The sequence below is a fragment of the Anaerobacillus alkalilacustris genome (genome assembly GCF_001866005.1).
Classification (GTDB): Bacteria; Bacillota; Bacilli; order Bacillales; family Anaerobacillaceae; genus Anaerobacillus; species Anaerobacillus alkalilacustris.
In genome coordinates this window covers 519,045-634,387 of record NZ_MLQR01000001.1, presented here as the reverse complement: position 1 = coordinate 634,387, position 115,343 = coordinate 519,045, and the positions used below count along the sequence as shown (strand labels likewise).

The window sequence follows — 115,343 nt, the reverse complement described above, 5'->3', positions numbered from 1 at the left end:
GGATAAGAACAAAGAACCTTCGATAATTGCTGCCCAAATTGTTCAGCATTCAGTTCAGATTTTGCAAAGAAATCCAGCGATGCTTCGGTAAACGGATAATTCATAACCGCATCAAATTGATCACCCAGTAACCACGGCATAGAATCGTGCCAGATTTCTCCTAATATATAGGCTTCCGGTTTTATCGTTTTTACCACTTGACGAAATTCTCTCCAAAATTGATGATCAACTTCATTTGCTACATCTAATCGCCATCCATCAATATCAAATTCTTCAATCCAATAACGACCAACTTGAAGTAAATATTCTTTTACTTGTGGATGTTCTGTATTTAACTTTGGCATTGCATGAGTAAACGCAAATGTATCATAATTCGGTTCTGGTAAAGGCTTCACTGGAAATTCCTTTAAATAAAACCAATCTTTATATTCGGATTGTTCCTGATTTTTTAGCACATCTTGAAACGCTTCAAAGTAAAATCCGCTATGATTAAATACAGCATCAAGCATGACACGGATACCATTCTGATGGCAAACATCTATTAATCTCTTAAACGTTTCTTTATCCCCAAATTGAGGATCAATCTCAAAATAGTCAATAGTGTCATATTTATGATTTGATTTCGCCTTAAAAATTGGTGTGAAATAGATCCCATTTATCCCTAAATCGGTTAAATAATCGATATTATTTATAATTCCTTCAAAATCACCGCCAAAGAAGCTATCTGCCTTTGGATTTACACTTCCCCATGGCAACGTTCCTTTAGGATCTAATTTCGGATTTCCATTTGCAAACCGCTCAGGAAAAATCTGATACCATACTGTCTCCTTCACCCAATCTGGAGCTTTAAATATATCTACTTCATTTAGAAATGGAAAACAAAAATAAAAACTAGTATCACCTGGATCTTTTTCTTTAAACCCTCTCTCGCCGTAAACAAGTCTTTCATCTTTAGAGTAAAGCTCAAAGCCATAACGTAAGCGTCGGAACTCTGGTTTCACTTTAACGAACCAATAATCAAATAAATCATCTGTTCCTTCTAAAGTCATAGGTTTTGTCAGATTCGACCAACCTTCTTTCGTCCACTGATATGGATCACCATAAATCAAGTATGCTTTTGTTAAATCACCTTTTTTTGCTTTTAGACGGATGTGTAGTGTCTCTCGATCATAAGCATAAGCAAAATTGTCTTTCGGTCTGTGATAAATTGCTTCTTTTAACAACTTCGTCCTCTCCATCCATTCGTTATTTTAGATTGTTTCTTCCATGCTAGATATAAGTTCATTCGATTTTATTATCCACTAGAAATCGCTTTCAAGTAACCGTATTCATTATAAGGAAAGTGTCTTTTATTATGATTCAGTATCAAAGAATTACTTCTCCATTTCCTGAGGTGTCTTTATTCAATCTCAAAAAAAGAAATAAGACACCTTTATTTGATTACTCTTAAACGCAGGCTTCATTAAGCGTACTCGAAGCAAACAAAGCAGCCAAAGCTGCTTTGTTTAACTCTTTATAATAAAAGTTTTAGTCGAAACTATTACTCAAAAGAATTTCATCTATTTCTTTTGCTGCTTCAGATAAACCTTCCTCTACACTAATGTTTTCTAAAAAGATGAGTTCTAAGTAATGACTATAAATTTCATTAATATTCTCAAATTGCGGAACAGAAGGTGGTAAAAATGCAGAACTAACACTATCTAAATACGGTTGATAATACGGTGTTTCATCAAAAGCTCCTGATAGATTAACATATTTATTGGTTGGCATTAAACCCGTTTGAGCCATATGCGTTTGTGCATCTATATCTGTCAGCCATTTAATAAATGTCCAAGCGGCATCCTTATGCTTCGCCGCTTTTGAAATAACAATATTTTCTCCACCTAGAATAGCTCTTTTTCCATTACTAATTGGAAATGGAGCCGCCACCGTGACCTTGTTAATAGAAGTAATCTGTTCTAAAGAGTAACTACTATAAAACCAAGGCCCCTCATCAATGACAAAATTTTGACCATCTAATACGTTAAACCATCGGTTACCATGAGTGACCAAATTACCTTTTTGAAATAAATCTAAAAGTTTTAAAACAGCATTAACGCTGTTCTCACTATCAAGATAACCTGTTGCTTTTGTATAATTATGGTCCAGCAATTGCCCACCAAGACCATAAAAATAATGTAGCGATCCCCATATCGAGAAATGATCCATACTAATAACAAACTGATTTCTTTCAACGATATCAATTAGCTCATCCATAGTTTTTGGTGGGTCCTCTTTAGAAGCTTCAAGTAACTCCTTGTTATAAATGCTAGCTTTTGTAAAAATATTTAAAGGGACTCCATAATATTTGCCGTTATAATAATTTGACTGTAATGGTGCCTCATAATACTGACCTTTCAATTTCTCAAAATCTTCAAATTCACTTACAGGATACAAAAGATCAAGTTGTGCAATTGCTGGAGTCCAATTGATATCCAACCTAATAACATCTGGGGGCTTGCCTGTAGATGCTCTAGAAATAATCGCAGACCTTAGCTGCATATTATAATGGTGTCGAACTGGCTTCACTTCAATCATTGGATATTCCGCCTCAAATAAAGGCAAGATAATAGTTTCAAAGATATGAGTCTCCGCCTCATTATAGGTATGCCAAAAAATAATCTGCTCTTTCGTTAGTTTACTTTCTACTGCTGGGCTGCTGTTTCCAATAATCGTTTGATTACCACAGCCTACAAGCAGTAATATCCCAATGACCAAACTATAGAAAATTTTATGTTGCAACCCCCACACAATTCCACCTCCTACTTTTGATGCTCTGTCCGGTAATCAACAGGTGAATACCCCGTCATTCTTTTAAATAATTTACTAAAATATTTGACATCTCTAAAACCAGATTTGGCTCCAACTTCATAAACCTTTAATGAAGTATGAATTAACAATTCAGTTGCCTTTTTTATTCGAAGTTCAATCACATAATCGATAAACTTTTGATCACTAAACTGTTTAAACAATATACTAAAATAATTTCTACTTATATGAATATGATCAGCAACTTTTTGAAGCGTCAGCTCTTCAGTATAGTGTTGGTGAATATAACTAAGGGCTCTTTCCATTAATTCATTATCACTATTGTGTTTATGACTTTGCTCTAATATCAGCTGATTACATTCTGCAATATTTTTATTAAGTATAATAATTAATTCATCAAGTGATTCTGCTTGTTGGAGCTCCTGACATTTATCAATTAGTATTGAGAGATTTAACTTACCTACAAATAAGCTAGATAATATATCACTTGCTTCTTGCTTAATGACTGTAGCTTGCAACTCCTCTTGCTTCCATTCGTTGTACATTTTTTCCATAAACATCGCTACTTTATTTTGGTCAACTGGCATGATAAATTGCTTCATTTCATTTGTCATCAAACGTTTTCCACTAATTTCTTTTGGCTCCACATAGGAAAATACTGATTCTTCAGGGTTAAAAAAACGTCTCTCACAAGCTAGGGAACTTCGCCTTATACCTTCACTAGCTTCTTCTATTTTTGAAATTACATCATATCCAAATGAGAAACTTACCTCTGCCTCTTTAATCAATACATCTTGTAATTGATGTATCATTTTTTTTGAATCAAGTTCAGTATTGATGAAAAAAAGTAAATCTGCATCGCCAATTGAAAAGCAAACCCCACGCTCAAATTCGCAGTAAAAACGCTCTTGAATCTCTTCAAGAATAAAATTTTTGTATAATACCCCATATCTTTCTTCAATCATTGCTAAATCATTCATTTTCATATAAATGACAAGAATTGAACCAGGCATCATCGTACAAATTTCATGATCACGAGAAAAAGCTTTACCTTTTAATAATAAACGTTTAATTTCTTGCTCTTGCTTTTTCCGTTCATTCAAGTTGGTAGATTGATCAGCAAACATTAGTTTTGTCTCAACTTCCTTTTCTTCATTCAAGAGCTTAACACACTTCTGAATTAATTCGACAAACTCTTCCTGTTCTAATGTTGGCTTTAATACATAGTCAATTGCCCCATATTTAATACCCTCTTTGACGTATTCAAACTCGTTATAACTACTAATTAATATAACTTTTAATTTTGGGTAGAGCTTCAAAGCTTTCTTCATTAACGTCAATCCATCCATGATGGGCATGTTAATATCCGTAATTAATATGTCAACATGGTTTTCCATCATGACTGTCAAGGCCTCTTCTCCATTTGGAAAGTCTCCTAAAAAAGTTAATCCCTCTTTCTCCCATTCCACCGAAGCCTTTAAACCAAATCGAATAACAGGCTCATCATCAACAATCATAACGTTATACACGCTTATCACCTCTATTTTCTGGTTTCAAGATCAATTTTACGCTTGTTCCATCCTTACTACTATTAATTTCAACTTTTGAATCTGATGTGAAATATAGGTTGACTGAGTCAAATACATGAAGTAAACCGATGCCAATAGACGCATTAGATACGACAGTAGACTGTTGAAGCGCATTTAATTTTTCCATCTCCATCCCTCTACCGTTATCACGGATGACTAATACAACACCATTTTCTACTTTTTGTCCAGAAATATGAATGTTACCTTCCTTACCAGTCGGCACAATCCCATGAAAAATTGCATTTTCAACTATTGGTTGTAGAAGCATCTGCGGTATAAGAAATTCATACACATCAACATCAATATCTATATGAAGATGAAACGTTTGATCGTAACGAATTTGCATAATGGCTATAAATTTTTCTATGATGTCTAATTCTTCTTGAACGGTAACAAACGTCCCTTTTTTACCCATATTTGCTTCAAGTAGCCTTGTTAATGCAGTCAAAGCCTTATTAGCACGATCAATTTGTTTAAAATTAACTAACCACCTAACTGTACTTAGTGTATTAAATAAAAAATGTGGATTAATTCGGTGTTTAACCGCCCGTAATTCTGCTTCTTTTTTTTGAATTTGTTCCTTTTCCACCTGCTCCATTAAGCGTTCAACTTTGTCGAGCATCCGGTTAAACTCCATGCTCATCAACCCAATTTCATCGGATGTTTGTACACTTGTTCTAACATTGAGCTCCCCTTCTCCAACAAGCTTCATTTGACTCGTAAGGACTTTAATTGGATTTGTAACTCGATTAGCAAAGAAGTAACCAATTAAAATAGCTAATATAAAGAAAATAACAGATGAAAAAATAACGACCTTTTGAGTTGATAATAATTGATCAGTGATTTCTTTGATCGGAACAATCCCTACTATCTTCCAACCGTTAGCAAGTGGTTGTTTTACTCCATAGTATTTAATGCCCTCTTCTATATACTCAAATTCTATCTCTTCTCTGTCCACTATACGATGATATAACTGTTCATTTGCAATCGTTTGATTGATCTTCTCCATATCTGAATCAATCATGATTTTTCCTTGTTGATCAACAACGAAAAAACGCCCTGTTTTTCCTAATTTAAGCTGATTTATATTATCAAGAACAGCATTTCCATCAAGAAAAACTTGGATGTAAGCAATATTATTTAAAGTATCGAAATCTTTCATTACCCGACTAATCGGTAAGACCAATTCAGTGCTTTCTTCTAAACCACTAAATCGTTCATATTGAAGCCCCTCCCAAAACAACTGTCCATTTAATTCAATTGAACCAATTACCCAATCTAACCTATTTAGATTAGTCTGATAGAATTTTTCCCATGAAAAATAACGACTTACCCAAATGGTTCCTTCTTCTTTTAATACATAAATCATCTTGACAAGTGAGTTTGAATGAATATGGACGCTTAAGAATGAATTCATCAGTTCATTGTTTTGCTGACGAACACGGTCAGGAAGTTCCTGATCCAAATCCATTTTAACTATCTCCTGAAGCTTTTCACTACTATAGATAAGATCCGACATATCACTTCCGGTTGTCAAAATGTTTGAGAGCGAATCTGCTGCTTGACGGGTAATTTGGATGGAAGATTCTCTTACATTTTCTTTTATTATGTTAGAAGATGACACATAAAAGAAAATACTAATAAACAAGGTGGGAATTAAGCTTACAATTAAAATACCCAAAATAACCTTTGTCGCAAATTGAGTTTTTTTCATATTATTATTGATCATCTTATCACTCTTTTTATACATAATTTCTGTTTTACCATTCATAAATTTGTTGTTATGTTAAAGGAATATGACTTGTCCTACATACTAGCTTCATTGGATATAATATTGTTCCCCTCACTATAGAGTAACACACACTTATTATCTATCGTTAATCAACTGTTAGAAACCGTTTCCACAAATATCATAGTGTCTTATATTACGATTAATCTCTCGTCGTTATTTATACAATAAAAAACGGTGTCTTATTTCTATATAACGTAGTAAAAAAAGACACCTTTATATAAAAACGTTACATCCGGTACTCTCCTTCAATAATTTCAACCTTCTAAAAGTGTGAAAAAACACCACTTAATCATTAATTAAGATGGTGTTTTTTATTTTAAATGTCAGCTCTTTATTTTTGTAATATTACTGTAGTATAGGCTGGTATCTTTAAGACATTATTGTTTAATTCAATTTCCTCAATATTCCCAATGTGAAAAAAGTATTTTTGATATTTACTCAAATCACCTTCAAGGTCTATTACTTTTATTTCACTTGTTAAATTGTGTACAACGAGTTTCCCTTCATTGTCAGTTGCTCGTTCAAAGGACAAGATGCCTCGCTCACTTATACGTGTACTTTTTATTTCTCCTGCAATTAACGCTTCACTAGATCTTCGTGCATAAATCAATTCTTTATAATGATTTAATAAGGAATTTTCATCTTGCATTTGAGTTTCTACATCAATTCCATTTTCACTACTATGATACCGATCTATCCTCCACGTTGTTTGACCTGCTCCCTTAGGATCTTCATACCACCTCATCGGCAAACGAATATCTTCATCTGGTTTCTTACCTACCATGCCAATTTCTTCCCCGTAATAAATATACGGATTTCCTGGTAATGTTAATAATAATGCTGCGGCCATTTTTGCATGGTTCATATTATTATTTAGTTCACTCATCACACGGTTCATATCATGATTGGTAATAAAAGTTGAATCGATAAAGTCTTCAGACATTTTATTGAAATAGTTTCTTGTTCTTTCAAGTTCTGTCACTAACCCAGCGTCAGCTTCAGACCTTACAGAAGCTAAAATTTTATCAGATAAATCAAAATTAAAGGCTGATTGTAGACCACCATCTAAATATGGAGCAACGACTGTTGCTGTATCCCAAATTTCTCCTACTAGGATTACTTCAGGATTTACTTCTTCCATTTCACTTCTAAATTCTCTCCAAAACTGATGATTTTTCTCTTGATAATCACTTCCATGGTATATACTATATATATGTTTGGCAGCGTCCAACCTGAAACCATCAACGCCAACTTCTTCAAGCCAAAAACGTCCTATTTCATAAATTTCTTCTCTGACCTTTGGATGATCGATATTCAAATCAGGCATGCCATCCCAAAACACACCTTCGTAAATATTATTCCCTGTACCGTGCCAAACTTGCTGCCCCCATTCTCCACGTTGACTAGTGTTTGTATCTTCATCTGCCCAAACATAAAAATCACGGTATCTCTCATCATTTTTAAGTGCTGCTTGAAACCATGGATGTTCTTGACTTGAATGATTTATCACAAGGTCTTTAATTACTTTGATCCCTCTTTTGTGTGCTTCTTCAATAAACTCTTTAAAGTCATCGAGCGTTCCATGTTCCGGGTTTACATCCATATAATCAATGACATCATATCCATGATAACTAGGCGATGGATTAATTGGCATTAACCAAATTCCTTCTACACCCAACTCTTGTAAATAATCAAGTTTGGATGTGGCTCCTTTGAAGTCCCCAATTCCATCTCCTGTTGAATCATAAAAAGCTCTAATAAATATTTCATAATAGACACCATGCGGCTCAATTGTTTTCAGATTTCCCCTTTCAAATGTTATTTGGTTATTTGTTTTGTCTGAACAACCAACCAACAAAAATATGACTGCAAGTACGACTGTTAAAACTAATCTTTTTTTCTTTTTTAACATAAATTCAGCTCCTGTTATTATTCTTTTAAAAACAAACGAAAAATATAGAGAATAAGAGTCTCCTTCTAAGAGACTCTCATCAAAACTACTGTTTCATACAATTATTTTCCACCGCGAAATTTTAGACGAATTTAAAGAATTTAGCCTTTATTCGCTCCTGCTCTTAACCCTTCTGTTAATGGTTTTTGAAGTACCATAAATAAAATCGTTATTGGAACAGCTACAAGTACTGCCCCTGCAGCAAACGTAGTAAATTCCGTGTTACCAAGTCCTTGTACCATCTCAAAAAGGCCAACAGCTAACGTTTTATTAGTATCCGTCCTAAGTACAAGTCTTGCTAAAATAAAGTCCATCCATGGTCCAATAAAGTTCATTACCGCAATAAATACCATGATTGGCATTGAAAGAGGCATCATAATTCTAAAAAAGATCGTTAAATGTCCAGCTCCATCCATTTTTGCAGCTTCTTCTAAACTTCTTGGCATTCCATCGAAATAGCCTTTTACAAGCCATGCTCCAAATGGGATTGATCCACCTGCGTAAACTAAAATTAAGCCCCAATGATTATCTAAAAGATTCATTTGTAGAAGTAAAATATAGATGGCGATCATCGCCATAAAACTCGGAAACATTTGTAGTACCAAGATGGTCATCAAACCAGCTCGTCTGCCCGGAAAACGGAAACGTGAAAAAGCATAAGCTGCAGTTAGAACTAAAAAGGTCGATATAATCATATTCCAAAAAGCAATTTTAAGAGTATTCATATACCAACGTGCATAGTCGGTTTCGGTAAACAAATAGATATAGTGGCGAAGTGATAAGTTTTCAGGAAATAAACTCGTTGCAAAAAGCGTATTTCCAGGGTTTAGTGAACCTATAATAACAAAGTAAACAGGATATAAAATCATAATACTCGTGACTATTAGCACTCCATATATGGCAAACATCCGGATAAATTTCTTTATTTTTTTATTCATCATTTCATCATATCCTCTTCTTTAAATGCTCTTGTTTTACTAAAGTTCCAAACAGAGAAAATTGCCACTACAATAAAAATTAATAGTCCAACTGCAGATGCCATAGCAAATTGGTTATGATCAAAGGTCATTTTATAAATCCAACTAATCAAGATATCTGTCGAGCCTGCATAACTATAATCTGGATTTGTCGGACGTCCCTCTGTAAAAAGGTAGATCATATTAAAGTTATTAAAATTACCCGCAAAGCTCATAATTAATAATGGTGACGTCGAAAACATAACAATTGGAAACGTAATACTTTTAAACTTTTGCCAAGCGCTAGCACCATCAATTTCAGCAGCTTCATACTGTTCTTTATCAATCCCCGTCATGACTCCTGCCATCAAAATCATCCAAAACGGGAAGCCAAACCACATGTTCACACCGACTAACGTTATTTTTGCCCACGTCGGATCAGAGAAAAACGGAATTGCACTAAGTCCCCATTCTGCTAAAATCGGAAATTGATCTATTAAGTTATTGATATATTTATTGATTGGTCCAAACTGACCATTAAAGATATTACGCATGATTAAAATCATAACAAATGCAGGAATTGCCCAAGGTAAAATAAATATTCCACGCCAAAACCGTTTGAATTTCACACCTTCAGAATTGATCAATACAGCGTAGAAAAATCCTAGAAAGAACGTCGTAAAAGTTGTGAGTACCGCCCAAATAATTGTCCATGTAAACACACCGTAAAACGTTCTGCTCCATGAATTCCTATTGAATAGATCAATAAAGGTCTGAAAGCCAACCCAATCGACTAAATTTCGTGGCGGTAGGTAGTTAGGTCCTGAATAGTTTGTGAACGCAATCATGACAGAAAAGACTAAAGGTAAAATTGTTAAGAAAAGCGTAAAAATGACTGTTGGAGTTAAAAGAATATAGGCAAATCCGTTCTCCCAACTATTTTTTAATGATTGTCTAAAGTTTCGTGGTACTAACCCTTTATCTCTTGCTCTTCCGACTTTATAAGCATCACGTACACTAATAATATAAACACATGCAATAATCAGCGCTATTAATATAGCGATAATTCCTTCTATCATTAAGAAAATGGAATGGTGTCCTTCAAAAACAACTCTTCCTCTTTCACGAATTTGAGGTGCTTCTCCTAATGTACGAAGTCCCCACATCGCCCATTGAAAAGGTTGCGAATAAAAAATGATGATGTATAACCATAGAACTATGAAGAAAAGACCTTTTACAATTTGTCGATTGTAAATTTGTCCCAATCCCATAAATAGAAAAGATAATAAAAAAGCGATAAAAGCTTTGGTTTTTATGAAATTTACTAATGGTTTATTTTCATTTGGTTTTGATTCTGGAGTCGGTAATCCTACCATCTTTTGTCCCACCTTTATTTGAAGGTTCCCAATCTAGAATTTCTAAGCTTGGGAACCTAAATTTATTATTTGTTTAAGATATCAATCGACTCACTAAGTTGTTCTACAGCACTATCTAAAATGCTTTGGACGTCGCGATCTGTATTCCAAATGCTTATAAATGCATCACCCATTGGTCCCCATACAATTTGCATTTCAGGAATATTTGGCATAGGTTGTGCATATTGTGCTTGTTCTAAGAAACCGGCTAAAACTGGATTATCTAAAATTACCTCACTTTCAAGAAGATCTAAGTGTGGTGGTAATTCACCTGTCATTTCAAAACGTTTCTCAAGCATTTCTTCACTCGTTGCAAATTTTGCATAAAGCGCAGCAGCATCAGGGTAATTAGTGTATGCGCTCACGTAATAACCTTTGATACCTGAAAAACTTGTTGGACGTTCACCATTGCTTAGTAATGGTAATGGTGCAACACCAAAGTTAACCTCTGCTTCAGTATGTGGTCTAATATCCCAAGGACCAGAAATTCGGAACATCACTTGATTTTCGTTGAAAAGCGTTCCAATAACGTCACCAGTTATATCTTCTGAATTCAGTGGTAAACTCGCTTCTCTAATTTCACGCATAAATTCACCTGCTCGAATTGCACCTTCGTTGTTTAATCCAGTTACGGAAGGATCGGTGTTATCGTCGCCAAAAATAAAGCCTCCATATCCACCTAAAAATGCATGAACGAAGTAATAGTTACCAGGTTCAAACATAATCCCGTAATGGTCAGTTCTTACGTTTGTAAATTCTTTTGATATTTTTAGTACTTCTTCAAATGTTTCTGGAACTTCATCAACAAGATCTTTATTGTAATAAAGGGCATATGTTTCAATCGCATATGGATAGCCGAAGATTGTATCATTTACTGATGTCCCAAGGACAGCTGCATCCATGAATTTTTCTTCATAATACTCTGGAAAGAAGTTTTCTATAATTAGACCTGCAGAATCCATGTTTCCTGCATGGTCATGTGCACCTGCAAATACATCCGCTCCAAGACCCGCCGGTCCATCTGTTTGCAATATACCCGGTGCATCAGTATGACCTACTTCTGCTACCGTTACTGGGACACCATATTCTTCTGTGAATTTTTCAGCAACATATTCTGCCCACTCGCGATGAGTATCACCATTGTCCCATATGAGTAATTCTGCACCTTCTTCAGGAATGATTTCAAATTCAACATCTTGAGTTTCTCCACTCTTCTCTTCAGCGACAGTAGTATTCACTGGCGGTGCACTTTGTGGTGGTGCTGAACAAGCTGCAAGAATACCAACGGATAACGCGGCAGTTGCTAACACATTAAAAATATTTTTGATTTTCATTTCATTAATCCCTCCCAATTTATTGTACTTACAAGATCATTACTGCTAATGCAAACGATTTTGTCATCCTTCTTAAAGTATCAGTACTCGGTGGTATGTAGCACTTTCAACAAAAAGTAACTTTAAAGCTGAACCTCAATCAGTGGGGGTCTTACTGCCCCTTAAGAGTGGGATAAATTTAAATAAACTTTTATTTTTTTCATTTTTTAGTTCCCCCTTATTTATTTGGTACAACCTTATTATCTATCGGAAAACGCTTTTAGGAAACCGCTTTCATTAAGAGCGAAGTGTAGTATATTATGATAAAACAAAACATTTTTTCCATTTAATTAACAATGGTGGTTTTTATTAATCTTTGTATCGGAACATATTACACCTTTTGCGTTAGGACAAAACAAAAAAGCAGCCTAGGCTGCTTCATAAATTGACTTTAAATAACTCATTTTAATCATCTCAATAACTCTCTTTGAAACGCTAGCCTTTGTGTGGCATTACCTTTAATAATAATGTCCACACCTGTATCTATATTTCTTTCTACTGTCTCACCACTTAGCACTTTCTTTGCCATTTCAACACTTATATATCCCATATCATACGGGTTTTGTGCTACTGTTCCTGATAAATGCCCTTCTTCTATTAACTCTATCATTTTATTAATACCGTCTGCTCCAATAACAAGCACGTTAAGATTAAATTCCTCTATTGCTTCATACACACCTAATGCCTTAATGTCTGTATCAGCAAATACACCTTTTATGTTAGGGTGTTCTTCCAATATTTCTTCCATTACTTCTTTAACGTGCCCTGAATAATTCGGTAAATCTACTGCTTTTGTAACTATGTTAACGCCTACTGCTTCTAAACTGATCTTTGCCCCTTTTATTCGATCACCTGAAATAGGGTGGTTTATATCGCCTGAAATTAATGCGACTTCATTTCCAGGTTGAAGTTGTGATGCTAGTAACATTCCCCCTATTCTCCCTAACTCAATGTTATTTGTACCAATATAGGCTGTTTTATTTTCCCAAGGATCATCAGTATCTAGTAACAATACGGGAATATTATTTTCATAGAACTTATCTAATATTGGAACAATTTCTGAATTTAAGGGAGAAACTATTAATAGATCTGGATTTTCCTTAAGAATGTTTTTTAACAAATTCTCCTGGTTGTCTTCTTCTGCTTCGTAACTAGGTGCAACCACTTTCCCTTCTAAACCAAAATTACGAAATCCTTTTTGCGCTCCTGCTTTTACTATGTTCCAATACTCTGTATCTAAATCTTTTAATACAACTACTACCTTTGGTTTTTCTTCTAAAAGACGGTCTACATTAGCAACAATTATGATGGTTAAAAGAGTTAATATAATATACAATAATAGAAATCTACTTCTCAACACCCTAGCCTCACCTTTTATATTTATTAACAAGAAATTACATCTCATGTTCATAGATTAAGACTATTATCATACATAAATCATATTCATTAAACCTTTTCTATCAAGAAAGAAGTGTCTTTTATCATCATTTTTCAATTAATCAAAAGTATTGTAATACAGCACCTATCTTTCCTATAATTTTAATAAATAGCAGGTAACAAAAAGCTGCTCATTATTATAAACCTTATTAAACTTTTTTCTTTAAGCTATTGTAAATTGATTGTTTTTGAAATTCTCTTTCCCTTACTCACGATCCATCTTAATTACAACTGTTGTTAAAGGTTCGATCGTAATGCTATCTTCTGTCAGTGTAAAACCTGATCTTTCTGATACTTCTTCTATTCCAGCTTCATCACTGTCTACTAACACTGTCCCACTTAATAAATTTTTATTTAAAGTTAATGTTCTTTCTTCAGTATCGGCATTAACAAAAACATAATAAGCTGTACCATCTGTTGCTTCATTTCGATAGCCAATTACTAAGTCTCGTGTGTTAATTTCTGGTGCATTTATTAAAGTTACATTTGAATTGATTAATTCTTTTGTTCCTAATCTAAAAGCATCTGTTGATCTTCTTAAAGCAATAAGACCTTTTGTATACTCTCTCGTAAGATTGTTTACCGGGAAAACTTCGGCATTGGCCGCTTGTTCCCAATTAAATAGATTTATTGCGTCTGAGGAGTCGTAGGAATCATGGATAAAATAAGGGTAAGTAAACGGATTTCCATCTTCATCTACCATAAACGTTGACTTATAAGGTTCACTTGTAGTCTCCGCTCTAAACTGCTTCGTACGTCCAAATTCTTGACCTGCATGAATAAAGGCCTTTCCTTGTGATGTTAACAGTAATGAATTTCCAAGTCTAATTCGTTGATGAATCTCTTCTTGATGAAGATCAGGATCCTTCTTAATGGATAAAGCAATGACATCATGTAATGTTAAATTATCATGAGCTTCTATATATTGAACAACATCGCCCGGGCTGCTTGCAACAAAATTATGCGGCTGGGCCTTGATGTTATCAAATATTTGTTCGATCTTTCTTGCTCCATTCGTAATGAATCTTAATTCTCCTTCATAAGGATAGCCAGACTTTAATTCGTTTCTAAAATCATCAGAGAATACACCAACACTTTCTGTATACTGCATCCAATCTTGGTCTGCTGGAGTAATATACTCTTTTCCTTCATCACCAACAAAGGTTCTCCAGCCTTCACCAATCATAATGATATTCGGATTTAACTCTTTTGCACGGTCATAGGCGATTTGAATACTTTCAGCATCGTGATCACCCATCATATCAAAACGGAATCCATCCACTTTGAACTCATCTACCCAATAAAGGATTGAGTCTACAAAAATTCTACGTGCCATTTCATGTGTAGTCCCTAAACGTCCACCACCAAAACTTATTCTTGCTGTACCATCTTTATCCATAAAATAGTAATAATTAGGGGCAAGATCTTCAAATATTTCCACTCTAGCAGTGTGATTGTAAACCACATCAAGAATAACTCCCATACCACGACTATGAATTTCATCAACCAATTTTTTAAATTCGTAAATTCTTAACTCTGGATCATTCAGATTTTCCGAATACATTCCAGAAAGAGAAAAATAACTATGCGGATCATAGCCCCAATTATAATTCGTTCCCGTTGATGCATAATCTAACATTCTTACGGAATTTCCCCACTCATCTGCATTAAAGTAACTCATGATTGGTAATAGTTGAATGTGAGTTACACCTAAATCTTGAATATAATCTAGTTTTTCTATGAAGGCTGCAAATGTTCCAAACTGGGCACTAAGCTCATTTTCAATGCTTGGGTCTGATGTGAAATCTCTGACATGAACTTCGTAAATAATAGCATCCTCTCTCTTCTCGAATCCTTCGATTTCTGCAAAATCTAACTTAGGTCCAATTGTTGAAGGATCAACAATCGCCGCTTTCCCTATTGAATACTGACCATTGCTATTCCATGCAGCCATAGACTTTGCATATGGATCTAATGCTATTTTTTTCACACCGCCATGATCAATTTTATAATGATAGAAATAACCTCTAACATTACTTATTTCTGTATTCTCTTCATTAAGTGTTACCTGCCAAACACCACGATCACCTTTTGTCATTTCAATTTCATCTTTTATTACGACAAATTGATCATCCTTGTCATACAAAATGACTGACACATATTCAGCCAATGGTGACCATAACTTTAACGTTGCGGTTCCATCTTCATGTAACATGGCACCTAATTCTCCATCGTATGCATACATTTCATCAATTAATCTCCAGTCGATAACAGTACTTAGACGAAGTGTATTCTCCCCGTAAGTGACAGTAAAAGGAGAATGCATCGAGTCAAAATTACCATTAATATCCATTCGTTCACTATCTAAAATTGTAACACTGTCAATTTCTAATTGATTACCGTTTTTATCTAAAACGTTCAATTCCTTTGCCCATCCTGCTTCACTTAAAATACTAGCATCAGATACTCGAACTCGAATTTTGGAATCCGACAACAATTCACCTGCATCACCCTAGTTGAAGCTTGTTCATTTAACGATGTGTTGACCGTTTGCTCCTTACCTTTTATCATATTCACAACTAGGATAATACTGGCTACTAGGATAACAACGACAAAAATAGTAAAAGCGTTCATCCGCATACTACAACTCCATTCGATTTTTTTATTTCGTTTAAGGAAACAGGCTATGATTTTACAGCATAGCCTGTTTTGAATATCAAAATATTATTCACCGGTAATACCTGATTTATCGATACTTTCCACAAACCACCTTTGGACAATGAGATAGAAAATCGCTAGTGGTATAATCGAAAGAATCGTTCCAGCAAAGGCGATTGCTTCGGTATAACTTAAGTTCGGATTAACACCAGGATCACCTGCTCCACTCGTGTGGGCCACTTGCTCAAATTGTAGCTGTAATGAGCTTAGCAGCATTGGAACGGTCTGAATTTTGCCCTCTAAATAAAACGAAGTTAATAATGTTTCGTTCCAATATAGAGCAAATGCGTAAACACCAACAATGATAAAAGCCGGCCGAACCATCGGAAGAGCGATCGTCCAAAACGTCCGTAATGCACCTGCTCCATCAAGGAAGGCTGCTTCCTCCATCGACTTTGGAATCATTTTAAAGAATTGATAGAATATGAGAATAAACAGAGCCGCTTGTTCTCCTTGACCAGTTAAAGCTGGCATTGCCAATGCTCCGATATTCCCCTTTAAATTTAATTCGGTAAAAATTTGATATCTCGGAATAAAAAATAATGTTTTCGGAACGATGTAAGTAAATAACAACAATAGGAAAACCATCTTTTTTCCTCTGAAATCAAACCTAGCTAACCCATAGCCGATTAACGCTGACGAAATGATCACACATAATGTTGAAATACCAGCCAATAATGCGGTACTCACAAAAGCATTTGGCAGCTTCAATGCTCGCCATGTCAATTCATAATTAAAGGTATAAAAGCTAGTTGGAATCCATTCAACTGTACTATCAGCCAAATCTAAGTTCGACATGAAGCTTACTGACAACATATAAAGTAATGGATAGAGAAAAACAAAGCCGAAAATGATTAAAATCGTATAGGTGGATAATTTGTGTAACCATCCATCGTTCATTTGTGAACCGAAGAAAATCTTATTTATTTTTTGTTTGTTTATATTCACTTGGGACGTGAAACGATTATATGATTCTTGTAAGTTACTATACATTTATTCTCACCTCAGACTTGTCTTTCTACTACGAGTCATAAAATACAATAAGGAAATCAGCACAATTTGTACGAGTGTATATAGAATAGATAATGCTGAAGCATATCCTTCACGCCTAGAGCCATCATAAGTGGACTCCATAATAATACTGATAATTGGATTCATTTCAAAATTTGCTAGGAAAACAACGACAAAAATGACACAAACACTCACTAATGGATAAATGGTAGGCAATGTAATTTTCCAAAAAGAAGTCCATACCGAAGCTCCATCAATTGACGCAGCCTCATACATATCCTTACCCACCTTTTGAAGTGCGGCAAGGAAAATGAGAATCGGAACTGCACTATACCACATTAACTGAACAATCAGTTCAAATAGTGATACAATCCACAAAACAACCTCTTCTCTAGGAATGATCGTATAGATTACATCTAGTAGAACCCGATTTGCACTAACGGCCATCCCGCCATAACTACTCATATTCTCCATCAATTCACCACTCATAATGATAATCGGTAAGAAAAACAACAAACGGAAAAACGACTTTCCTTTAATTTTTTGATTCAGCAATACGGCAATGATGACAGATAGAGCAATAATCACCGGTACGTATAACAATGTGGTGATAAAAAAGTTTTGGGCTGCGACAACGAAATCAATATCTTCAAACAAAATTCTTTGAAAGTTTTCAAAACCAACCCAATTATATCTCCATCCTGATCTGCTTCCAAAAGATACATTATGAAAGCTCATGTAAATCGTTCTATACAACGGATAGACAACCAAAACTAAAAAGCCGATAATCCACGGGCTAATAAAGAGAATGCCAGTTAAAGCTTTTTTCTGCTTCATACTCAGTGTCATAATATCACAAACCCTTTTGATTTAATTTGCACATCTTCATAGAAATAGTCGGTATCATTATAATTAATCATGATTTCCTTCCCATTGCTATATGTGACGATCACGATTCCATGATCAACAATCCTATGGTTGATCATTTCATAGCCGATTACTTCACTTAGTGATTCATTGATGTTTTGATAGAAATCATCAATTCGGCCCTCCAAATATTCCATTTCGGAGACGTAGATGTTATTCGATGCCGTTCTCTTTAAGTTGTAGGCGGATTCTCCAGTTAGTACAAATGATGGATAAACACCAAACTCGATTAACTTTAATATCGATTCCTGGTCATTTGATGAGAAATTCATATAAGGGGAATACATATCCTTATATCCACTTAGAACTAATGAAACTAATGGTATCGTTGCATCGACAAACTGCAGCTCCGAGGAAGTGATTGGAGTATCAAAGTAATCATCAATCAAGGAAAACAAGTAAGCATCTGGTGTATACATACTCGTACGAATTCCATGATCATGGAAATATTGCAGTAAATTCTTTGTGTACTCCATTCCCTCAACACTGCTTCCAATCGTACCTTTGTCATAATGAGTAAATAAACTGCCAGATAAACTTTCTAATGCCAAATGACCAATTTGATGTTTTTGGTAATTTTTCATATCTTTTTCAGCTAATGAAGTGAAAAATTTCGGATTGTTCATGAAATTAATGACATTAAGATTGTGATTCCACACGCTAAAATCTTGTCTGTTCATTTTGTTCGCTGTGTATTTGGTTTTATCAAAATAGGACTGTGCGTAATCAACATAATATTGGAAGGCAATATCATTATCAGCGAAAAACTGTAACGTTTCTTCAAATTCATTCTTCCCACCGAGATTTCTAAGTACATCAAATTTATACGTACGGTCTTTTTGAATAAAGGTTTTAAAGCTGACATTTAAATGGTTATAGCCCTTCTCCAATAAGGATTTCGTCACCTCTTTAGCTTGACGGTATGTGGTTGCTGAAACATTCTCCATTCCAAGTGTACCCATGGTCACTTCATTATTAATAAAATCAATTTTCATCGGAATGTTCTCGAAATCCAGAGTGTTTCTCTGCGTTAATGCGTCTTTCTTCTCAAGAAGATCTCGATAATTTTTAGCGACTCCTACATAGTTCGCTTGCTCACCATTTAAAAACACATATCTTTGCACTAAATCAAACTGATTCGGTTTTGGCTGAAAACCGAGCACGTATTGATCTTCATTAACTCTACTTTGAAATTGAGCATAAGCCGTACGATAGTTATACGTAAAATACGATTGATAATAATCGGTATTTGTATCTCTTGATCGGTAATTATACGTGGCATAACTGCTTCCACTTTCCGAAATTACTAATAACCCTGCTTGATCGACCTCATGAATAATACCGAAAATGGGCAAAGATACTCTTTCTAAAGGCTTGACCGTAAAACGATTTCGACTTGACCTTGGGTTATTTTCATACCCCATGTCTCTTCCATAAACTGACGCGGAATATCCTGTTGTAAACGTAGGTGTTTCCTTTAGGTTAATAATCGCTCCAGATCCGTCTGGAATTACAATATACCCGTCTTCTTTATGAGTGGCGCTACCAAAAAACGGATAGATAATCAGGTCGTTCATTGAGATATTATTATTTCCTGGTCGCCATAAATCAGGGTTATATTCTACTACACTTTCTTGTGGTATATTAAACAGTAAATCTCCACCTTGCAGTGTAACGATGGCATCGAATTTTATTTGTTGTTCTGTAAAATCAACAGCTACCCTAAACCCATCCTCTAACATTTCATAAGTCTTTTCTACTTTTGAATCCATTACCGTTCTTCTACCAGGTGTGAAACGATCATAGGTTATTAAGGATATACCTGATTTCATAAATCTGATCATTTCTTGACTGTACCCTTCTGCTTCTAGGTCGCGATGCACATCATACGAGAACCATGTATAACCATTACATTTGTCTCTAACAGCAATGGCCAACGTTTCTTCTTCCAGATAAAGCTCTAACTGTTCATTTTCTGCCAATTTTTTAAATCGTTCAGGAATATTCGTTTCTATCAGAGGGTTCGTACATATTCCCATTTGATCATTGACTGTCACACTTCTGAAATTATCCTGTGCCACCGCAATCCCATATGGCACATTTATGGTGTTGATGAAGAAGCTCGCCCCGAGTATTGCTACAACAAGGAGTGCGACTCCGTATTTCCAGTATTTATCTACCACCGTTTACTCACCTCCGCTACAACATCAATTAGGAAATGAATCATTTGGTTTCCTAATGAATATAAAACAAATATAAATAAGCCTATAATCAACATCGTAAAGATACTTTTTGAAATGACACCAATCGTTTCTCCGACATCATAATTATGCATATCTTTGATCATAAAAAACGTTAAGAATACGACCCATAGGAACATGGCTTGAATCGGAAGATAATAAAAGACCGACTGTTCTAACGTTAAGCCATTACTAAATAAAATGACTGCTGGCATGATGATCAAAATCGGGCTGATTGCATACGCTGTACCATTATACACATGGGTAAAAGTACCTTCTCCATCATTAATGGAACAAATTAAATAGTTCGATACTAACCATAAGATGAAAAGAAAGATCATGATGGATAATTCATACAAGATGTATCCATTTTTAGGTACAAAAATGACATTGGTATACATATGATGAAGAATAAACGTAATCGCCATTAATAGATAAATCACTGTTGATGATTTTTTGGCTACTCTGTTTTTTTCTTGAATTTCATAGATGCCATTTAACGGCCCCCTCAAAAAGGAAAACATATATAGCAGATCATCGATCACTTTTACTCGACGGATGACACCGACCTTTTGGGAGACAAGTACTCCATAGTGATACTTTCGATTTAAGAACTTATGAGTATACCATGCAATCAGGATCGTCATTAGCAACATAAATACGATATTCAAATTATTTTCCAACCATGCTTGTCGCATTTCCCAAAAAGCTTCTGAAATTCCTTCAGTATATTTAGCTGCATAAAACTCTTCATATGCTCTTTCTGGTACACCTTCACGAAGGTAAGCATACCCTAATCCAATGTGTGCATGGTCGAATATTGAATTATATTTCATCGTATATTCCCATAACTCTTTACTTTCGGTATATTCCCCTGCTTGATAAGCGGACATAGCATGGTGAACGGCATCTGCAAATTGCGTTGTCTCATACGTTTGGAGGATCTTCGCACCTTGGTCAATCACAAGAAGCTCATCTGATGATTTTGAAGCAATGCTTACCGGTCGTTGCAAAAGACCAAATCTACTTGAGTTGACATCATTACCACCAAATAAGAATAGTAGATTCCCTTCAGAATCATACTCGAAGATCCAGCCTTCTGATGAAACAGAATATACATTGTTATACTTTCCAATCCAAACGCTTTCCATATTGAAAGTAGCTACTAAATCATCTGAAAAAAAGTTCGTACCTGAGACATTAAATTTTTTGATTGGGTTCGTCTCAATCGATGAAGTAACTGTATAAATAAAGCCTCTTTCATCAATAGCAAGATTACTAGGAACATCTGGGAAAACCCGCTCGATCTTCCTTTGTTGTGCTTCGGTTAAAAGGAAAGACCTAATTTGGTCTAGTAGCGGTACTTTCAAAGGATTAGCACCAAAGAACGTGATAAAATCACCATCTCGGTTTAACATGATCAATCCGTTAACTGAACCACTGCTTCTTACATAAATATTCCCCCTTACATCAACTGCGATATGCGTCGGACTAAACGAATAACCTTCGTTAAAAACAGGAGATTCAGGCTTACCTATTTCTCTCACATATTCATGAGTCGATTTCTCAAAAATATAAATTTTACTAGCGGAACTATCTACGACATAGATATACTCTTCCGTCACAAAAGTACTTCTAATTTCACTAAACTTGTCACTGATTAGTTCTTTATAAAATCGATAGTTGTTATCTAAAATATAAACCTTGTTACGAGCACTATCAGTGATATAAACAAAATCCTCATCGTCGACAAATACATGCTCTGGTGTTTCTAATTTTTCACCATTTATGGTACTGATTTGCTTGGTTGGCGTATAGGCAGTCTGAGTCTTACTAATCATTCCTTGACTGTCACTGGTGTACGTATAATACGGAACTTCAGCCATTACTGTTGAATGAGGGTTTAGAAGCTGAAAGATCATTACAATGAAAAATATCATTTTCCCATATTTCCTCATCATTATTTAATCCCCGTATGAGCCATAGAATTCATGACTTTATTTTGTAAAATGATAAATAAAATTAGATTTGGAACAAACATAATCAATCCAGCCACGGCCGCCAACCCAGCACCTGCCACGATATTACCAGACTGTGAGATTAAAGTGTCTAAATAAAACGGAAGCGTTCGGATCGATTCTTGATCCATAAATATGGTGGAACTTTCCACATTTGCCCAGCTTGCCTGGAAGGTTAAAATAGCAACTGTTACAAGAGCAGGCTTCACTAAAGGCAGCATGATGCTCCAGTATATTCGCAAGTTACTCGCTCCATCGATTTTTGCCGCCTCAATGACGTCATTAGGAATTTGATCCATAAATTGCTTCAACAAAAATATCCCTATCGGCATTGCGAGTAACGGGATAATATGTGCCCAATACGTATTGAAAATCCCCATATTCACAATGATGATAAATCGCGGAATCGCTACTGCAATTGGTACAAACATTAACGCTAACGTATTAATTTTATTAAAGGTTTCTTTTCCTTTGAAATCTAATTTTGATAAAGCAAATGCAGCTAAGGAGCTGACTAACATGGTCAGTATGATAACCATAGTCGTCACGTATAAACTGTTAAACACATACCTAGTTAAAGGCATACCTGATTCAGCAGAAAAATTTGCGAGTAACCGAAAATTTTCTAATGTCGGTGCTTTAACAAAAAATGTCGGCGGATAGGCAAATAACTCGGTAAACGGTTTAAAAGCATGGTTAAAAATAAAAATGATCGGAAGCGCCATAAAAATCGATAAAAATGTTAAAAAGAAATGAAATTTCAACTGATCCCTATGAAACTTCTTGGGATTAAATTTTATTGAACTCGCCAATGTTTTCACCACTCTTTGTCTTTAATAATGAAATTATTTGCTTTCACCAAATAATTTGTAGCTGATTTTATTGAATAGGACAACGATTAACAAAAGTACAACCGTCACTGCAGATGCATAGCCCAATTCATAACGAATAAAACCGAAGTCATTCGCATGATCGACAATGAGCCAACCCGCGTATTGTGGTGGTGGTGTACCACCACTAAGTGTTGCCGCTATACCTGCCGCATTAAATGTACCAATAATCGCCATGACCGCCCCAAATAACATTTGAGGCTTCATGGAAGGGATCGTAATAAAAAACACTTCTTGCCAGCGATTTCTTATCCCATCAATACTTGCAGCTTCGTATAAAGTCTTGTCAATATTTAACAATCCAGCTAACATTGCTAGAAACCCGACTCCCATACTTCCCCAAAGTCCAATGAAAATCATAACGGGAACTAAAAATTCAGGTGATTGTAAAAATTGAACAGGCTCTTTAACCAGGTTCCACTCTAATAACCAATAGTTTAAATAGCCGACCTGATCTCCACTAAACAACACTCTCCATACAATCGCCATCATGACGGGCCCTGTTACGGAAGGTGAATAAATGATGACCGTATAAATCGTCCGAATATTATGAGGAACCTGAGATAACATCCATGCTAGAAAGAAAGCCATCATATATCCTACTGGTCCGACAATTACCGCATAAAGCAAGGTATTTGATATTGCATGCTGTAAAAAAACCGTATCCCCTGTAAATAAATCAATATAGTTTTGAAATCCTACAAAGGTAGGAAACTGCACCGTATTAAAATAGGTAAAAGACAAGAGTACCGCTACTAAAACCGGTAATACAATAAGCAGTGTAAAAAGAGAAGCGTAAGGTAAAATAAACAGCATAGGAGAATCTTTTATTGTTTTCAATCGTTCTACTATCGTTCTTTTCTTTGGCTTCATCGGAGTATTGAAGATCGGCTGATTGACAGCGGGTTTATTCATACTAGTGCTCTTTTCCATCTGGTCTCACCCACTTTTCTACATTTTCTATCGTTGGAACAAAGTAAGGTTTGATAAGCTGACTATTTTCAATATATCCAAACTCCCTTAGCTTTCGTTCCAATTCTCGATCGATGGTTTTCACAGCATTATCAATAGCCACCCGTGGATTTTCTCGATCGAACACGACTTTATTCCATGCATTACTGATTTCACGTTCCACCATATAATCTCCAGGGACTTTCCCTGTTGCTTGGATCCATTCCCATTGCTCTAAAATCGCACTTTTTGATTCTGATGGCCATGCACTATTACTAAAACCATCAATGTTTGCTGTTAAATAAAGAAACTGATTTCCTAATGTTGCTTGAATATCGTAGGAAAACGAACTTTGTGTCTCAGCACTTGTCCACCATTTAATAAAATTCCATGCTTTCTCTTTTTTATCGCTTGCACTAAACAAGATTGCCGTACTTCCATAGGTAGGATCCCAACGTTCAATCACACCTTGATCATTTTCCACTCCAGGTATTGGCATCATTCCCCATTGTCCAGCTAACTCTGGCGCCGCATGTTTTAACTGAATATAGAGGTTTGCATCCCCTATCCCTACTGGTGATTTCCCGTTTCTGAAATTTTGATAAAAAGCAGAAGTAGTAATCGGCATATTATAAACCGTAAACAAGCTAGTCATAAAATCAAAGGCTTCATAAGCTCCTCCTTGATTAATTACACTCCCACTACCCGTCTCATTATAAAGCTCTCCTCCAAATTGGTAGATAAACGGCGTAGTTGTATCAAAGCCTTTATAGGCACTATCCGCTCCGAGCGGAACAAAGAAATTCATATCATATCTTTGGAGCATCGGAATAAGGCTAACGACATCTTCCCACGTTTCGGGCGGCTCTTCACCAAGGAACTCTAGAATATCCTTACGGTAAAAGAGTAGCTTAACATCTTGCGTTTCTGGCATTGCATATACACCTTCATCATAAATAAATGGAACAAATGTATTTGGATTATACTGCTTGGCTAACTCAAAAAAACCGCCATAAGTACGTAAATCCTCAACAATTCCACGGAGTGCTAACTCAAACGGTCTACCGTGGCTTATCCCTAACGCTGCATCTGGGGTACTGTCTGCTGCATTGGATAAAATAATTTTATTTTCATCAGGCAATAAGGAAAGATTAACTTTAATTCCTGTATTTGGTGTAAACTGTTCATCAATCATCCGCTGCATAATCTCTACATATAATCTCGATTGATTTACCCAAACCTCGATTGTATCATCTTCTATTACCGCTGCTTCATTATATTTCGGATTAAAAAATGAATACGCAAACGCTTTAGTACCTTCAACAAGACTTGTCACAACACTCACATTCGGTCGAGGTAAGTCTATATCACTATGAAAATAAAATTTATCCAAATGCATCGGATTATAAACGAGCATCGGTAATATCGTTTGAATTCGACCATAGGCTGATGATTGCCCTTCATTAAATCTTGTCATGTAATTTGGTAAGTCATCTGGTTTCTCCGCAAATTGTCGAATTAACTGATAAGCAACTTCAAGCTCATTCATTACTGGTAAATCATCTTTTCCTGTTAGTTCGATAAGAGCAACCCTTTGTTCTTCAATCCTTTCAGCAATCCCATATAAATAATTAGATATATCCGGGATATATCTCTCAATTCTCCATACACGTTTTCTATCTACGAGACCTCCTGTTAAGCGTAAAATATCTCTAGAAATTGAATCCATCGCTTCCAATGTCGTAAGAAGTTCATGATAAACATCCCTCACGTTAGAATTATTAATGGATAAGGTAAGAGTGTGTTGCCCTTTGTCTAAAAAGATTTCAAAATAATTACCGTCTTCATCTTTTAGTGTTTCATTTTTCCAACTGCTAGAATAATCGAACATATATAATTCCAGCTCTTGAAACGGTACTTCACCATTGATTTCTATTCTTCTTTGTGTCGGCATTCCGTTATTCGTATCTTGAGAATATTTCAGTGTAAGATGATAATAGCCACTTTCCTCCACATTGAACTGATATTCGACTCTGTCACCACTATCACCGAAAGAATAACCATCCAATACATTGAGAACTCTCGTCTTGTACTCATACGGAGTCACTTGAGGATCTCGAACATACTTCGGTCTAATACTTTGCCTACTTTTCAGTGACATACCTTCTGCTTCAATCGTGATAAGTTTCTCTGAAGAGCTATTTTCAGTCGTTAGCATCGTACGGTATTCTTCATACGTAGGTATCGTAACGGGTTGATTTTTAACTGTGATTTCGCCAATTAAAAGATAGCCTTCGTTGAGAGAAATACTAATTAAATTGATCCCTTTATCCAGCTTAAATTTTAAAGGTCCAGTAAAGAAATAATTAGGATCAACCAAGCCTTCCCTTTTCCAATCGGAAATTAACTCTGATCTAGGAGTTAGTTCATCTCCATAGCGGTCATATTTTAGTCCCCCTTCAAGTGCAACCGGTTGCCAATCCATTGAGAGGGTAATTCTATTCATCTCGTTGTACTGAATCTCATTGTTAACCAAAATAGCAAGCTCAGGATTTAAATGACTCGTCTCTAAAATATAATAATCAAGCCATAATTCATAAAGTCCATCTTCATTCACTTCCACTTCAAAGGATAATTGATCTCCTGGCTCTACATAGATCACGTCACTACCATATCCATTATTTTTTGAGTTTTCATAGATTTTTCCGCCATGAATGAGCGACTGGTCAATCGTATAGCTTTTAGTAGGATTTGACAGCTGTTCTGTGAGCCACTGTTTCATCACACTATAATAATTACTATCGGACTGAAACCCACTAATATATGCTTCAATTGCAGCCATACTACGCTCATAATCGGCTTTTGATAATTGCTCTGCAAAACTATTATTCCTATTTTCTTTTCCAATTAAAAGAATAATAGCGAACGCAATGATCAAAAGGGCGGAAATCGTGTACAAGATCGTTTTTTTTCTCGTCATATGATCCCAACCTATACAAATAATTTTTAAAATTATAGTTTATAAATTTAATAGGTATAAGGAGCCCATACCAGTTTTAGTTTAGTAATGTCATAAAAACTAACTAGTCTATTTGGAAGGACTCCCTCATTCTTACAGGCACTTATAATTTAACTGTTTCAAACAAATTCTAGTTGTTATCCTCTACCTCAAACTTTATTATCTGTTATACTGTCTTAGATAGTCATCGAGATACTCATTCATCATTAGATCCCATTCTTCGGCAATATCATTGTAACTAATCCCTTCATCTCTCATTTGGTGCATAATTTCCCACGTATTTAATTGAGTAAATGCATCGGCAACACCCGGAATTTGTCTAGGATAAGGTATTGGATTTGCTAATTGCTGTTGGAAATCTTCATTTCTGAATGCTTCAAAGTTATAAACTGCTAGAGAGCTGTCCTCTGGGAAGCCAACAACAAGAGGATGATGTTGTAATACTTCAGGATTGGTAGTAATCGGCCAACCTTGAACGAAATTCATCAATGACTCTTCTGCTCGTAAAGGAGCATCCTCAGGCAAGCCAGTATATTCTTCAATCAATGCCCATCTTGATTTTAATCCTTCCTCACCATACGTAAGCCACTTTAACAATTGAAACGCAGCTTCTGCTTTCACTGGATCGTCTTCCAATTCACTTGACAAGCTCAATGTGTCATAGTATGCACGAAGACTAGTCGTACCACCTGCTGGAGCTTGAGGCATAGGGTAAATGTCAATTTCCATTTCACGGTTGACAACTAGTTCATTTATATCGCCACTTAGTGCGTACATCCACATACTTTCAATGACTTGTAAACCGTCACCCCAAGCCCATCCTAAGTTTCCAACTTTCTCAATTCTTTCTTCTTCCGATAAATCATAGAAATGTAATCCTTCTTTTCCTTCTCGTGCAAAGCGTTCGAACCATTGACCAAATCCTTTACTGTTAGCTAAATCCCATCTTCCTGTCTCGACATTGTAGCCTTTCCATCCATTTGGAATACTATCGAAATAATGAGGACCAAGCTCAGAAAGGTCAATAACACCAGGGAAAATAGGGTTATCTGGAGTCAATTTAGCAATTTCACTTCGTAAACTTTCATAATCCTGATAAGTCCAATCATAGCTTGGGATGGCAATATTGTTTTCTCTAAGAAGTCTTGTATTGATTCCAACAAATTGTCCAACAGACATCCAAGGAATACCATAAATTTCTGCACCATCATAGGTTTGCATGAAAGCTCTTGCATTTTCAGAAATCCACTTGGCTTCCTCATCAGTTTCAATATAAGGAGTTAAATCTAACGTTAACTCTCGGTCATAGGATTCTGCTGAAAGTGGAGAATAAAAAATATCAGGTAAACTACCTTCCATTGCTCTTGCAGTCAGCATTTCCATTTGCGTAAAATCATCTGCATCAGCGGCAAACTGACGATCACGAATGACGGTAATATTTGGATATTTCTCCATAAACTTTTCAATGTTTAGCCAAATCGAATTTACTTCATCATTTTCACCATAGAATTTACTCGCATACACTAATTCAATGTCTCTTTCCTTCCAATCAGGGATTCTGTTTCCATCTTCATCAATACCGACAAATTCAGAATAATCGTTCCCGCTATTTGGCTGATCATTACTAGGTGTTTCGTCTGTACCACTTTCTTTCGAACAAGCAGCTAGAAGCATAAATATTACAAAAATAGTGGTTAACATTAAACAACTTTTTTTCATTCATATCCCCCTTAATTTGAATTTAGTCACTTTTTGTACATTTAATTTTCAAAGTTGGTTTTGAAACCGCTTTAATAACATCACTTGAAAACTTCATGTACAAACTTATTATCTATTTAATACAGAAATCAGGAAACCGCTTCCTTTATGAGTGAAGTGTTTTTTTTTACTATAATAAAAGTTCTATTTTTCACATATTATCTATATAGTGTATAATGTGATTGTTTGTAGAGATATTTGACACCGCTTTCAATATTTACACTGAATACAGAGCATCGAGATGGTATGTAGGTCCGATACTTGGCTGAACAACTTTGAATTGATCTACTAAGTATTTTAATCTAGTTCGATTATTCTCCATAAAGTCAAAAAAAGCAGCCTAAGCTGCTTTTTCAATAAATATTCTGGCCTTATGGAGCTCATATTTTTCACTTCATCTTACGATCATTATCGCAATCAATAGAGTTCTATACCCTTTCAGTTTATTTTTGTAAGAATTTCATCTATTTCAAATGCTGCTTTTGTTAAACCTTCTTCTATACTTATTTTTTCAGATAAAATAAGTATAAAGTACTTATTATAGATTTCCTCGATATTCCACCACTGCGGTACAATTGGGCGTAACAGGGCATCTTCAATCCCCTCTAAATATGTTTGATAATATGGATATGGATCATAAAAACCTGACAGTTCTACAAATTTATTTGTCGGAATTAAACCAGTTTGTGCCATATATGTTTGTGGCACAACATTTGTCATCCATTTGATAAATGTCCAAGCTGCTTCCTTATGTTTTGATCCATTAGAGATCACTAAGTTTTCTCCACCTAAAACAGCTCTTTTCCCATTACTTATTGGAAACGGTGCTGCAACTGTTACATCATTAATGAAATCAATATGTTCTTTTGAATTGACACTGTAAAACCACGGACCTTCGTCATTAGAAAAATATTCACCCTCTATAACACTATGCCATTTATTACCTGGCGATACTACAAAATAACCCTTTTGAAAAAGGGTTAACAGTTGCCTAGCAGCAGCAATACTCTGTTCACTATCTAAGTACCCAGTAGCTTTTGAGTTTGTTGGATCGATAAACACACCACCAAGCCCATAAAAATAATGTAAAGTATCCCATAAATTAAATGTTTCGATTACAACTGTATACTTGTTTTTCTCAATGATATTAATGAACTCGTCCATCGTTTCAGGTGGTTTTTTCAATCCTGAAGCTTTTAATAACTCTTTATTGTAGATGGAAACCTTTGTGTTTGTATTTAAAGGTAGTCCATAATATTTTCCTTTGTATAAGTTTGACTTTAATGGTTCTTCATAAAATTGAAATTTTATTTCATGGATATCTTGAAACTCACTTACTGGATATATAAGCCCAAGCTCTGCAAACGAAGGGACCCAGGCCATATCCATTCTGATAATATCAGGCGGCTTATTAGCTGATGCTCTAGATATTAGTGTAGCTATTAATTCTGCATTATATGGCTGATTAACAGATTTCACCTGAATTGTTGGATGTTCCTCTTCAAATAAAGGAATGACATTTTCAAACACATATCTTTCTTTTTCACCATACGTATGCCAAATGACAATCTCTTCTTTCGTTGGATCAACATCTATTGTAGGACTTTTGTTTCCTATGATGGTTTGGTTTCCGCAACCTGAAACGATCATCATTCCAATTATCAGGATTAGAGTATTAACTTGTTGCATCTATATTTTCACCCCTACTTTCTTGCTTTAATAAGGAAGATTAACTGGAGCATATTCTTTTATCCTTGAAATAGCATACTAAAATACTTAACATAATTAAAAAAAATCACTGTACCTCCATATATTTTTCTGAATATTAATTATTGCAATGTTATTTCAGTAGGTGAGTGATATAAAGCTGAACTTCAATCAGTGGGGTTTTTCTTCATTCCCCACCAAACTTTTCGATTTTCTTACGTTTTGAGATAGGGGTCTTACTGCTTAAGTGGGATAAATTTTAATTAAAAATGTAGTCAGTATCAATATTTCACTTTTTTTCTTCATCTAATTTTTGAACACATTTTCGAATTAATTGTAAGAAATCTTCTTGTTCCAATGTCGGCTTTAGTATATAATCAATTGCTCCATATATTATTGCTTCTTTGACATATTCAAAGTTGCTGTAACTACTAACTAATATAACCTTTAACTTTGGAAAGATTTCCATTCCCTTTTTCATTAGGGTTAGCCCATCCATGACTGGCATATTAATATCTGTAATTAGTATGTCTACATGATTATTCTCCATCGCCTCATATGCCTTACCACCATTTGGAAAGTCCCCTATTATGTTTAATCCTTCTTGTTTCCAATTAATAGAAGACTTTAAACCTATTCTAGATATTGGCTCATCATCAACGATCATAACATGATACATTCTTTCTATTCACCTCCATCTTTTGATAACAGAAACAACCTAACAATTGTTCCGGTATTACTGCTATTAATATCAACTGTTGACTCTGGGTTAAAATAAAGCTTAACAGAATCGAATATATGTAGTAGTCCGATCCCAGTAGAAACCTCATTAGATAAACCCGTTCGTTGAAGTTTGTTTAAAGTGTCTTGTTCAATTCCTTTACCGTTATCAGTAATTTCAATTTCAACTCCACTTTCTAATTTATGTGCAGATATTTTTATTACTCCCTCAATCCCTAATGGAACGATACCATGGAAGATTGAGTTTTCTACAACTGGTTGTAAAATCATTTGTGGAATAAGAAAATTACTTACTTCATTATCAATATTCAATTCTAAAAAGAATTTTTGATCATACCGAATTTCCATAATATCAATGAACTTTTGTATAATATCTACTTCTTCACTAAGTGTCACAAACGTTCCTTTTTTCCCCATGTTAGCCTCAAGTAATTTGGTTAACGCAGATAAAGCGGTGTTTGCACGATCAACCTGGTTAAATTTCACTAACCAACGAATTGTACTTAACGTATTAAATAAAAAGTGAGGATTAATACGGTGTTTAACCGCCCGTATTTCAGCATCTTTTTTTTGAATTTGTTCCATTTTTACTTGTTCCATTAATTGTTCAACTTTCTCTACCATACGATTAAATTCTAAGCTCATCATCCCAATTTCATCAGATGTTTTTACACTAGTTCTGACATTTAGATTACCTTTACCTACTTGTTTCATTTGGCTTGTAAGTACTTTCATAGGGTTTGTAACACGATAAGCAAGTATATAACCAATGAATATTGCGAGGGTTGCAAAACCTATTGAACTTAACAGGACAATCATTTGAATCGTTGTTAATTGGCCAGTAATTTCTTCAACGGGAACAATTCCTACGATTGTCCAACCGTTTGAAAGTAATTGTTTAACACCATAGTAAGGTATTCCCTCATCTTTATACTCAAATTCTAGATCATTTGTATTTATAACATGATAAAACAAGGTTTCGTTAGTAATTGTTTGGTTAATATTTTCAGTATTTGCATCAATCACCACTTTCCCATGTTGATCGACAACAAAAAAATACCCACTTTTCCCTAATTTTATTTTGTTTATACTATCTAGAATTGCATTTCCATCTAACAATACTTGTATAAACGCAATATTATTTAAATTATCAAAATCCTTCATCACCCGATTAATCGGCAAAACGTATTCTGTACCTTCACCTGCTCCACTGAAACGCTCAATTTGAAGTCCTTGCCAATAAATTTCACCATCTAGCTCAATGGTTTCATTTAACCAATCTAGTTCATGAGAATTATATTGAGTGAATTTATATCGAGAAAAATCTCCACTTCCCCAACTTCTACCTTCTTCCTTCAATATATAAATCATTCTTACAAAGGAGCTAGCAAATGTTTGTTCATTTAAATAGGAAACCATATATTCGTCATGACTTATGGAAAAAGGAAGTTCTTCGTATAGATCATGTTTAACGATCTCTTGCAGTCTCATATTACTATAAATCAGATCTGACATATCACTACCAGTTGATAAAACAAAAGACAATGAATCAACTGCTTGACGAGCAGATTGCAATGATGCTTCCCTTACGTTTTCTTTTATAATGTTTGATGATGAAAAATAAAAGATGGAGCTATTAAAAATGGTTGGAATTAAACTAACCATCAATATGAGAATGACAATCTTAGTTATAAAGCTTTTTTTATACATTTTTTCAGACATTACTTTATTCCCTCATTTAAGAAGACATTTTTTTAATAAGCCCACTTCAACCTCATCTCTAGCAAGCTGCTTTTACCTGTGTTTTTAGTTTCACAACATATATTATCCATTATTCGTAACGTAATGGGAACTATTTAATATCTTTATATAGTGTCTTATTTTAAGGTTATACACAAGACACCTTCTTCCTTGATTAATATGCAACCAAGAAAAAACAGGCTACCAAAAGGTCATTTTAAATAACTTTTTGGCAGCCCATTCATTGTTGTATATTTAATATTCAAATCCTAAAAATATTTACTATTTTGCTTATAATATTGAAGCGGTGAGATCCCCTCATACATCTTGAACACCTTACTGAAATAATAAGGATCATTAAACCCTGTCAAATATCCGATCTCCCCAATATCCATATTTGTTGCTTCAAGTAACTCCTTTGCTTGAATGATTCTTACCTTGTTTATATAACGAGTGATTGTGTGACCAGTAACTTTTTTGAACTCTCGATTGATATAATCATAGTTACATTCAAATTTTCCCTCAATTTCATAGCTTGTGATTTTTTGAGAATAAAAGTGATGGATAAAATCTAACAATTCATGTGCTTTCATGAATGTTTTTGTTTTTTTATGGCCAGCACCTTCAGATTTCGTTAGAAGGTAATCCCGAGATAATCGAATAAAAAGTTCTGACAATCTTAAAGCAGTGAGAGTACGATTATAATTTTTACGAAGATATAATTGCCGCATCTCATGAAGAAAATGAAAGGTATGATGAATGTTTACATTCGAGGTTAATTGAAATGTTTTCGGAAAATAGTACAAACTGCTTTCTCGTAAATTTAGAGAACCATCTTCAAGAATGGATTGTTTTGCGAGCTCACGGACGTCCTTTATTAGCTGAGATTTAATATCCGGATGAACAAAGTGAATATAATAATAATCACAAACATGTTTCCTAATCCCCTCATGATCTTTATTTGGTTCTAAGAGGAGCATATCGCCTTGCTTTAATATGTATGGAATACCATTTTCCTTTATATGTAGTTCTCCACTATTAATAAAATACAGAATATACTCGTTTGTATTTCTTTTAAAATGAAGCCAAGGGGCTTTATAAGAAACATATCCCATTAATTTTATTTTCGAAACGAATTCCATATTAATCGCAAACATCTTATCTCTCCTTTTTATAAAAGTCGATATTATACAAAAAGAATCTATTTCCAACATTTTCGTTTATTCTACCACACCCTATACTATGGATGAACATGCAACTTTACATTTTTTGATAGGGGGGATTCTTCAATGAGTTCAATTAACGTAACTGTATGGAATGAGTATCGACACGAGAAGAAAAGTGAGCATGTAGCGAGCATTTATCCTGATGGAATCCATCATGCGATTGGTAATTATCTTAAAGAAAATACTTACTTCGAAGTAAAAACAGCTGTCCTTGATGATCCAGAGCATGGATTAACCAATGAAGTACTTGATAACACAGATGTTTTAATTTGGTGGGGGCATTTGGCTCATGGTGAGGTTAGAGACGATATTGTTGAAAAAGTTCACAAAAAAGTATTAAAAGGGATGGGGCTAATCGTTCTCCACTCTGGTCATGGATCAAAGATATTCCAACGCTTATTAGGAACAAAAACAGGTGCGTTAAAATGGCGGGATGACGGTGAAAAAGAAAGACTTTGGGTCATTGAGCACAGCCATCCAATTGTACAGGGGATAGGCGAGTACATTGAACTACCAAAAGAGGAAATGTATGGTGAACGTTTTGAAATTCCAGCTCCAGATGAATTGATTTTCATTTCCTGGTTTGAAGGTGGAGAGGTCTTCCGTAGTGGCTGCTGTTACCGAAGAGGTCTTGGAAAAATATTTTATTTCAGACCAGGACACGAAACATTTCCAATTTATCATCAACCCGAAATTTTAAAGGTTATTTCTAATGGTGTTCATTGGGCAGCTCCATCGGTCGGCGCAAAATATAGCTACGGAAGAGTACAACCAATTGAAAATATCCAAAAATAAATGGGGGAATGATCATGAAACAATACAAGGTTGGAATTATTGGTGTTGGTAAAATGGCACAAGCTCATATTAGTGGTTTAACGGCAGTACCTGAATTTACGATAACGTCCATTTGTGATATTGATGAGAAAAAGCTTAATCGAGTTGGAAATCAATTAAATCTCTCACAAGAATTCAGATTTACAGATTTCCGTGATTTGATTAATTCCAATGAAGTAGATGTAGTAGTGTCTGTCACTCCTAATGATATACACGCATCCGTTCTTGAATACTGTATTGAAAAAAACAAACCAATTTTAGCGGAAAAACCATTCACCTTAAATTATGAAGAGGCTAAACAATTATCGGAAAAATACAAAGTAAATCCAATTCCTTGTATGGTCGGTTTTAGCTATCGCTATACTCCTGCATTTCGCTTTGTAAAAGAACTGTTAGAACTAGGGAAAATTGGTCAAGTCCGAAGCTTTTCAATCCAATACTTGCAAGGGTGGGGGTCTCTACCGTACAAAGTCCCTTACGTATGGAGGTTTAATAAAGATGTAACGGGAACAGGAACGCTAGGAGATTTAGGTTCTCATATGATTGATATGGCCCACTATCTATTCGGCTCCTTTAATGAAATATCAGGACAATTGGAAAGCTTTGTTACACAAAGAAAGAGTTTAGAGACTGATGAAATAGTCGAATTCGAAATAGATGACTTTGCTAGTTTCCAGGCTCGTATGGAGAATGGCCTAGTTGGCATTTTTCAAACCTCACGCAATGCAATCGGCTCAGGTAATCAGCATGAGGTTTCGATCTACGGTGATAAAGGCACCTTGCATGCAAGCACAGTCAGTGGAGAAAACGTAGTTTGGATCCACATTGATGAGGACACAGGTGAAATTGTAGAAAAAAATTTAAAAGTTCCTAATCGTGTAAAAGTATCAGAGTGGGATGATTTTGCCAACATGCTTTCTGGTTCACCAAGCCCTGGCTTCCCGGACTTTATGACAGGCTTTACCAATCAACAAGTATTAGAAGCTGTTATTCAATCCAATAAAGTAAAAAAGACGGTTGTTGTCAGAGAGCCTACAACCTGGGAAGTTTAGTAGTAAGAAGGCATTCATTACATGTCAATATTGAATCGTGTTAAAAGGTATCAATTATTTTCAATCACTTGGCCTATTTTTATTGAACTCAGCCTTCAAGTACTGATTCGAACTTCCGATGTATTTATGTTAAGCAAGGTCTCAGACGATGCCGTAGCGGCCGTGGGTGTATGTATCCAATCAAATCATCATGATGGCTGTCATGTTGTTTCAGTTTGTAGCCATGGGGACTGGCGTTGTTATGTCTCAGTATTTAGGGGCAGAAAAAACAAGTGAAATTGGCAGATTAACCGGAACAATGATTGGCATTAATTTTGTATTTGGCATCTGTGTCAGTCTGTTAATTGTCTTATTTAATTGGAGATTACTACAAGCTTTCAGCCTAGAAATACATCTTGTGGAGATGGCTGAAAGCTACCTGGTTATCACCGGTGGATCCCTCGTTGTTCAGGCCTTGTATACCGTTACCGTTGCCATCATTCAATCACACGGGCTCACCCGATACACCATGTTCGTTACCTTAGGGATAAATGTATTAAATATTACGGGAAATTACTTGTTCATTTTCGGGCCATTCGGAGTTCCTAAGCTAGGTGTAACAGGAGTAGCGATTGCGACAGTAGTAAGTCAAGCGAACGGACTGATGATCAACCTGTTGATATTACGAAAAACAATAGGGATAAAGCTACGTTGGGAAGATCTACATCGATGGAAACGTGATCATATCACGAAAGTATTAAAAATTGGCATACCCTCAGCCGGAGTCACTTTATCTTATCAGGGCAGTCAATTTGTCACTACCATGTTCATTTCGTCCCTTGGAGCAACGATGTAAACGACGAAAATTTATACACAAAATATCATGATGATTGTCATCATCCTTGGTATTTCCATCGCACGTGGGAACCAAATTATTGTCGGTCATATGGTAGGTGCGCAAGAACAGACGAAGGCCTACACACAAGTACTTCAATCCTTACGTCGAAGTATTGGGATAACATTGACAGGTGTTTGTCTACTAAGTTTATTTCGAGTACCTATTATTGAACTGCTTACAGATTCAACTGAAATTATTAAGTATGGATCGGCTCTGTTATTGTTCAGCTTCTTATTGGAACCAGGAAGGAATTTCAATGTTATTTTGGAAAAATCGCTTCAAACTTTACGATGAAATCTGCTGTTCTAGTCACCTGGTTGTTTAGCGTACCACTCACTTACCTTCTTGGTATTCATTTAAGCTATGGACTTTTTGGGTTTTGGGCTGCCTTTATTATAGACGAGTGGGTAAGAGGCTTGGTTCTCTACTTCCGATGGAGAAGTGGGCATTGGCAAGAGAAATCACTTGTTAACGTTCAGTTAAAACAATCGGCAAATGGTTAAATAAAGTTTAGAAAAGCTTAACTTTTGATCAACCTTATTTTTACTTACTATCATCAGAAATAATTTATGCTTCTGAAAGTATAGGAAAAAATAAAATCCTTCCTTCACCTAACATTAGGGAAGGAAGGATTTTAAAAATTAATAGTTTATAAATTCCCGCAACTAATACTCATTATATCCAACGAGTAACGTAATTGTTAAAACCTACTACGTACTACACAGTGACGCAAAACCTTAATTATTTAAGCAATAACTTCTCCTAAATTTTCTTTGATTACATCCTCAATTGCAGCTAGTGCCTCTCCTTCATCTTGGCCTTCAGCAGAAATTGTTACTTCAAAACCTTTTCCAACACCTAAAGACATGACACCCATAATTGATTTTAGATTAACTGATCTCTCTTTAAATGTTAATGTAAGCTCTGAATTAAAGTGACTTGCCTTATTCACTAATAGAGTTGCCGGTCTAGCATGAATTCCTGTATCAGCAGAAATTAAAAACCTTTTTTGAACCATTGATATTTACACCTCTCTTTTAAACTATTCAATATACTAATTTTATCTCTATCATATAAGTTAACGATACAATAAAACATACAATATCTAATTAAATCATATACTATTTTGCTACTATTAAGAAAAACTGAAAAAAGCAGCCTAGGCGGCTTTTTTTAAAATAGATTTTATCTTCTATCAACATATTTATCTCAATAACTCTCTTTGAAACGCTAATCTCTGTGTTGCATTACCTTTAATAATAATGTCTACACCAGTATCAATCGTTCTTTCCACTCTTTCTCCTCGAATTACTTTCTTTGCCATTTCAACACTTATATATCCCATATCATACGGATTTTGTGCGACTGTTCCTGATAACATTCCTCCTTCAATTAACTCTATCATTTCATTAATACCGTCTGCTCCAATAACAGGCACGTTAAGATTAAATTCCTCTATTGCTTCATACACACCTAATGCCTTAATGTCTGTATCAGCAAATACACCTTTTATGTGAGGGTGATCAAGAAGGATTTTTTCCATTACTTCATTAACAGACTTAGATTCATTTGGTAAATCAAATGCTTCTGTTGCAATTTTGATATCTGCTGCTTTTAAACTATGTTTCGCCCCTTTTACCCGATCGCCGGAAATAGGATGGTTTATATCACCTGCTATTAATACCACTTCATTCCCAGGCTGTAGTTGCGAAGCTAAAAACATCCCACCCATTTTTCCTAAATCAATGTTATTTGTACCAATATAAGCTGTTTTATTTTCCCAAGCATTATCAGTATCTAATAGAAATACAGGAATATTATTTGCGTTAAACTTTTCTAATGTGGGAATAATCTCAGAATTAAGAGGAGAGACAATTAATAGATTTGGCTTTTCGTTAAGAATACTTTTCAGTAAATCCTTTTGACTATCTACATCCTCGTAACTAGGTGCAACAACTTTTCCTTCTATACCAAAATCACGAAAACCTTTTTCTGCTCCCGCTTTCACTAATTCCCAATACTGTGTCTCTAAATCTTTTACGACAACCACTGCCATTGGTTTTTCGGCACCAAATGGATTAAAGATAATACCAATTAAAATAATAAAAAGAATAAAAATTGTAATTAGAAATTTTGATTTTTTTTTCAACATTCAAACCTCGCCATTTCAATTTAAATTATATTCACTACCTAATATCTACTTAAAATGTTATTAATGAACCAATTACATTACAAAATGTGTGTGTTTTAATAAGAATTGTAACGATTCATTTTACTCGAGTCTTTAATAAATGTTCAGTTCAAAAAGAATAATCAAAACCTCTCAGGAAGAGAGGTTTTGATTTGTAATATCACGAAATCATCCACGCTTGCATTTTGTTACTTTTTGGTAATGAAGATAAAATTTCTTAATCATAGAAGCTTGTTATTTATAGGTATCCTAAAATAATCAAGAAATATGCTCTAGAAAATTACTTACCTAAATACACCGCTTCCCCAGTCTTAGCTGATTCGTAAATAGCCTCTAAAATTTCAGTAACGACTAATGCTTCTTCGGGTTTAACTACTGGTTCTGTATCATTTATAATTGCTTCTATCCATAATCTAGCTTCTTTGTCTGCATCACTTTCCTTTGTTCCATCATAGAAAGCAACACCATCGGCATTCAACTCTATTTTTTCAGTAAATAACTGACTATATTTTTCACCATTGAGGCGCAAGCCATCTTTCATATCGGCACCGCCTTCTGTACCACAAAGGGTACATTTTGCTTCATCTACATCTAAGGAGTTAAGAGCCCAACTAGATTCAAGAACAATTGTGGCACCATTCTCCATTTTAATAAATCCAAAAGCAGAATCTTCTACTTTAAATTTCTTTGGATCCCATGAACCCCATGCATTAGCGGCATTTTCTTTTTCTCCTAACTTATGAAACGTAGAACCCATCACTACTTTTGGTTTGTAATTGTTCATCATCCATAGCGTTAAATCTAATGCGTGTGTACCAATATCAATAAGTGGTCCGCCGCCTTGTTTTTCTTCATCCAAGAATACTCCCCAAGTTGGTACAGCACGGCGGCGAATGGCATGTGCTTTTGCATAATAAACTTCCCCAAGGTCTCCGTTAGATGTTACTTTCTGTAGATATTGGCTGTCTGGGCGGAAACGATTTTGATAGCCGATTGTGAGTTTTTTGCCCGTACGTTTTGCTGCCTCTATCATTTTGCGGGCTTCTTCTGCTGTTTTAGCCATCGGCTTTTCACACATTACATGCTTCCCAGCCTCTAAAGATGCAATAGAAATTTCACAGTGAGAGCTATTAGGTGTACATACATGAATGACGTCAATTGCTTCATCCTTCAATAACTCTTGATAATCTTCATAAACTTTAGCATCTTCTGTACCATATTTTTTAGCCGCTTCTTCTGCTCGTTTAAATTTTCTATCACAAAAAGCTACCATTTCTACTGTTTCTAGTTTTGCCAAGCTAGGCATGTGTTTGCCCTTAGCAATTCCACCACAACCGATAATAGCTACTTTTAATTTCTTGGCCATAACAATCCACTCCTTTGAACAAGTTATTCTTAGCATTTAGTAAGACAATCGCATAGTGAATATTCTTTAAATAATGCTTCAATCCAAATACATATGCGATATAGCTCATGCGCCTAAGTTCCAAATGAAAAAAGTCAACATAAAATTTTGTTTGGTAAATTCCTTTAATACAAAATAGCTTTCTGTTCTTTTGCAGATTCATACGCACATTCGATTAGACGGGTTAAAGCAATAGCATTATTTATATCAAAATCAGGAATACTCTGTATACCATCAGTTGACACTAGTTTCACAAATTGGGCACTTGGTAATTCTTCATCGGGCGGGAGCAGCTCTTGACGTACTGGTACTAAGTTTTCGTGACCAGGTACATTTTTCGATTGTAACAAAACCCTTAAGTTTGATTGATCAACGCCAGAAATAATTAAAATACCCTCTGTACCAATAATCTCCAACATATTATCAATTCGGTACCCAACAAAGGATGTGTGAGCTGTTCCGATAGCTCCGTCTTCAAATTCAATAACGGTAGTAGAATTTTCATCACTTCCAGTACCATACAGCTCATTCATGAAACAAGTTACTTTTTTTGGTGTTCCACAAAAGTGTGGTAGAAGATACAATCCGTGACAACCTAAATCTAATGTAACTCCACCACCGGTCTGAGTAGGATCAAACCAGTAAGCTGGTAACATGTTTTTATCTAGTGCCGCTTGATGGACACGTCTAAAGTAAACGGATGTTACTCGACCTAGCTTACCTTCGTCAACCAATTGTTTTGCAAACCGATATACACCTATTGTTTTCGCTTCTAAAGACACCATAAATCTCACTTGATTTTCTTCAATCGCTTTTTTTATTTCCAAACAGTCGTTTACTGAAAGCGCTAACGATTTATCCGAAAAAATATGTTTTTTTGCATTTGCAGCTTTTATTATCACTTCTTTGTGCTTTGTCGTAGCACACTCTACAATTACTGCATCTACCTCTTTGTCGCTAAGTACTTTGTCTAAATTGTCTTCAAAAGGAACACCAAATTCTTTGGCAAACGCCAGTCCCCTTGCTTCATCATCGTCCCAAACAACTTTTAACTCTGCTATTCCAGTTTTTAATGCTGCTTTTACAAAATCTTTTGTATGTACATGCCATGTGCCAATTAATGCGAGATTAACCATTTTCCACTCCCCTTTAATTAGGTAAGTTTTCCTTAGTAAATTGCCCAAAGACAAAATTGGAATCTTTAACATGTAAACTTAAAGGTAATCGGTGAAGAAAGGTAGCCTTCTTCACATAACCAAACATTTCTTCAATTAAAAAATTCTTCCACTATGACTACATCATATGTAATATCTCTATAGGTAAAAATAGACAATATCATTAATACCTATACTATTTTGCTAATAATAAGAAAAAACTGAAAAAAGCAGCCTAGGCTGCTTTTTTCATTAACCATATAATCTTTTAATAATACATTTTTTTAATTATCTCAATAACTCTCTTTGAAACGCTAATCTTTGTGTGGCATTTCCTTTAACAATAATGTCTACACCTGTATCTATGTTTCTTTCGACAGTCTCACCACTTAGCACTTTCATTGCAACTTCAACACTTATATATCCCATATCATACGGGTTTTGTGCTACTGTTCCTGATAAATGCCCTTCTTCTATTAACTCAATCATTTCATTAATACCGTCTGCTCCAATAACAGGTATATTTAGATTATGTTCCCCTAATGCCTCAATGACACCTAAAGCTTTTAAATCAGTATCTGCAAATACGCCTTTAATTTGAGGGTAGTCAAGAAGGATTTTATCCATAACGTCCTTTACATGTTTAGATTCATTTGGTAAATCAAATGCTTCTGTTGCAATTTTGATATCTGCTGCTTTTAAACTATGTTTCGCCCCTTTTACCCGATCGCCGGAAATAGGATGGTTTATATCACCTGCTATTAATACCACTTCATTCCCAGGCTGTAGTTGCGAAGCTAAAAACATCCCACCCATTTTTCCTAAATCAATGTTATTTGTACCAATATAAGCTGTTTTATTTTCCCAAGCATCATCAGTATCTAACAGCAATACAGGGATATTATTCACGTTAAACTTTTCTAATGCAGGAACAACCTCAGAGTTAAGAGGAGAGACAATTAATAGATCTGGATTTTCATTAAGAATACTTTTCAACAACTCTTTCTGACTTTCTACATCTTCGTATCTTGGTGCAACAACTTTTCCCTTTATACCAAAATCACGAAAACCTTTTTCTGCTCCCGCTTTCACTAATTCCCAATACTGTGTATCTAAGTCTTTTACAACAACAACAGTTGTTGGGTTGTTATTTACAAGTGGATAAAACTTCACTCCTATTAAAATAGCAAAAAAAGTTAAAATAATGATTAGAAAAACAAATCTACTTCTCAACATTCATACCTCGCTGTTTCTATTTATTCAGTCCTTATTCAATATTCCTGAATGCTAATTCATACCCTAAAAAACATCTTGCTCATGATTGTAACTCACAATGCTGGTATTTTTCAACAACAATATCTATTTTTTTACATTTTTCGTTTTTGAAGTATTTCTATAAGATATGAACATCTTATTACATAACAACTGTGAAATTCTATATTTGACATGAAATTTTACTTTTTAATTAGAAACTTATTGCCACAAAATTGTCGAATATCTTCCAAAAAAATTTATGCCTATTGAGAGAATTTCATAATTACAATACCGGAGCCACATAGATCTAGATCTATGTGGCGTGAATGATGGATTATGAAATTCATTAATTATGTAAAAAAAGCAGCCACCGCTGCTTTTTATTGTTTATATCCCTATTCTAATAATTTCCGCTGGAAGTTTAGTCTTTGCGTAGCGTTCCCTTTAATAATAATATCAACACCCGTATCGATATATTCTTCTAAACTTTCCCCGTCTAGTACTCTTTTAGCACTTTCAATACTAATGTAGCCCATGTCATACGGGTTTTGTGCAACTGTCCCTGGTATAATTCCGGCTTCTATTAATTCAATCATTTCATTAATTCCATCTGCGCCTACAATCGGCATCCTGAGATTATTTTTTTTTATTGCCTCAAAAGCACCTAATGCCTTAATATCAGTATCGGTATATACTCCTTTAATACTAGGATGTTTCTGTAACAATTCTTCCATTATTTCTTTAGTTACCGCTGTTTCGTTCGGTAAATCTACTATTTCTGTCGCAATTTTTATTCCCGCAGCCTCTAAACTAAATTTTGCTCCTTTTATCCGCACTTCAGAAATATTATGTATATCGCTTGCTATTAAGGCAACTTCATTTCCTGGCTGAAGTTTTGATGCTAATAACATTCCACCCATTCTCCCTAATTCTACATTATTCGTACCAATATAAGCTGTTTTATTTTGCCACGAATAATCTGTATCAAGTAATAACACTGGAATATTTTCTTCGGAAAATTTTTCTAAAATAGGGATAATGTCATATGTAATAGGAGAAACGACTAATACGTCTGGGTTTTCATTAAGAACACGACTTACTAGCTTTTCTTGTTCTGCTATTTCTGTCTCTGACTTTGGAGCAATAATTTTCCCCTCCACTCCAAAATCACGAAAGCCGCTCTCAATTCCCGCTTTTACTATTTGCCAATATTGTGTTTCAAAACTTTTTAAGACAACAACTACCTTTGGCTTTTGAACTGTATTTCCTTTAAATAAAGCACCCATAAAAATAGAAAAAAGAGTAAAAGTAATCGTTAGAATAATTAATTTATTTCTCAACATTCAAACCTCACCGTTTCAATATATTAGCAGTCCATTACATCCAATGATTTTGTCATATGACTAATGCATAAATAATTTGTACATTAATCAATTGTCTACTAAATTGAATTTCAAATATGTACTTACGTACGAATGAAAATATAAATATCTATGGTTCCTTAATGTTAAGACATGGTTGTAAAAAACATCTTGCCCATGATTGTAGCTTACAATATTACTAAATATCAACAACAAATCCTTTTTTTACATTTTCATATTTATTTAATAAGAAGAACATTTCACTCTAAGCATATATATCAATAAAAAACTCTATTACCTTTACCAACTGGGAAAATGCCATGAAATATAAGAAAAGCGCAAGGCGCCCGCCTATCGGCGACAAACACTGGAAGGTCGACAAGAAGCGGTCTGCTCTTTGACCGCAATTGACGAACTGAAGTGTTCGAACCAATGGCGCCTGGAGCTAGACAGTTTCTAAGTTAGAAATTTTATACTTTCTTACCTTGTAAGAAAAGCGCAAGCGTCTTGGTCACGAGCGGCGGCTTGCGCTAGACATTTTCCAAGTTAGAAATTATAAATTCTGATACTGTAAAAAAAGCAGCCAAAGTTGCTTTTTTCATTAGGTTGCTAGTTCTTGTTTCTTATCTCACTAAATCACGCTGGAAATTTAATCTTTGCGTCGCATTACCTTTAATAATAATATCAACACCCGTATCGATATTTTCTTCTAACCTTTCTCCATCAAGAATTTTTTTAGCGCTTTCAACACTAATGTAACCCATATCATAAGGGTTTTGCGCTACAGTCCCAGGTATGATCCCTTCCTCTATTAATTCAATCATTTCATTAATTCCGTCTACACCAATAACCGGTATATTCATGTTTAGGCTAGATTTTAAAATTGCCTCAATTGCACCTAATGCCCTAATATCAGTATCGGCAAAAACACCTTTAATATTAGGATGCGTCTGTAAGATGGTTTCCATTACTTCTTTAACAACTTCAGATTCATTAGGTAAATCTAATTCTTTGGTTGCGACTTTAATTCCAACCTCTTCTAAACTAGCTTTTGCTCCTTTAATACGTTCACCAGCAATTGGATGATTAATATCACCGGAGAGTAGAGCCACTTCATTTCCAGGTTGAAGTTGAGATGCTAATAACATCCCACCCATTCTCCCCAACTCAAAATTATTCGTACCAATATAGGCAGTTTTGTTTTGCCAAGGATAATCTGTATCTAATAGTAATACAGGAATATTTTTCTCTACAAACTTTTCTAATACTGGGATAATGTCAGAATTAATTGGAGATACAACCAATAAATCCGGATTTTCATTAAGAACACGAGATAATAACATTTCTTGTGCATCTATTTCTGTTTCAGATTTTGGCGCAATAACTTTCCCTTCCAACCCAAAATCGTGAAAGCCTCTTTCAACTCCAGCTTTCAGTATTTCCCAATACTGTGTCTCAAAATCTTTTAAGACAACAACAACCTTTGCCTTTTGTTCTGTGTTTGCATGATATATAGCAACAATTAAAATAGTAAAAAAAGTAAAAACAATCGTTAGAATTATAGATTTACTTCTCAACATTCAAACCTCACCGTTTTAAATTTTTTGAGATCAATAAGTTTATCTTCTATCTACAAAAAAAATTTTTCTCTTTAACATGCATTATTGGTTGTACCCATGTTGTCGTATTTATACCCTTATTAATTCTTTTCTTTCATTCCTCAAATAAGAAAAGATTCATACATTTATACTATATAGGAAAAAGTATTGAAAAGATAGGATTTGGACAATAAATGTCCATAAGCTACCTTTATTTTAGGCCATTTTATAACAGACGGCGTTTGCATAGTGATATTAATTAATAATAAGTAATCATTAGGATAATAAGAGGTCAAAGTACTACACTAAGTACTTTCGCTCGAATCTAAAAAAGCTTTCTGTCCATGCAGAACATCATTTCATTCTAAACCATCCTGGTGACGTCAAAAGAGTGCCCATAAATTTACGGGCACTCTTTTGATAAATCTTAATTTATTTTACCCAAGCTGCTCCAATAATTACTAGAAGAATAAATAACACTACAATCAGTGCAAATCCTCTACCAGCACCATACGTAGGAGCTGCGTATCCGTAGCCGTAGCCACATGGATCATAACAACCGTACATAATATCCCACCCTTTCATAAAATTACTTTCCTTTCACTCTTACCTTATGCAAATATGAGGATAAATGTCTGGACGTTTGCATATGTTTTTTATTTTTTATGAGTTTATTTCTGGAGTATTCTAAATTTTAGATATATGCTTGGATTTATCCTCTGTTTGAACAAGAAAAGCGCAAGGCGCCTTGGTCACGAGCGAAAGGCACTGGAAGGCCTTTGACAGAAGCCGTTACTTATTGTGTACAGCTTGATAGATATCCTGTTCATTTTTCTCACCATCTTCAAATAACAAACCGCCACCAGTAAATGGGGCATGAAGATTGACATTAATTTCATTAAACGTTATCCAATATTTCACTTTCTTATGATAACGTTCAAATAAAGTAGTAGCAAAACGATCGTAAAATTCAACTATTTTACGGTTTTTCCAGCCACCGTATTCTTTAACTAGTCCAAGTGGCATTTCATAGTGAGATATTGTTATGACAGGTTCAATGTTGTATTTTAACAATTCATCGATCATCTTATCATAAAATTGTAAACCTTTTCATTTAGTGTTTGCTCGTCACCATTCGGGAAGATTCTTGTCCATCCAATCGAGAAACGAAAAGCTTTAAAACCCATTTCTGCAAAAAGAGCAATATGTTCTTTATACGTGTGGTAAAAGTCGATTCCTTCATGATATAAGTTGAATTCTTTCATGGCAAAGTCTGGTGGACTTAGTATGCCATTCGGAGATACGTCAGCCGTAGATAGACCTTTCCCATCCTCTTGGTATGCACCTTCTAATTGATTGGCAGCGACAGCTCCACCCCATAAAAGCCCTTCTGGGAATTTTGCTAATTTACTCATTTACTTCACCTTATTTAGTTTTAATCTAAGTTTTGTCCATTTAATTCAATCACTTTTTTATACCAATAAAAGCTCTTCTTTTTGATCCTTTTTAAAGTGCCGTTGCCCTCATTATCTTTATCAACATAAATTATAACCATATCGCTTTTTCATCTCACCAGTAGAGGCACTCACAATATCAATTGGTCCCCAACTTGTGTAACCAATTATCTCCACACCGTCTTCAATGGCTTCTCCCATTTGGGCAATATGCTTTCGTAAATAATCAATTCGATAATCATCGTTAATTTCTCCATTTGCTGTCACTTCATCGACTGCACCTAAACCATTCTCAACAACAAACAATGGTTTTTGATAACGGTCGTATAAATGATTTGCTGTAATTCGGAATCTTTTTGGATCAATTGTCCATCCCCATTCGGATTTTTCTAAATAAGGATTTTCTATTGAACCAAACACATTTCCACTCGTTTGGATCAGGAAGCATATTTAAGCTTGTTAAAACTGGTATGGAAAAAATCGTTAGAGCTGCGCCAAGTATTGATGAAAATATAGAAACTAGCCAACATTTTGTTTTTTCTTTTGGGAACTTCTTCTCTCTTCTTGTTCATATTCGTACATTAACCCCACCCTTTCTCGTCTTAATTCTTCATTTAAATTTTCCTATGACTACTGCCTCATTATAGGCTTGCTATATGAATGCAAGATGAATTTTAAATGAAATAAAATAAAAAATAAGGGTAATTTTTATGAATTTAATCATTGCTATTATTTTTAATATTGAATTGGTACCTTATAAGAACATTCATCCAAATTAGATATTATAAAATCAACTTTTTTTCAAGGAAGCGTAACGAAAATAGAGTTAACTCGTCTATTAGAGTAGGTGATCGGTGAGCTATACGACTATTAGCTATCAAAAATTTCCGTTTGAAATAGTTATGAACGAGTTTGAATAACGCTAAGGACTGATAGTATTGTCTTTCCTTGTTTTAAAGCGGTAAATTCACTAATAAAAATTAACTAATTTAGGAGGAGAAAGTGAAAATGAAAATATTACGTTCAATATCGTTAAAAGTATTTTTGATCGCAAGTTGCCTAACACTAGTGTTAACGAGTGGAGTGTTCGCAAATTCTGATGATCCAAAAACTAGGGAACTTATTAAAATTAATGAAGGGGTTAGTACAACCCGGGAACTCCCACAAGATTATAATGGCTATGGAAGTGAGGAATTAATGATCAAGCATCGAGAAATTGATCAATTCGTATTTGGAGAAAAAAGTGGAGATTTCAGTGATCTTGGATTTAAGGTAACAAATACAGGGCCTCAAGAAGGTAAAATTGAAATCGGCATTGTCCCTTTTAAAGAAACCTATGCCAAACACCTTTATGAAATGTTCGGCACAGATGATGTTCAGGTTGTTGAAGGAATTGAAGCAGTAACACTTGATTTGCCAGTATCTACTATGGACGAACCTGTTTCAAATACAGATCAAATAAACAGACGAACACCAGAGGAAAGAGCAGAGCTTTCCACTAGAAGTACGATGGAACTATCAGAAGAAGCAGCAGATATAGTTGCTGATGCCGCTTCACTTACTTTAAGTGACACAAGTAATTCAAACACTTCTCAATTAACGATTTTTGCTATTATCGTAGCGGCTATTGTGTTGCTAGGTGGAGGGATCTCTTTTAGAAAGTTTTCTACCAAAGCTAAAAGATAAAAATTAAAGAACAGCCTTTTTAAAGTAGAAACAACTATCTTAAAAAGGCTGTTTTTCTTGTTTTGATACTATTGCTATAACAACCCAACCATTTGAAGACCATGGGAAATTCCATTATCATCAACAGATGTAGTTACATATTTTGCAACTGATTTTACCTTTTCATGTGCATTTCCCATTGCTACACTATTTTTTACCGTTGAGAGCATTTCCATATCATTTAATCCGTCTCCAAAAGCATATTGATTTTCTGGTGCAAATCCTAGCTTCTCCACTATCTTTTCAATACCTTTGGCTTTTGACCCACCTTTTGGAAGTATATCGACTGAAACAGGATGCCATCTAACAAAATCGAAGTCTAGAAATTCTTGTTCATATTGTTTCTCTTCCCCTTCCGGACAGAAAAGAAGTGTTTGATACAAATCTCGCCCTTTGTAATAATGGGGGTCATGTGTTGGAAAGTGGTTAATTTTTAACGTATCGATGCTTTCTTTTATATAATCATGTTCTGGGACATTTGCTTTCATATCTTCATGGTCCATAAAAACAACAGGGTGATTGTTTCCCAGAGCCATTTCGGTTAAATTTTCTAGTGGTGGTATCCTTAAAGGATTTGTATATAACACTTCTCCATTTAACACGACATATTGACCGTTATAACTTACATATGTATTTATATCTAATTCTTTACGTAAGTTCTCAAACATAAATGGGGCTCTCCCTGTTGCTATTGCTACCTCATGGCCATATTCTTTTAATTTAAATATTGCTTCTTTTGTTTTGCTTGGTAATTCTTTTTCATCAGTGAGTAACGTTCCATCAATATCAAAAAAGATAACGCTTCGTTTTTTCATATTTGTTCCAACTTTCTTTATCTATTCATGAATCAACTTCATGGTTAGTGTTTCGTTTCTATAATAGTAACATACACCAAAGAAAAATTGGTTTTGGTCGTTAAAAAAGGGACGAATATATTAATATTAAAGCTTTCCCACGTTTAAAAGCTTAAAGATTTTTTTAAAAAAATTAAGCCCTAGGTTTGCCTAGAACTCATTTTTAATATTCATTCATTAGTAGCATTCCAAAAAAGCGAACTCGTTTCAGCAAGCTGAAACATCGGAAAATCAGGTGGAGAGTCTCCTCCACCTGATTGGAAAATCCCACCTACGCTACGCTTAGAGGTGTGGGTCTTTTACTCTAAAAAAATTAGATAAAAAATCGAAAAGCATATGAGTTTCAACATGCTTTTCGATTTTTTTTATTTTTATATTCGTTGGATCATAAACTCAAATACCATCTCTTCATTTGATTTAATCAGATATTCTTCATGTACTGGAGCTCCCCAACTATCATCTCCACCAACTCCCATTTGTTTACCTGCTACAGTTACAATAGTGTAATGGACATTCGGTAATTCATAATGATGAGTTGCATTCTCCAATTCAAACGCAGTATATGGTGAAAAATTACATTCTAACGGTTCATTCACAGAGGAAATTTCCATACCTTTTCCACCTGAATTGGATAGACTCACTCTCCGTACCCCAGTTCGGTTACCAGACTCTTGCGGCATTACATACTTAGATACATTTTCCTTCACCGTATTTTTGAATTTGCCTAACCTTGCTCCCATAGAACGATCAGAATAATTCTCTTCTGGCCCAAACGCATACCAATCTAATTGATCGTAATCTGCTGGTACTTTAAAAGATAAAGCAAAGATTGGCATCTGCGGGAGATGACTTGTAGTGCCATTATAGCTTTGTTTAACCTTTATCCTACCATCCGGGAAAACCGAATATTGTGTCTTAACCTCAATTTCATGATTAATAGAAAACTTATACGTAAAGGAAACAATTACAATATCATTCTCCTCGATCACATCTACTTTCACACAATTCCTGGCAAGGCTCGCTGTGTACCAACATCCCGATTGAAATCCCTGAGAATAGCCTCGATCATTATCCGTCGTGGCTCTCCAGAATAACGGTGTAGGTGGAGCAGAAATCATTTCGTTCCCACCATAATTTATTGAAATTAAGCTACCCACTTGTTTTGAGAACAAGATGCTAAAATCAGAGCCGTGAACACCTATATTTACATCACCATGTACTATTTTCATATTACCATTTCGAGGTTCACAATTTGAATATTTACTGTCGCCACTCTTAGTAAACACATATTGTCCGAATGCTACTTCATGTCCTGATCTAGCCCATGTCGTTTCCTCTTTTAGCTTAAATACCACATGGATACAGTATTCTCCGGGTTCACTTATCAACTCAACAGGATAATCAAACTGAACTTCTTTCTCACTTTTTGGAGCTACAATTTCTTCAAGTTTACTCCGGTATAACTCCTTACCATCTAAATACAAAATATACTCTAATTCATAATCATTCGTATCAATAAAAAGATTATCATTCGTTATTGTTACACTCTTTTGACCAACGTCTAATTTAAGATTTTGATACAAGAATTTTACTTCCTGCATTTTCGGTGACAACTCACGATTCGCGTACACAATTCCGTTGGTACAGAAGTGATAGTCTGTCGGACGATCTCCATAATCGCCACCATAAGCAAAAAACTCTTGACCATAACGATCTTTTTTAACAAGTGATTGATCAATATAGTCCCAAATAAAACCTCCTTGATACATCGGATACGTCTTCTCAAGGTCTGTATATTTGTACATCCCACCGACAGAATTACCCATTGCATGCATATATTCACAGCTAATATACGGCTTCTCTGGATCATTATTTAAGTATTCCTCGATATCTTGAGGTTTCGCGTACATCCTACTCTCCATATCACTTGTATCGTTGTAATCACGAGCATGGAATACACCTTCATAGTGGACAAGACGACTTGGATCAGCTGATTTAAAATATTTACTTACATTCAAAATAACTTCTCCTGCATAAGATTCATTCCCACAAGACCAGATCAAAATAGATGGATGGTTTTTATCTCGTTCTAGCATAGAAATAGCCCTATCCATGACTATATCTTGCCACTCAGGTTTATTACCTGGCACATTCCAAGACGGTTCGACAGCACCCATTTTTTGCCATGATCCATGACTTTCCAAGTTCATTTCATCAATAACATAAATACCATATTCATCGCACAACTCGTACCAATACGTTTGGTTTGGATAGTGAGATGTACGAACAGCATTAATATTATTTTGTTTTAAAGTCTTAATATCCCAAAGCATATCTTCCTTCGTGACAGAACGACCTGTACGACAATTAAATTCATGACGGTTTACACCTTTAAATACGATACGCTCACCGTTTAAGTACATAACCTTATCTTTCAACTCAAATTTACGGAAACCAACCTTTTGAGGAATGACCTCTACTAAACTTCCAGATTGGTTATGTACTAGAAGATAAAGTGTATACAAATATGGTTTTTCCGCACTCCATAGCTCTGGTGTATTTACAGGAATTGAAAGTGTCCATTTTTCATCATCTAGTCGCTTTGCCTCACCGCTAGTTACCACTTGACCAGTTTTATCATATAACTCAGCCGTCACCTCAGAACCGTCAGGCACAGGCGAAAGGAACTTAAGGTCAGTCTCAAGTGTTCCATGATCATAGGCAGAGTTAAGTTCTGTTCGTACATGTAAATCATAAACATGAATTTCTGGAACTGTATAGAGATAAACATCTCTGAAAATCCCTGAAAATCTCCAAAAATCCTGATCTTCTATCCAACTTCCCGTACATCGTTGGTAGACTTCAACAGCAAGCTTATTTTCACCCTCGACTAGAAATTTTGTTAATTCAAACTCAGCTGGGGTAAAGCTGTCTTCACTATAACCTATAAACTCACCATTTAACCATACATAAAAGGCTGCTTCTACACCTTGAAAAGAGATATAAACAGGCTTACCATTTTGCATATTTTCAGGGAGATGGAACGATTTAATATAGCTACCTACTGGATTTTTATCAATTGGAATTTCTGGTGGTCGAATGTCATGATGACCGTCCCATGGGTACATTGTATTTACATACTGTGGTTCATCATATCCTTGCAACTGAATGTGCCCAGGTACAGAAATTTCTCCCCATCCAACACAATTGTAATCAAGCTCATAAAACCGCTCAGGTCTGCTTAATGCATTAACTGCATAATTGAATTTCCAATATCCATTCAAATCATGCCTTAACGACATTGGTGCGCAACTCTTTGCTTCCTTTAGCGTTTCAAAATAAACATGATCCGAATGAGCATGAAGACGATTTACAGCAAAAATATTTAAATCTGTTAACCAATTAATACTAGGCTTTGTTGTCATGGTTCGCGAACACATCCTTTTTTAAAATCTATAAGTTTCCTAACCTTTGATTGATCCCATCATTCCTGCAACGAAATGTTTTTGCATTATAAAGAAGATGAGAGCTGTTGGTAGTGTTGCTATAACAATTGCTGTCATAATCACTCCAAAATCAGGTGCATAACTTGATCCTAAATTCGATATTAATAACGGGATTGTCATTTTATCGGTAGATTGTAAGACAACTAACGGCCACAAATAGTTGTTCCAGCTTGCCATAAATGTGATAATAGCTGCTGCTGCATACGTTGTTTTCATTGTTGGAACATAGATTCTGAAAAACACTCCAATTTCCGTTAAGCCATCAATACGTCCAGCTTCAAGTAACTCCTTAGGAAACATTTTTGTACTTTGGCGAAAGAAAAAGATAAGAAATGCAGTTGTAAGAGTCGGTAAAACAACTGCTGACAATGTATTAATGCCAATAAAAGGGACTACTTGGGAAAATCCAGCAAACATGCGGAACAATGGTACCATTAAAGCTGCAAAAGGGATCATCATTGATAAAAGTAAAATATTGAAGACAACGTCCTTTGCCTTACTTCGATAAATTTCAAATCCATAACCTGCTAAAGATGCAATTAGAAGAGAGAGTACCGTCGTCGAAATAGATATTTTTGCAGAATTAATTAAAGACGGAACGAGATTAACAGTCTCTATCAAATTTTGAAAGTTTTCAAAAAGGTGAGCTCCAGGTAATAATCTACCTTTTGTCACATCAACCGATTTGTTGGTGGCACTAACAATCATCCATAAAAATGGAAATATTGAGACAATAGCAGCTCCAGTTAGAAAAACATAGATAAATACTCGTTTTAGTTTAGCCATTTTTATCACCTGCTACTTTAAATTGAATAATTGAAAAGAAGACAATCATAACCACAATAGCGTACGAAACAGTAGCCGCGTAACCAAAGTCCGGCGTATATTTAAACGAAATATTATAGATGTATTGTGAAATTGTCAGTGTAGCATTCCCTGGCCCACCACCTGTTATATTCATAACCTCATCAAATAATTGAAGGGTTCCAATTGTAGAAGTGATTGAAGTAAACAAAATAATTGGCTTTAACATAGGGACCGTAATTTTAAAGAACTGTTGAAAGGCATTTGCTCCATCAATTCTAGCAGCTTCATATATTGAGTTATCAACATTTTGAAGTGCAGATAAGTAAAAAATCATGTTATAACCTGTCCAACGCCATGTAATGGCAATAATGATCGTAATTTTTGCCCAAAAGGGATCGGTTATCCACTGAATAGGTTGAGAAATGATAGACAAATTTATAAGCATCATATTTATTAATCCGTCAGAACCAAACAAATATTTAAAAACAACGGAATAGGCAACTAATGAGGTAACACATGGTAAAAAGATTGCTGTACGATAAAAACCTTTAAACTTTAATTTCTTGTCATTTAATAAAACTGAGAACAGTAATGCTAGTATAATCATAACGGGTACTTGAATAAGGAGGTAAATCACTGTATTTCTTACAGATGCATGAAATGTAGGGTCTCCTAATAAGCGTTTATAATTATCTAATCCAACGTATTGTAAATTCGTTCCTGTTCCCGATTGAAAAGATAATAATAGCGCTTGTGCCATTGGATAAAAGTAAAACAACCCGATAAGAAATACAGAAAAGCCAATAAATACCCAACCAATGATAGTACTTTTTGTTCGGATACTACTTCTAGGTTTTTTATGTGGTCTGCTGTGATTTGGTTTTCTTGAAACTATATCTTGATTTACATTAGTCTTGGTTTGAATCACGGGAAGTCACTCCTTACCTTTCTAAAAAAGATAGAGTTTCAGTATCACTTGCTGATGAGAAAACTAGACCGTACATAGTCAGAAAAAGACAAATTCAACGAAGTTACTGAAACTCAAACCTTTTTACTATACTAACTTTGCAAACGTTAATAATTTATTTATTATCTAATTTGAGCGTCTGCTTGTTGTTGAGCCTCTTTAAGAGCACTATCAATGTCTTTTCCATTAAGGTAATCTTGCATTGCTACTACTAATATATCTTCCACAACATAAGTGTGTAATCCATAGTTTACTTGAGGGATCGCTTCAGACCATTTTGAGAAATCAACAAGAATTTGTTGCCCACTAAAAAATTTATCTTCAACTTGATACGCCTCGCCTTCTGAAGCTGGGTTGTACGTACCCATTGCACCAATTTCAGTCACAAATTTTTGGTACAACTCAACATTTGATCCGAACGTTTTTGCTAAGAAATCAGTAGCTTCTTCTTTACCATCAAGGTCTAGAACATACCAAGAGCTACCTCCTAAGTTAGATGCGTTAACTGAATTCGCCATTCCAGGAAGTCTAGGTTGTGCAACGACTGCCCAATTTCCAGATTGCGAAGCTTCTGCTTTGACTGAAGGTGTGATCCAATTACCTGTGACTACAGTGGCTACATCTCCACCATTAAATCCTGCTAAGAATTGACTCCAATCAGAAACTGGTTTCACTAAGTCAGCTTCGATTAACTCTTTATATAAAGAAAATGCTTCTTTCAAGGCTTCATTTTCAATCAAATCAGGTGTAGTACCATCTTCTTTCAAATACCATGAACCACTTGATTGAATCATCATTCGAACAAGACCTAGATCGTTCGGATCAAGAGTAAGCATATGCTTTCCTGTAACTTCTTTTACTTTTTTACCGATTTCAATGTAATCATTCCAATCAATGTTCGTAACATCGTCTATTGTATATCCAGCTTGCTCTAAATAATCAGTTCGTACATACATCCCAGTAACCCCAGTATCAAACGGGAGGCCATAATTTTCTCCATCTAAACTAGTTGGAGCAATTTTATACTGTGCAAAATCATTAGTATTAAAAGAACCAGTTAGTTTGTGGAATGCATCTGGATAAGCTTGAAGAAAGCTTTGTGCACGGTAATCCTCTATTAAAACGATGTTTGGCAATCCTGATTTTGTTCCAGAGCTTAAACTTGTGTTTAATTTTTGAATAATATCATTCTGAGCGTATTCAATAATTTCAATTTCAAGATCTGGATTTACTGAAGCATAGGCATCTCTAGCCAAATTCATTGCTTTAATATTAAAATTAGGATCCCAAGCCCAGACTGTAATTTTTTCTGTTTCTGTTTCAGAAGCTGTTTCATTAGAACCAGATGAACAAGCAGCTAACATCATAATACTAACTAATAGCAATCCCAAAATAACTTTTTTCATTTTTTACTTTCCCCCCATGTTTTTAGTAGTAAAGATTTGTAATCGCTTCCACTTACAATGCTAATGTTACCACCTTCCTAAACTTCACTGTTAGAACAATATTCTCTTATATTTGTGATATTTTTACTTTTATTATTTGCAACTTAAGAAAATAGAAATATTTTTAGATTATATGAATATTTTTACTCCATTGTAAATGGGTAGTAATTTCCCACATTAAAACTTGTGAAAACTAAATGTGGGTAGCTTCCTATCGTTCGTTAGAATAATAGAATTGTAAGTATTGAATTTCTCAATAAAATAAACGCGCCACTAAGAAACTAGATCTAGTTTCTTAGTGGCGAAAATAATGAATGATGAGATTCATTTAAGTATTAATTAAATTTATATTTTCGTTGTACTTGTTGGAAATGTAATTCTGACCTTTGTCCCTTCTCCTAACTCACTTGTTATTGTTACACCATAAGGCTCACCATAGATTAATTCAATTCGATCATGGACATTTCTCACGCCTATACCACTAAATAGTTGCTGATTACGCTTGGTATCCGGTAACTTGCTTTCTTTTGAAACCTTCATTCCATCGCCATTATCTGTAATTTCACATATTAGTGTTTCACCCTCTTGCCATATAAGAACATTAATATACCCTTCTGCCTTTTGGTTAAAAGCATGAAAAAAAGAGTTTTCAATAAACGGTTGAAGTACTAATTTTGGAATATAATATTCCAAACACTTCGGTTCTACGAAATAGTTCACTTTGATGCGATTTCCGTACCTTTTTTGATTAATAAACACATAGTTTTTCAAGTTATCTAATTCTTGCTCTATCGTTACTGTTTCACTCACGTTACCTATCGTGTTTTGTAATAATGAAATAAGCGAATTAATTGTATTTACAGCATCACCTTTATCCTTTTGCAGGACCATAAATTTAATGGAAGTCAGTGTATTGTACAAAAAATGCGGATTTATTTGCTGCTGAAGTGCCGCAAGCTCAGCTTTTCGTTTTTGCTTTTGAGAAAGAACTAACCGATCGACATACTCATGAACTTCATCAAGCATCGCATTAAATGCAATACCAATTTGTCTTGTTTCATAAGTACCTGTTACATTTACGTATTGATGAAAATCTTGTTTTGGTGCATTTTCAATTTGCTTTACTAGTTTTGACAATGAATTTGTCATTTTTCTCGAAATGAAAAATACAATTATTAACGCCACAAAAACAATAGACATACTAATAAGAAAAATTGCTTTTTTGTCTACAAAGTTTCCAATAGCTGTCTTTTTATCGATTAAATTTAACAAGTACATATCATAATTGGAAAGGTATTCTGAAAGAACAATATAATTATTCCCCATAAACTCGACATTAAGATGATTTTCTCTCTCCTCAGTAAGTTCAATAGCATAATGAAGAAGATCTTCTGATTTTTCACCAATCAACTCTGTTCGATTACTAGACACAATGATCCCTTTGCTATTCAAAACGAGGACATCATTTCCTGAACTTGTGAAATTAGAATAAAACTCCCTAAATTCAATTTCCTTCATAGGAAAATACATGACACCATATACATTAGACGATGGCCTATCAATAAAGGCTCGTGATGCTACTATGTGACTTTGTCCATTGTCTAAATGTTGAAAGTAATAATATTTTAGCCACTTTGGTTCATTACGTACATTAATTGTAATTGGATGTTCTTCTAGTTCCTTATCGGAAATAGGCCAATGCATACGGTGGTCTGTAGCATAATGGATTCCATTAATACCCGAAACCATAATCCCAACTTCAAAGGTACCAAAATAGGATTTATTACGCTCCATCTGTGCATTTAAATCATAATAAACAGTCATCAACTCGATATTTGAATATTCTTGAGTTAGTATTCGTTTAAGTGTTCCGTTTTGTAAAAGATTATTTGATGCAATGACAACTGAGTAGTTGAACGATTCAAATTTATCTTTAATCTGGTTTATTACTTTTTGGTTTGTTATACTGAACGTTTCTATAAAAAATTCTTCCGACATCCGTAGGTTATTAAAGGTAATAATAATTGTTACACTTACTATACTGATAACAGTAATTAGAAACATGATAATGAACATACTGCTTTGTTTTAAACGGTTAATTATTAATCTCATAAAAAGCTCATCTCTTATTTTAATTGTTGTTTTCTTCGATATTGACTAGGTGATATACCCATTGTTTTTTTAAATACCTTGCAGAAATAGCTGTGGTCCGAATATCCAACCATACTGCCTATTTCAGAGATCGCTGCTGTATTTTGTTTTAATAGTTTTGACGCCTCTTCTATTCGAATTTTATTTAAATATTCAGTAAAACTTTCTTTATTATGTGTTGTGAAATAGTTTGATAGATAAGATGGATTAAAATGAAAATGTTTAGCCACTTCAGTTAATGTGATTGGCTCTGCATAATGATTAGCAATATATTGCATTAATTTATTTATATTCGGATTCCCCGCTTTACTTTTACAAGATGTAATATGGTGTTTCGCGTTTACTAGAAACTTGTTCCAATGAATAAGAACTTCGCTAGCATTTTCTGACTCATCTATTGCTCGAAGGTATGTATACTTTGCTTTATCTAACTCTTCAATTTCGTATTCCATGTTACTTAGTAAAATCGTTATATTAAAAATAATATTATTAAAAAAAGATTTAAACTCATAAATATCTGTCGTATAGCAAGTAGACAAAGTTAGTACATGTTCCTCTAAGTACTTTAAAGCTGAATCAAAATTCTCCCTCTTAAACTCACTTGTAAACCAATCTAAGTTAAAGCCTTCACACTTTGGAATTGGCTGTGGAAGGTTTTCATGTGTAATAAATAATTGATCAGGAAAATAAAACTTATATTGTAACATTTCCACTAGCATTTTATTGTAAGCGGTCTCTATTTCTTCTAAACTAGAAAACTCTTTGGTTAGGATAAAAGTAGTACCTCGCTCGGTTTCCGCTAGTTTCTTTACATGAGCAACAAGGTTCGATCGTTCACTTTTGTCTATATTAAAAAGGAACACAATGAGATTTTTATCTGGTTTAAAGGAATAATAATTAGTTTTAGATAAGTTAGAACTTAGTAACATTTCAAGCTTCTTTTGCTTATTCGTGATGTAATGACCCATTTCATTTGTTGTTGATTGATGTTCAGAGGGGATACCTAATAAATAGTAACTTTTATAGGGGAAAATTTCAGCGATCTGTTCTGGAACATAATTGACTTCATAGCCAGAAATCAGTTTATATATCATTTTTTCAATTGATAAATGAGAGTCAGACTGTTTTTTTGTTAATTGAAAATGAGGTATTCTATTACTCGCTTTTTTTAACACCTCTAATAGTATTTTGCCATCTAGCTTAGGTTTTAAAATATAATCAACAACACCGCATTGGAATGTAGACCGTACATAATCAAATTCTCCAAAACTACTAAGGATAATAACTTCAATTTGTGGATACTCTTCCTTCACGACCCTTGTCAATTCTTCTCCATCTATAATAGGCATGACAATGTCCGTAATGATAATATGTGGGTCAGTCGAGGCAATGAGCGCTAAAGCTTCTTTTCCATTTGATGCCTCTCCTACAATTTGAAATCCTTCCTCTTCCCAATTAATGTAGTGCTTAATTCCTTGTCTAATCAACAATTCATCGTCTACAATCAATACCCTACATAACTCATCATGTATCAACGCGCTCACTCCTTTATTAGTGACACTTCGTATAAATAAAAAAGTGGCTTGAAGTGGGTTTTAGTCCATCTTTAAGACACTCATCTCTTCATAATTAACGTTAAACAATTAAATCGTATTTCAATAAATATCATTATAGCATTGTTTTTGTCATTTTCTATCAAAATAAAAAACGACATAATTCTTCCGTAAGACTACATTTGTTTTGTGAGTATTTACTAGAAGTTTAGAAAAAAAGATTTTTCTACTATCTCACAACTTTTTATACATAGTATTGAACTTCTTTACCATTTTCATCAATATTAGCCCCAAACACGATCCAGGATATGGTGATCGAATGATTGAGCTCGTTCTTATTGGTATAGATATGGATCAGTATCTTGAATGGAATTCAGTTTATCTAGTGTCGTTTGACCCTCTGTTTCATTATTTAAATTTTAATACACAAAAAATTAAAAAACAACCTTCAGAAGCATCTAAAGGCTGTTTTTCATCTAGGAACATTGAATAGAACCTCTTCTTCATCTATTTGAATGACACTTTATTTATATGGATCAATCGTTTGAATTGTCCCATCAGCGTTATATTTTATTTCAGTGTATTTTACAGAACGTTTATGGTCGACGCCATCGGATAACGTGCAGTCATGATAAAATAAATACCAATTTTCTTTAAATTGCACAATTGAATGATGGGTTGTCCACCCGACAACAGGATTAAGGATGTTACCTTTATGAACGAAAGGTCCTTTGGGGTTTTCACTAATAGCATAGGCTATACGATGAGCTGTCCCAGTAGAGTAGGATAAGTAGTAATAGCCATTATATTTATGAACCCAAGGTCCCTCGAAAAATCTTCTTTCCTCATCACCAGCGAGAATTGGGTTTCCTTCTTCATCAACAATTGAAATTTCTTGTGGCGTTTCTTTGAACGTTAACATGTCATCACTTAACTCAGCGACGATTGGCCCTAAAGCAGGTTCATCCTCAGCAGGGCCTTCTGCATCGTGTTGATAAGTTCCTGTCTGCCATTTTTCTAATTGACCTCCCCAAAGACCACCAAAATAACAGTACGCTTTTTCATTATCATCGACAAGTACAGCAGGATCGATACTGAAACTTCCCGGAATATAACTCTCTTCTGCCTTAAATGGGCCTGCAGGAGAAGAGCTAGTGGCTACACCAATTCTAAAAATATCATCCTTATCTCTAGCAGGGAAAAATAAATAATACGTATTATTCTTATAAGCTGCATCCGGTGCCCATAATTGCTGCTTTGCCCATGGAATATCTTTTAAATGAAGTGCTTCACCATGGTCGATGCAAGGTGAATTAAAATCCTCCAATGACAATACGTGATAATCTTCCATCGCATATTGGTCACCGTTAACATTTGATGGGCCATCATGATCAAGATCATGGGAAGGATAAATGTAAATTTTTCCTTCAAATACATGAGCAGAAGGATCGGCAGTATAAATATGGGAAACTAAAGGGGTATTCGGTTTTGTATTTTTATTCATTATATCTTCTCCTTATTTCATAATTACCTTAAATGAGCAATATAAAACTATATGTAGTTGCGAGTGATTTAACGCAACTACATATAGTTACTTAATGGGGATAATATTGAATTATGAAATTCATTAATTCAACAATTTCTTCATTCGTTCTACGACGTTACCTACTGAAAATCCGTACTCAGCTACAACTTTGTTCATCGGCGCAGATGCCCCAAATTGGTCAATTGCAATAATATCACCTTGATCTCCTACGTATTTATGCCAGCCAATCGAAGAGCCCATTTCTACAGCTAAACGTGCTTTGATTGCTGAAGGAAGAACACTTTCTTTATATTGTTGTGTTTGTTGTTCAAAGCGATACCAACTTGGCATACTAACGACCGATACGTAAATACCTTTCTTTTCAAGTTCCTTTTGTGCTTCAACAGCTAAAGGTACTTCTGACCCTGTAGCAATAATTAATCCTTCAGCCTTGCTGTTCGCTTCTGAAATCACATAAGCTCCTTTTGTAACTCCTTCATAAGCGACATCGACACTTTCAGCAGTTGTCATTAAGTCTTGACGGCTAAGTGCTAATACTGTCGGTTCATCCTTACTTTCAACAGCAACTTTCCACGCAGCAACGGTTTCATTACTGTCTGCTGGACGAATCACATTTAATCCTGGCATCGCTCTAAACGCCGCTAACTGTTCGACAGGTTCATGCGTTGGTCCGTCTTCTCCTACAGCGATACTGTCATGGGTGAACACGTAAGTAACCGGTAACTTCATTAGTGCAGATAGGCGAATTGCTGCACGTAAGTAATCAGAAAATACGAAGAATGTTGCACCAAAAGGCTTCACTCCTCCGTGTAATGCCATTCCGTTGAGCATGGCCCCCATCGCAAACTCACGAACTCCGTACCAAACATTACGACCACTATAATTTTGTCGAGTAAAATCCGCTTCCCCTTTTAACATTGTTTTGTTGGAAGAAGCAAGGTCAGCAGATCCACCAAAGATTGCTTTTACTGCTTTTGCAGCTGCATTTAAAGCTTCTCCACCTGAAGAGCGTGTCGCCACTTTATCTTTGCCTGCGACGTACGTAGGAAGTTCTGTATCCCAGTCAATTGGCAACTCACCATTCATTGCTAATGTTAATTGTTCCCCAAGTTCAGGGTATTGTTGTTGATATTGTTCGACTAACTTATTCCAGTCATTCGCAACCTTATCTCCCCGTTGTTTCAAACTTTCGAAATGGTCACGAACTTCTGAAGGAATGTGGAAAGGTTCCTCTGAAACCCAAGCATAGTTTTCTTTTGTAAGCTTTATTTCTTCACTACCTAATGGCGCACCGTGAGAAGCAGATTTCCCACCTTTATTTGGTGAGCCATAACCAATTGTTGTTTTTACTTCGATTAATGATGGTCGCTCATCTTCCTTCGCTAAACGAATCGCATCATTAATTGCTTCTAAATCATTTCCATCTTCCACTAAAAGGTAGTGCCAACCGTATGCTTTGAAACGATCAGCGACACTTTCAGAAAAAGCCATATGAAGCTCACCGTCTAATGAAATATCATTTGAATCATATAAAACAACTAATCTACCAAGTTGTAGGTGTCCTGCTAACGACGCAGCTTCAGCACTAACTCCTTCCATTAAATCGCCATCACCACAAATGCTATATGTATAATGGTCAATTACGTTATAGTCTTCACGGTTAAAGGTAGCCGCTAAGTGTCGTTCTGTCATTGCCATTCCAACAGCCATCGCAAACCCTTGGCCTAGTGGACCAGTTGTTGCATCAACCCCTGCCGTATGCCCAAACTCTGGGTGTCCCGGTGTTTTACTTCCCCACTGACGGAAATTTTTCAAATCATCTAAACTAACATCATAACCTGTTAAATGAAGAATACTATATAACAGCATAGAACCATGGCCAGCTGATAATACAAAGCGGTCGCGTTCAAACCAATTCGGGTTGCTCGGACTATGCTTCATTACATTACTGTAAAGTGAGTATGCCATCGGGGCAGCTCCCATCGGCATTCCTGGATGTCCTGAATTCGCTTTCTCAATACCGTCGATTGATAATGTTCGAATTGTATTAATGGATAATTGTTCAATCGTTTGTTGTGTTGTTTTCAAAAAAACACTTCCTCTCTATCTTTATAAAATAAGTTGTTTTGCTAAAACTTCACGATTATCGATAACTAAAACTCTTGACCCCTCCACCCCCTCTAACCATTCGAGTGTTTTTTCGACAAGCTTAATTGCTAACACACGATCAGCAGCAGAAGGATAAGGGCCAACACATTGCGCTTCATCAATTTCGATAATCTTAAAATCTACTTCATCTGTAAAAGCGAGTTTTCTTTTTAACAAATTACCATCTATTTTCTTGTTCATAAACAAGAAAACATAGGTTTCACCATTGCCTGCTCTTGCTTCAATTTCTAACTTCACTTTATTAACTTCTTCTTGTGACTCAGTATTAGAAACGACAATTCCATTTACAGCAATAGCTGAATCTAAAAGTAATGAATTTGTCGAGCGACCAGGAATTTGAATTCCAAACACACGAATATGGTCTAAAACTAAAGAACTAGCCGTATCTTTTATTTGTAAAACACCGTTTAATACTGAGTTTAATGCAGTATCATATCCCAATGTACTATCTGATTCGAGAGCATCGTTGTAGATCGAAGAAGGAATACATAAAACGTTCGTTCGATCTTTCAATAATTCATAGATGAGTAACGTTTCTTTAATTGGTCCAATGACAAGTAAAGCTTCAATCTTTTCACTAGTAACACTATTTTGAAGAAGTTGTGCTGTTTCTTTCATAAATGGAGTACATTTTAATTCTAGTTGAGATCTTTTATTTCTAATAACCGCCTGTACTAGATGCAATGACATAAACGTGTAGTTCCGAGCAGTAGAATCATATTCAACACCAACAAGGTTTGCATTCTCTCTAACTTTTTCCCCGAGATGAAAAAGAAAATCTTTTACGCCCCCTGTATTCATTCCTACATTCATTACACCAATTTTCATGATCGATCCCCCTATTGAATTTAATTTTTTCGAAATTTCTTTAACCCTTCGTTTAACCCTTTTGTTTGTACATAAACATCCTTATAAATCCGGAAAAGTTCTTGATACTTCTCTACATTTTCAGGAATTGGTTGATAAGCTTTAGCTTCTGAAGTGAATACATCCGCACATTGTTGCAAGCTCGCAAACCACTGACTGCCATATGCGGCTAACATGGCCGCTCCAACAGCCGGTCCTTGTTCACTAGATAGCTTTACAATGGTTGCATTAAACACATCCGCTTGAGTTTGGAGCCATGTATCATTTTTCGCTCCACCACCGATTGAAATAATCGTATCGATCTTCTTCCCACTTTTACGGAAAATTTCAATTGATTCGTTTAATGAGAAAGTAATTCCTTCAATCACCGCACGGGCGAAATCAATACGCTCATGAGAAGCCTCCATACCAATAAAACTTGCACGGATATTTGCATCTGCATGTGGTGTTCTTTCACCTACTACATACGGAGTGAAAAGTAAGCCGTTCGCACCTACTGGAACATCCTCCAACCCATCAAGAAGAGTTTCGAAGTCTTCGTTTTTGCCAAAGGTATCTTTAAACCAACTTAAGCTATACCCTGCCGCAAGTGTCACACCCATTGTGTAGTATGCTTTTTCTTCACCGTGGTTAAAATAATGAACTTTCCCTTCAAAATCACGATCATTTCTTTCTTCATAAGAAAGGACAACACCAGATGTACCGATACTACAAAGTGTTTTACCTTCTGATAAAATCCCTGAACCAATCGCACCGCAAGCGTTATCGGCCCCACCAGCAAATACTTTCGTTGTTGCTGCTAGACCCGTTTCAGTAGCGAATTGCTCTGTGAGTGTTCCAACAAACTGATGGGAAGCTACTAATGATGGACACAGTTGAGGATCTACACCAACAAGTTCACAAACATCTTCGCTCCAACTTTTTTCAGCAACATTTAATAGTAGTGTTCCAGCTGCATCAGAGTACTCACTATGAATTTGTCCCGTCATTTGATAACGTAAGTAATCTTTCGGCAACATAAACACAGCCGCTTTTTCATAAGTTTCTCTTTCATATTGCTTCACCCATAGTAACTTCGGTAATGTAAACCCTTCTAATGCAGGATTTTTTGTAATTTGTAACAGGCGCTCTTCACCTAAAATATCGTAGATTTGCCCGCACTGCTCAGTCGTTCTCGTATCATTCCATAAAATTGCATTTCTAAGCACTTCATTATTTTTGTCTAATAAAACGAGGCCGTGCATTTGCCCAGAATAGCTAATTCCTTCAATATTTGAAACATCACCATCAAACCGAGCAACTAATTCTTGTAAAGCAGAGGTTGTTTTTTCAACCCATTCTGTTGGATTTTGTTCACTATACCCTGATTTTTCTTGAATTAAAGGATAGGCTTTCGACGCTTCATCACACACTTTACCTTCTTGATTCATTAAAATAACTTTTACTGCACTTGTTCCGAGATCTACTCCAATGACATATTTCATCGATCATCATCCTTTTTATAGTCGATTTAAAAATATGCTGGAAAACGAGTGTCGTCCAGCATATTTTCGTTACATTCACTTTTTATAATTAGGCGTTATTTGAAGAGATAGCTTCAAGTAAATATTTGTTTAAAATTGCTTTTAAATGCTCTTGACGACCAGACTTGTTTGTCGTAACTTTGTCAATTTCTAAAGCGTGCTTTTGTAAAGAATGGAAATCGGCTTTTCCTTCTACGATGTCAAGACCAATTCCTTCTGTGAAGCTGCTATAGCGATCAGCAACAAAATCTTCTAATACTTTATCTTCAAGCATACGTTGTGCTACTTTCGTACCGATAGCAAATGCGTCCATACCTGCAATATGTGCATAGAATAAATCTTCAGTATCAAATGAACCACGACGTACTTTTGCATCAAAGTTTAATCCACCAGAACCTAGTCCGTCATTTTTAATGATTTCATACATTGCTAATGTGGTTGAGTAAAGGTCTGTTGGGAATTCGTCAGTGTCCCACCCAAGTAGTGTATCACCTTGGTTAGCATCTACTGATCCTAACATACCGTTAATACGTGCCACATGTAACTCATGCTCGAAAGTATGTCCAGCAAGTGTTGCATGGTTCGCCTCGATATTAAACTTAAATGTATCTTGTAAGTCATATTGTTGTAAAAATGCTAATCCTGTAGCAACATCAAAGTCATATTGGTGCTTTGTTGGCTCTTGAGGTTTTGGTTCAATTAAAAATTGAGCATCAAAACCAATTTCTTTAGCATAGTCTTTCGCCATATGGAAGAAGCGAGCAAGGTTGTCTAACTCAAGTTTCATGTTTGTATTTAATAAAGTATCGTAACCTTCACGTCCACCCCAGAATACATAGTTCTCAGCACCTAGCTCTTTACCAATTTCTAAGCCTTTTTTCACTTTCGCTGCTGCATAAGCAAACACATCAGCATTCGGAGCAGTTGCAGCACCGTGTAACCAACGACGATGTGAAAACATGTTTGCAGTGTTCCATAATAATTTCGTTTTACTTGTTTTCATGTATTCTTGGATCATTGGAACAATAATATCTAAGTTTTTAAATGTTTCACTTAATGAATCCGATTCAGGAGCAACATCAAAATCATGGAAACAGAAATATGGTACATCTAATTTTTCAAAGAATTCAAAAGAAGCTTCTACACGCGCTTTTGCTAAATCAATTCCTGTTAAGTGATCGTACGGTCTAACCATTGTCCCTTGTCCGAAAGGGTCATTTCCTTCACCAGTAAATGTGTGCCAATATGATACGGCAAAACGCATGAAATCTTCCATTCTTTGACCGTTAATCATTTCTCCAGGGTTATAATATTTAAATGCAAAAGGATTATTTGTATTAGGCCCTTCGTACGCAATTTTGTTAATGTTTTTGAAATAAGTCATTTAAAATTCCTCCAATTTATATGTTTTTATTTATAATTCTAAAATTGCCGGTCGTTTCAGCGTGGCATCGTTACCTAGATTTATATTCAATTGTGGCCAACCACTATTTGAAACTGTAATTATTTCAGACTTTGTACTTTCTGCAACTATCGTATCTTCCGATTTTGTCCCTTTAATCGAAGGGTTCCAAGCAAATGCTTGGTTTACTTGAATTATCTCTTCAGTCATTGAGGTAATCAAGTAATCTCGGTTTTGATAACCAATCGCTCCACCTTGATGGTGATACTTCCACTCACCACGATAACCTGCAACTTCATAAAACCGCTTCATTTTCTCGAACATTTGTCCGGCTGTTGTTCCAACTTTCGTTGCTTCAATAAGTTGCGCGTCGATGGTGGCGGTTAACAAAAATTTATCGTTCAAACTTTGTGATAATTTCCCTTTATGAACAATCCTTGTTAAAGCGACAATTAAACCTTTATACGAAACACATGATACGACCATACATTTTTTCTCAAACCGTTTATTCGTTGCGATAGGGTGCCTAAAAAGATCAATCCGTTCATCACAAGCGATTAACGTAACTGTAGGTAATAATCCGTTAGATAAATAAACTCGGTTTAAGTTTGCAGCGATCTCTAATTCGGTTTGTCCAGGAGTAATCGTCATACAAAACTGTTCCATCAGTTCGGTGGCTTTTGAACCTAAGTCTCTGTATCTATTAAGCTCTAACTCTGTTAATGAGAAACGCAATTCACTTAATTCAGCGACTTTTAAATCAAAGCCGTCCAATAAAGTATCTGTTGCCACTTTTCCTTTCTTAACGACTTTCCATACTACTGAAGCAACATCTTCATACCAAGGATATTCAATAACTTCAATTGGCAAAGAAGCAATTTCTTCGTTTACAACGCGTGGTTTTTCGATTGTATTAGTTACTAAATAAATATTGTCATTTGTCACTAGTAATCCACATTCACCTGTTTCACTGTTATAAGGAATTCCGTTATAACCACCACTCGTTAACCAAGCAAAGTTGTCTGTCCTTTGATAGAAAACAGCATCATAATTTTCTCTTTGTAAGAACCCCCTTACAATTTTCAATTTAGTTGTTAAATCTTCCACTCGTGATTGAACTTCTATGAACATTTTCCACCTCGCTCAAGCAAACAAAATTGTGATTTAATTTCTTCAATGTTTTTTAACTTACAAACATATTGTAACAGCAAAAACTTAGTTTGTCTATCGAATGAACTAAGTTTTTGTTAGGAAATTTTATTTCGATTAAAAACTAGTGTAATTAATACTCCTTATTTTAGGAATCCTCTCTAATATAGATCAAATTATTTAACTGGTAGATACAACTTTTCCACTAAAGGATCTATACTTTCATATACGGTTGCCTCGCACCATCCTACACCTACTGTCATTACACCCAACATCCTTATTCACACTTCTTTAGTTTGTACATCGAACAAACTAAGTTTCCTTTTTACAATAATTTATGGTATAACTAGTATTATAGAGTTCAGTAAAATCTTTATTTTAAAAAAATGATAGGGAGCTAAACAAATGTCTTGGAATCAGCAATTAGTAAAGCTTAATAATAAATCATTAGTGTTAAAAATGATTAAAGATGAAGGCCCTCTCTCTCGTGCGGAAATTTCACAACGTCTAGGATTAACAAAAGGAACTGTTTCTTCATTAGTTAATGAATTATTAAATGAAAGTTTTTGTTATGAGACAGGCCCTGGGGAGTCAAGTGGAGGAAGGCGACCTGTTATGCTCTTATTTAATAAATCATCAGGGTATTCGATTGGCATTGACTTAGGTGTTAATTATATTTTAGGTGTATTATCAGATTTAAACGGAAAAATAGTTGCCGAAAAGAAGATCCGTCTTTATGATACAACCTTTGATGAAACCGTAATCATCCTAAAAAATGTAATTAATGATTTACTGAGCGATGCCCCAAACAGTAAATATGGAGTCGTTGGTATCGGCATCGGTGTCCCAGGGATCGTTAATAAACAAAGTGAAATTTTACTAGCCCCAAATTTAGGCTGGAAACATGTTCATCTAAAAGAGGAAATTGAAAAAGAATTTCAGTTACCTGTCATTATCGACAATGAAGCAAATGCGGGAGCATACGGAGAAAAAGTTTTAGGTGCTGGTCAAAATTATGAAGACATCATTTATATAAGTGCAGGAATCGGGATCGGTGTTGGATTTATTTTAAACAATGAGCTATACCGTGGAAAAAATGGTTTTTCTGGGGAACTTGGACATATGATTATTGAAGTGAACGGAAAAACTTGTAGCTGTGGCAGTAGTGGTTGTTGGGAACTTTATGCATCAGAACGAGCACTATTAACCGAAGCAAAAAGATTACCTTTCCTTCCTCTGAAGGAAAAAGAACTAACACTAGAGTCGTTAATCGAAGTGGCCAATACAAATGAAGAAATTGCCCATTATTTTAAACAAGTTGGTCATTATTTAGGAATTGGCATTAATAATATCATAAATACGTTCAATCCCGAACAAATTATTATCGGTAACCGTTTGGCAATGGCAAAAAAGTGGATCGAAGAACCTGTAAAACAAGTTGTTGAAAGGTATACGTTAAAACAACATCAAACGGACTTAACAATTACTTTTGCTGAGCTATCGGTATACTCGACAGCCTTAGGAGTATCCGCTTATGCGACCGAGAATTTCTTACTCTCTGACTTGCTTCAGCAATAAATAAAAGACGACTTTATAATCCATCACTTGGATACAAGTCGTCCTTTTTTCTTTTTATCAATATTTAAAAAGCTTTGGTAACAAGACCACATGATGATATAAGCAATTACACTTCCACCAAAAAACACCGCTAATTGAGGAATGATTAGAAAAATGTAATAAAATAAAACTAAGCCTAAGATCATAATAATATTATTAATTGGATTAATAATTACGATTAAAAAGGAGTTTTTTACAACTTGATAAAGTCTTACATTGTAATGAACATACGTAGGAAAAAGGTATAATGCCACTAAACTAAAAAGAAGTACTAAAAGAAAAAAAGCATATTTACTTATTTGAATGAGCGGATCATTGCTGAACATTATAACGTAATTTTGTATATAAAGGACATACCCTATAGCCACAAAGATCCATCCAATAACGTTCCCTTTAAAAAATTCTTTTTTATAGCTTTGCCAAAACGTTTTAAAAATTGGAGTGTCAGGTTGATCCATCAGCCATTTTCGAACGACAGAAAACATTGCGATCGTAGCTGGGAAAACTCCTGATACAAGTAAGCCGACAAAGGAAAAAGCAATCCATAAAATATTCACATAAGCAAGCCTCATAATCCATTCACAAACTCTGTACAAAAAACTTGTTACAAAATTCACTTCTGCCCACTCCTTAAACGGTTCATATATTATCTACGATAACAAGTTTAGGGCTGTCCGATAAGTGTCTGATACTTTCTTTTAGGACAACCCCCTTTATATTTAACCACTTATTTTGTAAAGATACTACTTAACGCCCGTTATTTTTCTTGGAGCCAAAGAATGCTTGTCACACCTCTTGGATAATATTTACTACCACTAATTTCTCCGGAAATGATTTGATCACTCCAACTCCAAACAGACAATGTAGGATGCGTTAACCATTCAACATGGGCTGCGTCTGCTCGCTTTCCTTTTTCGTCCCATGTTAAGCCGAGTATTTCACGAGCGATAAATTGTGACAAATAAATTTTACTGAGCCATGAGTTATTACTAGTTGAAGAGATTTTCCAACCTCCATTTTCAAATAAGCATACGCCATCAACTAAAACTGTATCTAAATGCTTTTTGAGTGCTTTGATATATGGACCAAAACGACCATTAGGATCTAACGCATCTTTACAATTCGTAAAGTACGGGAACACTAAGCCTTCAATCGCTGGAATAATTTTAGAATCATTTCCTTCTCCAACAACCGCTGGAATGTAGCCGTCTTCAGTCACAAAGCTCACGATTGTTTCAGCAGCTCTTTCAGCTTGTAAGCCCGCTTCCTTCGCTAATTCAACTTCTCCATTGTCAGCAAAAATCTTTTCTAACGCTATATAAGACGCCCAACACTTTCCAGCCATATAAATATTATTTCTTGCTTGGCCTAACGAAACATCAAGACTATCATAAGTCGTAATCTCTGCTCCACCCATAACACGAGTAGAATCTAACCCCATAATTCCATTTCTTTTTTCAGCAACTGGATGGTCGCGATTCAATAAACTTTCAAAACATTTATTAAAAATTTCCATATTGTTTTCTATCCATTTTTTATCTTCTGTTTGCTCTAGATAAACAGCCGCACATAGTATCCAATTCACCAATTGTTCATGAGTCATATGTGAGAAACAGCCGTCTAATCCGTATAATTCATACGAGGAATATTGTGGTCTTGAGATCGTATTTGCAACACCCATATCATGTGTAAAGCTTATCCCACCAGGATATTCTGTTTCATCATTTGGAAAACGAACTTTATCCTCATAGCTAAATCTTTTAACAAACATATCTAATTCATTTTTTACTGTCCATGGGTTCATTTTCAACTCAAAAAATAGTTGATCAACCGTTAAATCAAACGTATTCATCATTCGATATTCGCCTTCATTAACTACCCAAAACGGCTCGCCACCAACATCTAAAAATTGTGTGCTACCGTAATAGCTTCTAATAGAGTGTGCCATCATAAATTTTTGGTCTTCTGTTAAATGCTCGGCATCATTAACTAGTTGGTTCGCTTTTATCGCACGCTCTTTTACTACATCTACGTTTTGTAGGGCGTATTGAGCGACTTCTTCGATGTTTTTAAAATAACGAGTATAATAATATGACGTATCTAGACCAGCTGTAACATAGCCTGAACGGTGGAAACAAATTGCAAATTGATACGTTTTTCGAGTTCCAGCAGGTACATCCATAATTAATGATGCAACTGGCCCTAAACCGAATGTCCAGTTTTCTTGAATAGTAGTCATTAAAATATTTTCCAAACTAAAGTGCATTGCCGATTTGACTTCTTTATTAGAAGCTGCAATTGCCGTTATTCGTCCCTGACCTACACCAGCAATATCTTGGCACTTATCATCTAATCTTCTCATCGAACTGTATGCATCATTACCTTCGTAACCCAAAAACGCTCTTCTCGTTTTCGTTCCTTTTGTATTATCGATCGTTAGTTCAGCTATAACAGCTGGCATGATCGTTGATTTCAACTCTTCATCTGAACTATCCGTCGGGTCTGGAACAGATTGTGCTTGTGAATAAATTGTAAAAGTTAGATCTCCGGCTTTCCAAGTGTCTGTTCCTAACTGAAAATCACGTTCTATATTTTCTTTTTCAAAAGGAAAAATCATTTTTGGTTTATCAGGATTAGGGTCTGGATTTTCAATATCATAACGTTTACTTTCATCTTCACCTGTAGCAAAAAATGGTAATGCCTCATATATTCCATCTCGATCGATAGATTCAACACCTACAAAAATGTTTTTACGAGGTGAACGACCTAATTCTAAGTCAAGTCCTCCCCCACTCCCTGGAAATCCTAAAGTAAAACTAGAGAATGCTCCAATTGGTGAATGATGAGCATTAAAAAACATATTTTTTCCCATTCTATCTCCCTACTTTCTTCAAGATATACTAACTAGAAAAGCGCAAGGCGCCCGCCTATCGGCTTAAACCACCGCAAGGGTAGGGCTGAAGTCGTAGAACCGATGGCGCCTGGAGCTAGACAGCTGCCAAAGTTCAAATATTTTATACTTCCTTATCTTTTAAGAAATTATCCTTTAACTGCTCCTGATGAAATACCTTCAACGATTTTATTACTTAAGAAGAAGAATGCAATTAAGATCGGTAAAATACTAATAACTAAAGTAGCACCAATTGCTCCCCATTCCGTCATATATTGACCTACGAAATTTTGAATTCCAACGGTTAGCGTTTTATATTTATCGGAACTAATAAATGTGTTAATAAAAATAAACTCATTCCAGTTGTAAATCATGTTAATAATCGCTGTTGTCGCAATTACAGGCATTGTCATCGGTAATGTAACTTGAAAGAAAATCCGATGAACTGAGCAACCATCGATGACCGCAGCTTCTTCAATTTCACGTGGTAACGTATAATAAAAACCGAGCAAAATCATTATCGTCAACGGAAGGTTAAACGCCGTATAAGTTAAGACAATCGCTATCGGATTATCGATTAAATTCACTCTTAGGAAAAAATCGAATAATGGAATTAACGTCGAATGTACCGGGATCATAATCCCTACCATAAAGAGTCCTAAAACAAGTTTATTAAGCTTCCATTTCATTCTTGTAATTGCAAATGTTACTAAACTAGCTGATAAAACCGTTAAAATTACGGCAGTGGCAGTAATCCATACACTATTAAAGAAGTACAAGCTTATATTTCCTTCTGTCCAAACAGTTATATAGTTTCCCCACTGTGGATTACTAGGTAATGAAAATGGTGAGTCGTTAAATACTTCACTATTCGTTTTCAGCGAAAAGAATACCAACCAAATCAACGGGTAAATTTGGAAAAAAGCTATGATACCTAGTATTGTATAAAGGACTACGAAACCAATTTTACTTAACAAGCTACCTGTAGAATTTTGAGGGTCTAACTTAGGAGCTTGTTGTTTTTCTTGTTGTACTGTTACTTCATTCATCATTTTCCCCTCCTTTAATATTGGATCTCTTCATCTGAAACCGTTAATTTTCTAATGAGCCACGTTATCACGAGAATAATCAATAATAAGAAAAATCCAATCGCACTTCCGTAACCAAAATTGTATGAACCAAAGGCCTGTTTATACATGTAGGATGCCATAACTTCACTTGCACCGTTAGGACCTCCACCGGTCATTACGTAAATTAAATCAAAGTACTTTAATGAGCCGACAATCGCTAACACAATCGTTATTTTAATGATATTTGAAATTAACGGAAGTTTAATTTTATATCCAATTTGAAACGGAGTTGCCCCATCAATTTTCGCAGCTTCAATAATTGAATCTGGAATGTTCTTTAAGGCTGCATAGTAGATTAAAATGTAAAAACCAGCATATTGCCAAATAATAGGAATAAAAATTGCAAATAATACGATATTTGGATCTGATAGCCATGCTGGTGGATTATTAACGCCAATACTCATTAAAAAACTATTTACTACACCGTTTGTAGGGTGGTAAATTTTCAACCATAGCTGAGCGATTGCTACAGAAGATAACAACATCGGTATTAAATAAATTTTTCTAAGTAAATTCGCACCTTTAATTTTCCCTGCTAAAATTAAAGAAATAACTAAGTAACCTACTAAACTCAATGCAGAAAAGGCTGCTAATAGAAATGAGTGATACACACTTGTCCAAAACATCCCATCTGTTATGAGTCTTCGATAGTTTTCGAGCCCAACAAACGTCATTTCTCCGATTCCGTCCCATTTCATTAACCCGTAATAGCCTGTTAATGCGATCGGAATATAGATTAGTAGCATGATTAGAAAAAGTGCGGGGAATACATATAGTGCAATGATAAATTTATTTGACATGACTTTATTCATAGTTTCATCCCCTTTATATTCGGATAAAATTTAAAAGTGAAGGACATACCCGTAATGAAAGATATGCCCTTATTAACGTTAATTTTTTACTTAGTCTTCACTAGATAAAGCTTCTTCATGTCTTTCGGCAAACTCTTCTGGCGTAACTTGCTCACCGAATAAGGCTTGGATCATATTTAAATGTACTTGTGCTACCGATGAGCTCATTTGAACATCTGCATACAATGTAATATTGCTCGCATTATTTAACTCATCTAATACATCAATATACATTTCTGGTAAGTCCAATGTAGAAGTATCAACCATTGTTGCTGGGATTACACCTGCATCTTCAACAGATCTTTTTCCCCACTCCTCAACGAAAAATCTTACAAATGCTTTTGCTTCATCTTTAACGTCAGAGTTTTCAGCAACGAATAAACCAACGCCCGGTCCACCTACGAAGCTGTTAATGTCGCCTTGTCCACCATCAACCATCGGGAACTTAAAGAAGTCAATTGCATCTCTAAATTCTTGAGGTACACTTTCGTTTGTTGTGAAGTTTGGCAATTCCCAAGAACCCATTAAATACATAGCTGCTTGATTATTCATAAATGGACCTTTTGCTTCATCATTTGATAGTCCATTAAATCCTCTTACGAAAGCGTTCATTTCTACTAAATTTTGAAGTTCTTCAGCAGCTTGAATTAATGCAGGGTCTTCAAAAGTACCAGTACGATTAATCGCATTAGTTAATGTATCTGGACCACCAATGCGATCTGCTAAATACATATACCACATCGAACCTGTCCATGCATCTCTGTTTCCTACAGTAATCGGTGTTACACCGTTATCAACTAACGTTTCAACAATATGTTTAAATTCTTCAAAAGTTTCTGGAACATCTAAGCCGTGTTCTGCAAAGATCTCTGTATTGTAATAAATTGGGGCAATGTTTAATTCAAGTGGAAGCGCATACGCTTGTTCATTGTAAGAAAACGCATCTACTGTGCCAGGAATGAACAATTCACTAAAGTCGCCATCAAGCATATCATCAATAACTGCAAATTTATTTCCTCTAGCAAAAGGCTCTAATGCACCTGCTGCCCAAGTCATTCCCACATCTGGAAGGTTGTTAGATGACGCTAAAATTTGTAAACGCTCTCTATATTGTTCTACTGATAACACTTCTGTTTCAACTTTTACATTTGGGTTTTGACTTTCAAAGTCACTAATAATGTCTCCTACAATCAGGTTGTGCTGTTCTGCACTACCTGATGGCCATAAGTGCATGAAATTAACTGTAACTTGTTCATCACTACCTGCACTTGAACCATTGTCTGTACTAGAACCGTTGTCTGCGTTACTTTCATTTGAGCCAGAACACGCAGCTAAAACTAATAAAAACAATGTGAAAACAGAAAACAATGTAATCGCTTTCTTTTTAAACAAATAAATTACCCCCTACTACTTTGTATTTGTGTCCCTTTTTGTTGAACACAAATTAATTGTAGCACCATTTGTTATTTCGAATAAGGTAAGTACGATTGGGTAAAATGCTACTATTTTTAGATTATTTTAATTTTTTATACTTGCTCGGTGTTAAACCTTCATACTCTTTAAAAGTTTTAATGAAGTACTTTGAGGTCGTATAACCGACGGCTTCTGCTATTTCAGCGACCGAGAATTGTGTCGTTAACAACAAATTCTTCGCCTTCTGAATTCTAGAGCGTGTCACATACTCACTAAACTTCATATTCGTATGTTCTTTAAACAGCACACTAAAATAGCTCGAATTTAAATGAACATGAGCAGCCACTTCCTTTAATGTCAGTGGATGCTCCAAATTCTCTTCAATAAAATCTATCGCTTTTTTTATAGAACCTATATACTCTTCCTCAGACTTTATATTTACTAAACTATCATCTACTACCTTTTCAATCATGTCGCTTCGATAGCGTTTTTCCTCTACTTGTAAAGCTTTTTCTACTTCATCAATTAATTTTTGCTTTTTTATAGGCTTTAATAAATAATTAACAACACCTATCTCTATCGCTTCTTGAGCATAGCTAAAATCTGAATAAGCTGAGATTATAATCACTACCGGAAGATGGTTTTGCTCCTTCAATATTTTTAGCATTTCAAGCCCAGTCACCTCTGGCATTGATATATCAGTAATTAAGACGTGAATTGTTTGCTGCTCTAAGATTTCGATGGCCGTTTGCGCATTTGGCGCAGCTAAAATTTCATGATTTCCACTGGACCACGACTCGAGAGTTTTTTTCAATCCTTGCAAAGTAATTGGCTCATCATCAACGATTAATATCTTCTTCCCCATAATTCCCCTCCCATTTTAATGGTATCTTGAACTGACAACACGTTCCTTTATTTAATTCACTACTGATTTTTACACCGACACTCGTATTAGGATAATAAAGCTTTAACCTTTGATCGACATTGACAATCCCAATACCGTTTTTACTTTTAATGATTGTCTCTCCTGTTTTTAATTGGTCATTTAATACCTCGACAGTTTCTTTCTCTATCCCTTTACCGTTGTCACTAACCTCAAATACTAAATAATCTTCTGCAGGAGATTTTTTTATAGTAACTGAGGTTTTTCCTTGTCCAATTTTATTACTAATGCCGTGGATGATCGCATTTTCAACTAAAGGCTGAATAATCAATTTGGGTATTTTTACATCTTCGAACTGTGGTGGCACTTGAATTTCCCAACAAATATTCTGTAATCTAAATTTCATGATTTGCATATATTTTTCTACATGGTTTAATTCCTGACTGATCGTTACCCATTCTTCGTTATTATTTTTATCGATCGTATAACGAAATAACTCAGACATTGCCACAATAAGATCAGCTAACTTATCGTCACCTTTTTCCTCTAATGACCAATAAAGTGCATTTAATGTATTAAAAAGAAAGTGAGGATTAATTTGTGATTGCAAAGCTTTTAACTCTATTCTACTTCGACTTAGCTCTTTTTCATAAACTACTTGGATTAAATGGTTAATTTCTTCAACCATGTCATTATAAGTAGTATTTAACTCGTTGATTTCAATCGTTGAAGGTACATCTATATTAATAGCGAGTTCCCCTTCTCCTCTATTTTGCATCGTCCTTGTCAACTGAAAAATCGGTCGCGTAATCATTGTCGAAAGAAAATATGACAAAATCACAAATAAAATGAAGCCGAAAAGGGCAGATGAGTAAGTCGCTGTCTTTAATACAGAAACACCTTCCGTCAATGTTTCCACAGGTTTCAAGATTGTTAACGTCCAACCTGTGTAATTGGACACTTGTTTCACGTACATATAGTCGTTCCCGTCTATCAGAATGACTCCTTCATCTTTTTCTAAAACTTGTTCGTAATCCCCGGTGTAATTTGAAATAATTGGTTCTTTGTTTTTGTCTAATAAAATTGTATATTCTTCACTTGATGGTAACTTTCTAGTTTCCATTAAGTGAAAATAATTAGGGTTGACTTGAATTAATAGATAGCCTCCGTTAGCGAAAGAATGATCGATTAAATTAACTTGTCTAATGGCTAAAAAATAACCTGGGTCTTTCGGATCTTCACCGATCCAGACGAGCCCCCCATTAGCAACGTTTGCTTCAATCAGCCACTTTCTTTCAATACGATCAGTCAACATAGCTTCATCAAGGGGAATTACTTTACTGAAATCTTTTGTATAAAGTTCAAACGATGCGATGGCATTGGTATAAATTAAATACCTATTCACTTCTTCCATTATTGATTGTCGCTCACGAAAACTAGGTGTTTGCCTCATAAGATCATCAAGCAAATATTGTTGTAAATTCGAATTTGTCGCAACTTGAACACTTAAATTGTTGATTTGTTCATAAAGCGAATCGATCCTTCCTGAAGCTTCAACTGCCGTATGGCGCATTTGTCCTTCGGATTTATCTGTAATCAAATTTAAAACGATACTGTAAGTAATCGTACCAACGACTATAAGACTAATAAACATTACAAACAAATAAACAATTAGAATTTGATTTCGAAGAGTATTATATTTGCCTAATAAAAAGTTCATGTGCGTAACAACCCTTCTTAATGAGTGAATTTCATAATTACTATAATGAGCTAAATTAAACTATATGTAGTTGCGAAAAATTTAACACAACTACATATAGTTACATAAAGGCAAATATTGAATTTGAAATTCATTAAATTTAGAAAGAATACAATTATATTATTATATAATAACAAAACTACTAAAAAGAATACAACGCTTTCATTCCCTTAGGGAATAGTCCCTTGTTTGATAGTGATGTTTTTTGATTGTTTTTACTCTAAAGAAGTAATTACTATACCAACGCATTACTCCCTTACCCAACACACTTTAGCTTTTTAGGCACAACAAAAAGAGGCTGTGAATGGTTACGTTCCGCAAAACGTGCGATATGAATGGTTGGAAGGTGAAGGCTGTGCAAAATAATAATCTGCGCCTTGTTCAGCCGAGTGTGCAAATAGTTGTGAGAGGACCTCAAGAAGGCGCTTCATCACACTATAATCTCCTTTTTGCACGGCAGCATCTAGCGCTTCTTCGACACGGTGGTTACGTGGAATAACTGCTGGATTTGATTTTTGCATTAACTCTCGTGATGCTTCCTTCGACTCCTGCTGTTTCTCTAGTCTTGCCTGCCAACGCTCATACCACTTTTCAAAATCATCAAAACCATGTAGAGATGTATCTTCAATCGTATCAAAAGTTAATGCCCGGAATGTATTTGTGAAGTCACCACGATACTTTTGCATCATCGTAAGGAGTTCCTCAATTAGACCTTCATCTTCCTTCTTCTCTTCGTATAAATAATTAAAAGGATGTCAAACGTAGTTCTTCACGTCCTTTTTTGTTATTCATTCTTCTAAGGAAAGATATAAGGATCTTTTAAGTTCTCTTGGTCACTTTTGAAGTATAATGAAAATCCGTCAATTACGGTCATTCCTTAATTGGCGAATTTATTCATTTATTTAGATCTTCAAGCATAAATGCGCCCGGTAATAACTCATTAACAGTAAGCTCTTTTACCTCTTTTTTAAATTCCCTAATTAAATCTTCATATTAGGATTACATAGTTCTGCAATTACTTGGCGACCAGCTCCACAAGGCGGAACTGGTCGTTCGGTATCTGCTAACTACACTTAAAGCAACCAAGTCTGTAACACCTTCAGAATACGCTTTAAATAGCGCAGTACGTTCCGCACAATTACACATGCTGTAAGCTGCATTCTCAATATTACAACCATGATATACTTTCCCGCTTTTAGATAATAACGCAGCACCCGCACTAACCATGGCTTGTGCATCAGCCAAACTTCTAATTCCGCCTGAAGCTTTTACACCGACCGTTGGACCTACAGCGTTTCTCATTAAAGAAATGTCTTCTACGGTTGCTCCGCCATGTGAAAAACCTGTGGATGTTTTAACAAAATCAGCACCTGCCAATACCGCAATACGGCAAGCTCGTTCTTTTTCTTCTTCTGTTATAAAGACACGTTTCAATAATGACTTTTGTTAAAGCTTTCCCTTTAGCCACATCTACGACAGCACGAATATCACGTTCAACTAGCTCATCATTTTTTTCTTTTAAGGCGGCAACATTAATCACCATATCTACTTCTGTCGCACCTTTTTCAATTACATTTTTTGTTTCAAATGCTTTCGTTTCAGGAAGCGTAGATCCAAGCGGAAAACCTATGACTGTACAAACATCCACTCCTGGATTGTTTAATAAGTTGGCAGGCAGTTCAACCCATGTAACACAAAAAAATGCAACCCAAACAGGTTGCATTTTTGAATATGATTATTTAAAAACCGTTCTAATAATTTCATCGATATTCATATTACTATCTATTTCAAAAGTCCCTGGACGTAATGAATTGGCTACGCCACGTTTTTCTACCTCGTTAACTAAGTCCATAGCTCTATCAATAATGTTTGCACGTACTAACGCTTGCCCAACATCGATACTTGTCATCCCTGAAACTACAGTTAGCATTGTTCGATAAACAACTTTTTCATCCGCACTTTCTCTCAGCTTCTGATTATCTTTTTCCAGCTCTTTAATAGCTTCAAGCTGCTCCTGCCATTCTTCTTCAGTTTTGACCACATACCCACTGGAAATAAGTATGCTTTTCATCTCATCATCAGTTTGGATTTCATCATTAGGAATCATGCTATTTATCTCTTCTTCAGTCGTTACTACATACCCTTCGGAGTTTAGTAAAACTTTCATTTCCTCAACAGTTGGTGTCTCATCAGTCTGTTTACTAATCACTTCCGTAGGCCCAAAGAAATAAACTGCACTTACTACAGTTGTCGCGACCAAAAGTCCACTTGCAAAGCTTTGAACTAATTTAGCTGCCATTTGCAACACTTCTCCTTTCTTTTTTTGTTGTTTCCATAAAAGGAGCAAGTAATAGTGTTATTTCATTCTCTGTTACCTTTTTTTCAGCAGCAATTCCTTCTATTGAATAGCCTGATTTATATAAATCAAGAACTTCTTGCAATAGGCGGTGTTCAGATGAAAAACTTACCTGAATCCCTGTTTCTTTCTTTATTATTTCTGTATCAAGTTCGACCTTTCGAATTTGCTTCTCTAATTGTTGCACTTCTTTCATAATAGTAATAGAAAACTGTTCAATGCCTCTTTCCTCAGCCTTCCGTACTTGTTTATTATTATAAAAAGATAAAACGAGCAACAACACTGCTGCACCAAACAAAATAGCTAACGCCCATTCCATCATACATTCATCCTCCCTTAATAAGATCTATTATCAAGCACCTATACTATTATACATTGAATAGAGAACATTATCGACCCAAAACAAGAAAACAATCCAATAGTCGGGCATTTTCGACAAATGTAAAAAAAGAAAATACAATACCTATGATTAGCGCGATCTCATATAATGTTTTATCATTACATACTTCTATGTTTTATAGAGCCTAAACAACAAGAGTCTTAACAACATAAATAAAAAACGACATAATTCCTCGCTCTATTACGAAAAACTACGTCGTTGTACACATATGAATAGTTCATGCTACCTAGGATTCCTTCGGTAATGCTCTACTAAAAAAGCGACACATCTCCTCACTTTAACGAAAAATTGTGTCATTAATTTCTACACTCCAGGCACCATTCTTAAGTTAAAATTTTTCTAGCTTCATTTAAGCGTTGGACTGAAGTGAAAATTTGTACGGCTAGGAAGATGAGTGCTACATAGATTAAATAGTTTGAGAAAATAATCATTAATGAGAAAAAAATAAATCCTTCTGTTCGTTCTGCCATACCAGGTTGATAATAAAAAGTCTTAATGCCTTTTTTCTCTGAAACTGCTCCAACAGTTAAGAAGATCGTCATACAATAAATAATAGAAACACTAAGCAAGAGGAGCACCCACATCGTATCTGGATAGCGGAACGCTAAGCCGAGCAAGACACTAATTTCGACGAGCCTGTCAAAACTAACATCGAGAACCGTTCCAAATGGCGTTGATGTTGTTTTCCTGGCCATCGTACCGTCTACCACATCTAAAAATCCAGATAACCACAATACTACTAATGCCCATATTGGTTGGTCAAAATAAATGAAAACACCTGATGAAATACCAATGAAAAAAGCAATACAGGTGACTTGATTTGCAGTTAAGCCAGCTTTTAGTAAAACATTAGCAACACTGTCAACCATAGGCTGCACTAAGTGGCGAGCTTTCGTATCAAGCATCATTGACACCTCCTGTTATTTTTTAAGAAGAAAACATTCTCCTTACCTTACTCGAACTATTTTCCAGTTGCGTATCTATAGATTCGTAATCAACGATACATCTGATATTTTATAATACACATCGACCGCTTCATTTTCCTGAAAACTTTGGTTTGATTGAATGACAACAGTTTGCTTGATCGAAGGAATCGACACTCGGAAAAAAGGATAGCCATATTTCATAACTTTATGCTCCACAACTGCCGATAGTCTTTCATTATCTGCTGGTAGCAGTTTGTTAACGGTAGTAAGCTTCAGTTTATTTGCCTGGATAAATTTCCTATTATTGTAAAGACCTTCTGAGAATAATCCAGCAACGGTCGCATTTTCAGGTTGTGAATAAACTTCTTCAGGTGTTGCAAACTGTTGGAATGTACCATCCTTCATCACAGCAATTCGATCACCGATGACCATCGCTTCTTCGCGATCATGAGTGACAAATAATGCCGTAACGCCTTCTTTCTTTAAGAATTCTCTGACCCACTTACGGAGTGAAGTTCGAAGGGGCGGATCAAGGCTACTAAAAGGTTCATCCAACAATAGTAAAGCTGGATTTAAGATTAACGCCCTTGCTAATGAGACACGCTGCTGCTGTCCTCCTGAAATCTCATTCGGATAGCGGTGTGCCAAAGAAGCGATCTCAACCTTTTCTAAAATTCCCAAACCACGTTCAATTCGTTCACTTTTTTTCACTTTAGGTTTTTGATACTTTAAACCATACGTTACATTTTGCAAAATTGTTAAATGAGGAAAAAGTAATGGCTGCTGAAACATCATCACTATGGGCCTTTTTTCCGTCGAACGATTAGTAATATCCTCACCGTTCAGCTCGATCGTTCCAGAAGTACCGCTCGATAACCCCGCTAGACATCTAAGTAGCGTAGACTTGCCACAACCTGAAGGCCCCACTAAACTAATCAATTCCCCTTTTGCCACTGCAAAACTTAAATCTGAAAGAACTTTCTGACCATGATAGGTTTTCGTTAACCGTTTTACTTTCATTAGCATGTATGTCACCTCTCTTATGGTCGTTTCAACACGAGTAAATAACAGCAGACAAATGCTTCAAAACATAGTAAAAAAAGGATAGGTAAGATTGAAAATAACACAGAAAATCCAGCAACAACCGCTTCGTCAGAACTTTTAAAAAAAGGATAATATAACATTGGTAAGGTGAGGACTTTCCCACCACCAATAATCGCTGTTAACACATACTGACTTAATGAAATCACAAAAACAAGGATAGCCATACTTCTTAAGCTAGGTAGCATCAGTGGTAATGTTACCGTCCAAAAAATTTTCCGGCGTTTGATTCCTAACACTAGCGCTTGCTCTTCCCAATTCGTTCCTAACCGGTCAAATCCGGCTTTTAAAACGCGGACAGCGTATGGAAGTGTCGGCATCAAATGGATTAAAATCACACCAATCATCTGATCAGCTAACCCTAATTTAATCATTGATAAATGCATCCCCATCGCGATGGCTAAAACTGGAATTAATATCGGCAACATCACTATCGCTTCGATTATTGTTTTGCCTTTGAAATTGCAACGGCTTAACGATATCGCTGCTGGAACTGCAATAAAAAAATTAAGAAGCACAACAGCTACGCCAACACAAATCGTCATTTTTAAAGCTATAATCAAACTCGGATCACGGAAAATGACTTCCCAAGCCCGAAAATTTAAACTATCCGGCCTCCAATTCGGCCATGTCCAGCCATAACTAACACTTTTTAAAAACATATATAGTAATGGCGCAACAAACAGAAGGAAGCTAAAAACGAGTAACAGTATTTTCCACGTCTTTTTACCTCGCACTGTCACTCTTCCTCCCTTCTGAACGCCCATTTTTGACTCCATTTAAGAGAAACCGACATAATCAAAAACGCTGAAATAAGCGCTGCAATCGATAAGCTAACCATGATTGTTTGTGCTAACGGTCGATTGATCCAAGCAGCTTGGTAGAACCAGTCGTAAGCTAGTACTGGAATCATTTTTGGGAAAGTCACGCCAAGTAAGGCCGGTACTTCAAAGGCACCTAAAACAAATACAAATAAAATTAAAAATATTTCAAGTGATATAGGCCAAATCCACGGCAACTCCACCGATTTAAATACAGCCCAGCCATTGCCACCTAGTGTTCTGCTTACTTCTTCAAACCGAAAATCAATTTCTTGATAAACAGGCAAGAGCATTAAAACGACGAACGGAATCTCCTTCCAAATATACGTTAAGATTACACCAATATAATAAGGGTCATTGACGAAAATAGGGAACTGACTCATATTATTGATCCACCCTATTTGATAAGCCAACGATGAAAACCAGCCACTTGGCGCAAAAAATAGAAAAACAATATACGCTGCAACAAAATGAGGAATCAACATCGGAAACCATGCGATTAACTTCCACTCGTCTCTTTTAAATAAGCGAAACATTGCCCGTGTAAAACAGAGTCCAATGATTAATGCAATGAACGTTGAAATAAAAGCGACCCAGAGACTCATCGCAAGGCCGCTTAAAAATGTTTGATCTTGCCAAAGACGTTGGTAATTTGCAAATACAGGTTCATCTCCAGTCATGACTAAGCTTTCTGTCACGGCTCTGTAAAGCCCATTACCTAAAAATACAGCAATAATAACCAACATCGGAAGTAAATAAAGATAAGGCTTTAGTGACCTTTTTATGCTACTGGACAACTTCATATTCCCATTTTCTGAGGATCCAGTCATGGTACCTAGAATCTAATTCTGCAAGGATATCATCGTTTGAAATGCTCGAAGGGCCTAATACTTTATTTACTTCATCACGCTGTTCATCTGTTAACCTAGAAAGGTCGATGACTGTTCCTTCTCCCCACATTGCAGAGTCCATTTTTTTAATCTGCGCTTCTGGTGAAAGCATAAAATTAATCGCAACCATTGCCGCTGCCGGTTCTGAACTGTTAAATGGAATACTTAAATAGTGAGTGTTACTAATAGACCCAGGTGAGAGAACCAATGTTTTAGTAGAATCAGGGAAAACCCCGTCCTCTATTAAACTCTTAGTTCTATGTTCATTAAATCCCATCGTAAATGCTACCTCACCTTTTGCATATAATTGGTCAAGTTGCGCAAGTGTCTCAGGGTAAGTATTACCATTTCTCCATAAAAATTCTTTAAAAGAACGCAACGTCTCCCAAACTTCCTCTCCACTTATCTCAAGCCAAGATTCATTATAGCTCTCGAGCATCTGCGATTCCTCTACTACGTTATATAAAAAGTGGCGAACAAATGCATTACCAGTAAAGTCTGTTACATTTGGATACGTAAATTTACCTGGATTTCTCTTCACCCATTCCGTAAGTTCTGCTATTGATTGTGGTGGTTCATCAACCAAATCGGTATTATAATTCAAAACGAATTGAACATTGCCCCACGGAGCTTGATAACCTTCAATCTGAGTCCCCATATCGTAGTGAACATATGGAAGTTCTTCACCGATATACATCTGTAAGTTCGGAAGTTGTTGCGCAAATGATCCAAATAAAAGTTCATTATTCTTTGCATTTCTAAAATTTTCGCCGTTAATCCAGATAATATCAACTGTCCCACTTTGTCGTCCTGCTTGTTTTTCTGTCATCAACTTTGAAAGAATATCTTGAATATCCATCGGATAACGATTTAACGTAATATCGTAGTTCTCTTTCAACTTCGGCACGACGTAATCATCGATGTATTGATTTACACCTTGATCACCGCCCCACATATACATTCCTACTTCAGCGCCCTCCGCCATTTCGACAAGTTCATCCCAATCAGTTTGTAAGATTTCTGCCGAATTCACTCCTTCCTTTCCTTCATTTGAATTACAGCCAACCAGGAGGCTTGCTGACATTAACATGGACAAAAAAATTTTTCTCACAACTAAATCACTCTCCCAAAATTTCAATTTAAAAAACAAACTAAATTATTTTAAATCTTTGCGAATTACTTGCCCCATGGGTATAAACCATGAAACAACTTAGGAGCTTTTTATTGCGAAAAACCCCTTACAGTTACCATACAAAATATTATTTAAAGTTTCGTAGAAACATGTCCAACTTCAACTTTCTTCACAGAATCTCCATAAAGCTAAACTTCAATCAGTGGGGGTTTTCCTCCATCCCCCACCGATTGTTAGTTCAACTTATCGGACCTTAAGAGTGGGATAAATGTAAAAAGCGCAAAGCGTCTCAAAACACGCTCAACATGAGATTTCTACCTCTTTTCAAGAAATGAGCAAGCGCCTTAGTCACGAGCAAAAGGCAATGAAAGGCCTTTGTCATAAGCCCCTCTTTGGCTTTCTACGTACTTTCTGCGTCTTCTAGCATAGCCTCTAGTAAAGCTTCCTCGAAGCAGTGTTTTGTGCGACGAGTAACCGCAGGAGCAAAGCTACATGAAGGAAAGCAATGAAGGATTTTCACGCAGTAATTGAAGTTCGTTGCTTGACTGAAGTGATCGTGCTCGTAGGCTCTGGAGCTAGACAGCTTTCCAAATTCAAACTTATCTTTTTAGAAAAGGCGCTCATGAACACATGAGCGCCCGTCGGTGTTGCTTCACTAATTATGGTGTTTGTTTGAACTCATCCATATTAATTCCTTTTCTTTTTGCTATATATTTAGGAATTAAGGAAACTAAGAAAAGAATCACTCCAGCTACAGCAAATTGAAGAAGTAGCTTCATTGAAATTCCCTCTCTAACAATCTGGCCAGCCATATATGCATAGATAAATGCTCCTGGTGCCATTGTGATTAAAGAAACTCCTGTATATTTTAAAAAGTTGAGACTCGTAAGACCGTATGCATAGTTTTGGACGTTATAAGGAAACACAGGGACTAATCTCGTTAAGATTAAAAAACTAATTCCGTTCTTCTCAACACCTTTATCGACTTTGTCAAATATCGGATTTCCTTCAAATTTCTTAACAATCATGTCTCTTGCAACATATTTAGCTATGAGGAAAGCTGCTGCAGCACCAATTGTTGCGCCGATTAGAGAAAGAATTCCGCCAAGCACTGGACCAAAGGTAATTCCTGCAACGATTGTTAACACTGCTGCCGGAAGCATAAAGACAGCAACTCCGATAAAAACTAGAATAAAGATCAAGTAACCCCAAATACCAAATCCAGCAATAAAGTTTTGCATAGCCTCTACATCTTTTAATCTATCAATAACCCCTGTTTGCCATGCGACACCAAAAACAAGTGCGATCGCAGCAACTAATAAGATTACTTTTATAGCAGAGCCGGGTTTTTTTTCGCTCATTAAACTCACTTCCCTATTAATTAGTATTTTCTGTTAACTGAATGATCTCATCGTTTTCATTTTCGTATACTTCATAAGACCACTCAATCCATGATCCATCATAGTTTAAAGCATCCTCATAACCAAGAACTTCCGTTAAAATGAGCCAAGTGTATGCAGAACGAACGCCAGACTGACAGTAAGAAATCGCTGTTTTTTCAGAAGCAAGAACGTCTGCATACAATTCTTCTAACTCTGCTCGTGGTTTAATTGTTCCTTCTTCCGTTGTTGCTTTCGAATATTCAATGAACAAAGATCCTTTAATTTTCCCAGGGCCGAATGCACCACTTAAGGTTCTGCTACCATCTTCCTCACTTTCAGACCTTGTATCAAGAATGATGTAATCATCGTTGTTTACAGCGCCTGCAACAACATCCAATGTTGCATTAAATCCAGCTTCATTAAAATCAGGAGCTTCGTAATTTGTTTCAGGACGATCGCCAATATTAAGTGGATCCCCTGTTTCATAACCTGCGCCAATCCAAACATTTATTCCACCGTCTAAAAGACGTACATCTTCGTGTCCAAGCATTTTAGCTTGCCAAAATACTCGAGCTGAATCGTGTTGATCGTTGGCTGCATACGTAACAATTGTTGTTTCTGGAGTGATCCCAAGCTGACTGAACAACCGTTCCATTTCTTCTTTCGTGTTTGCCATGCCACCAAATGCATACACATCTGTTCCTGAATAATCAGGACGCCACACTTGGAATGAACCTGGAATTGCTCCACCTCTTGCATCCATCGTTCCAATCACGACAACATCTTTCGAAGTATCATCCAACATCGTTTTTAGTTGTTCTGCTGTTACAAAAGCATTTGGATTTGCATATTCACTAATTTTTGCTTCTTGCACCGAGAAGTCAACCTCCCTTACTTCGATTCTAGTCATATACTGATAAATAAAGATTCCTAATACTGCGATAACCACTAAACTTAAACTAATAATCTTTGTTTTCTTATTCATTTGAATCCTCCTCATTAGATGTTTTAAGTTTATTTTTAAATATATTACTGATGAATAATCCTGTTCTTCCTTTCACAAGAACTGATAAACTATGATTTAATAACAGACTTAATCACACATTTAGATTTATAACGGTTAATCCAAGATTTAGCAGGACTTGATAAAACATCTTCAGGAGCGTCACTATTTGCATAAACAACAGGTCCCCAAAGCAAATCAAGAATATGGAAAGCCTTTTTTCCAACTTTCATCATTGAAGAACGGCATGCTGCACAGTAAACGACCACATAGTCACTTTCAAAATCATCTGCTCTTCTTTGCATCACTCGTTTAGCTAAGTCGGGATTGGCTGGTACGATCATCCCACCGAAGCCACAGCACCTCGCATTTTCCTTCGAGTATTCAGTTTCTACGACCTTATAACCAAGTTCATTCATAATCCAACGAATGCCATCTTGTATCTCTTTCTCATAACGTGTTGAACAAGAATCATGGATACCAAACACAACATCACTATCTTTCGCTTTTCCACGCACCTCATCGGGAAGTCCAATTTTAGGTAAAATCGTCCATAACGATTCAACTTCAGTATGATTACTCGTTTCTTTTATCGTTTTAAAGCAGTTTTGACAGGCAACGATTATTTTTTCAATGCCCACACTATCGATATCATTTTGCAGACCAGCAAAACGCTCATAAAACTTATCTTCCTGTCCAAGTGCTTTCGTTCCTTTTCCACAGCACTTTTGGACACCGCCAAGACTTGGATATACTTCTTTTAAATATTGCATTGTTTTCTTAACGCCTTCAGGAGTGTAAGAAGGTAACGAACACCCTGGCATAAAGCCTACATTTTTGCTCATTTTATTTCACTCCCTTCACTTTCGTACAAAAGATTTTTGAAAAACCTAGCTTTTGATGCATTTCAATTGCTTTATGGCCTTTCATCGGTGATTTCCCTTTGTTATGAATAATGAAGTCCTTTCTCATTGCCATAAATGTCTCTCCGATTTTATAATCATTCGGACAAACATGGGTACAGCCACCACACATATTGCATGAATAAGGGATGATCGGATTAATATCTCCATTTTCAACGAAAGCTCCAAAAATATCTTGTGGACATTCACCATAATCGTTCATCATAATACATTCGGTCATACAAAGTTTACATTCACATCTTAAACACCGCGAAGCTTCTTGGATCGCTTGCTCTCTCGTATAACCTAAATCATATTGTTTAAAATCCCTTTTTCGCTCTTCAGCCGGTCGATGGTTTCCAGAAGTTCTCGGCAAGTTTTCTGTTCCTTTTCGAAGAGGTACATTTAAGTTGGTAGAAAAACTGTATTCTGATTTAAAATTTCGGCCTTGTCGCAAATCTTTATTTTCAATATATCTATCTACTGATTTTGCTGCTTTTCTACCTAATGCCATCGCTTCAATAACAATGACCCCACCGCTCGCATCACCTGCGACAAAAACATCGGGAAGTTGCGTTGCTAATGTTTCTGGGTCAACGATATAACGACCACCACCTTTTTGTTCAAGAGCACCCTCAGTAATATCTTCTACAAGCTGTCCTGTCGCAAAAACAACAGTATCTACTTCGATTTCTTTTGTTTCATCTGTGTAAGAAGGATTAAATGTTCCTTCCTTGTCAAACATCGAAGCTACCCTCTTCATTTGAAGTGTTTTGACACGACCGTTCATGTCAGCGATAATTACGTCCGTTCCCCAACCGTTAATAAACTGAACATTTTCTTCTTGAGATTCTTCTATTTCTTCTTTACTTGCAGGTAATTTCTCATATTCTTCTAAACTAATTAAATAAACTTGGTCGGCGCCGATTCTCCACGAAGACCTTGCACAATCCATTGCAACGTCACCACCGCCAATTACAGCAATTTTCTTGCCTGCTTTAGGAAACTTTCGCGTTAAACTAATTTCTTTTAAATATTCTACTGCATGAAAAACACCTTCATGGTCTTTACCAGGTACAGGAGGTTTACTTCCTTTATGAGCACCATGCGCTAAAATAACAGCGTCATATTCATTACGTAATTGTTGGAATAAAATATCTTTGCCTACTTCAATCCCCATTCTAAAACCGACACCTAAGTCTTCAAGGTAACAGTATTCAAAATCAATCACTTCACGAGGTAACCGATACTCAGGGATCCCTACTCTCATCATCCCTCCGCAAACGTCAAGCTTATCGTAAATAACAACATCGTGTCCTGCTTTTCTTAAATCAATAGCCGCTTGTGCCCCAGCAGGACCAGCACCTACAATAGCAACTCGCTTTCCTGATGGGATTGCCGTCTCTCTGTCCCAAAGGTCTTTTGAATCAGCATGCTCTGCAGCAAATCTCTTAAGAGCAGCAATCGAAATCGCCTCACCGAATTCTGTTTCTCGCCGACAATTTGCTTCACAAGGATGTGCACATATTCTCCCTAACGTATTCGGAAGAAACAATTTCTCTCGGATCGTTTCCATGGCTCCTTTAATATCACCAACACCGATTTGCGATACATACTTTTTCACATCTGTATGCATCGGACATGCAGCTACACAATAGGCATCCTCATGACCCATACAGCCATCCGCTACTGTTTTCGCCTGTTCAACTACATTTTGTTTAAACTTCACCAGCTACACCTCTTCACCTGTCTTTGTCAGTTTTTCATTTATTACTTTGTTAAAATCCTTCACATGAATCTTGGAAAGTTGTTAACGTTTCTAACGACTTCCATATAGTGATCACTTACTACATAAGGAAGTAAAAAAATAATAACAAGTAAAATAAGTTCCTTTAACAAACTATATGAACAGACTCCCTTCATAACAGTAATAAATGTGGAGAAACTATGAAGAAAATAGCAACAAATTTCAAAAATCTCTATTCCTATCGGGTTTTAAACTTTTTATATTTTTCTAAAGTAATGTTGTTATAAGAAAGCGCAAGGTGCCCGCCTATCGGCGACAAACACTGGAAGGTCGGCAAGTAGCGGTCTGCTCTTGGACCGCAATCTATGTGCTTCTGCGTCTGACAGCAATGCTTCGAAGTAGGCTTCCTCGAAGCAAAGTAGCATGAAGCATCAGCAAAGAAGCAATCCAGGAAGTCATGAAGTCAGAACCTTGACTGAAGTGATCGAGTCGATGGCGCCTAGAGCTAGACAGTTTCCAAGTTAGAAATTTATAAATTCTGATACTGTAAAAAAACGACACAACTCTTTGCATACCGCAAAAAGCTGTGTCGTTATGTATGTATGTTAGTTGTTGAAGAATAGAAGGACCCACCAACTAATCTTCCTCTGCCAAAAGATAACTAAACTACGAAGCGTAAGTCTTTAAGACTCTTTTTTCTTGTTCTATTATTGGCTTTTTAAAATATTATCAATCAACTGTAGCTCTTCTGAACTAAATTCAAGGTTATTGAGGGCCGCTACATTTTCTTCTAATTGGCTAACTTTACTAGCCCCAATTAAACAAGAAGTGACCTTTTGCTCTCGAAGCACCCATGCAATTGCCATTTGTGCAAGGGATTGATTTCGTTCTTGCGCTAATTCGTTTAATTTTTGTGCTTTTTGAATGACTTCTTCTGTAATATCGCCACTATTTAAAAAGCTATTTGCTTTAGATGCACGAGAATCTGTAGGAACACCGTTTAAGTATCGGTTTGTTAACAATCCTTGTGCAAGTGGAACAAATGCGATACATCCTGCCGCTTCTTCTTGCAGAAGTGATGTTAACCCTTCCTCAATCCAGCGATTAAACATCGAATAAGCTGGTTGATGAATAAGTAATGGTGTTCCTAATTTTCTTAATATATCAATCGCCTGTTTCGTATCCTCTACCCCATAATTAGAAATCCCAACATATAGGGCTTTACCTTGTTTAACGATATGATCAAGTGCCATCATTGTTTCTTCAAGTGGTGTTTCTGGATCTGGTCTGTGATGATAAAAAATATCAACGTAATCCAATCCCATTCTGTTTAAACTTTGATCAAGACTCGAAACTAAGTACTTCCTTGATCCCCAATCACCATACGGCCCTTGCCACATTCCGTAACCAGCTTTTGTAGAAATGACCATTTCATCTCTAAAACCAACAAAATCTTGTCGCAGAATTTTACCAAAGTTTTCTTCTGCCGACCCAGGTGGAGGACCGTAATTATTAGCAAGATCAAAGTGAGTAATGCCTAAATCAAACGCTTTTCTAATAAGCGCACGTCCATTCTCAAAAACATCTTCTCCACCAAAGTTGTGCCATAACCCTAGTGAAAGAGCCGGAAGTTTGATGCCTGATTTTCCACATCGATTATAAACCATTGATTCATATCTTTGCTCATTCGGATGATACCCCACTTTTTATTCCCCCTCAAATTTAAAATTCTAACTTTCACGATAAGATCTATCTCCTTCTCTATAAGGGAGCAGAAAAATCGTTCCTTAGCTCTACAAGCTATTTGAAAACTATACCAACTTACTAGTACTTCCATATGGTTATTTTTTCCAATGGAGATAATAACGTCTGACCCTTATCGATGTCAGTCATTCTTACTTTAATCGAGGAGAATACTTAAGTTAATTTTCTCCTCGATCAAAACGATTCCATCTACTATAATTAATGTTAAACTAAAACTATTTGTTGCTGTATCTAGTGATTTCTTAGCTATATCTTCTTCATTATTTGATTCTTCACCTGATGATCTTCTCCAATACCTGGATCTGCTAGTTGCTCACCATCAATTTTCACGAGCCCCTTTTGCTTCTAGTCTAACATTGCCGATAAAAATGTCATGTGAATTTTCTATAACCACACCTTCAACGGAACCTACTAAAAATTTAAATTCAAATACGTCTGTTGTTGGCATTTCAAATTCATAGCTGAATGTTTGTGGATCTGTTGTTATTTGAATAATCTCTTCAAAATAACGGTGATACCCTCCATCTGCGCCGTTATCTATAACTAATTCTAACTTTCTATCGATAGATGTGTTAACATCAAATTCAATAACATACGTTAATCCTTTCTCTAACGTTAAGTCTTTTTGAAAAAGCAAAATATCCCATGGATTTATTCCGGTATGTTCTATAGATATCTTTGCTTTTCCATTTTCTTCAGCAAAAGATACATTGGATTGCCTATCCCAACCTTGAACATGGCTCTCCCAATTTTTAAGACCAGTACTGAAATCACCATTTTTTAGTGGGAAGTACTTCTCTCTTTCGCCTTCATCAGCACTCATTTCAAATTCATACGTAAATGTTTTCATAGAATTTGTATCTGAAAAAAATCGCAAATATAATTTCTCTAACACTCTTTGTTGAAAAGTCAGTCTTTCGCTTGCATTAGCTTTAGTAATAATGTCTACACCAGTATCAACCATTTCTACTACCCTTTCTCCCTGAAGCACTTTCATAGCAGTTTCAACACTTAAATAACCCATATCATACGGATTTTGTGCTACTGTTCCAGTCAATATCCCTTCTTCTATTAATTCAAGCATTTCATTAATTCCATCTGCTCCTATAACTGGTATGTTAAGACCATATTCCTCAATCGCATCCAAAGCCCCTAATGCCTTAATATCAGTATCAGCAAATACACCTTTTATATTAGGATAATCCTCCAAGATTGTTTCCATTACTTCTTTAACAGGACCAGACTCATTCGGCAAATTAAATGTTTCTATCGCAATTTTGACACGTGCAGCTTCTAAACTAAGTTTTGCTCCTTTTATCCGTTCCTCTGAAATATGACCACCTAGTATAGCCACTTCATTTCCAGGCTGCAGTTGTGTAGCTAATAGCATCCCACCCATTTTTCCTAAATTAATATTGTTCGTACCAATATAAGATGTTTTATTTCCCCAAGCGTTGTCAGTATCTAATAACAATACAGGAATACTATTTGCGTTAAACCCTTCTAATGTTGGAACAATATCAGAGTTGAGGGGAGAGACAATTAATAGATCTGGTTTTTCTTTAAGAATACTTTTCAACAAATCTTTCTGTCCCTCTACATCTCCTAAACTTGCTGCAACAGCTTTTCCATTCACACCAAAATCACTAAAACCTTGTTCTGCTCCAGCTTTTACTAGTTCCCAATATTGAGTATCTAAATCTTTTAAAACAATAACTACTGTTGGCTTTTCGCTAAGGTGTGACTTAAACATCATTCCTATGAGGATGGTTAAAAAGGTGAAAATTATAATTAGAAAAACAGATCTACTTCTCAATATTCATACCTCTTTGTTTTAATTTTTTTACAGCAATAAATATACAACACCATTTAGCTAATGGGAGTTTCCCATTGTATCGGTCAACCTGTTAAAAGGGAATTTTGGAAATTTGCGATATTTGACAACGTACTATTTGTATACATAACTAATACTCTTTCCTTTATATAGGACCTTCCCTTTGAAGGGCAAAGTCTTCAACGTTCTATAAGTTTTTAGAATGATGTTTCTTTCTAATAACTATTTTTTCAACCTAGCTTTTTTCTCCTCAAATTTATTAAATGCTAATAGAGTTATTGACATAAGAACTAGTCCAACTATACCAGGTAAAAAGAGCCCTACGTAAACGGGGAAATATACCAATAGATGATATATAAGGAAAAAGCAGAAACAAATTAATAATACAACATGGATATTAATCATACCCATTAAAAAAGAACGCTTGAAGTATTCGTGAAATTTCAAATTATAATGGACGTATATAGGGAAAAAATAGATAAACGTCACTAAGAAGATCATTCCATTAATAATAAGACCTATCGTTAGAATAACTTGAAGGAAGCTATCTACTAATGGAATATAACTAAACTGAATATATAAAACGATAAATACTAACAAAAAAAAGAGCCCTGCTAAATTTGATTTTAAAAATTCCTTTTTGTACACTTGGAAAAAGGTAGACAGTATTGGTATATCAGTATCTTTTATTAGCCATTTTCTAATAATCGTTAGCAATGCAACTGATGCTGGTGCGACTCCGAAAATCACTAATCCGATGACTGTGAATATAATCCATAATAAATTGATATAAGCAATTTTCATAAACAAATCTAGCCCATAATAAACTTTTCCAATAAATCCTTCCGTTTTCATCTAACCACCTCATATTCCGCCCTTTTTATCTGCGTCATCACACCCACAGATTAATTGTAAATGTATCCTGAATTATTCATATAAAATTGAGAATAAGCTACAATTGCCTATTTAATAAGCTTTTTTATTAATTGGTATTGCACTATAAATGAAAAAAGAATCTATTTCTGTTAAAGTATAATCACCACAAAATAACCAGATAAAGGATTCTTACAATGGCAACTTTACAGCAATTTACATTTAATTTCAATCGTCAGAAAAAATTATCAAATGATGGAGGTGAACCTTCGTCTGATAACGGTGAATTCCTTTTTAGAGAGTAGGATTTTCAAAAACAGTGGCACAGTATTTAGATTTAAAGACGAAAGACACTTTGTTTACTCATATACTAGGAATAGGTGTGTTAGCTTCTCAACCTAGCTTATACATTTAGGGAGTTTATTAGTATACAATCTTGCGAATTGGTTGCGTACCTCTTTGCTTTCCAGAAAAACAAAAGAATATGCAATTCCAAGAATTTTTTTGGAAAATCACTTAAGAAATTCAATATCTAAAGCCAGAGTGAAGAAAAACAAAAAACAATAAAGAAAACTTACGAATTTTTGTTTCATTCATATTCTAAAAACGAAGTATGACTATTTCATAATATATTTAAATGGCCCTTATAACGAAAGTGGATTTTGAAATTAACCGTATGAAAGGTATGGACTGATTAAAGTCTTCATTATTTTTTAAATATATTAAACACATTGGACATTTGAGATTATCCTTATAAAGTATAAGAATGTCTGACCCTTATCGAGGTCAGACATTCTTACTTTAATCCAGGAATACTTAAGTTAATCTTCTTCTGCGTTTAACAATTAAAGCGATTCCACCAAGTACAATTAATGTTAAACCTACTAACAACAAGTTAAAACTATTTGTCGCTGTATCTGGTAATTTATTATCCGTATCTTTTTCAGTTTTTATATCATCTTCTGTTTGATTATCGACTGGGTCAACTGGGTCAGCTGGGTCTTGACCAAATACACCATAGGTCGAAAAATGCGTAACCGTAACAGTTATTGTGTTAGTTTCAGGGTTCATCTCTCCACCAACTAAAGCCCATTCCCCTGTTGTTTCATCTAAATAGTAAATTGCTACTTCTTCAAAACCATCTTCATACCCTAAAGTTAACTCAAATTCGCCATCAAATTGGCCATCACCTAACTGAAGATCTACCTTAATCACTTCTCCTGCTTTGTTAAGACCCTGAGGAGTAGTAAGTAATCCTTCTACTAATGCAACAGAAATCGTTGTATCTGCAGGTAAATTTGCCGGCATCACAATAGAAGTTTTAGAATCTCTTAATTTAACTACATCATTAGCAGATACAGGAATAGTAACTCCTTTGTCAACTATAACAGGATCTACTGGCTCTACGCCTGTTTGATCATCTCCTGGCTTTTCACTACCATACAGGGCTTCTCTTGCACCTTTAACTTCTAATCTAACATTATCAATATAGATATCGTGAGTATCCGAGATAACTTCGCCTACAGAACCTAGTAAGAATTTTAATGAAGTTACGTCAGTTGAAGACATATCAAATTCATATTTAAATGTTTGTGTTTCATTTGTTAATTCAATTTCTTCTGAGAAATAACGATGGTAACTTGCATTCTCGACAATTAGTTCAATTTTTCTATTGATTGATGAAGTTCCATCAAATTGAATTACATATGTTTTTCCTTCTTCTAATGTTAGATCTTCTTGGAAAAACTGAACATGCCAAGTATCATTTCCTGTGTGATCTACGGTAATTTTAGCTTTACCGTCTACTTCAGCAAAAGATGCTTTTGATTGTCCTTCCCAAACACCTTGAACGTGATCGTGCCAATTTTCAAGTCCTGCACCGAAATCACCATTTTTTAATGGGAAGTACTTTTCTCTTTCACCTTTCACTTCTAGTTTCACATTATCAATGAATACTTCATGACTGCCAATATCTTCAGAATTAGCTATTTTTCCTAATAAATACTTCAGGTCAACTGTGTCATCAGCACTCATTACAAATTCATACGTAAATGTTTTCATAGAATTTGTAAGTTCAGCAATATCTGAGAAATATCGGTTATATGCTGCGTTTTCTAAAACTACTTCTACTTTTCGATCTACTGTAGATTTAGCATCAAACTCTAATACATACGTTTGGTTTCCTGAAAGTCTCATACCATTTTGCATTAATAGTACATGCCACGGCTCCCAACCTTCATTCGTAATTGAAGCTTTTAGTTCTCCATCACCGACTTCAATGGTTGCATTTGAAGTACCCGGCTCATGATCTCCTTGTATATGTTTATCCCAACTATCTAACCCACTTGAGAAGTTACCATTTTTAAGCGGAAATGCTTGTTCAAATGATACTCCCGCATTATTATTAGATGTTCTAACCATCTTAACATTATCGATTACAATGTCACTATTATTTCCGCCTAACAAGAATACTAGTTGTCCTTCAACATCTTCCACATTAGGCATGACGAAAGACATCTCTTTTTGTTCCATAGTTGTTGATAACGAAACCACTTGATTACCTGAATAATTTTCGCTACCATCTTTACTTATTAAAGCAACTTTGATATCTCTATCTGCTGTTGCTTTAGCATCAAATGTTACCTTATACTCATCATTTGGAAGTAGATTCATTCCTTTTTGTAATAGTTTAATAGATTCAACGCTTGAACCACCATCAGTAATTGCTAATGCTAGTTCTCTGTCAATTGGATCAACAGAAGCTTTTGCCTCTGCACCATCTGTCTTAAAATGCCAAAATGTCATTCGATCCATTCCACCTTGATCAAATGTTCCATTATAAACATGGTTTCCATTACTTAAAGGACGTTTAGGAGCATCTTCATTGTAAGGGTCTAATGCATCTACTTCTTCCACTACTACATTACCAATCCAAACAGGGTTTGAGTTCAAGCCTAAGTTAAACTCAAGACGTGCACGTGGATCTGTATCATGTTGCATTTGGAAAATCATTTCATACGATTGTACTTCATTTGTTAATGCATAATCCATATTTGGAGAATAAGCAGTCCAACCGCGGTCTGCACCACCGCCGATTTTCACATTGATTTCACGGTCAGTATTAGACTTTGCATCAAAACTTAATTTGTACCATCTACCTGTCCCCATCGTGACGTTTTGAATTAATTGGATTGAATAGGTTTGGTTCCCACCATTAGCGATATCTACTTTTGCGAATTTTTCTCCATTTAACGTATCAACAGAAACTGAACCTGTTCCATTGAACTCCTCTAAATTTAAGAAATTCCAATAATCATAGTTCCATTTACTCTCTACATCATTATTAGTTCTTAAAACAGTAAAACTATTTTCATAATTTGTATCATATACATAATTACCATCAATTGCTTCTTTTGCATCAGTAGGTAATTCTACTGGGTCAAATACTGGCTCAACAGGTTCTTTATAATCACTACCTGTTAATTCATAAACACGAATATAGTCTACAACCATTTCTCCAGGGAAAGGGGTTGTATCATTCGGATTTCCGCCGTACCAACCACCAATGGCTAGATTTAAAATCAAGTAAAATTCTTGATCAAATGGTGCAGGATAAGTAAATTTAGCAGGATTACCAGTGCTAGTTGTGTTCCAGTTATTTAACGTTTGGTATAAGTCATCATTCACATACCAACGAATTTCACCTGGCTCCCACTCAACAGCATAAACATTAAAATCAGTTACATCCTGCCCCTCAGGAAAGTAATAATCTTTTGCTGTATACGTATTGTTTGGCCACTGGCCACCATAGTGAATCGCACCACCGATTTTATGCGGTGTTCCGCCTGCATTTTCCATAATGTCTATTTCCCCAGAGGCTGCCCAACCACCATACACATCATGCTCAGGCATCATCCAAAATGCTGGCCAATAGCCTTGTCCTTCCGGAAGTGACATTTTCGCTTCGAAACGACCATACTTTTGGCTAAACTTACCATGCGAATGAATTTTTCCTGAAGTGTAATGATATGTTCCTGTATCATCAGAAACCGTTTCTTTACGACCTTCAAGAATTAATTTCCCACCCTCAACTCTTACATTATCTTCTTGATACGATTGTAATTCCTCATTACCCCATCCTGGAATAAATGTTCCATCCTCTTGAAAAAAACCATTTCCTGTATCACGTGTCCATTTTGTTTCGTCTAACTTATCTCCTTCAAACTCATCGGACCAGACTAATTTCCATTCATCATTCGCGTTAGAGGTCTCCTCCGCTTTGACAACCATACTAAAATTAGAAGAAATTAACAGAATAACTAACAGCACTTTTAACCATTTTTTTGACATTACTGACTTCCCTCCATATTATATAATAGTCTCTCGACATTAGCTGAGCCTTGCCGTTCAAGTGTTTGCTTGAACCTGGTTTCTTTGTTCCCTCCTAGGTTTTGGGGGTTTTTATTTTATTTCTAAGAGAATTGGAAATCTGGTTTGAATCTGTAAATAATGAACTTATGTAGTCACCCCCTAAAAGTAATTAGCATTCGTATACGCTTAATCTACCTTTTTAATAACTAAACATTAACAGAACGACAAGACAACCAAAGCGCTTTCGAAAATGTTGAAGAAGTATAGTTTATAATTAATTTGATAAAGATACTGAGTGCTAGAAACTAAATGAAGTTATTATATAATCTTGCAAGATTTTGAATTAGATTAAATTAAGAAGATAAAACTTCCGAAAGCGCTTTCGGTTATAATGATTTTTATGCAGGTAAATACGAAAGCGCTTTAGCTAATTATATAATACTCAAACATGCTTGTAAATAGTTTCTTATTTGATAATGTTATTTTTCACCTTAGAAAATGATAAAGTACGCCTCCCAAAAACTAGAAGACGTACCACTTTTATTTAAAATTAATTATAGACTCTTAAACTCTATCCATTCAATTTCCAAATCTGACTTTAAAGACTCTAGATTTAACTGATAAAGTCCTTGTGCAAGTTCAATTTTTACAAGTTTTTGTCTGATCCATTTACCATCTGTACCATTGGTCTGAATCGTCGTTACAAACTCATCATTCAGTGTAAGGTTACAAGCTGTTTGAGCTAAATTTGTTTTCGGTGACATAATCTTGACAATAATACGATACAAGCCAGCCTGTTCTACATTCATAAACGTCGATGCTGAGCGTGATGGCGTAATTCTTGGATTTTCAGATAGCTCTTGCACTTCTTTTGGTGAAAGTGAAGGATCTGCTTCAAACTTCGTGACAGTTTCGCCAAGCTCTTGTTTACGTGAAAATACTGGTGCATGCATTAAGAACTCGCATATATTCATTGCTGCACGTTGTAATTCCCCACGTGTTAACGATCCATCTTTTAACGTTTCAATCGTATTGTCATTTCCAGAGTTGATTTCTGCCCCATAGTTATTGACAACCATGTATAGATCATTTTGTGAACGAACCATGAAGTTCGTATACTCAGTTGATGCTTCTCCTCCAGTTACGACGTCATTCATTTTTGCCCACCAGTCTGTCATCACAATTCCTTTGAAGCCCCATTCCTTGCGAAGAATGGTTGTCACTAAATCGTAATTAGAAGCCGTCCAATGTCCATTGATCGGATTATAAGCCGTCATAATGGAGTTGGCACCACCTTGTTTTACTGCCAGTTCAAACCCTTTTAAGTAAATTTCCCTAACGGCACGTTCAGAAACAACGGCATCTACATTATGTCGTGCTTTTTCTTGGTTATTACAAGCAAAGTGTTTCAGCGTGGCATTTGATCCACCTTTCATAATCCCACGAGTAACAGCTGTCGCAAAAACACCAGTAATCAGTGGATCTTCTGAAAAGTATTCGAAATTACGGCCATTTAGTGGACTACGTCTAATGTTCATCCCAGGCCCAAGTAAAACATCGATGTTATTAGAGACTAATTCTTTTCCTTCCATTACATACAGTTCTTCTACTAAGTCTTTGTCCCAAGTAGCAGCAAGCAATGTTCCGATTGGCACTTGCGTCGACAACGCCCCGCTTTCCATGCGAATTCCTGATGGACCATCTGCTGTACAAGCAATCGGGATACCTAAGTCGAATAAACGATCACTTAGTCCACCAAAGGCTGAAGCTGTTCCTGGTGTCACCAACAGACTACTCATTCCTTCTCCTCTAACAATCGTCGCAAGTTCTTCATCTGATAACTGAGCGATAAAGTCTTCCATGCTAACTTTTTGCTCAAATACATCTCTTAATTTATAGCCTCGATCATCCGTCTGATCTAACGTTTGCGGGAGGTTCTTTTCAATACGTTCAGCTAAACAAATTTTACGTTGCGGAACATCTTCATACGTTACTTCATAAGATCCGTCTTCTTTTAGAGCACCTGGTTTGATTCTTGTAAAACTCTCTACTGGTGCTAACGCTTCTTCTAATTGCTCGATTACTTGCAATTCTTCAACGAAATAACCACTTTCGCCATCGTTCTCAACTTTTTCAACCTTCTTAATACTCGTTCCAACATAAAAGTTGTACCATCCGCTTTCTAATACATAAGCAGAAGGATGGCCAGTGACACCTGCATCGTCGTATGAAGCCATACTGCTCACAGGAAAACTAACGGTAACAGATTGAGATTCTCCTGGCCCTAGTAATGTTGTTTTCGCAAATCCTGCTAACACTTTTGCTGGTTGGCCTAACTTTCCTTGTGGTGCTTCATAATAAACTTGCACAACTTCTTTCCCTGCATAAAATGCTCCAGTGTTTTTAACTGTCACCACGAATTCAACATGGTTTTCATCATCTTTTGTCACAATCTTAGCACTGTCAGTTTCTACCACAAACTCGGTGTAAGATAATCCATAGCCAAATTCAAACTGAACGTTTTCAGGGCAAAACGTCTCAAAATAACGATACCCTACATATATATCTTCTTGATAGTAGTTTTTATGTTCAGCGCCATAATTACGTGTAGACGGATAATCATCAATCGAATAGGCAATTGTATCCGTTAATTTACCACTTGGGGTAACATCGCCAACGATGACATCGGCAGCGGCATTTCCTGCTTCCATTCCTCCTTGCCATACATAGAGAACGGATTGAATCGCTTCAAGGTATTCTTTATCATTCAGCCAAGCCATATCAATAATGTTCGAAACATTTAAAACAACAATGACTTGCTCAAAATTCTTAGTCACTAGTTTAAGCATGTTCTTTTCTTCATTTGTTAACTGATAGCTTCCTGGTTCATCTGCGTTATCCTTATCCTCACCAGCAGTTCTTCCGATTACAACGATCGCTTTCGTCGATTTGTTTTTTGCCTCTGAAACGATTTCTTCTGTTAAAGGCATTTCCTTTTGAAACCATGGCTCAGCTGCCCAGCCACCGCCACCATTATCAAATGGATTTTCCTCTATCCATTTCTCATATGTTGTTGCTAAATCTTCATTGACAGTGACTGTTTTCTTATCTCTAAGTCCTCCCAACAAATTAGTTGTGTACTCAACATTTACACTACCACCTGAACCCGTTCCACTTCGATAAAAATCGATTTGACTTCTTCCAAAAATCGAAATACTTTCTCCATCCTTAATAGGAAGAGTTTGTCCTTCATTTTTCAATAAGACGGCACCGTCAGCCGCAACTTTTCTACTAAATTCGGCGAAACCTTTTAAAGGTACCCCATATGTCTTCTTTTTCATTACATTACCTCCCACTATTTAAGCAATATTGATCAATCAGCTAATTTGTACTAAAAGCATTTGTAGCCATTTCTTCTTCATGTATATTCCTCTTTCTTGATGTTAAATGTTGTCGCTCTACCTAATGAAGTTATTAAGCTCTTTTGCTATATAGAAGAATAGGAGGTAGGCATAATTACGACCTACCTCCTATATCAATTTAAAATTACCCTAACTTAACTGTCATGTTTGTTACTTTACCATGTCTGATATCTTCAGCCTGTGTTCCTCTAACTGTGTCTCCGTCAACAACAATGGTTTCACCGTTTCCGTAAGTTAATGTGTACTCAATAGCTTTGGCTGCGCCATCACCGTATGTGTCCACTTTCTTCGCGTTTACATACGTCAATTCACATTTTCCTAAGAACATACAAGATAGTTCACCGTTGTCTGTAAACATCCAACTCGGAAGGATTGGAGATAACTTGCAAACAAGCTCATCATTTTCAAACTTAAATGGCTTACCACCTGTCATCATCACAAACCACATATTCATAAACTCAATCGTTGAACCACTTAAGCGAGATACAAAGCCTCGGCCATGTAGCTTCGGATTAGGGTTAGCACTACTAGCAATGAAAGAGCTATTCTCTAACGTACTTCTGCCATAAATTTGCGGATCTAAGAAAGGAATTAACGCTGTTTTCATATCATCATAAAATTCTGCAGCCAACCCTGACTTAAGTGTCGCTAATAAGTATTTATATTCCATATGCAAGAATACTGACTCATTTTCTAACCATCCTGGTGTAAAGGCGTTGGCACGTCCAAGCTCATTAGACTCTTCTTGAATCGACATTGACGTTTTGTACATACCAAGCTTACTGTCGTAAATATCAGAGGCACGTACTGCATCATAAATCTTTTTCGCTTCTTCTTTATCTTCTGTTAACTTTAATGATTTAACTATTCCTTCAAGAAACGGTGTGACTGCTTTCGGTGTCCACTCTAACTCAGAAATCGCTGGTACTCCATTTTCTAACGAGTTTTTCGGTTCAAAGTAGAAGTAAGTAGGAACAAGCTCTCCATTAAATTCACGAGCTCGCTTAATTCCACTCTCGACTCTCGACTTAATAATTTGGCTGATCTCTTTTAGTTCACTTACCGTATACTGAACTTCTTCACCACTAATGCCTTGATAAATCGTCTCACGGTAGTTTTCTCTAAGAGTCGCAACTTCATGCCAGTACTGATCATCATTGATTGATGAAGCTTCAACTTTCTTAATTGCGTTTACAACGCCAGTTAAGAAATCAGCTGCTTCAACTGGAAGTGCTACTTTCTCCTCACCATCTACCTCTAAAAGGATGTCAAATAGACGTTTAACTTCAAATAATTCAGAAGTACTAGCACCAATCATTCCTGGTAAACCATTTAAAGAGTCGTTCCAACCTGGTTTATCTGATTCCATTTCAACACCTAATCCCATTGGGGCTAGTGTCGCAGCTTTTACAAGGCCGAGAAGGAATAACTTAGAATAAAGTGTTGTTTTATAAACATCACCTTGTCCATGCTTATCTTTTACCCACATCACGCCATTATTTTGAGCAGCTTCATGCTCTTTTTGCTTGTCTTCATAGACAGCACCATACTGACGTAACTTTCCATTGTTAACAACGTATTTATCAGCACGTTTCTTCACTCTCGCTGGACTCTCGAAGAACTGGTAGTCTTTGTTGAAATATAATTCGTTCACTTTATCCGGATAAATTGCTAAGTAACTTTCGACTAGATCAAGGTTATACGTCCAGTGGTCCATCCAGTAACCTTCACCGAATTCAGCTTGGAATAAATGCTCGGAAACACTTAACACTGCTGTTAAAAACTCATCAAAAGAAGTTGATAATGTTACTGCTTCATCCTCAAGGAAGTGTTTAAGCTCTCCAGGCGTATAAGAAGAATTGAAGAAATTCCTTACCATTTCTTTGGATTCTTTTGTTACGAATGGCGTAAAATCAAACGAGTTAGCGTCGATTGAGAATCTAACACCCTTCACCCCAAGTGGGTTGTATCCATCTAATTGAATTAAGTTCATAAACATTTTTAGATTATAGTCTTTTACTCTTGGCTCAAAAAAGACATCACAACGGCGATTTTGGTTGATATCACGATAGTTACCGTTTCCTTGAGAATAGTAAGTTGGACTAAGTGAGAAGAAGTTATAATCTCTTTCTAAGTCACCATGCTTACGTGAATAAAGATAATATAAGTTTTGTTTATCTTCTTTCTCAAACACAAACGGGAATCCACCACGTAGACCATTATCTAAATAACTTTGACGACTATAGGCATCGAATAGTGGTTGTCCTGTCTCACATTTGATTGGTGCCGTAATTTGATCTGTAATTGTTGTTGCAGTTTCTTGCATCGCTCGCAAACGAGGCAGTGTAATATGTTCTTTCACGTACGAATTAACTGTTGCAAGATTACTCGCATGACCAACAACCGTGTACAATTCTAATTCTTCATTTGCTGCTAGTGTCACATTCGTTGCAGTAAAACCACATGATACTTTATTCGTCGTGTAGGCTTCTTCTGCGACTAACGTATCGATGCTTTGGCTTATGAAGTTTTGAGGTAGTTGTAACGTTGTATCAGTTCCAAAGATGATATCACGATCAACAATTGGTTCTGCTAACTTCTCTTCACCACGATAAGATACAAGACTCATGAAGAAGTTTCCTTGGTGTACTTCTTTCACTTCCGCCGTATCTTCCATGCTACCTCTTAATTTATAAAATGGAATGTTATTTTCTAAATTATAGACATCAAACCAACTCTTGATCGTATTCCCTAACTCTTTATATGCAGCATTCGGAACACCACTTGGAAATACGCTTGGTAAACCATCTAACAACTCAAACTGTCTCTCTTTATTTGAGATGTTTTTGAATGTTACATGACGAACAAGACCAGCTACTGGAGATTCGGGAAGAATAAAATACTCTACTGTCATTTTAATGCCATTTTCTTGATTGATGTATTCCAAAGCAAGTTTATTTTCTGAAATCTCCATTGTTTCCATAACGTCAGATTTATGTTGTGACGAGAATGGCTCTAAAAACGTCATTTCTCCATCCTCTAAAATTTTAATAAATGTCCTAAAACCTTGAACTTGCACAAGCTGGTACGATTTATCTGCCGGTAAAAATTCCATAATTGCGTGGTCTTTATCTTGCACGCCAAAGCTCGCAATCCCTTGGCCGCGATTTACATAAAATACCCACATTGGAATGCCATCTACCCCAGCGATCCCCGGTAAAAAACTAGAAAATGTGGGGCGTTGCTGAAAGTTTTCAATTTGAAAATTTTGATTTTCTTTTAGTGAATACATGTCAGTCCTCCAAATTTTATTGATTATATGACCAATGTTGCAATTGCACGTCGATCCACCTCAATTTCAACATAATTATCTTCAATTTGAATGGTAATAGATTTCACTTCTTCTGTTTCATTCAATACGACTAATACAATCCCACCATTTTCGTTTCTAAACGCTGTCGAAGAAAGACCTTCAATACTGGTATCAAGTCCAATTCTCTTTGCACCTGGTTTAATGAATATACTAAAGTGACCAATATAATAAGTAAGAACTATTAAAATGAAGTTCATCAGTTTTTGTATCGGCGATGATCGGTGCATCACAATAATTACCAACATGGTTCGGTCCACCATTCTCATCCAACACTAAGTTCCAATCAAGAAATCCTTCTAACCAGTTATTCATATCACCAATAATGTTTCTTGCGTATCTTTCCCATGTATGCCAAGCGCCTAGTTGCACGCCACCTTCAATACATCCTTCTGTAAAAATAAGATGTTTATCAGGGAATGCTTCATGAACCATGGAAAGATTTTCAAAGTCTTCAGAGACATACCAAGGGTTGAAGTTTGAATAAGTCGAATGCATTTCTCTATCATAGTAATCCCCCTCTAATTCTTTTAAAAAGTTAAACGTATTTTTCGTTTATAATTTTGTAGCTTTCACAATTTGTTGATAACGTTTTGCACTATCTTTCCAATATCTTTCTTGAGTCTCAAAATCAACATAGATCATACCAAAGCGCTTCTCATAACCAAATGCCCATTCAAAGTTATCAAAAAGCGACCATAAGAAGTATCCAGCCACATTCATTCCTTCTTCATTTAACTCTTGAACTGCTGAAATGTGCTTTTCAATATAGTCTGTGCGCTCTTTGTCATGAACAGATCCATCAGCTTCTAGAACGTCATCGAAAGCTGCGCCATTTTCAGTAATATAAATTGGCAAGTCCGTATACTCTTTTCTTAAACGGTGAATTAATTCTTTAAATTCAGCTGGTGATACATCCCAGCCCATCCCAGTTTTCGGATAGTCCGAATGAGCATTAGTATATAGGGCATAATCAATACTAGTAAATTCTACAAGTGCTCGATTGTAGTAGTTTATTCCAAAGAAATCACATTCAACTGAAATCGTTTCTAAATCTCCTGATTTGATATAGCTAAAATCGTGGACTTGTTTTGAGAAAAGGTTCACCATATCGATTGGATAACTGCCTTTAAAAATTGGATCTAAAAACCAACGATTTGTATATCCGTCGAAATTGTTACAAGCAATTTGATCGTTAAACGAATTACTAGCTGCATATGCTGGAGATAAATTTAACGTAATTCCAATAGGTGTTTTAGAATTTAATTTACCTTTTAATAGTTTTACGGCCTCACCATGAGAAAGAAGAATATGATGCGCAGCTTTTAATCCTTCTTCAATATTTTTATGTCCTGGTGCATGATGACCAGCGTGGTAACTCAAGAAACTAGCACACCATGGTTCATTGTGTGTAATCCAAGAATGGACATGCTCATCTAATTCTTCAAAGCACTTCTCCGCAAATTCTATAAACCACGAAACAGACTCTCTATTAATCCAACCACCTTTTTCATAAGCCCACATTGGTAAGTCCCAATGATAAATAGTTGCCATTGGCTTAATGCCTGCTTCTAATAATTTAGCAATTATCTCTTTGTAAAATTTCATTCCTTCTTCGTTATATACACCTTGCTCGGGAAAAACCCTTGGCCAAGCAATTGAAAAACGGTAAGAGTCAACGCCCAAATCTTTAATAATCTGAATGTCTTCTTCAAATCTATGATAATGGTCACAAGCGACATCGCCTGTATCACCATTCAATACTTTACCAGGGGTTCTAGAGAAAGTATCCCATATTGATAAAGAACGTCCACCTTCGTTATAAGCTCCTTCAATTTGATACGAAGATGTAGATGTTCCAAAAATAAAATCTTTTGTAAACTTCGACATAAACAATGCTCCTTTTTTATTCTTTAACTGCACCTGCTGAAATACTACTGATAATATATTTAGATAAAAATAAGAATGCTAACATAATTGGTACTACTGAAATAGCAATTCCTAAATACATTGCACCTAGGTTTTGAGCTACTTGTGAGCCTCTTAAAGCCCCCATCATAACCGGTAACGTGTATTTTTCTGGGCTAAATAACACAACTAACGGCATAATGTAGTTATTCCACGAGCCAATAAATGTAAAGATTGCCATCGTTGCGACTGCTGGCATCATAATAGGAAAAGCAATTTTATGGAAAATCTTAAATTCTCCTGCACCGTCAATCCTTGCGGCTTCTAATAATGAACTATGCAACGTTGACGAAAGGAATTGTCGCAAGAAGAACACAATAAAAGGTGATGCTATTGGCGGAACAATTAATGGAATATACGTATCAAGAAACCCAAAAGTTCTGATCAAGTCATAAAATCCAATCAATCCTAATTGTCCAGGTACCATCATTAATACTAAAACTGAGACAAATAAGAAGTTACTACCTTTAAACTTATAAACAGCAAATCCATAAGCCGTTAGCGCTGAGAAATATGAACTTAATACCGTTACACATACCGCTATAAATAAGCTATTAGCAAAACCTCTCCATAAATTCATATAACTGATCAATACATGATAGTTATCAAGTATTGCCTGTCCAGGTAACATTGTAAAACCATGCCTTAAAATATCCGCATTTGATCGTGTTGCGTTAATAATCATCATATAAAACGGTATAAAGCTAATAACCACAAGTAGAATTAACAAGGCGTAAAGAATCGCCTTTACTATATTAGTTTTATTCAAAACCCTCACCCCTCTTTTACACTTTTTCTATACATGGCTTTAAAGGTTATTAAAGAGAAAACAACTGTAATCACAAATAACCCATAGGCAACAGCTGCAGCATACCCGTAGTTGTTAAAACGAAATGCCTGATTGTATAAATATAAAACCATTGTATTTAATGACCCTTGTGGAGATCCTGTTCCATCTGTAATTAACATTGGAAGGTCAAAGATTTGTAATCCTCCAATTAGAGAAGTAATTAATACATATAGTAAGATAGGCTTCAATAATGGGATGGTTACTTTAGTAAAGGTCTGAAAGCGATTTGCCCCATCAATAAGTGCCGCTTCAAAATAATCCTTCGAAATCCCTGAAATCCCAGCCATTAAAATAATGAACGTATGACCAAACCACATCCAAGCACCAATTAAGGCAACTGACCATCTTGCCGTCGTTGGATTAGCCAACCAATTGATAGGTTGAGAAATTAATCCTAGGTCTAGTAATAAGTGATTGATTGTTCCATGATGCCAACCTAATAAAATGCTGAATAATAAAGCGACAGAGGCAATAGTTATTAAATTTGGTAAATAAAATAGCGCCCTAAAAAATCCTAACCCCTTCATATTTAAGCGGATATCAGAAAATAAAATAGCTAGTAAAAGAGCGATACCAATTTGAAAGAAAAAGTTTATTCCCCAAATGTATAACGTATTGAAAAAAGCTTGTAAAAAGTAAGTGTCTGTTAAGAGCCTTGTATAGTTTGCAAAACCAATAAATTCCGGACTTCCCATACCAGAATAGCTAGTAAAACTGTAATAGAACGTTAACAAAATTGGGTAAATAGTGAACGTAATGAAAATGATAAAGAAAGGTAAAATAAATAAGTAGCCGTAATTGTTAAGTTTTTTCATATAAACCCTTCCTTCTCCCTTCTTAATTAATAAGAGGAGCTAGCACAAGAGCCACTCCTCTTATTGAAAATAGTTAATCTTTATTGTTGATCTGGTGTTTTAATATGTGGATAAGCGTTTCTAACTAAATTATAAAATTCTTGAATTGCTTGTTCTTTTGTTCTTGCTCCCTCAATATATTCCACTACCATATTACCGAACATCTGATCGATTTGCTGGTCATATCTTGTAACAAGACCAGGGTTAATTGATTGAGCTTCATCTAGGAAGAACGTGTAATTGTTTTGACCATTTAAGAAAGGCTCAGTAAACTCATCTTTAATTTTATCTGTTACAGGAAGGTAAGATAATACATCTCCAGTTTCTAACGCCCAGTCAGTTAAGAACTCTTCTTCATGTGTCATCATTTTTACAAATTCCCATGCTAAATCTTTTTTATTTGAAACACTATAGATCCCTAACCATGTTCCACCCCAAAAGTATGGGTTTGGTCCATTTGTCACAGCCCAATCTCCGACTGTTTCTTCAGTATTTAACTTTAATACGCTGTGTAAACCCCAAGTCGGTAACGCGTATGCAAATACTTCTACTTCATTTGTAGCGTTCTCATCAACTGCATCCCAACCTGCATTATAATTAATTGGAGCATCCATTGCTGCAAACCATGCCGGAGACCATTCTGGTGCAAATGCAGTTAAATCTTTTTGACGAAGTTCTTTTGCATAATCAAAATGATTTATACGTCCTTCAGTCATAATTAATTCGTCATTCTCATTTACCCAAGGTTGAGGATCTTGCCCTTGTGCAAACCAACGTACAGCTCCTTCGTCAGGGAATAAGCGATAACCTGCCGCCTTCAGTTTCTCACCAGCTTCGAATAACCCTTCCATTGAAGAGAACATTTCGCCAATTACTTCAGGATCATCTGTTCCAAGCACTTCTTCTGCAATACTTCTTCTATAAAAGATTCCGCCTGGTGTTGTTTGCCATGATAATGCTTTCACTTCACCTTCAGTATTACGTCCTAATTCAAAAACATAATCGATAAAATCATCTTTAATGTCTTCTACATTATAAGGCTCTTGTGAAAGAGTTTCCCAATAACCTTGTTCAATCCAATCCTTAATAAATACTAACTCTCCTGTAAAGACATCTGGTGCTCCTTGGCCACTTTCTAATACAGGTCTTAAGCGTGTTGGATAGTCTTCAATTGGAACAATTGTTAACTCAACTTGTACATCGTGTCTTTCTTCAAATACTTCAATAGCATCTTGAAGCTCATCTGTAAAAGACCAAATTCTTAGTGTTTCTTTTTTCCCTTCGCCTGCTTCATCAGCTACACCACAAGCTGCCAAACTAATGCCTAAAACAGAGATTAATAACAGCATTAGAATTTTTTTCATTTTCTTTCCCCCACCTTTTTTAATATAATTTTGGTTTCCGATTTAGGAAACTTTATCCAAAGTCCGCTTTCGGAGTAAATTGTTATACAATTAAAATTCCAAAAGGAACTATAGATAATAATACTATTGAAAAAATTAACAAACCGCTTTCAGATTAAGATAAAAATATAACTATTATTAGCTTTTCTTACTCCCAAAGCGCTTTCGGTAATGTCATAAAAAAATAACAATTCCAAAATGACTAAATGATATCGTGAAGAATAATTTAAGGATTTTTCCAAACCGCTTTCGGTTAAAGGGTAGTAAAGAGATAATGTACTTTTTATCTCTTATCCCCCTCACATTTTCCTAGTTGATTCGCGAACCTTAAGCTCTACCGGAATGGTAACAGCTGAGAATACCTTATTGCCATTAATTTGATCTAATAGTACTCTTGCAGCATTTTCACCTATCAAATCTGTATCTTGCCTAATCGTCGTTAGCTTCGGATTAGTATACCTACTTAATTCAATATCATCAAACCCAATGATTGAAAAATCTTGGGGACAATTTAACCCATGATCATTAATGGCGTTAATTGCACCAATGGCCATCATATCCCCAGCAGCATACACCGCTGTTGGCCTGTCACCTAACTCTATTAACTGTTTCATCGCATTATATCCACCTTCGTAGGAGAAATATCCTCCTTCAACAATAAATGTAGATGGTATGTTTAATCCAAATTTCCCTGTAGCATGTTTAAAGCCTTTAATCCTCTCAATTCCAGCATAAGTACTTTGGTGCCCACTGATATGAGCAATTTTCCGGTGTCCAAGCGAATAAAGATGCTCAACCGCCATTTCACTGCCCAAAAAATGATCACTGTACACGACACTTGACTTATCACTATGCAAGTCAATAACTACGCTTGGAATTTTCGAGTCCATTAGTTTCACAACTTCGGGGTCATCGTACTTCGTGCAAACAACAATTATCCCATCTACGCCACGGTGTAAAGCATGATCTAAATAATTTTTCTTTTCTTCGCCAATATTTTCACTTAAAAATATAAGATCGTAACCTATCTTTTCAACGTGTTGTTTAATACTTTGAATAACAGCACTAAAGAATGGATGTTTGATCCCTACACCAAGGTGTTCGATAAAAATAACTCCTAAAGTCCAAGACTTCTTTGTAGTTAGCGAACGGGCAATTGAGTTAGGGTAATACCCCATCTCCTCTACTGCTTCTAATATAATTTTTTTTGTCTTGGCGCCTACATCAGGATAATTATTTAACGCTCTAGATACAGTTGTAATTGAAAATCCTGTTTTTTTTGCAATATCGTATATAGTTGCCACTGATCAATTCCTCCAAATCCGAAAGCGCTTTCGATACCCTTATATTATAACTTTATTTATAATAAGTCAAGAAGTCTATGAATTATTTTTTGTGATTTTTTGAATGAATTTATTTGATTTTAAAGATATCTATTTTTTCAGATAGAGTATCAGCCAACTCAGTTTGACTTCTTGAAGATAGTACAATCTTTTCAGTACTATTCTTTTGTTTATTTAGGTGTCCTACAATAGTGGATACCGAATCCTTATTTTTTTGAGACAGAGATTCGACATCAATTATCGACGAATTTACTTCTTGGATTGTTGCTGAAATTTCCTCTGATGTTCCTAATAAATGATCAGCTTGGTTTAAAAGTTCATTTACTGAGCATTCAATTGTTTCAAAGGAAGAAACAATTTTTGAAATTAATACTATCCCTTCAGAAATTCCGACTTCATTTCTATTAAGAGACTCTATAGATTGTTTTGAACTTTCACTTATCCCTAATACAATTCTGTTAATATCATCGGAAGCCTTTGAACTTTGACTAGCAAGTTCGCGAATTTCTTTAGCTACAACTGCAAATCCCTTTCCATTTTGACCAGCTCGTGCAGCTTCTATACTCGCATTTAACGAAAGTAAATTAGTTTGGTTGGCAATATCTTTAATTGAATTTACAAACTTCCCTATTTCGTCTAGAGAGGCAATTAATTGGGAAACATTTAATCTTATGTCAGTAGAGTTATTCGTAATTTTATCAAACTTTTCAACACTATTTTTTATTAATGTTGTTCCAGAATTAGCTTGTTTATTTACTTTCTCAATTTCTTTAGAAAAATCATTAACTGTGTTAACAACTCCCGACACACCAATTGCAATGGTATCTAACGCTACTGAACTTTCTTTTAAGTTAATATGTTCTATTTCAACACTTTTGTTTATTTCTTCTAATAATAATGCAACTTCCTCAATCGAGGTTAGATTTTCTTCTGTTAAGGTCAGCAAATCCGTAGCAGAACTAGTAAAATTTGAGGAC

80 protein-coding genes and 5 pseudogenes (2 of these 85 cut by a window edge) are annotated in these 115,343 nt (G+C 35.6%); 7 read left to right on the top strand and 78 right to left on the bottom strand.

Features of this window, described 5'->3' with window-relative positions; translation table 11 throughout:
- The 22 genes from BKP37_RS03075 to BKP37_RS02970 all read right to left on the bottom strand — a co-directional run.
- Nucleotides 1-1,223: the 5' portion of a glycoside hydrolase family 13 protein gene (locus BKP37_RS03075; RefSeq protein ID WP_071308219.1), read on the bottom strand. Its footprint begins 535 nt before the window's first position; only the first 1,223 of its 1,758 coding nucleotides appear in the window; it begins with the start codon at nucleotides 1,221-1,223; the stop codon falls past the left edge of the window.
- Nucleotides 1,224-1,527: 304 nt separating this feature from the next.
- Entirely contained in the window at nucleotides 1,528-2,790 is a 1,263-nt protein-coding gene (locus BKP37_RS03070; protein WP_071308218.1) for an extracellular solute-binding protein, read from the bottom strand.
- An 11-nt stretch (nucleotides 2,791-2,801) separates the two neighbouring features.
- Nucleotides 2,802-4,337, bottom strand: a complete 1,536-nt coding sequence (locus BKP37_RS03065; protein ID WP_071308217.1) for a response regulator transcription factor — start codon at nucleotides 4,335-4,337, stop codon at nucleotides 2,802-2,804.
- Nucleotides 4,330-6,126: a cache domain-containing sensor histidine kinase gene (locus tag BKP37_RS03060; RefSeq protein ID WP_071308216.1), complete on the bottom strand. Its 1,797-nt coding sequence runs from the start codon at nucleotides 6,124-6,126 to the stop codon at nucleotides 4,330-4,332. Before BKP37_RS03060 ends, BKP37_RS03065 begins: the two co-directional genes overlap by 8 nt.
- A gap of 394 nt (nucleotides 6,127-6,520) precedes the next feature.
- Nucleotides 6,521-8,101, bottom strand: a complete 1,581-nt coding sequence (locus BKP37_RS03055) for an alpha-amylase family glycosyl hydrolase (RefSeq protein WP_071308215.1) — start codon at nucleotides 8,099-8,101, stop codon at nucleotides 6,521-6,523.
- A gap of 140 nt (nucleotides 8,102-8,241) precedes the next feature.
- On the bottom strand, nucleotides 8,242-9,078 hold the full coding sequence (locus tag BKP37_RS03050; protein WP_071308400.1) for a sugar ABC transporter permease: 837 nt from the start codon (nucleotides 9,076-9,078) through the stop codon (nucleotides 8,242-8,244).
- Complete coding sequence (locus BKP37_RS03045) at nucleotides 9,078-10,472, bottom strand: carbohydrate ABC transporter permease (RefSeq protein WP_084034521.1); 1,395 nt, start codon at nucleotides 10,470-10,472, stop codon at nucleotides 9,078-9,080. The genes BKP37_RS03050 and BKP37_RS03045 overlap by 1 nt, the downstream gene beginning before the upstream one ends.
- A 65-nt stretch (nucleotides 10,473-10,537) precedes the next feature.
- A complete protein-coding gene (locus tag BKP37_RS03040; RefSeq protein ID WP_071308214.1) occupies nucleotides 10,538-11,845 on the bottom strand; it encodes a sugar ABC transporter substrate-binding protein in 1,308 nt (435 codons plus the stop codon).
- A 448-nt stretch (nucleotides 11,846-12,293) separates the two neighbouring features.
- Nucleotides 12,294-13,244, bottom strand: coding sequence for a sugar ABC transporter substrate-binding protein (locus tag BKP37_RS03035; RefSeq protein WP_071308213.1), 951 nt, complete (start codon nucleotides 13,242-13,244; stop codon nucleotides 12,294-12,296).
- A gap of 282 nt (nucleotides 13,245-13,526) precedes the next feature.
- Nucleotides 13,527-15,815, bottom strand: coding sequence for a pullulanase (locus BKP37_RS03030; protein ID WP_245712432.1), 2,289 nt, complete (start codon nucleotides 15,813-15,815; stop codon nucleotides 13,527-13,529).
- A 230-nt stretch (nucleotides 15,816-16,045) separates the two neighbouring features.
- Nucleotides 16,046-17,032 (bottom strand): carbohydrate ABC transporter permease, encoded by a 987-nt coding sequence (locus tag BKP37_RS03025; RefSeq protein ID WP_071308211.1) that lies wholly within the window; start codon nucleotides 17,030-17,032, stop codon nucleotides 16,046-16,048.
- 6 nt (nucleotides 17,033-17,038) lie between these two features.
- Nucleotides 17,039-17,899 (bottom strand): carbohydrate ABC transporter permease, encoded by an 861-nt coding sequence (locus BKP37_RS03020; protein WP_071308210.1) that lies wholly within the window; start codon nucleotides 17,897-17,899, stop codon nucleotides 17,039-17,041.
- On the bottom strand, nucleotides 17,896-20,160 hold the full coding sequence (locus BKP37_RS03015; protein WP_071308209.1) for a DUF5696 domain-containing protein: 2,265 nt from the start codon (nucleotides 20,158-20,160) through the stop codon (nucleotides 17,896-17,898). Before BKP37_RS03015 ends, BKP37_RS03020 begins: the two co-directional genes overlap by 4 nt.
- A complete protein-coding gene (locus BKP37_RS03010; RefSeq protein ID WP_071308208.1) occupies nucleotides 20,154-22,178 on the bottom strand; it encodes a hypothetical protein in 2,025 nt (674 codons plus the stop codon). Before BKP37_RS03010 ends, BKP37_RS03015 begins: the two co-directional genes overlap by 7 nt.
- Nucleotides 22,178-23,056: a carbohydrate ABC transporter permease gene (locus BKP37_RS03005; protein WP_245712439.1), complete on the bottom strand. Its 879-nt coding sequence runs from the start codon at nucleotides 23,054-23,056 to the stop codon at nucleotides 22,178-22,180. The genes BKP37_RS03010 and BKP37_RS03005 overlap by 1 nt, the downstream gene beginning before the upstream one ends.
- A gap of 24 nt (nucleotides 23,057-23,080) precedes the next feature.
- Nucleotides 23,081-24,058, bottom strand: coding sequence for a carbohydrate ABC transporter permease (locus BKP37_RS03000; protein WP_245712431.1), 978 nt, complete (start codon nucleotides 24,056-24,058; stop codon nucleotides 23,081-23,083).
- Nucleotides 24,042-27,056, bottom strand: coding sequence for an extracellular solute-binding protein (locus BKP37_RS02995; protein WP_071308206.1), 3,015 nt, complete (start codon nucleotides 27,054-27,056; stop codon nucleotides 24,042-24,044). Before BKP37_RS02995 ends, BKP37_RS03000 begins: the two co-directional genes overlap by 17 nt.
- 198 nt (nucleotides 27,057-27,254) lie before the next feature.
- Entirely contained in the window at nucleotides 27,255-28,814 is a 1,560-nt protein-coding gene (locus BKP37_RS02990; RefSeq protein ID WP_071308205.1) for an ABC transporter substrate-binding protein, read from the bottom strand.
- A 477-nt stretch (nucleotides 28,815-29,291) separates the two neighbouring features.
- Nucleotides 29,292-30,542 carry an extracellular solute-binding protein gene (locus tag BKP37_RS02985; RefSeq protein WP_071308204.1) on the bottom strand — a complete coding sequence of 417 codons (1,251 nt, stop codon included), beginning with the start codon at nucleotides 30,540-30,542 and terminating at the stop codon, nucleotides 29,292-29,294.
- Between the two features lie 307 nt (nucleotides 30,543-30,849).
- Complete coding sequence (locus BKP37_RS02980) at nucleotides 30,850-31,239, bottom strand: response regulator (RefSeq protein ID WP_071308203.1); 390 nt, start codon at nucleotides 31,237-31,239, stop codon at nucleotides 30,850-30,852.
- Between the two features lie 5 nt (nucleotides 31,240-31,244).
- The gene (locus tag BKP37_RS02975; protein ID WP_071308202.1) at nucleotides 31,245-33,023 is read right to left on the bottom strand and encodes a sensor histidine kinase; all 1,779 of its coding nucleotides are present in this window, start codon (nucleotides 33,021-33,023) and stop codon (nucleotides 31,245-31,247) included.
- Nucleotides 33,024-33,310: 287 nt separating this feature from the next.
- The gene (locus tag BKP37_RS02970; protein WP_071308201.1) at nucleotides 33,311-34,198 is read right to left on the bottom strand and encodes a helix-turn-helix transcriptional regulator; all 888 of its coding nucleotides are present in this window, start codon (nucleotides 34,196-34,198) and stop codon (nucleotides 33,311-33,313) included.
- A gap of 132 nt (nucleotides 34,199-34,330) precedes the next feature.
- On the opposite strand from BKP37_RS02970, the gene BKP37_RS02965 reads away from it, so the two are divergent.
- The 4 genes from BKP37_RS02965 to BKP37_RS20385 all read left to right on the top strand — a co-directional run bounded on the left by BKP37_RS02965 (nucleotide 34,331) and on the right by BKP37_RS20385 (nucleotide 37,324).
- Nucleotides 34,331-35,062, top strand: coding sequence for a ThuA domain-containing protein (locus tag BKP37_RS02965; RefSeq protein ID WP_071308200.1), 732 nt, complete (start codon nucleotides 34,331-34,333; stop codon nucleotides 35,060-35,062).
- A 14-nt stretch (nucleotides 35,063-35,076) separates the two neighbouring features.
- A complete protein-coding gene (locus tag BKP37_RS02960; protein WP_071308199.1) occupies nucleotides 35,077-36,153 on the top strand; it encodes a Gfo/Idh/MocA family protein in 1,077 nt (358 codons plus the stop codon).
- Nucleotides 36,154-36,319: 166 nt separating this feature from the next.
- Entirely contained in the window at nucleotides 36,320-36,988 is a 669-nt protein-coding gene (locus tag BKP37_RS20390; protein ID WP_245712430.1) for an MATE family efflux transporter, read from the top strand.
- A 27-nt stretch (nucleotides 36,989-37,015) separates the two neighbouring features.
- The gene (locus tag BKP37_RS20385) at nucleotides 37,016-37,324 is read left to right on the top strand and encodes an MATE family efflux transporter (RefSeq protein WP_245712429.1); all 309 of its coding nucleotides are present in this window, start codon (nucleotides 37,016-37,018) and stop codon (nucleotides 37,322-37,324) included.
- A gap of 451 nt (nucleotides 37,325-37,775) precedes the next feature.
- Here the strand turns inward: BKP37_RS20385 and BKP37_RS02950 are convergent, their stop codons facing one another.
- The 10 genes and pseudogenes from BKP37_RS02950 to bglH (BKP37_RS02905) all read right to left on the bottom strand — a co-directional run.
- The gene (locus BKP37_RS02950; RefSeq protein WP_071308198.1) at nucleotides 37,776-38,048 is read right to left on the bottom strand and encodes a phosphocarrier protein HPr; all 273 of its coding nucleotides are present in this window, start codon (nucleotides 38,046-38,048) and stop codon (nucleotides 37,776-37,778) included.
- Between the two features lie 186 nt (nucleotides 38,049-38,234).
- On the bottom strand, nucleotides 38,235-39,182 hold the full coding sequence (locus tag BKP37_RS02945) for a sugar ABC transporter substrate-binding protein (protein ID WP_071308197.1): 948 nt from the start codon (nucleotides 39,180-39,182) through the stop codon (nucleotides 38,235-38,237).
- A gap of 319 nt (nucleotides 39,183-39,501) precedes the next feature.
- Complete coding sequence (locus BKP37_RS02940; protein ID WP_071308196.1) at nucleotides 39,502-40,587, bottom strand: Gfo/Idh/MocA family protein; 1,086 nt, start codon at nucleotides 40,585-40,587, stop codon at nucleotides 39,502-39,504.
- A 164-nt stretch (nucleotides 40,588-40,751) separates the two neighbouring features.
- A complete protein-coding gene (locus tag BKP37_RS02935) occupies nucleotides 40,752-41,762 on the bottom strand; it encodes a Gfo/Idh/MocA family protein (protein WP_071308195.1) in 1,011 nt (336 codons plus the stop codon).
- A 306-nt stretch (nucleotides 41,763-42,068) separates the two neighbouring features.
- Nucleotides 42,069-43,016, bottom strand: a complete 948-nt coding sequence (locus BKP37_RS02930) for a sugar ABC transporter substrate-binding protein (protein WP_071308194.1) — start codon at nucleotides 43,014-43,016, stop codon at nucleotides 42,069-42,071.
- A gap of 413 nt (nucleotides 43,017-43,429) precedes the next feature.
- Complete coding sequence (locus tag BKP37_RS02925) at nucleotides 43,430-44,377, bottom strand: sugar ABC transporter substrate-binding protein (protein WP_071308193.1); 948 nt, start codon at nucleotides 44,375-44,377, stop codon at nucleotides 43,430-43,432.
- 641 nt (nucleotides 44,378-45,018) lie between these two features.
- Nucleotides 45,019-45,975: a sugar ABC transporter substrate-binding protein gene (locus tag BKP37_RS02920; RefSeq protein WP_071308192.1), complete on the bottom strand. Its 957-nt coding sequence runs from the start codon at nucleotides 45,973-45,975 to the stop codon at nucleotides 45,019-45,021.
- Between the two features lie 450 nt (nucleotides 45,976-46,425).
- Nucleotides 46,426-46,560, bottom strand: coding sequence for a YjcZ family sporulation protein (locus BKP37_RS02915; RefSeq protein ID WP_071308398.1), 135 nt, complete (start codon nucleotides 46,558-46,560; stop codon nucleotides 46,426-46,428).
- Between the two features lie 228 nt (nucleotides 46,561-46,788).
- Nucleotides 46,789-47,408 (bottom strand): annotated as a pseudogene (gene bglH, locus BKP37_RS02910) (aryl-phospho-beta-d-glucosidase); the annotation flags it as partial.
- Between the two features lie 20 nt (nucleotides 47,409-47,428).
- Nucleotides 47,429-47,879 (bottom strand): annotated as a pseudogene (bglH, locus tag BKP37_RS02905) (aryl-phospho-beta-d-glucosidase); the annotation flags it as partial.
- A gap of 570 nt (nucleotides 47,880-48,449) precedes the next feature.
- Here bglH (BKP37_RS02905) and BKP37_RS02900 point away from each other — a divergent pair.
- A complete protein-coding gene (locus BKP37_RS02900) occupies nucleotides 48,450-49,133 on the top strand; it encodes a hypothetical protein (protein WP_071308190.1) in 684 nt (227 codons plus the stop codon).
- A 74-nt stretch (nucleotides 49,134-49,207) separates the two neighbouring features.
- Here the strand turns inward: BKP37_RS02900 and BKP37_RS02895 are convergent, their stop codons facing one another.
- From BKP37_RS02895 to BKP37_RS02835, 13 genes are all read right to left on the bottom strand, one after another.
- A complete protein-coding gene (locus BKP37_RS02895) occupies nucleotides 49,208-49,987 on the bottom strand; it encodes a Cof-type HAD-IIB family hydrolase (RefSeq protein ID WP_071308189.1) in 780 nt (259 codons plus the stop codon).
- A gap of 410 nt (nucleotides 49,988-50,397) precedes the next feature.
- Complete coding sequence (lacZ, locus tag BKP37_RS02890) at nucleotides 50,398-53,451, bottom strand: beta-galactosidase, LacZ type (RefSeq protein ID WP_071308188.1); 3,054 nt, start codon at nucleotides 53,449-53,451, stop codon at nucleotides 50,398-50,400.
- A gap of 39 nt (nucleotides 53,452-53,490) precedes the next feature.
- Complete coding sequence (locus BKP37_RS02885; protein WP_071308187.1) at nucleotides 53,491-54,318, bottom strand: carbohydrate ABC transporter permease; 828 nt, start codon at nucleotides 54,316-54,318, stop codon at nucleotides 53,491-53,493.
- Nucleotides 54,311-55,180, bottom strand: coding sequence for a carbohydrate ABC transporter permease (locus tag BKP37_RS02880; protein WP_071308397.1), 870 nt, complete (start codon nucleotides 55,178-55,180; stop codon nucleotides 54,311-54,313). The genes BKP37_RS02885 and BKP37_RS02880 overlap by 8 nt, the downstream gene beginning before the upstream one ends.
- 248 nt (nucleotides 55,181-55,428) lie before the next feature.
- Complete coding sequence (locus tag BKP37_RS02875) at nucleotides 55,429-56,712, bottom strand: ABC transporter substrate-binding protein (RefSeq protein WP_071308186.1); 1,284 nt, start codon at nucleotides 56,710-56,712, stop codon at nucleotides 55,429-55,431.
- Nucleotides 56,713-57,096: 384 nt separating this feature from the next.
- Nucleotides 57,097-58,863 carry a sensor histidine kinase gene (locus tag BKP37_RS02870; RefSeq protein WP_071308185.1) on the bottom strand — a complete coding sequence of 589 codons (1,767 nt, stop codon included), beginning with the start codon at nucleotides 58,861-58,863 and terminating at the stop codon, nucleotides 57,097-57,099.
- A 14-nt stretch (nucleotides 58,864-58,877) separates the two neighbouring features.
- A complete protein-coding gene (locus tag BKP37_RS02865; RefSeq protein ID WP_245712428.1) occupies nucleotides 58,878-60,446 on the bottom strand; it encodes a response regulator transcription factor in 1,569 nt (522 codons plus the stop codon).
- A gap of 532 nt (nucleotides 60,447-60,978) precedes the next feature.
- Nucleotides 60,979-61,959, bottom strand: coding sequence for a glycoside hydrolase family 43 protein (locus tag BKP37_RS02860; RefSeq protein ID WP_071308184.1), 981 nt, complete (start codon nucleotides 61,957-61,959; stop codon nucleotides 60,979-60,981).
- Nucleotides 61,960-62,082: 123 nt separating this feature from the next.
- Complete coding sequence (gene tkt, locus BKP37_RS02855; RefSeq protein ID WP_071308183.1) at nucleotides 62,083-64,089, bottom strand: transketolase; 2,007 nt, start codon at nucleotides 64,087-64,089, stop codon at nucleotides 62,083-62,085.
- A gap of 21 nt (nucleotides 64,090-64,110) precedes the next feature.
- Nucleotides 64,111-64,998: a 6-phosphofructokinase gene (locus BKP37_RS02850; protein ID WP_071308182.1), complete on the bottom strand. Its 888-nt coding sequence runs from the start codon at nucleotides 64,996-64,998 to the stop codon at nucleotides 64,111-64,113.
- A gap of 20 nt (nucleotides 64,999-65,018) precedes the next feature.
- Nucleotides 65,019-66,521, bottom strand: coding sequence for a xylulokinase (xylB, locus tag BKP37_RS02845; RefSeq protein ID WP_071308181.1), 1,503 nt, complete (start codon nucleotides 66,519-66,521; stop codon nucleotides 65,019-65,021).
- Nucleotides 66,522-66,609: 88 nt separating this feature from the next.
- Nucleotides 66,610-67,944: a xylose isomerase gene (gene xylA, locus BKP37_RS02840; RefSeq protein ID WP_071308180.1), complete on the bottom strand. Its 1,335-nt coding sequence runs from the start codon at nucleotides 67,942-67,944 to the stop codon at nucleotides 66,610-66,612.
- Between the two features lie 30 nt (nucleotides 67,945-67,974).
- On the bottom strand, nucleotides 67,975-69,093 hold the full coding sequence (locus BKP37_RS02835; RefSeq protein WP_071308179.1) for a M24 family metallopeptidase: 1,119 nt from the start codon (nucleotides 69,091-69,093) through the stop codon (nucleotides 67,975-67,977).
- 423 nt (nucleotides 69,094-69,516) lie between these two features.
- On the opposite strand from BKP37_RS02835, the gene BKP37_RS02830 reads away from it, so the two are divergent.
- A complete protein-coding gene (locus tag BKP37_RS02830) occupies nucleotides 69,517-70,689 on the top strand; it encodes an ROK family transcriptional regulator (protein WP_071308178.1) in 1,173 nt (390 codons plus the stop codon).
- Between the two features lie 23 nt (nucleotides 70,690-70,712).
- Here the strand turns inward: BKP37_RS02830 and BKP37_RS02825 are convergent, their stop codons facing one another.
- The 16 genes and pseudogenes from BKP37_RS02825 to BKP37_RS02750 all read right to left on the bottom strand — a co-directional run bounded on the left by BKP37_RS02825 (nucleotide 70,713) and on the right by BKP37_RS02750 (nucleotide 87,259).
- The gene (locus BKP37_RS02825) at nucleotides 70,713-71,345 is read right to left on the bottom strand and encodes a YesL family protein (protein WP_084034518.1); all 633 of its coding nucleotides are present in this window, start codon (nucleotides 71,343-71,345) and stop codon (nucleotides 70,713-70,715) included.
- Nucleotides 71,346-71,485: 140 nt separating this feature from the next.
- Entirely contained in the window at nucleotides 71,486-73,600 is a 2,115-nt protein-coding gene (locus BKP37_RS02820) for a glycoside hydrolase family 52 protein (RefSeq protein WP_071308177.1), read from the bottom strand.
- Between the two features lie 167 nt (nucleotides 73,601-73,767).
- Complete coding sequence (locus tag BKP37_RS02815; RefSeq protein ID WP_084034517.1) at nucleotides 73,768-74,667, bottom strand: carbohydrate ABC transporter permease; 900 nt, start codon at nucleotides 74,665-74,667, stop codon at nucleotides 73,768-73,770.
- 14 nt (nucleotides 74,668-74,681) lie between these two features.
- Entirely contained in the window at nucleotides 74,682-75,560 is an 879-nt protein-coding gene (locus tag BKP37_RS02810) for a carbohydrate ABC transporter permease (protein ID WP_071308176.1), read from the bottom strand.
- 90 nt (nucleotides 75,561-75,650) lie between these two features.
- Nucleotides 75,651-76,991 (bottom strand): extracellular solute-binding protein, encoded by a 1,341-nt coding sequence (locus BKP37_RS02805; RefSeq protein WP_071308175.1) that lies wholly within the window; start codon nucleotides 76,989-76,991, stop codon nucleotides 75,651-75,653.
- A gap of 121 nt (nucleotides 76,992-77,112) precedes the next feature.
- Entirely contained in the window at nucleotides 77,113-77,877 is a 765-nt protein-coding gene (locus BKP37_RS02800) for a response regulator transcription factor (RefSeq protein ID WP_071308174.1), read from the bottom strand.
- Nucleotides 77,852-79,615 carry a sensor histidine kinase gene (locus tag BKP37_RS02795; protein WP_071308173.1) on the bottom strand — a complete coding sequence of 588 codons (1,764 nt, stop codon included), beginning with the start codon at nucleotides 79,613-79,615 and terminating at the stop codon, nucleotides 77,852-77,854. Before BKP37_RS02795 ends, BKP37_RS02800 begins: the two co-directional genes overlap by 26 nt.
- A gap of 347 nt (nucleotides 79,616-79,962) precedes the next feature.
- Nucleotides 79,963-80,370 (bottom strand): annotated as a pseudogene (locus BKP37_RS02790) (protein adenylyltransferase SelO family protein); the annotation flags it as partial.
- Between the two features lie 283 nt (nucleotides 80,371-80,653).
- Nucleotides 80,654-81,359: pseudogene (gene deoC, locus BKP37_RS20930) on the bottom strand (deoxyribose-phosphate aldolase); the annotation flags it as partial.
- Nucleotides 81,360-81,389: 30 nt separating this feature from the next.
- A complete protein-coding gene (locus BKP37_RS02780) occupies nucleotides 81,390-81,953 on the bottom strand; it encodes a hypothetical protein (RefSeq protein ID WP_071308171.1) in 564 nt (187 codons plus the stop codon).
- Entirely contained in the window at nucleotides 81,943-82,332 is a 390-nt protein-coding gene (locus tag BKP37_RS02775; RefSeq protein ID WP_245712427.1) for a hypothetical protein, read from the bottom strand. Before BKP37_RS02775 ends, BKP37_RS02780 begins: the two co-directional genes overlap by 11 nt.
- Nucleotides 82,333-82,733: 401 nt before the next feature.
- Nucleotides 82,734-83,315 carry a CDP-alcohol phosphatidyltransferase family protein gene (locus tag BKP37_RS02770; RefSeq protein ID WP_071308170.1) on the bottom strand — a complete coding sequence of 194 codons (582 nt, stop codon included), beginning with the start codon at nucleotides 83,313-83,315 and terminating at the stop codon, nucleotides 82,734-82,736.
- A 75-nt stretch (nucleotides 83,316-83,390) separates the two neighbouring features.
- Nucleotides 83,391-84,362 (bottom strand): ABC transporter ATP-binding protein, encoded by a 972-nt coding sequence (locus BKP37_RS02765; RefSeq protein ID WP_084034516.1) that lies wholly within the window; start codon nucleotides 84,360-84,362, stop codon nucleotides 83,391-83,393.
- Nucleotides 84,363-84,376: 14 nt separating this feature from the next.
- Nucleotides 84,377-85,174, bottom strand: a complete 798-nt coding sequence (locus tag BKP37_RS02760) for an ABC transporter permease (RefSeq protein WP_245712426.1) — start codon at nucleotides 85,172-85,174, stop codon at nucleotides 84,377-84,379.
- 2 nt (nucleotides 85,175-85,176) lie between these two features.
- Nucleotides 85,177-86,061 carry an ABC transporter permease gene (locus tag BKP37_RS02755; RefSeq protein WP_071308167.1) on the bottom strand — a complete coding sequence of 295 codons (885 nt, stop codon included), beginning with the start codon at nucleotides 86,059-86,061 and terminating at the stop codon, nucleotides 85,177-85,179.
- Nucleotides 86,045-87,259, bottom strand: coding sequence for an ABC transporter substrate-binding protein (locus BKP37_RS02750; RefSeq protein ID WP_245712425.1), 1,215 nt, complete (start codon nucleotides 87,257-87,259; stop codon nucleotides 86,045-86,047). Before BKP37_RS02750 ends, BKP37_RS02755 begins: the two co-directional genes overlap by 17 nt.
- A 526-nt stretch (nucleotides 87,260-87,785) precedes the next feature.
- Between BKP37_RS02750 and BKP37_RS20640 the strand changes: the two genes are divergently transcribed.
- A complete protein-coding gene (locus BKP37_RS20640; protein ID WP_281242985.1) occupies nucleotides 87,786-87,914 on the top strand; it encodes a hypothetical protein in 129 nt (42 codons plus the stop codon).
- Nucleotides 87,915-87,939: 25 nt separating this feature from the next.
- Here BKP37_RS20640 and BKP37_RS02745 read toward each other — a convergent pair whose 3' ends face one another.
- The 17 genes and pseudogenes from BKP37_RS02745 to BKP37_RS02665 form a co-directional block, all read right to left on the bottom strand.
- Nucleotides 87,940-88,641 (bottom strand): TVP38/TMEM64 family protein, encoded by a 702-nt coding sequence (locus BKP37_RS02745; RefSeq protein WP_071308165.1) that lies wholly within the window; start codon nucleotides 88,639-88,641, stop codon nucleotides 87,940-87,942.
- A 16-nt stretch (nucleotides 88,642-88,657) separates the two neighbouring features.
- On the bottom strand, nucleotides 88,658-89,647 hold the full coding sequence (locus tag BKP37_RS02740) for a sulfurtransferase (RefSeq protein ID WP_071308164.1): 990 nt from the start codon (nucleotides 89,645-89,647) through the stop codon (nucleotides 88,658-88,660).
- A gap of 89 nt (nucleotides 89,648-89,736) precedes the next feature.
- The gene (locus tag BKP37_RS02735) at nucleotides 89,737-90,510 is read right to left on the bottom strand and encodes a heterodisulfide reductase-related iron-sulfur binding cluster (RefSeq protein ID WP_071308163.1); all 774 of its coding nucleotides are present in this window, start codon (nucleotides 90,508-90,510) and stop codon (nucleotides 89,737-89,739) included.
- 1 nt (nucleotide 90,511) lies between these two features.
- Entirely contained in the window at nucleotides 90,512-92,296 is a 1,785-nt protein-coding gene (locus BKP37_RS02730; RefSeq protein WP_071308162.1) for an FAD-dependent oxidoreductase, read from the bottom strand.
- Between the two features lie 725 nt (nucleotides 92,297-93,021).
- On the bottom strand, nucleotides 93,022-94,017 hold the full coding sequence (gene mgrA / locus BKP37_RS02725; protein ID WP_071308161.1) for an L-glyceraldehyde 3-phosphate reductase: 996 nt from the start codon (nucleotides 94,015-94,017) through the stop codon (nucleotides 93,022-93,024).
- A 380-nt stretch (nucleotides 94,018-94,397) separates the two neighbouring features.
- Complete coding sequence (locus BKP37_RS02720) at nucleotides 94,398-95,894, bottom strand: substrate-binding domain-containing protein (protein ID WP_071308160.1); 1,497 nt, start codon at nucleotides 95,892-95,894, stop codon at nucleotides 94,398-94,400.
- A 240-nt stretch (nucleotides 95,895-96,134) separates the two neighbouring features.
- Entirely contained in the window at nucleotides 96,135-96,767 is a 633-nt protein-coding gene (locus tag BKP37_RS02715; protein ID WP_071308159.1) for a YesL family protein, read from the bottom strand.
- Between the two features lie 834 nt (nucleotides 96,768-97,601).
- Nucleotides 97,602-101,135, bottom strand: a complete 3,534-nt coding sequence (locus BKP37_RS02710; protein WP_071308158.1) for a carbohydrate binding domain-containing protein — start codon at nucleotides 101,133-101,135, stop codon at nucleotides 97,602-97,604.
- A gap of 575 nt (nucleotides 101,136-101,710) precedes the next feature.
- Complete coding sequence (locus BKP37_RS02705; RefSeq protein WP_071308157.1) at nucleotides 101,711-104,497, bottom strand: glycoside hydrolase family 3 C-terminal domain-containing protein; 2,787 nt, start codon at nucleotides 104,495-104,497, stop codon at nucleotides 101,711-101,713.
- Between the two features lie 205 nt (nucleotides 104,498-104,702).
- A complete protein-coding gene (locus tag BKP37_RS02700; RefSeq protein WP_071308156.1) occupies nucleotides 104,703-107,870 on the bottom strand; it encodes a hypothetical protein in 3,168 nt (1,055 codons plus the stop codon).
- A 23-nt stretch (nucleotides 107,871-107,893) separates the two neighbouring features.
- Nucleotides 107,894-108,422 (bottom strand): annotated as a pseudogene (locus BKP37_RS02695) (glycoside hydrolase family 30 protein); the annotation flags it as partial.
- An 81-nt stretch (nucleotides 108,423-108,503) separates the two neighbouring features.
- A complete protein-coding gene (locus BKP37_RS02690) occupies nucleotides 108,504-109,838 on the bottom strand; it encodes a GH1 family beta-glucosidase (RefSeq protein ID WP_071308155.1) in 1,335 nt (444 codons plus the stop codon).
- Between the two features lie 16 nt (nucleotides 109,839-109,854).
- Complete coding sequence (locus BKP37_RS02685; RefSeq protein ID WP_071308154.1) at nucleotides 109,855-110,685, bottom strand: carbohydrate ABC transporter permease; 831 nt, start codon at nucleotides 110,683-110,685, stop codon at nucleotides 109,855-109,857.
- A 5-nt stretch (nucleotides 110,686-110,690) separates the two neighbouring features.
- Nucleotides 110,691-111,581: a carbohydrate ABC transporter permease gene (locus tag BKP37_RS02680; RefSeq protein ID WP_071308153.1), complete on the bottom strand. Its 891-nt coding sequence runs from the start codon at nucleotides 111,579-111,581 to the stop codon at nucleotides 110,691-110,693.
- A gap of 80 nt (nucleotides 111,582-111,661) precedes the next feature.
- Entirely contained in the window at nucleotides 111,662-112,984 is a 1,323-nt protein-coding gene (locus BKP37_RS02675; RefSeq protein WP_071308152.1) for an ABC transporter substrate-binding protein, read from the bottom strand.
- Between the two features lie 338 nt (nucleotides 112,985-113,322).
- On the bottom strand, nucleotides 113,323-114,327 hold the full coding sequence (locus BKP37_RS02670; protein ID WP_071308151.1) for a LacI family DNA-binding transcriptional regulator: 1,005 nt from the start codon (nucleotides 114,325-114,327) through the stop codon (nucleotides 113,323-113,325).
- Nucleotides 114,328-114,436: 109 nt separating this feature from the next.
- Nucleotides 114,437-115,343, bottom strand: partial view of a methyl-accepting chemotaxis protein gene (locus BKP37_RS02665; protein WP_425424971.1) — the 3' portion only. It continues 1,013 nt past the right edge of the window; only the last 907 of its 1,920 coding nucleotides appear in the window; its start codon lies off the right edge, out of view; it ends in the stop codon at nucleotides 114,437-114,439.

What these genes read in the sequence shown, in the direction of transcription:
- BKP37_RS03060 (WP_071308216.1), bottom strand. Translation starts at nt 6,126, where the DNA reads ATGATCAATAATAATATGAAAAAAACTCAATTTGCGACAAAGGTTATT.
- BKP37_RS03055 (WP_071308215.1), bottom strand. Translation starts at nt 8,101, where the DNA reads ATGTTAAAAAAGAAAAAAAGATTAGTTTTAACAGTCGTACTTGCAGTC.
- BKP37_RS03050 (WP_071308400.1), bottom strand. Translation starts at nt 9,078, where the DNA reads ATGAATAAAAAAATAAAGAAATTTATCCGGATGTTTGCCATATATGGA.
- BKP37_RS03045 (WP_084034521.1), bottom strand. Translation starts at nt 10,472, where the DNA reads ATGGTAGGATTACCGACTCCAGAATCAAAACCAAATGAAAATAAACCA.
- BKP37_RS03040 (WP_071308214.1), bottom strand. Translation starts at nt 11,845, where the DNA reads ATGAAAATCAAAAATATTTTTAATGTGTTAGCAACTGCCGCGTTATCC.
- BKP37_RS03025 (WP_071308211.1), bottom strand. Translation starts at nt 17,032, where the DNA reads ATGTATAGTAACTTACAAGAATCATATAATCGTTTCACGTCCCAAGTG.
- BKP37_RS03020 (WP_071308210.1), bottom strand. Translation starts at nt 17,899, where the DNA reads ATGACACTGAGTATGAAGCAGAAAAAAGCTTTAACTGGCATTCTCTTT.
- BKP37_RS03010 (WP_071308208.1), bottom strand. Translation starts at nt 22,178, where the DNA reads ATGATGAGGAAATATGGGAAAATGATATTTTTCATTGTAATGATCTTT.
- BKP37_RS03000 (WP_245712431.1), bottom strand. Translation starts at nt 24,058, where the DNA reads ATGGAAAAGAGCACTAGTATGAATAAACCCGCTGTCAATCAGCCGATC.
- BKP37_RS02995 (WP_071308206.1), bottom strand. Translation starts at nt 27,056, where the DNA reads ATGACGAGAAAAAAAACGATCTTGTACACGATTTCCGCCCTTTTGATC.
- BKP37_RS02990 (WP_071308205.1), bottom strand. Translation starts at nt 28,814, where the DNA reads ATGAAAAAAAGTTGTTTAATGTTAACCACTATTTTTGTAATATTTATG.
- BKP37_RS02985 (WP_071308204.1), bottom strand. Translation starts at nt 30,542, where the DNA reads ATGCAACAAGTTAATACTCTAATCCTGATAATTGGAATGATGATCGTT.
- BKP37_RS02980 (WP_071308203.1), bottom strand. Translation starts at nt 31,239, where the DNA reads ATGTATCATGTTATGATCGTTGATGATGAGCCAATATCTAGAATAGGT.
- BKP37_RS02975 (WP_071308202.1), bottom strand. Translation starts at nt 33,023, where the DNA reads ATGTCTGAAAAAATGTATAAAAAAAGCTTTATAACTAAGATTGTCATT.
- BKP37_RS02970 (WP_071308201.1), bottom strand. Translation starts at nt 34,198, where the DNA reads ATGTTTGCGATTAATATGGAATTCGTTTCGAAAATAAAATTAATGGGA.
- BKP37_RS02965 (WP_071308200.1), top strand. Translation starts at nt 34,331, where the DNA reads ATGAGTTCAATTAACGTAACTGTATGGAATGAGTATCGACACGAGAAG.
- BKP37_RS02960 (WP_071308199.1), top strand. Translation starts at nt 35,077, where the DNA reads ATGAAACAATACAAGGTTGGAATTATTGGTGTTGGTAAAATGGCACAA.
- BKP37_RS20385 (WP_245712429.1), top strand. Translation starts at nt 37,016, where the DNA reads ATGATGATTGTCATCATCCTTGGTATTTCCATCGCACGTGGGAACCAA.
- BKP37_RS02950 (WP_071308198.1), bottom strand. Translation starts at nt 38,048, where the DNA reads ATGGTTCAAAAAAGGTTTTTAATTTCTGCTGATACAGGAATTCATGCT.
- BKP37_RS02945 (WP_071308197.1), bottom strand. Translation starts at nt 39,182, where the DNA reads ATGTTGAAAAAAAAATCAAAATTTCTAATTACAATTTTTATTCTTTTT.
- BKP37_RS02940 (WP_071308196.1), bottom strand. Translation starts at nt 40,587, where the DNA reads ATGGCCAAGAAATTAAAAGTAGCTATTATCGGTTGTGGTGGAATTGCT.
- BKP37_RS02935 (WP_071308195.1), bottom strand. Translation starts at nt 41,762, where the DNA reads ATGGTTAATCTCGCATTAATTGGCACATGGCATGTACATACAAAAGAT.
- BKP37_RS02930 (WP_071308194.1), bottom strand. Translation starts at nt 43,016, where the DNA reads ATGTTGAGAAGTAGATTTGTTTTTCTAATCATTATTTTAACTTTTTTT.
- BKP37_RS02925 (WP_071308193.1), bottom strand. Translation starts at nt 44,377, where the DNA reads ATGTTGAGAAATAAATTAATTATTCTAACGATTACTTTTACTCTTTTT.
- BKP37_RS02920 (WP_071308192.1), bottom strand. Translation starts at nt 45,975, where the DNA reads ATGTTGAGAAGTAAATCTATAATTCTAACGATTGTTTTTACTTTTTTT.
- BKP37_RS02915 (WP_071308398.1), bottom strand. Translation starts at nt 46,560, where the DNA reads ATGTACGGTTGTTATGATCCATGTGGCTACGGCTACGGATACGCAGCT.
- BKP37_RS02895 (WP_071308189.1), bottom strand. Translation starts at nt 49,987, where the DNA reads ATGAAAAAACGAAGCGTTATCTTTTTTGATATTGATGGAACGTTACTC.
- lacZ (WP_071308188.1), bottom strand. Translation starts at nt 53,451, where the DNA reads ATGACAACAAAGCCTAGTATTAATTGGTTAACAGATTTAAATATTTTT.
- BKP37_RS02885 (WP_071308187.1), bottom strand. Translation starts at nt 54,318, where the DNA reads ATGGCTAAACTAAAACGAGTATTTATCTATGTTTTTCTAACTGGAGCT.
- BKP37_RS02875 (WP_071308186.1), bottom strand. Translation starts at nt 56,712, where the DNA reads ATGAAAAAAGTTATTTTGGGATTGCTATTAGTTAGTATTATGATGTTA.
- BKP37_RS02870 (WP_071308185.1), bottom strand. Translation starts at nt 58,863, where the DNA reads ATGAGATTAATAATTAACCGTTTAAAACAAAGCAGTATGTTCATTATC.
- BKP37_RS02860 (WP_071308184.1), bottom strand. Translation starts at nt 61,959, where the DNA reads ATGAATAAAAATACAAAACCGAATACCCCTTTAGTTTCCCATATTTAT.
- BKP37_RS02850 (WP_071308182.1), bottom strand. Translation starts at nt 64,998, where the DNA reads ATGAAAATTGGTGTAATGAATGTAGGAATGAATACAGGGGGCGTAAAA.
- xylB (WP_071308181.1), bottom strand. Translation starts at nt 66,521, where the DNA reads ATGAAATATGTCATTGGAGTAGATCTCGGAACAAGTGCAGTAAAAGTT.
- xylA (WP_071308180.1), bottom strand. Translation starts at nt 67,944, where the DNA reads ATGACTTATTTCAAAAACATTAACAAAATTGCGTACGAAGGGCCTAAT.
- BKP37_RS02835 (WP_071308179.1), bottom strand. Translation starts at nt 69,093, where the DNA reads ATGTTCATAGAAGTTCAATCACGAGTGGAAGATTTAACAACTAAATTG.
- BKP37_RS02830 (WP_071308178.1), top strand. Translation starts at nt 69,517, where the DNA reads ATGTCTTGGAATCAGCAATTAGTAAAGCTTAATAATAAATCATTAGTG.
- BKP37_RS02820 (WP_071308177.1), bottom strand. Translation starts at nt 73,600, where the DNA reads ATGGGAAAAAATATGTTTTTTAATGCTCATCATTCACCAATTGGAGCA.
- BKP37_RS02815 (WP_084034517.1), bottom strand. Translation starts at nt 74,667, where the DNA reads ATGAATGAAGTAACAGTACAACAAGAAAAACAACAAGCTCCTAAGTTA.
- BKP37_RS02810 (WP_071308176.1), bottom strand. Translation starts at nt 75,560, where the DNA reads ATGAATAAAGTCATGTCAAATAAATTTATCATTGCACTATATGTATTC.
- BKP37_RS02800 (WP_071308174.1), bottom strand. Translation starts at nt 77,877, where the DNA reads ATGGGGAAGAAGATATTAATCGTTGATGATGAGCCAATTACTTTGCAA.
- BKP37_RS02795 (WP_071308173.1), bottom strand. Translation starts at nt 79,615, where the DNA reads ATGAACTTTTTATTAGGCAAATATAATACTCTTCGAAATCAAATTCTA.
- BKP37_RS02780 (WP_071308171.1), bottom strand. Translation starts at nt 81,953, where the DNA reads ATGGCAGCTAAATTAGTTCAAAGCTTTGCAAGTGGACTTTTGGTCGCG.
- BKP37_RS02775 (WP_245712427.1), bottom strand. Translation starts at nt 82,332, where the DNA reads ATGATGGAATGGGCGTTAGCTATTTTGTTTGGTGCAGCAGTGTTGTTG.
- BKP37_RS02770 (WP_071308170.1), bottom strand. Translation starts at nt 83,315, where the DNA reads ATGCTTGATACGAAAGCTCGCCACTTAGTGCAGCCTATGGTTGACAGT.
- BKP37_RS02765 (WP_084034516.1), bottom strand. Translation starts at nt 84,362, where the DNA reads ATGCTAATGAAAGTAAAACGGTTAACGAAAACCTATCATGGTCAGAAA.
- BKP37_RS02755 (WP_071308167.1), bottom strand. Translation starts at nt 86,061, where the DNA reads ATGAAGTTGTCCAGTAGCATAAAAAGGTCACTAAAGCCTTATCTTTAT.
- BKP37_RS20640 (WP_281242985.1), top strand. Translation starts at nt 87,786, where the DNA reads ATGAAGGATTTTCACGCAGTAATTGAAGTTCGTTGCTTGACTGAAGTG.
- BKP37_RS02745 (WP_071308165.1), bottom strand. Translation starts at nt 88,641, where the DNA reads ATGAGCGAAAAAAAACCCGGCTCTGCTATAAAAGTAATCTTATTAGTT.
- BKP37_RS02740 (WP_071308164.1), bottom strand. Translation starts at nt 89,647, where the DNA reads ATGAATAAGAAAACAAAGATTATTAGTTTAAGTTTAGTGGTTATCGCA.
- BKP37_RS02735 (WP_071308163.1), bottom strand. Translation starts at nt 90,510, where the DNA reads ATGAGCAAAAATGTAGGCTTTATGCCAGGGTGTTCGTTACCTTCTTAC.
- BKP37_RS02715 (WP_071308159.1), bottom strand. Translation starts at nt 96,767, where the DNA reads ATGAAAACGGAAGGATTTATTGGAAAAGTTTATTATGGGCTAGATTTG.
- BKP37_RS02710 (WP_071308158.1), bottom strand. Translation starts at nt 101,135, where the DNA reads ATGTCAAAAAAATGGTTAAAAGTGCTGTTAGTTATTCTGTTAATTTCT.
- BKP37_RS02705 (WP_071308157.1), bottom strand. Translation starts at nt 104,497, where the DNA reads ATGAAAAAGAAGACATATGGGGTACCTTTAAAAGGTTTCGCCGAATTT.
- BKP37_RS02700 (WP_071308156.1), bottom strand. Translation starts at nt 107,870, where the DNA reads ATGTATTCACTAAAAGAAAATCAAAATTTTCAAATTGAAAACTTTCAG.
- BKP37_RS02690 (WP_071308155.1), bottom strand. Translation starts at nt 109,838, where the DNA reads ATGTCGAAGTTTACAAAAGATTTTATTTTTGGAACATCTACATCTTCG.
- BKP37_RS02680 (WP_071308153.1), bottom strand. Translation starts at nt 111,581, where the DNA reads ATGAAAAAACTTAACAATTACGGCTACTTATTTATTTTACCTTTCTTT.
- BKP37_RS02675 (WP_071308152.1), bottom strand. Translation starts at nt 112,984, where the DNA reads ATGAAAAAAATTCTAATGCTGTTATTAATCTCTGTTTTAGGCATTAGT.